The sequence below is a fragment of the Streptomyces sp. NPDC021622 genome (assembly GCF_040640795.1).
Taxonomy (GTDB): Bacteria; Actinomycetota; Actinomycetes; order Streptomycetales; family Streptomycetaceae; genus Streptomyces.
The window spans coordinates 229,108-342,066 of record NZ_JBFACK010000002.1 but is presented as its reverse complement, the minus strand read 5'-3'; the positions used below and the strand labels follow the sequence as shown (position 1 = coordinate 342,066).

Genomic DNA, 112,959 nt, shown 5'->3' with positions numbered 1-112,959 from the left:
TCACCGGCGGCGCTTGCGCACGCCCGCGAGCAGTGCCGCTGGTTCGGCGGCATGGTCGGCAACCATGTGGCGGACCTGGTGGCCAAGTACGGCGCACACTCCGACGTGGTCCCCGAGGCGCTGACGGAGTACATCAAGGCCCGCGAGGGCTACGACTACTCCCACCACGGGCGGGCCGACAACCCCGACACGGCGTTCGTGCCGGACGAGGTCGTGGACCGCTTCTGTCTCATCGGGACGGCGGAGCAACAGGTCGCGAAGCTACGGGAGTTGAAGGCCCTCGGGGTCGATCAGTTCGCGGTGTACGCGATGCATGACGCTCGGGAGCGGGTCATCGACGGGTACGGGGCGGAGGTCATCCCCGCCCTGCGGAACTGACGTTGTGCTGTATGACGTGTTCCACCAGGGCGATCAGTACGTCCTTTGCCGATGCCCGGTCTCGTACGTCGCACAGGCTGATGGGCACGTCGGGCGGCAGGTCGAGGGCGCGGCGCACGGATTCGGGGGTGTGGGTGCGGACGCCGTCGAAGCAGTTCACGGCGATGGTGAAAGGGATGCCGCGGCTCTCGAAGTAGTCGACCGCCGCGAAGCAGTCCGCGAGGCGGCGGGTGTCGGCGAGGACCACCGCGCCCAGGGCGCCGGTGGCCAACTCGTCCCAGACGAACCAGAAACGGTCCTGGCCCGGGGTGCCGAAGAGGTAAAGGACGACGTCGTCGGCCAGGGTGATGCGGCCGAAGTCCATGGCGACGGTCGTGGTCGTCTTGGTCTCCACCCCCTGAAGGTCGTCGACCGGGCGGGAGGCCTCGGTGAGCTGTTCTTCCGTGTGCAGGGGTCGGATCTCGCTGACCGAGGCGACCAGGGTGGTCTTGCCCACGCCGAAGCCGCCGGCGACGAGCAGTTTCAGGGCGGTGAAGTCGGCGGCGGGTGTGGCGTGTTCAGAGTGCGCGGAGGCCATTGATCACTTCTCGCAGGAGAGGGATGTCGGGGCGTGCGGTGTGTGCGGGGGCGGCGGGCGGGGTGATGCTGATCAGGCCGTGGGTCGTCAGGTCGCCGAGCAGGACGCGTACGACACCGAGCGGGAGGCCCATGTCCGAGGCCAGGTCCGCGACGGGGCGCGGGCCGCTGCCGCACAGCGTCAGCAGATCGCGCTGTTCGGGCGGCAGCGCAGGACCGGCGGTGGCTCCGGTGGCTCGGACGACGGCCATCAGGTCGATGCGCTCGGCGCCGTTGTCGGTGTGGGCGCGGCCCGCGGTCATGGCGTAGAGGCGGACGAGAGGGCCTGCCGCCTCGTCGTAGCGGTCGGTCCAGGCGTCGGTGGTCCGGTCGGGGTGCGGTCCTGGCCGGTTCGGGTGCGGGTCGTGCGGGTTCGGGGGCGGGGTCGTCATGGGGCGTCGTCGCCGTCCGTCCTCGTGGGGACGTCCAGGTGTTCGCGTACGCGCTCGACGAGGACCGCCATCTCGTACGCCACCAGGCCGATGTCGGCATGTCCGTCCGTGAACACGGCGAGGCACGAGCCGTCGCCCGCGGCCACCACGAAGAGAAAGCCGCCCTCCAGCTCGACCATCGTCTGGACGACGCCGCCCGCGTCGAAGTGCCGGCCCGTGCCCTTGGCGAGGGAGTGGAAGCCCGCGGCGATCGCGGCGAAGCGCTCGGACTCGTCGCGGCCAAGACCTGTGGAGGCCCCGACGCAGAGGCCGTCGCCGGAGAGCATCACCGCGTACCGGACCTCGGGGACTCGTGTCACCAGGTCGTCGAGGAGCCAGTCGATGCCCGCCCCCGGTCCCTCGGGGGAGTGGTCGTCCCTGCCGCCGCCCAGGCTGGTGACGTTGTAGGTCGGGGTCATCGAAGACCTCCTTCAGTGGTGGTGTCCGGTTGTTCCCGCTGGGCCCGGCGGCGGCCGGAACTGAGGGAGGCCATGGTGGCTCGGGCCGCCTCGGGCGAGCGCCGGGTCGGGCGGGGTGCCGGCGGCTCCGGCTCGCCCTTGCGCAGCTCGGGGGCGAGGTTCGCCTGACGCACTCTGCGCGGGAGGCCGTCTTCGGTGGCGGGTTCCCCGTCCTTGCCGGTGATTGTGTCCGTGCGTTGGCGGGGGGACGGCTCCGGGGCATCCAACAGGGGCGGAGGCGGCTCCGGCAGATCCGGCTTTGGCGGAACGGGCTCCGGCGGAACGGGCTCCGGCAGAACAGGCGTCGGCAGATCCGGCTCCGGCAGCGGACGCAGACCCGGCTGCGGGGCCTCCAGGATGTGCCGCGGGATGACGATCAGCGCCGTCACTCCGCCGTAGACCGAGCGGCGCAACGTCACTTCGAGGTGCCGGCGCTGCGCGAGACGGTTGACCACGAACAGACCGAGCCTGCGGGAGTCGAGGAGGTCGATGTCCGTCGCGCGGATACGCTCGTTGGCCGCGGCCAGCGCGTCGTCCCCCATGCCGAGACCCCGGTCCTCGATCTCCAGGACGGCGCCGGCACCGACCTCTTCTCCGCGGACCACCACGGGCGTGTGCGGGGGCGAGAACTGGGCCGCGTTGTCGGTGAGTTCGGCGACGAGGTGCACCAGGTCGGCGACCGCGCTGCCGTCGAGCCGCAAATCGGGTATGCCCTCCAGGCGTACGCGCTTGATGTCCGCGGCCTCCGCGATGCCGGCCCGGACGGTGTCGATCAGCGGCACGGGGCTGCGCCAGGCGCGGCCCGGCGCGGAGCCGGACAGGATGAGCAGCGATTCCGCGTGCCGGCGCATACGGGTCGTCAAGTGGTCGAGCCGGAAGAGGTCTTCCAGCTCCGTGGGGTCGTCCGTGCGGCGCTCCATCGTGTCCAGAAGCGCCAACTGGCGGTGCAGCAGCGCCTGACTGCGGCGGGCGAGGCTGACGTACACGCCGGAGATGCCGGTGAGGACGGCGGCCCGGCCCGCGACGGCACGCAGGGCGGCACGTTGGACGGTGGTGAGCGCGGCTCTGACCTGCCCGACCTCGTCCCGGATTTCGGTGCGGGCGAGCGGCGCCTCCTGGTCGAGGTCGATGTCCTCGCCGTTGTGGATGCGGCGCATCGAGGCCGGAAGGCGGGTGGCGGCGAGGTCGAGCGCGGTGTTGCGCAGCCCGGTGAGGTCGGTGACGAGGCCGCGTCCGATCCGTACGGAGAGCAGCAAGGACACCGCGACGCCGACCAGGCCGAGAATCACCGCGAGGCCCGAACTGCCCAGCGTGGAAAGGGAGTAGGGCTCGGCTGTCGTGCCCGCCGCCGTCGCCCGGCGTTCGGCGTCGGCGAGGCCGGAGAGGGTCGGCGCCGCATCCGCCCGCCACTGCTCGGCTGTCACGGCGCCCACGGCACGGGGGGGGCACCGGCGTTCAGCACGGCGTCCTGGGCTTCGGTCACGCGGCTGGCGGCCTCGGCGTCGAGGACCTGGTGGTACGCGCCCGCGTGCGGCGGCTTCAAGTCCGGTACCGCTGCTCGCGTCAGCTCACGCTGCAGCGCGACGTCCCCGACGAACGCGCGGTACTGCACGGGTGACATGGCTCCCGTCGCCCTGGCGGCTCCCAGCACGGCGTCCTGCCGGCTCAACGCCTCGCGGGCACGGGCGAGTTCGATCACGTCACGGGAGTCCGAGCGCGCCTCGTTCCGCTCTCCGCGTTCGGCGCCGGAGAGCCCCGTACGCACCGCGAAGGCCCGCTCTACGGCGGTGGTGTAGCGGGCGAGAAGAGCGTCCGCTCCAGTGGTGCGGTCCTTGGCGGACGCGCGGGTCGCGGTGAGCGCCCGGGCACTGTCCTGGAGCCGTTTGATGCGGTCCGGCAGCGAGGCGTCGAGTGCGGCGATGTCGGTGGTGTCGGAGGCGATGCCGGAGCGCAGGGCGGTGACGGTCTTGTCGGTACGGGACACGGCAGCGTCCAGGGCACTCTCGGTCGCGGCGCTCGGGGCCGCGCGGTGGGCGACGGCCGCGGTGCGCTCGGCCTGTACGGCCGTGGTGAAATCCGAAATGGGCCTGATCAGAGCGGAGTTGATCTCCTTGAGCTGCTCGGTGGCCGAGACCTGGGATGCGGTGGTGACCGCGGCGTGGCCCCACAGGGCCATCAGCGAGACGACCGGGACGGTCAGCAGCGTGACGACCTTGGCTCTGATGGATTTGGGGCGCAGCCGTTCGGGCAGCAGAGGGCGTTCGGGCATGGCGAAGCGTCTCCTTGGCGGAGCAGGAGTGTTGGGGGGAGGGGGAAAGAGGGCGGAAGAGGGGGAGAGGCGAGGGGGCGCGAAGGGCGCGGGGGAGTGCTGGGCTGCGACGCGGCCTCAGGCGGCCGGCAGCTCCACCTCGCGCAGCGGCCGTGCGGCGGCCTCGTTCTGGGCACGCTCCTGGGCGCTCGGCGACAGGGCGACGTAGGCGCAGGTCAGGAAGAGGAAGGAGCCGAGGACCACGGCCAGCGGCAGGATGAAGGAGGTGGCGCTCGCGCCGTCGAGTGCGGTGGTTCCGGCGTGGACGGAGACGGAGGCGGCCGCCATGCCCGTGTAGTGCATGCTGCTGACGGCGAGGCCCATGACGAGGGCGGCGCCGGCGGCGATCGCGGGGCCGCGGATGGTGAGCGCGGCCCACAGCGCGGCCGATGCGGCGACGATGGCGATGACCACGGAAGCGGCGGTGACGACGGGATCGTACGAAAGGTCGCCGTTGAGCCGGACCGCGGCCATGCCGATGTAGTGCATCGCGGCGACGCCGAGCCCGGTGCCGAGCCCGCCGAGCAGGACGGACCGGATGCGGGAGCCGCCGTAACCGGCGATGAAGACGCCGCCCCCGACGACTCCGATGGCGACGATCAGGCTCAGCAGGGTGAGCGGGATGTCGTAACGGATCGCCGTACCGTCGACGGTGTAGCCCAGCATCGCGATGAAGTGCATCGTCCAGATGCCGGCCCCGATCGCGATCGACGCGGTGACGAGCCAGTTCCTTTTCGATTTTCCTTCGGCGGCCAACGCCCGGACGGTGCAGCGCAGTCCCAGCGCGCTGCCGACGACGGCCATGGCGTACGACAGGGCCGGAGTGATCCAGCCGCCTGCCAGATGGTGCATGTGACCCACGGAATTCCTCTCGCTCAGCGAGGTCGGCCCCCCGACGGTCCGGGACGCTAACACGCAGGCGATCTTCCGCAACACCGGTGGAATCACTGGCAGAAGCTGTCTACCAGCGGGTAAGCCCAAGATCAGGGGGCACGCGGCGACAGCGCGTCCATCGCCTCCGGATTCAGGTGCGACCCTTGTCACGCCGCGCCTCGGGGCGCTTCGGGCATTGGGGTCGAGACAACCGGAAGGTGTCACTCCGGCACGGAGTCGGCATCGGCGCCGACCGCGGCATCGGCACCCGCACCCGCATCGGCATCGGCATCCGCCCAGCGTCGCCGGATCTCTCCCGCCTGCCGGTCGAGGCAGTCCATCAAGGTCGCGATGGTGGAGGCCGCCGACGTGCGCAGGGTGACGACGCTGATCTCGCGCGCCAGGGGCTCGCCTTCGAGCTGTCGCAGGACGACGTCCGGATGCGGCGTCCCCAGGGCGAGGCGGGGGATCACCGCCACTCCGGCGCCCGCGGCGACAAAGCCCTGGACGACCGCGTAGTCGTCCGTCCGCAGCGTGTGCACGGGCTGGAACGAGTGTTTCGCGCAGGCACGCGCGAGAGCGCGGTCGCAGGGATCGCCGGGATCGGCGGCACCGATCCAGTTGTCCTGGCGCAGGTCCTCCAGGCGGACGTGCGTCTGGCCGGCGCAGCGGTGGTCCTCCGGCAGCACCAACTGCAGCGGGTCGTGCAGCAGGGGATGCAGATCGAAGTCGTCGTCGAGGTCGAGCCGGTCGCCCGGCTGGGAGAAGACGAGCGCCGCGTGCAGCTCCCTGGCCCGCAACCCCTTGAGCAGAGTGGGCAGTTCACCCTCGGTCATGGAGACGTGCACGTCGGCCTGGAGCAACACCTTGACCGCGGGCGGCAGCAGGAGGGCGCCGGCGGTCGGGAAGGTCCCGATGTGCAGGGTGCGGGTGCCCCGCTCGGCCAGGTCGCGGAGCTCCCGCTCGGCCAGACCGAGCCGCTCCAGGACCGCTTCGGCATGCGGCAGCAGGGTGGCGCCGAGTTCGTTGAGCTCGGCTCCCCGGGGTCCGCGCTGGACGAGCCGGGCACCGAAATGGGATTCGAGCGCGGCCAGGTGGTGGGTGATCGTCGGCTGGCTGTAGTGCAGCATCCGGGCCGCCGCCGCGAGCGACCCCTCGCGCGCGATCGCCGCAAGGACGTGCAACTGACGAAGCTCAAGCATATAGACAGCATATGGAGGGGTGCAGGTAACTCCTGTGTTCCTCGATGGCTGAATGCCTGCGACGCTCGGCGGCGTGAACAGCACCGCCACCGCGGCAATCGCCGCACAGTGTCCTGCCGCCGCAGGTCAGCACCATGCTCCGTACGCCGCGGCGCTGCGGGCCCATGCGGGCCGCGGCTGGCTCAGGCTGAATGTGCCCGGCCACGGGGCGGACACCGCCCGGTTCGATCAGCTGACGTCGCTCATGGGCCCCGACGCCCTCCGCCTGGACTTCCCGCCTCTCCTCGAGGGCCTCGATCTCGGCACCGGATCACCGCTGGCCCAGGCCCTCGACCTTGCGGCGGACGCCTGGGGCGCACGCCGCACCTGGTTCCTGACGAACGGGGCGTCGCAGGGAAACCAGATCGCCTCGCTCGTGGCTCCGTCCCTTGGCCGCGCACTCGTCGTCCAGCGCAGTGTCCATTCGAGTGTCATCGACGGTCTTGTCCTTTCGGGCCTGCGCGCCCGCTTCGTGCATCCGTCGGTCGACGCCGACCAGGGCATCGCGCACGGCATCACCCCTGAGGGCCTGGCCAAGGCGCTGGCGGAGCATCCGGAAGCCGCGGCCGCCTACGTGGTCACTCCCAGCTATTTCGGTGCGGCGGCGGACGTCCGCGGCCTGGCCGACGCCGCGCACTCCGCCGGCGTACCGCTGTTCGTCGACGAGGCCTGGGGCTCGCACTTCGGCTTCCATCCCGACCTGCCGGCCGGCGCCCTCGCCCAGGGGGCCGATCTGGTCGTCTCAAGCACGCACAAGCTGGCGGGCAGTCTCACGCAGGCGGCGATGCTGCACCTCGCCGAAGGGCCGTTCGCCGAGCGGCTTGAGCCGCTGGTCGACCGTGCCTTCCGGTTGGTCCAGTCGACGAGCGCGAGCGCGCTCCTGACAGCTTCACTCGACGTCGCGCGCGCCGCTCTCGTACGCGACAGGGCAGTCATCGGAGCCTCCGTGTCCGCCGCCGACCAGATGCGACGGGTGATCCGCAGCCTTGGCCGCTTCGCCGTCGTCAGCGACACCTTCGGGAGATTCCCCGACATCGCCGCCGCCGATCCCTTGCGGATCGCGATCGACACCCGCAGCGGTGGCATCAGCGGCCACGAGGCGCGGCACCGGCTGTCACGCGACCACCAGATCATGGTCGAGGTGGCGACGGACTCCGCGATCGTCGCGGTGGTGGGAGCGGGGTCCGTCCCGGACACGGATCGCTTCGTGGAAGCGCTGCACTGCCTCCCGTCCGCACCGCCGGACGGCGCGCCCACCGCCGACCGCCCGCGGCTGCCGCCCCCCGGACCCGCGCCGATGACGGCGCGCGAGGCCTTCCTCAGCCCTTCCCGGGCGGTACGCGCCGAGGACGCCGCGGGCATGGTCTCGGCCGACACCCTGGCGGCGTATCCCCCCGGAATCCCGAACGTCCTGCCGGGCGAGGTGATCACACGGGAGGTGGTCGACTTCCTCCAGCAGACCGCGGCGGCACCCAACGGTTACGTACGCGGCGCACTCGACCCTGCTGTCGGGGGCTTTCGCGTCGTCGATGCCGGCGCCTGCTCCTCGCCCTGAACTCCCGCGTCGACCATAGGACGCGGCTTCGGGATCTGGGCCCTGTCCCCGTACATCCACTGCGACAGCGCCACCCGCAGCCGCTCCGCCCGCCGCACCCGCCTGCGTACGCCGTGCTCGTCCGTGTCCGGCAGTGCTTCGAGCGGGATGGGCTGTTCGTGCTGGGTGAGGCGGTACAACTCGCCCTGCTCCAGGGGTTCGTGGACTTCCACGAACTCGCCGTGCGGCAGTCGCCGTATCCGGCCCGTCTCCCTGCCGTGCAGCACCTTGTCGTGGTCCCGTCGCTGGAGCCCGAGGCAGATCCGCCGCGTGACCACGAACGCGATCACCGGGCCCGCGAAAAGGGCAACCCGCACGAACCAGGTGACGGCGTTCAGGGAGAGATGGAAGCGCGTCGCCCAGATGTCGTTGCCGCCGCCGATCAGCGCCACGAAGAAGACGGTGAGCCAGGCGACGCCAAGTCCCGTGCGCACCGGGCGGTTTCGGGGGCGGTCCAGGAGATGGTGTTCGCGGTGGTCGCCGGTGATCCACGCCTCGATGAACGGATACACGCCGATCATGAGCAGGATCAGCGGGAACACGATGAAGGGGATGAACACGCCCAGGGCCAGGGTGTGGCCCCACAGGGTGATCTCCCAGCCGGGCATCACGCGGACGAGGCCCTCCGCGAATCCCAGGTACCAGTCGGGCTGTGCGCCCGTGGAGACCTGGTCGGCGCGGTAAGGGCCGTACGACCAGACCGGGTTGATCGCCGCGATCGCCGCGATCACCGTCACGACACCGAACACCAGGAAGAAGAATCCGCCCGCCTTGGCGAGATACACGGGGAAGAACGGCGCGCCCACGACGTTGCGTTCGGTCTTTCCGGGGCCGGGGAACTGGGTGTGCTTGTGGTAGACGACGAGGATCAGATGCGTCACGACCAGCGCCGCCATGATGCCGGGCAGCAACAGGACGTGGATGGAGTAGAAGCGGGCCACGATGTCGTCGCCGGGGAATTCACCGCCGAAGAGGAAGAACGAGAGATACGTTCCGACGACCGGTATGGACAGGAGCGCGCCCTCGACGAAACGCAGCCCCGTACCGGACAGCAGGTCGTCCGGGAGTGAATAGCCCAACAGGCCCTCGAACAGGGCGAGTACGAGCAGCAGCCAGCCGAACACCCAGTTCAGCTCGCGGGGTTTGCGGAACGACCCCGTGAAGAAGTGCCGCATCATGTGGACCAGCATGGCGGCGACGAAGATCAGCGCGGCCCAGTGGTGAATCTGCCGGATGAGCAGTCCGCCGCGTACGTCGAAGCTGATGTCGAGCGTCGATGCGTACGCCTCCGACATCCGGACGCCGTTCAGCGGGAGGTAACTGCCGTGATAATCCACCTCGTTCATCGACGGGTGGAAGAACAGGGTCAGATAGATGCCGGTGATGATCAGGATGATGAACGTGTAGAGACAGATCTCGCCCAGCAGGAACGACCAGTGGTCGGGGAAGACCTTGCGGAGGTATTTGCGGCTGATTCCGTAGATGCCGAGCCGTCCGTCGGCCCAGTCGGCGACGCGTTCGCCTCCCGTTGCCCGCTGCTCGGTCCGTTTCGGGGTGGTGCTCTCGGACATCCCTTGCCTCCCGTGGGCGCTCATACACGGGACGGGCCGGACGGGCGGAGTGTGACATGCCGGGGCCGGTGTGTGGCCCATGTCACGGAAGGGCGGGGCGCGTTGGCGCCGAGGGGTGGGATCGCGAGGTGACGCCGTGCGGCGACGCCGAGAAGTGGCGCAGCGAAGGGGCGCACCGTCCGATCTGGTGCGCCCCTTCGATCACCCACAGGTTCGACCCGGGGTTCAGGCCTGCCGGTCCCTCATCTCCTGCTGGCGCGCCGCGCGGTCCTCAGGCATACCGCGCTCCGCCTGCTGGCGCTGTCGATCGCTGCGCTGGCCGGCCTGACCGGGCTCCTGCTGCTGACGCGGACCCTGCTGGATGGGGTCCTGCTGGGGGTTGTTCCCCTGCTCGCGCCGGCGGGCAGATCGCTCTTGCTTACCCATGAGTGTCACTCCTCGTGAGTGTCGGGGGGATGGGTTCCCTCATCGTGACACGCACGGACACTCTGGGCATATCGGACGGTTACGCTGTGCGATCAGGCCTGTTGGAGGGGGCTAAGACTCGTCGCTTTCCGGCATTCCCCACGCCTCCCGGAACCGTTTCAGGGCGAGCCGTGTCGCCGCAGGAGACATGGCGAGTTCGCGACGCGCCTCTGCCAGGCGCTGCACGTCCCAGTCCGATCCGGCGTCCTTCATGTCGTCGAGGGTGGGGAAGTTCTTGCGGCAGAAGAAGTCGAGGAGGGTGAGCATGAAGTCGCCGTACGCCCCCAACTCGTCCCACTGGCGCCGCGTTTCGAGTGAGGGGCCGGTGTCCGCCGCGTTCTCCGTCGATGGCGATGGCGATGGCGATGGCGATGGCGAGGTCGATGTCAAGGTCGATGGTGCGGCCGCGTCGATAAGGCGCCGGACGGCGTCGCGTGCGAGCGCTGTCTGCTCGTCCCCCGGCCGTTCTTGCAGGAGCAGGACGGCCAGGCGGGTGTCGTCCATGCGCTGCGCCCAGTCGGGCGGGTGGTCGGCCCTGGCAAGCAGCACGCGGAAGCCGGACAGTGTCTCCCTCAACTCGTCCCAGAGCAGCGCGTGGGCCACCTGGGGCAGTTGATTGCGGCCGGTGCTGGGGATGGTGACCATCCGGCGCGTGTAGCGGATCAGGTCGCGTGTGATTCCGCCGGAGAGACAGTGCGCGAGGGCGATGAAAGGGGTGGTCAGGCCGGGGACCCGGTTCTGGAGTATGGCGTGCGATTCCTCCAGGGTCCGGGGCTCGATATGGACGACGTCGTCCAATGAGCTGTCGATGATGTCCCGGACCGGGAGCCCTCGGCGGACGAAATCGGCGCCGACGTCCTCGGCGACGGAGATGAGGAAGTAGACGTTCGGAATGCCGAAGACCGCCTTTATCTCGGCGAGCAGCGATCTTGCGTCGTCTGCCGTACCGATGCGGTCGATCTCGTCGATGACGATGAAGATCCGGCCGCTGCCCGCCGCCTTGGCCATGCGTTCCAGCAGGTCCCGGAAGTGGACCACCAGCTCAGGGAAGGTGAGCGTGCGCGAGGAGAGGGTCGTGGTGCGGCCCGCGCCCACGGTTCCTGCGGAAAAGGGCGTAAGACCCGTGGTGGTCGCCAGACTTGTGCTCTGCGCGGTCCGCAGGAGATAGAGGTAGTTGACGCATTCCTTGAGGAGCGGCGACTTCTTCTGCCACCTCGGCAGCGAGACCAGAATGCCGAGGCCGAGCAGCGCGAGCGGAACGCGCGTCAGCCACGGGTGGTCCGTCCAGAGCTGCACCGCCGATGCCCAGATGTCATTCCACGTACGCGTCAGCCATCCGGAGAAGCCGCCGTCAAGGGATCGGTTCATTGCCCGTGCCGCCGGTGCCAGTGCGACGGACAGCAGGACCGCGGCGACGAGAAGCCGGCCCCAGAACGACACCGCCCCGCGGATCCGCAGCAGGATGTGCTTGCGCAGCTTGATGAGGAAGACGAACGACGAATCGGGCGCCCGCCCGTGCGTCGCCAGGAACTGCTCGCACACCCGCTGGAACAGCGAGAGCAGGAATTCCTGCGGGACGTAGGCGGAAGGGATTTCCACGGGGACCACGAGATGGTTGTCCGCGCGCCGCTTCTCCGCCAGATCCCTGAGGAGAGTGGACTTCCCGACGCCGCGCGGACCGGAGATCGCAAGGGTCCCGCCGGCCATCAACTCCATCTTCGCTTCGAGGCTCTCCTGCTCGCGGTGCGGAACGACGTACCGCAGATCGTGCACCTCGACGAGCCCCAGAATGTCGGGAGTGACGAGCAGGGTGTTGTGGTCCTCCCCGATCAGGCGTCTGAGTACCGGCCCCACTTGATCCGCGAGCGCGGCCGGCAGGGAATTGCGCCACTGGCGGCGTACGAAAGCGACTTGCCAGCGCAGTGTCACCAGCCGGAGCAGCAGGAGGAGACGCCTGGCCGATAAGCGCGTGCGTCCGTACTCTTCGACCGCTCGGTCGCGCTGCTCCACGGCGTCCTGGTATTCCTCGTACTCCCCGTATCCCGAGGCCAGTACCTCACCGACGACATGCTCCCGGTGGAACTCCGCCGTGACTTTCTCTTCGTCCACGCCCGTCATGTGCTGCTGCGCCAGATAGCCCCTGAGCACCTTGTCCTCGGCGTGCAGGCGGCTGACGGCGTCCCCGTAGGTCAGCTCGTCCGCAGGCCGGTTCCAGACCGCCTTCGCCGGCTCCGGGGCGTCCACCGTGCCTCCGCCGCATCACTCTGACCGTTGCGGCACAGGAACCCCGGTCGCCGCACAGCCGTGACTGTAAGTCATGCGAGTCGGCAGGCCTAGCCTCCATTCCGTGCGGTGGGTGCGTAACGCAGCAGAGGTCGGCGAGGTTGCGCTGTCCGGGTTCCGTGATCCAACGCGGAGTGGAGAGGACCGTACAACTCCCCTGACACTTATGGGAGTAGCGGTTCACAGATGGGGAGAGGCATGAGCGGGGCGCAGGGGGACATAACGGTCGGGCAGCTGCTGCTCGCCGAGTATCAGGTCGTCAAGGACGAGCAGAAGGCCCGGATCGGGTTCCGCGACAATCTCCTGTACGTGACGCTGGCGGCCGTCGCGGCACTCGTCGCCGCCACCGCACAGACCGAACGGGCCTCGATGCTCCTCGCATTGGGGCCCGTCTGTGTCGTCCTGGGGTGGACCTACCTCGTCAACGACGAGAAGATCTCGGCGATCGGCGCCTACGTACGGGGCGATCTCGGGCCGCGCCTCGCGGAGTTGGCGGCCACGGACGAGCGGGCGGACTCCGCGGCTCCCGCGCCCCCCGCGGCCTTCGGCTGGGAGACCGCCCATCGCGGTGATGCGCGACGCCGCTCGCGCAAGGTCATCCAGTGCCTGGTCGACCTGGTGGCGTTCTGCGTGGTGCCGCTGGCCGGCCTCGTCGTCTTCTGGGCCGACGGCGAAGGGGGCGGACTGCTGCTCGCCCTCTCAGTGGTGGAGGCGGCGGCGATCGCGGGCCTCGCCGCCCAAGTGGTGGGGTACGCACGGCCGTTCGGGAGGGCATGACGGATGACGGGCAGTGGCCCTACGACGGCCGTACCGCCGTCACCAGCCACACCCCCGCCCGCATCCGCACCCCGCTCTCCGTCGCGTACGGACGGAACACGTCCTCCAGAGCGGCCCGCGCCTCGGGAGCCATGGCCCGGCCCGGCGTGCGCGACAGCATGAAGTCGACCGTGTCCCGCGGGGTTTCGCCCCAGACGGCCTCGATGCTCACGGGCGTCACCGTGACGTCCTTGTAGGCGGCGAGCGCCTCGTGGATGCGGTCCGGGTCGGAGAGCGAGGCCATCGCGGCACGGGTCGCGAGCGCGTCGGCGGACGGCTGCTCACCGGGCCCTGCCTCTTCTTCTTCAAGTTCTTCAAGGAGCTTGCCGAAGAGAGCGAGCGCCCGGGACTCCTCGCTCGCTTCACCCGTCTCCTCTGTCTCCGCTGTCTCCTCTGTCTCCTTGATGGGCTGCGGACAGACGAACACGAGCCGTCCGCCGGGCCGCAGCGCCCGCCCGATGTTCTCGAACGCGGCCGCGTGATCCGCGAAGAACATCACCCCGCCCCGGCTGATCGCCACGTCGTACGCCGCGGCCGGGAAAGCATGGACCTGGGCGTCGGCCAGTTCGTACGCCGCGTTGGGGATGCCCTCGGCCGCGGTGCGCGCACGGGCGACGTCGAGGAGCGGCGCCGAGATGTCGACGCCGACCGCGTGGCCGTGCGCGGCGCGCCGGGCCGCGACCCGGGTGGTGTCCCCGGCGCCGCAGCCGATGTCGAGGACACGGTCGCCGGCGCCGATGGCCGCGGCGTCGAAGAGCGTGTCGTTCAGGCCGCCGAGCATCGTGTCGAAGCGCCCGTGATGGGCGGCCCAGTGGGCGCCCACATCGCCGTTCCAGGCCCTGACCTGGCGGGAGTTGGCGGCGGCGATCTTCTCCGCGGTCATGACGCCTCCCTGGTGAGATGGGCGGTGATGCCGCTCTCGATGCGGTCGACGGCGGCGAACGCGCCGTACGAGATCAGATGCACCAGGCAGTGATCGCTGAACGGCGGCTTCTTCCAGGCGGCCACGTCCTCGTCCGTGATGCGGTACGGCGCGAGCGCGGCGAGCAGCGCGAGCCGTGCCCCCGGCCGGGACGCGCGATCCGGCAGCGACTCCCACACCATCGGCGGATGTGCGCCGTCCCACGACGCCAGCGTCTCCTCGACGAGCCGCTGATCGGCATCGTCCAGCAGGCCCGCGCCCATCGTCGCCGCCGCACGGAGCGCCGCGTACGCGGGACCGACGGGCGACCCCGCGGCCCACTCGGGGCCGGGCAGCGGCTCGTCGAGCAGGGCAAGCGAGTCACCGGGCGTGACAGAGCGGCGGACCGCCTTCTGCAGCGAACGCCCGCCGAGCGAGCGCACCACGCGCAGGCGCTGCGCGTTGCACGGCAGCATCCGCTCGGTCATCAGCGACGACGCGACACGGTTGATGAAGTGGAAGGTGAGCGCGGTGCCGATGTGCGCGGGGGCGTGGGCGCGCGGGAACGGCGGAGCCAGCTCCGGAGCGCCCGGTGTGCGGGTGGCCTTGCCCCAGGCGAGCAGCCGCGCCTGGTCCGGGTCGTCGGGCTGCTCGCCGCGCAGCACTCGCTCGGCGACACGGTGGTCGCCGGTGGCGTGCAGCATCACCGTGTGCGCGCTCACGCAGAACGGGCAGCGGTTGGCGAGCGAGACACCGACGGCGACCAGCTCGCGGTCGGTGCGGGTGCTGCCGCCGGGGGTGCCGTCACCGGGCGTGCCGTCGCCCGCGAGCAGGGACTCGCGGAGCAACGCCCAGGTGGCGGTGAACAGTTCGGGTGCCGGGGAGAGCGCGACGAGCGGCGCGGGCTCCGCGAGGCCGAAATCGACGGCCATCTGCGCGTAGGCGTCGGCGGTCCTGCCGGTCGCGGACTTCGGCAGTACGGGATCGGTGTATCGGAAGGTTGCCATGGCATCGAGGGTGCTGGTGCCGGGTGCGTCGGGTCGTCGTACGGCGGAAGGCAGTTGGGAGTACGTCGCCGGGGGCGGGCGGGTCCGTGACTACTGCGGCGGGAGTAGTGGGGAAGCGGTCTGCTCGGACGACGCCGTTGTCAGTGGTGCGGTCTATGGTTTTTGAACACGCTGGGGAACGCGCGGATGCGCGGCGGGGTGCGGCGGGGGATCGACGGAGGTCGGGGTGAGCAGGGTGGCTGGTCGCGCGGATCGCGAGGGGTGGCGGGTGTGGCTCGGCGACGCGGTGCTCGCGGCCGTCGTGGGCGTGATCGTCATCGTCGCGACGGTGTACGGGGATGATGCGGGGTTCCTTGACTACGCGCTGCTGGCGGCAGGTTCGCTGGCCCTGGCCGCGCACCGGGCGGCGCCCCGTGTGGTGCTCGCCGTCACCACTGCATCTCTGCTGGGCGAGGTGCTGCACGCGGGGGCGGACAGCGTGGCGGCGATACCGGTGGTGGCGGCCGTGCACACGGCGGCGCGGGCGGGCCACCGGGGTGTCGCCGCGGCGGCCGCGGGGACGTTCCTCGTGGGCTTCGCGGTGGCGGGCTCCGCTGCGGACGACGTGGCCCAGCGGACCATGCTGCTGGCCGGCTGGTTCCTGTGCGCCCTGGTCACGGGCCTCGCCGACAAGAACTGGCAGGCGTATCTGCGCCAGACCGAGCAGCGCGCCCTGGAGGCCGAGCGGACCCGCGAGGAGGCTGCGCTGCGCCGTGCGGGGGAGGAGCGGCTGCGGATCGCGCGTGAACTGCACGACTCGCTGACGCACAGCATCTCGATCGTCAAGCTGCAGGCGGGGGTTGCCGTCCACCTCGCCCGCAAACGGGGCGAGGAGATACCGCCCGCGCTGCTCGCCATCCAGGAGGCAAGCGGCGAGGCGATGCGCGAACTGCGCTCCACACTGGACGTACTGCGCACGGACGAGCCGACCGGGAGCCCCGCGCTCCTGGTGGAGCGTGCACGGGCGGCCGGGCTCGACGTGGAGCTGACGGTACGGGGCCGGGAGCGGAGCCTGGCCGGGGGCCTTGAGCGGGCCGCGTACCGGATCGTTCAGGAGGGCCTCACCAACGCGGCACGCCATGCGGGGGGTGCCGCGCGGGTAGCGGTCGAACTGAACTATGGAGAGCGGGAGTTGTCGGTCCGCGTGACGGACGACGGAGTCGCCGAAGCCGGCCTGCCGCCGGCGGAGGGGACGGGCCTCACGGGAATGCGCGAACGGGTCGTAGCACTGGGCGGCACGCTGCGGGCGGGGCCGCGGACCGAGGGAGGTTTCGCGGTGTGGGCCGAACTGCCGTTGGGGGTGGGGGAAATGGCTTCGGGGGTGGTTGGTGTGGGTGCCGGTGCCGGTGCCGGTGCCGGTGCCGGTGCCGGTGCCGGGGCGGCCGCGGCTGCGCGTGCGACCGAGGCTGTGCGTGCGGCGGGCATGGAGGGGAACGGCAGGTCGGAGGTGCCGGACGGCTCGGGTGAGGCGGGTGTTGCAGGCAGCTCGGGCGTCTCCGACGGGTTCGACGCTTCCGGCGTCTCTGACGGCTCGGATGGAGCGGGTGTCTCGGGGAGCCCAGGCGTCTCGGTGGGCTTGGGCGGATCGGCAGATCCAGGCACCTCGGCAGGCTCGGGTGGATCGGTGGGCGGGCCAGGCGTCTCGGCAGGCTCGGGTGAGTCGGTGGGCTCGGGCGGCTCATGTGCCCCAGGCATCTCGGATCGCCCAGGTGCCTCGTCCGGCTCGCGTGCTCCAGGTGTCTTGGATGGCACGGGCGCCTCGCCCGGCTCACTCGCCTCAGGCGTCTCGGACGGCCCCGGCGCCTCGCCCGGCTCGAAGGCGAAGGTCGTCGCCGATGCCCGGCGGCGTGGGGAGTGGGCGTGATCCGGGTCGTGTTGGTGGACGATCAGGCGTTGATGCGGGCGGGGTTCCGTGCGCTGCTTGATGCCGAGGACGGGATCGAGGTGGTGGGGGAGGCCGCCGACGGGGAGCGCGGGGTTGCCCTCGTGCGCGAGTGTGTGCCCGACGTCGCGCTCATCGACGTACAGATGCCCGTGATGACGGGGATCGAGGCGACGCGTCGGATCGTCGCCGACCCGCGGCTCGGAGGCGTACGCGTCGTGATCCTCACCAACTACGGCCTCGACGAGTACGTCTTCGATGCGTTGCGTGCCGGGGCCAGCGGGTTCCTGCTCAAGGACACCGAGCCCGCGGATCTGCTGCAGGGCATCGAGATCGTCGCTCGCGGGGAGGCCCTCCTCTCGCCCTCGGTGACCCGCAGGCTGATCGGAGAGTTTGTGTCGCGGCCGCCGGACCGGGCAACGGCGCCGGGCCTGGAGACGCTCACCCGCAGGGAGCGCGAGGTCACCGCGCTCGCCGCGCGCGGACTGACGAACGAGGAGATCGCCGAGCACATGGTGATCAGCCCGTTCACGGCGAAGACGCATGTGAGCCGGGCGATGACGAAGCTCGGCGCGCGCGATCGGGCCCAACTGGTCGTCTTCGCCTACGAATCGGGGCTCGTGGCTGCCCGGAACGCGACTCCATAAGATCGCCGGGTGACCGTCATACCGTTCAGACAAGTCGGGGCCCTCGCGGCTGTCGCCCTGCTCGCCGCAGGGTGCGGGCTGTCGGATGAGCTCGATCGGGAGAGGAACCCTGAGCGGACGGCCGATGCTGCTCCCGAGGGCGGTCCTTCCGCTGCCGCTTCGGGTGTGCCCACGGCGCCCGGCCTGGCGTCGAGGACGCCGATCCCCGTCGAGGAGGCCCCTGTCCCGGCCGCGCCCACGTCCTCGTGCCCCGCATCGGGCGTGCGGATCGAGCCGGGCATGGTTGACGCCGCCATGGGGCTGCGCGCGATGAGCGTGACGTTGACCAACTGCGGGAAGCGTGTCCAGCGGCTGAACGGCTACCCGGGACTGAGGGTGCTCGACGAGCACCGCGAACCCCTCGACGTACAGATCCTCGAAGGGCCGGAACCCGTCACGCAGATGGACGACCCCGGGCCGCACCCCGTCACGCTGAAGCAAGGGGAGTCGGCCTACACCGCGCTGGTCTGGCGCAACACCGTCACCGACACGACGACGACCGCCGTCAGCGGCACCTATCTGGAGGTCACCCCGGCCAACGGCGTCCGCAAGGCGACCGTGACGCCGCAGGGCCGGATCGACCTCGGCAACACCGGCCGCATCGGCACGACCGCCTGGCAGAAGACCCCGGCCGACGACACCAGGGCGTCCAGGCCTACGGCACCCGCACCGTCCACTCCGCCGAGTTAGCCGCAGCGCACGGTTCACTTTCATCGCCTTGGGTGTCCATATCAGGACAATCCGGTAGGCCGGGGATAGGTTCGCGCTCAGGGTGGTCGGTCGACCGTCGGCGCCGGCCCGCCCGGACGGGAGGCGACCAGCGGCTGATGAGCCACGCCGACACGAGCGAGCAGGCCACCACCGGATCCGCACCGGCGGCCAAACTGACGCTCCTGACGCTGACGACGATGGTCGTCGGCTCCATGGTCGGCGCCGGGGTCTTCTCGCTGCCCAGCCGCTTCGCGGACGAGACCGGTGTCGCCGGTGCGCTGATCGCGTGGGCGATCGCCGGCACCGGCATGCTGATGCTCGCCTTCGTCTTCCAGACACTCGCCGTCCGCAGACCCGATCTGGATGCCGGTGTCTACGCCTACGCCAAGGCCGGGTTCGGCGAATACCTGGGCTTCTTCTCGGCGTTCGGCTACTGGGCAAGCGCCTGCGTCGGCAACGTCACGTACTGGGTCCTGATCATGTCGACGGTCGGCGCCATCTGGCCGGGCCTCGGCGAGGGGGACACCGGCCTCGCCGTGCTGCTGTCGTCGGCGGGCCTGTGGGGGTTCTTCCAGCTCATCAAGCGGGGCGTCAAGGAGGCCGCGGCGATCAACCGCGTCGTGACGGTCGCCAAGATCGTTCCGATCCTCTTCTTCGTCGTCCTGACGCTCTTCTACTTCAAGGCGGACGTCTTCGCCGACAACTTCGGCGGCGCGGACTACTCCGGCTCCCTCTTCGCCCAGGTGCGCGGCACGATGCTCGCCACCGTCTTCGTCTTCCTCGGCGTCGAGGGCGCCAGCGTCTACTCGCGCCACGCCAAGCGCCGCAAGGACGTGGGAAGGGCCACGATCCTGGGGTTCCTCAGCGTCTTCGCCGTCTTCGCCTCGGTCACCATCGTGTCGTACGGCATCATGCCGATGAACGAGATCGCCGCGCTCCGCCAGCCCTCGATGGCCGGAGTCCTGGAGTCCGCGGTGGGCACCTGGGGCCAGGTGTTCATCAGCGTAGGACTGATCATCTCGGTGCTCGGCGCGTATCTGGCCTGGACGCTGATGTCCGCCGAAGTCCTGTTCGTGGCGGCCAAGGACGACGACATGCCGCGCTTCCTCGGCCGCTCCACCGCAGCCGACGTGCCCGTGCCCGCGCTCCTGATGACCACGTGCCTGACGCAGGTCGTCCTGATCGTCACGTCGTTCTCCGACGACGCGTTCAACTTCGCGCTCGACCTGACCAGTTCGCTCTCCCTGATCCCCTATCTGCTCGCGGCAGCGTTCGCCGCGAAGATCGCGCTGCGGCCGGACGACCTCACCCACGGGGGCAGGGGAACGCGCGGCGAACTCGTCGTGGGCGCGATCGCGGTCATCTACACGGCGTTTCTGCTGTACGCGGCAGGCCTCAAGTTCGTCCTCGTCTCGTTCATCGTCTACGCCCCGGCCACGATCCTCTTCGTGATGGCCAGACGGGAACAGGGCAGACGCCTCTTCTCGCCGCGCGAACTCGTCATCCTCGCCGTCTCGACCGCCGGCGCGGTGGTCGGTGTCATCGCCCTCGCGGTCGGCTGGATCAGCCTCTGACCCACCGTCAACCGCCCCCATTCCCACGCCGTACTCGCATCGGAATCCGCATCGGAAAGGCACACCGTGACAAGCCCCGACACGCCGAGCACCCCGGACTACGGCGTCTACTCCGAGGTCGGCAAGCTGCGCAAGGTGCTGGTCTGCGCGCCCGGTCGCGCACACCGCAGACTGACCCCCACCAACGCCGACGACCTGCTCTTCGACGACGTCATGTGGGTGGAGAACGCCCAGCGCGACCACGCCGACTTCGTCGACAAGCTCAAGCAACGCGGTGTCGAGGTCGTCGAACTGCACGACCTGCTCGCCCGGACCATGGCGATCCCCGAGGCCAGGAACTGGCTCCTGGAGCGGAAGATCACCGCGAACGAGGTGGGGCTCGGACTCATCGACGACACCCGCGCCTTCCTGGAGACCCTGGAGCCGCGCCGCCTGGCCGACTACCTCATCGGCGGCCTCGCCACCGCGGATCTGCCGGACCAGTTCCGCTCCGGCCATGTCGCGCTCGTACGCGAATCCACCGGCGTACGCGAGTACTTGATGCCGCCGCTGCCGAACACGCTCTACACCCGCGACACGACATGCTGGCTGTACGGCGGCGTCACGCTGAACCCGCTGTACTGGCCCGCCCGGCACGACGAGACGCTCCTGATGAAGGCCGTCTACCGGTTCCACCCCGACTTCACCGGCGCCCGCGTGTGGTGGGGCGACCCCGAACTCGACTGGGGCCAGGCCACGTTCGAGGGCGGCGACATCATGCCGGTCGGCAACGGCGTCGTACTGATGGGCATGAGCGAGCGCACATCGCGGCAGGCCATCACACAGGTCGCGGCCTCGCTGTTCCAGAGCGGCGCGGCGGAGCAGGTCGTCGTCGCCGGCATGCCCAAGCTGCGGGCCGCGATGCACCTCGACACCGTCTTCACCTTCGCCGACCGCGACGTCGTCACGCTCTACCCGAAGATCATGGACGCCGTGCACTCCTTCACGCTGCGCCCCGGCGGAGGACCGGCCGGCATGGACATCACCGATGAGGGCTCGCGTACGTTCGTCGAGGTCGTCGCCAAGTCGCTCGGGCTCTCCGGGCTGCGGGTCATCGAGACCGGCGGAGACGTGTACGCCTCCGAGCGCCAGCAGTGGGACAGCGGCAACAACGCCGTCGCCCTGGAGCCGGGCGTGGTCGTCACCTACGACCGCAACACCCAGACCAACACCCTGCTGCGCAAGGCGGGCGTCGAGGTCATCACCATCGTCGGCGCCGAACTCGGCCGGGGCCGCGGCGGCGGGCACTGCATGACGTGCCCGCTCATCCGCGACGCCGTCGACTTCTGAACCAGGCCGCGGCTCAGTAGCGCTGGGCCTTGACCAGCTTCGCGGAGAGCTTCGGCTCCGGCGGCGCGTGGCTGATGGCGTACGCCTGGGCCCGCTCGCCGGGGTCGAGGTCCTCCTTGCCGATGTAGCGCGTCTCCACGGTCTTGCCGTCGGGATCCAGGAAGTCGACCTGGATCGCGTAAGACGCCTTCTCGTCCGTGCTGTTGGTGATGGTCACGATGGAGGCGAGCACACCGCCGGTCTCGGAGCGCGGCCTGCCCGTCATCGATACGTCGGCCATCGCGTTGCCCTCGCCGTCCACGTCCTTCAACTCGTCCTGCGCGGCCTTCTGGACCCGCTCGAACTCCGCGGACACGGACGCCCCGAACTCGTCCGCGCGCTCCGAGGCCGATTGCGCCGCCTCCGACGCCGAAGCGCGCGCGGACTCGGCGGCCTCGGAAGCGGCCGACTTCAGGGGCGACGCGGTCTTCTCCGAGAAGGACGCCGAACGGGGAGCCGTCGGCCGCTCGCTGATGGTCCGGCTGCCCTCGCTGGAGGGGGCGTCGCTGTCGGTGCTGCACGAGATGAGGGCGGCGGCCGTGACGGCGGCGGCCAGCGCGAGGGCGGCGGATACCACCTTCCTGGGGCGTCGCGGCGCGCCGGCCGGCAGGGGCTTCATTCGGAGCGGTCCTTTCACTGCTGCGACTCACTGCTACGACTGATCACTGCTGCGACTGCTCGCTGCTGCGACTGATCACTGCTGGGGCTGACGTCAGTACCGCAGGGCGCAGGCGATCCCGCCCTGCTCGGTGAGCGTTCCTTCGGGTACGAAACGGACCTGCGCGCCGGTGTCCAGGGCCCGCTCCACGATCTCGTCCACGATGTCCTCGACGGCGTCGAGATCGTCGGCGGTGGCCGGCACCAGATGCCCGCCGTCGTCGCGCACGGTCTGCCGGAAGGTGTCGTCGACGGCGAGCAGCCGGACCCGGTCGGCGGTCACGTTCTGCCAGACCTCGTCGAGCCCCGCGGCGAACTGCCGCTGGCCCCGTGCGGTGTCCAACTCCTGGAGCAGGGCGTCGAGTTCGGCCTTCTCCCGGTCGGCGACGAGCGGAGCCATCGCCTGGCCCACCGCGTCCGCAGGGCCGTCCGCGAGTCCGCCGTGCGGCACCCGCGTGGCCTTCTTGGTGACCGTGCCGATGTCGTCGAGGAGGGAGAGCGCCGCGGCTTCCCCGGCCACGAACAAGGGGCGCGGGTGAGCGTCGAGGACGGCGCTCATCGCCTGGTCCGCCGCGCGCAGGAACGTACGGGTCCGCTCGTCGCGGAAGGTGCTCGGCAGATCGCCGATCCGCTCCTTGCGCTCGGCGTCCGGGTCGTCGAGGCTCCGGGTCAGCGGGAACCCGTCGGCGGTGTGCTCGCCGACCCGCTCCGGCGTGCCGTCCCACAGCGTGACGCGGTCGGCGGAGACGGCGAGGACCCAGTACGGGCGCTCGGCGGCCCGGGCCGCGACGAGGTTGCGCGTCAGGAACGTGTCCGAGAGCACCACCCGCGACGGCACCGTCCTGGCGATCGACCACACCTGGTGCTCGCCGGGGGCGGCGAAGACCGCGAGCCCGTCCTCGGCGTGCACAAGATCGATATCGGCCACCGCCCGGTCCAGCTGCCCCGCCACCTCCGCGCGCTGCTCCTTGGTCACGGCCGGGTCGGCGTTCAGGCGCTCCTTGGCCTCGGCGACGAGATTGCGCAGCCGCACGGGATCCTGGGCGTTGTCCGGTTCCCTGCGGTGCGTCGGCAGCAGGACCGTGACGGCCGGATAAGGGCGCGTCTTCCGCAGCTCGGCGAGGGCTTCCGGGGTGAGGGAGGGGTGCATGGGGCGGGCCCTTTCGGGACGGGTGGCTACTGAAGGCCGCCGGCGCCATTACGCCGCGTAATGCACTTTATGTCGGTTGTGCGGGTGGGGCATTTCGCCTCGGCTGTCGTCTGCCGGGGCCGGTGCGTCACGCACGTACCGAGTCGCCGCGCCCGCCCGTGGGACTCAACCTGAGTTCATGGAACAGCGCGCGATCCGTCTGCGGCGCCGGCTCCGGCCCGTCGCCTGGATCGTGGCGGTGCTGTGCGTGGCCGTCCTTGCCGCGACGGCCACGGCGCGCAGCACGGTCCTCAGCCCCGGCTTCCACCAGCGCGTGCTCGACGAGCAGCGCGCCTACGACCGCCTCTACAACGAAGTCCTCGTCGACCCGCAGACCCTCCCGGTCGCCCGTGACCTGCTGGGGCGGCTGCCGGTCCCGGAGGCGGCCGTCACCTCCAACCTGAAGATCGTGCTTCCCCCGGAGACCCTGCGCGCCATGGCCGACCGCCAGATCGCGGAGGTGACCGGATATCTGCGGGGCGAGCACGACACGCTGCGCCTCACCGCGGACCTGCGCCCGCTGCTCACCAATGTCGGCAACCTGGCCCAGACGTACTTCGGTGATCTCGTCGCCTCATTGCAACGGCAGCCCGAACCCGACTTCCCCGCCTTCGTCGCGGACCTCGACCGGGCCGCGAAATCCCTGGCCACAGGGGTGCCGCCGGCCGATCTGCCCACCCTGGAGCTGTCGAGGGACCAGGCTGTTACGGCCACGCGGGCGCTGCTCCAGGTGGTGCCCGAGGACCGCCGGGACGAACTCCGTCCCGAGGTCGAGGTGGCGCTGGAGAGCGGGGACGTCGCCTCCGCGCTCGCCGCTGTCGGGCCCGAGGCGGTGTCGGACCGCACCCGCCAGGCGACCGAGCAGTTGCGCGAGACCGCCGGCGGCGACACCTGGGACATCACCGCCGACCTCGACACATCGGGCGACGCGCTCGCCCCGCTGCACCGGGCGCGCTCCGTCACACATCTCGCCCAGGGCGTGGTCGAGCCGCTCGCCGCCCTGCTCGGCGTCGCGGCCCTGGCGTTCCTGTGGGTCTCCGGGCCCGCGGCTCCCGCACGGCGCCTGACGGGGCTCGGCTGGGCGCTCGCCGCGGGCGGAGCCCTCACGGGGCTGTGCGTGGTGGCCGCCCGTGTGGCCATGGACGGCGGCCTGGTCAGCACGCCCGAGTCCTGGCCGGGATCCGTTTCACGGCTGGTCGACGACGTGGGGAGCGCGGCCGTGGACGGTGTGCTCACCACCGCGACCGTCGCCGCGTACATCCTGCTCGCCGCAGGCGCGCTGCTCGTCTCCGTCAGCTGGGTCTGGCAGGCGGGACCGGCCCTGACGGTCGGCCTCCGCCGTGTGCGACTGCTCTTCGTCGGGGTGGCGGGTGTCGCGCTCGTCGGCGTCGTCCTCGCGCCCCTCGCGGCGGGCCGTGCCGATCCGCGCGTCTGCCAGGGCAGCTCCAGGCTCTGCGACCGCGGCTACGACGAGATCGCCCAGCTCACCTCGCACAACGCGATGTCCACCACCGCCGACCAGTTCATCGGGCCCCTTCAGGACCCCCGCATCACCGCCCAGCTCAACGACGGCGTACGGGCCCTGCAGATCGACACCTACACCTGGGAGCGCCCGGAGCAGATCGCGGAACGGCTCGAAGGGTCGGACTTCTCGCCCCGGCTGCAGGGGCAGATCCTGGCCGCGATCAACAAGTTCAACCCGCCACGCGACGGCCTGTGGCTCTGCCACTCGGTGTGCCGGGCGGGCGCCATCGGCCTCGTGCCCACGCTGCGCGAGGTCGGCGACTGGCTGCGCGCCCACCCCACCGAGGTCGTCACGCTGATCGTGCAGGACGCCGTGGACGGCGAGGCCACCGCGGCGGCCTTCGAGGAGGCCGGTCTCACGGACCTGCTGTTCGAGCCCGCCGCGGACCCGTCCCGCCCGTGGCCCGAGCTCGGCGAGATGATCGACAGCGGCAAGCGCCTGGTCGTCTTCGCCGAGCGCGCCGACGGGCCCGCTTCCTGGTACCGCAACTTCTACCGGTACGGCATGGAAACCCCCTACGCGTTCCGCACCCCCGAGGACATGACCTGCGTGCCGCACCGGGGCGGCACGGACAAGCGCCTCTTCCTCCTGAACCACTTCATCACCATCGACGGCGGCAGCCGCCTGGACGCCGGCACGGTCAACACCCGCGCCGCGGTCCTCGACCGCGTGCACGCCTGCGAACGCGAGCGCGGCAGGCCGGTGAACTTCGTCGCCGTGGACTACCTCACGATCGGCGACGCGAGGGGCGCGGTGGACGCGCTGAACGCGGAGAGGTGAGGCGGGCGTGCTGCCGTGGGCCGCGGCTGTGGACCGGCGCCCGGGGTTGCGTGGAATTCACGTTGGGGAAACCCCTCATACACCCGCTCCGTACGCGTTGTCAGCGGGGCGTGCTCTTATGGAGGCATGATCGAAGACTTTCTGGAAAGCGGAGTACCCGCAGTAGAAGAGGCCCTCCGCAAGGCTGCCGCCACCGAGGTCATGCCGAGGTTCCGGCAGCTCACAGCGGAAGACGTCGTACAGAAGAGCGGCCCGCACGACCTGGTGACGGTGGCCGACCGCCTCGCCGAGGAGCAGCTGACCGCCGCGCTCACGGAGCTGCTGCCCGGCTCCGTGGTCGTAGGAGAAGAAGCCGTCCACGCCGACCCCTCGCGGTACGAGGCGATACGCGGCGACGCGCCGGTGTGGATCGTCGACCCGGTCGACGGCACCCGGCAGTTCGTCCACGGCGACCCCGGCTTCTGCATGCTCGTCGCGCTCGCGTGGCGAGGAGAGGTGCACGCCTCGTGGACGTATGCCCCGGCGCTTGACGAGATGGCCGTCGCGGTGCGCGGCAAGGGCGCCTGGCTCGACGGACGGCGCCTGGTGGCCGGCACGCCGGGCGAGGTGCTCGAAGTGGCCACCTCGCACCCGGACTTCACCACCGAAGACCAGAAGCGTGCACTCAGCGGCCTGCGGGTGGACGGCGTCGCGCCGCGGCCCTGCGGGTCGGCCGGTCTTGAGTATCTGTCCATAGCCAAGGGCGAATTGGATGCGATCGCCTTCTCCTGGGAGCTGGCCTGGGACCACGCGGCGGGACTGCTGCTCGTGGCGGAGGCCGGCGGCAGCGACCTGACCGTGGCCGGTCAGCCCTTCCGGATAGCGGGCGGCAACGCCCTGCCGTTCACGGCCGCCCGGGACGCGGCCACGGCCGACCGGGTGGTGGCGTTGCTGTCGGCTGGAGCCTGATCTGCGGGTCGCCGCCCGACTCGAAGTTGAAGTGGACGGTGGTGACCTCGAATTCGGTGACGGTGCCGACGGCCGGCCAGTCCCCGGGATCCAGGGGGAGCCCGGTCAGGTCCACGAAGCAGTGGATCGGCAGCCCCAGGTCCACGAAGAGCCCGGTCCTGCCCGGACCCCATGGCAGCTCACCGACCGTGCCGGTCAGCCGCGTGCCCTGGGGGAGCGGGCCGCCCGGACCCGGCGGTGAGGTGTTGCGGCCGTGGCGGGCGCGCCGCCACGCCTGCTCGAACTCCGCCTCGGTGACCGGCTCGGCGATCGGCCGGGTGACCGCCTCGGTGACGGGCCCGGCGTCATCCTCGACGGAGTCGTTCAGGAGTGCGCCGTACCGCGCCGTGTAGAGCCCCGCGCCGAGCGTTCCGAACTGCTCGTGGACCCAGGCGAGTTCATCGCGCGAGGCGGCGACGGAGGCCGTGCCGTGCGGCTCGTCGAAGGACGCCTGGCGTACGACGACGGAGTCGTCCCCGGCCTCGAACCAGCCGTCGGAGCCCGCGTCGGCGCGGCGGAACCATCGCGTCACCCGGCAGAGGCTACCCGCGCCGACGGCGCTGTCGGTGGCCAGGCCTATCCTGGGCGGCAGTGGCCATCGGCTGACAAAGGAGTCCGAAGGTGCCGTCGATGCTTGATGCCGTCGTCGTGGGGGCGGGACCGAACGGTCTGACCGCTGCCGTCGAGCTGGCCCGCCGTGGCTTCTCGGTGGCCGTCTTCGAAGCCAAGAGCACCGTGGGCGGCGGTGCGCGGACCGAGGAGCTGACCCTTCCCGGGTTCCGGCACGACCCCTGTTCCGCCGCCCACCCGCTGGGTGTCAACTCACCGGTGTTCAGGACCATGCCGCTCGACCGGTACGGACTCGAGTGGCTGCAGCCCGAGCTGTCGATGGCGCACCCCTTTCCGGACGGCAGCGCCGCCGTGCTCTCCCGCTCCGTCGCCGAGACGGCCGCCTCGTTCGGGCCGCGCGACGCGGGGACGTACCGCCGACTCGTCGAGCCCTTCCTCCACAACTGGGACACCGTCCTGCGGGACTTCATGTCGCTGCCGACGACGGCCCTGCCGCGTGACCCGCTGACCCTCGCGCGCTTCGGGCTCGTCGGCCTGCCGCCCGCCACGTGGCTGATGCGGCGCTTCCGCGACGACCGGGCCCGCGCCCTGTTCTCCGGGCTCGTCGCCCATGTCATCGCGCCGCTCGGCGGGCTCGCCACCAGCGGTGTCGGCATGGTCTTCGCGCTGGCCGCACACGCCCGCGGCTGGCCGGTCGTGCGCGGCGGCTCGCAGTCGATCTCCGACGCGCTCACCGCGTATCTGAAGGACCTCGGCGGCGCGGTGCACACCGACTACGAGGTCAAGCGGCTCGACGACCTGCCGCCCGCCCGCGCGTACGTCTTCGACACATCCCCCACGGCGCTCGCGCGGATCGCGGGCCTGGGGCGGAGTTACGAGAACTACCGCTACGGCGCGAGCGCCTTCAAGATCGATTACGCCCTTGACGGCCCCGTACCGTGGACCGCCAAGGAGGCGCGCGCCGCGGGCACCGTGCAGGTCGGGTCCAGTAGCGCCGACATCGACGCCGCCCTGCGTGCCGTGTCGCGCGAGAACCGCGCGCCCGACCGGCCCTTCCTCATCACCGTGCAGCCCGGCGTCGTCGATCCGTCGCGCGCGCCGGCGGGCAAGCAGGTCTTCTGGGCATACGGCCATGTGCCGAACGGCTGGAGCGGTGATCTCACCGACGCGATCGAGCGGCAGCTGGAGCGGTTCGCCCCCGGCTTCCGGGACCGGGTCCTCGCGCGCGCCACAGCGGGCCCTGCGGAGCTGGCCGCGCGCAACGCGAACTATGTGGGCGGTGACATCGCCTGCGGCGCGGCGAGCGGGCTGCAGCTCCTGCTCCGCCCCAAGCTGTCTCTGTTCCCGTACAACACCGCGCATCCCGCGGTCTTCATCTGCTCGTCCGCGACGCCGCCGGGGCCCGGGGTGCACGGCATGTCGGGGCACAACGCCGCCAAGGCGGTATGGAGGAGGCTTCGCTCCGCATGACGGCCATCACGCTCGTCCAGGGCGACATCACCCGGCAGTCGGCCGACGCGATCGTCAACGCCGCGAATTCTTCCCTGCTGGGAGGTGGCGGGGTCGACGGTGCGATTCACCGGAACGGCGGGCCGGAGATCCTCGAGGCGTGCCGGCGGCTGCGGGCTTCGCACTACGGCAAGGGGCTGCCGACCGGTGCGGCGGTGGCGACCACCGCCGGGCGGCTTGACGCGCAGTACGTCATCCACACCGTGGGGCCGGTGTGGTCCGCCACGGAGGACCGGTCCGGCCTGCTGGTGTCCTGCTACCGGGAGTCGCTGCGGGTGGCCGAGGAGGTGGGGGCGCGGACGGTCGCCTTCCCCGCGATCTCGACCGGCGTCTACCGGTGGCCGCTGGATGACGGGGCCCGTATCGCCGTCCGCACGGTGCGGAAGCATGCGGTGGCTTCCGCCTTTGACGAGATCCGCTTCGTCCTTTTCGATGCGAAGGCCTACGAGGCGTTTACGGCTGCGCTGGCGGAGGGGTAGGGGCGCTGCCCCCGGCGCATTGCTTCATCGGGGCCCCGCGGCTGGGGCTGTGCCCACCCTTCCCCAAGCTCTCGGCTTCGCTCGAGCAGGGGAGACCCCACTCGCCCTGCGGAACGCCTGCCCACAGCCGAGACAGTCGGTAGGGGGAGGCTGTGGCGGGCCACGGACCGCGTCGAGGTCCATGTCGGATTTTCGCCAGCCACCCATGTCCGCCATGCACGATCCTTGAGCCATGCCCACCGTCACGGCAACCTCCTCCGCCCAGGCCAGTGCCAGCGCAATGCATCACGACGCCGACCGCTGCGTACGCGCAGTTCAGTCGAAGGACGCCCGGTTCGACGGGTGGTTCTTCACCGCGGTTCTCACCACCCGGATCTACTGCCGCCCCAGCTGCCCCGTGGTCCCCCCGAAGCCCGAGAACATGAGCTTCTACCCGAGTGCGGCAGCCTGCCAGCAGGCCGGATTCCGGGCCTGCAAGCGCTGCCGCCCCGACAGCAGCCCCGGCTCCCCGGAGTGGAACCAGCGCGCGGACCTGGTGGCCCGCGCGATGCGCCTCATCGGGGATGGAGTGGTCGACCGCGAAGGCGTCCCGGGCCTGGCCGGCCGCCTCGGCTACAGCACCCGCCAGGTCGAGCGACAGCTCCTCGCGGAGCTCGGCGCGGGGCCGCTCGCCCTGGCCCGCGCCCAGCGCGCGCAGACCGCGCGGCTGCTCATCGAGACGACCACGCTGCCCATGGCGGAGATCGCCTTCGCCGCGGGCTTCTCGTCGATCCGTACGTTCAACGACACGGTACGAGAGGTCTTCGCCCTCGCCCCGGGCGAGCTGAGGGCCCGGGTGCCCAAGACGGCCGCACCCAAGCCCGCCGCCCCCGGAGTGCTCTCCCTCCGCCTGCCCTTCCGCGCCCCGCTCACCCCGGACAACCTCTTCGGCCACCTCATCGCCACCGCCGTACCCGGCGTGGAGGAGTGGCGCGACGGGGCGTACCGACGCACCCTGCGCCTGCCCTACGGGCACGGAGTCGTCGCCCTCACCCTGACCCCCGACCACATCGCCTGCCGTCTCAGCCTCAACGACCTGCGCGACCTCACCATCGCCATCAGCCGGTGCCGCCGCATGCTGGACCTGGACGCCGACCCGGCGGCCGTCGACGGCCAGTTGCGCGCCGACCCGCTGCTCGCGCCGCTGGTCGACAAGGCGCCGGGACGCCGCGTGCCGCGCACGGTCGACGAGGCGGAGTTCGCCGTACGCGCGGTGCTCGGCCAGCAGGTCTCCACGGCCGCAGCCCGCACCCACGCCGCGCGTCTGGTCACCGCGCACGGAGAGCCGGTCGACGACCCGGAGGGCGGCCTCACGCACCTCTTCCCGGCGCCGGAAGCGCTCGCCGCGCTCGACCCGGAGGCGCTGGCGCTGCCGCGCAGCCGCCGCACCACGCTGACCACCCTCGTACGTCACCTCGCCGACGGATCGCTCAGGCTCGGCGTGGAGAGCGACTGGGACGAGGCCAGGGCGCGGCTCATGGAACTGCCCGGGTTCGGCCCCTGGACGGTGGAGGTCATCGCGATGCGTGCGCTCGGCGACCCGGACGCGTTCCTGCCGTCCGATCTAGGAATCCGGCGCGCCGCACAGGAGTTGGGCCTTCCGCATACCCCGGCCGCGCTCACCGCGCGCGCCGCGGCCTGGCGCCCCTGGCGGGCGTACGCGGTCCAGTACCTGTGGGCCACCGACGAGCACCCCATCAACACGATCCCCGCGTAAAGATCACGCGTAAAGATCCCGCGTAAAGACCCCGCGTAAAGAAAAGGGCGGCACTCTCATGCACCGTCAGCACACCCTCATCGACAGCCCCTACGGGCCGCTCACCCTCGTGTCCACCGACGGCACCCTCAGCGGCCTCTACATGACGGAGCAGCGCCACCGTCCACCCGAGGAGACCTTCGGCGACCGCGATCCCGCGCCGTTCGGCGAGGCGATCAGCCAGCTGGAGGCGTATTTCGCGGGCGAGTTGACGGAGTTCGACCTGCCGCTGCGCCTGGACGGCACGCCCTTCCAGCGCACCGTCTGGCGACAGCTCCAGCTGATCCCGTACGGCGAGACCCGTACGTACGGACAGCTCGCGGACGCACTGGGCAAACCCAACGCGTCCCGGGCGGTGGGCCTGGCCAACGGCAAGAACCCGATCGGCGTCATCGTCCCCTGCCACCGCGTCATCGGCGCGAGCGGCAGCCTGACCGGCTACGGCGGCGGACTCGACCGCAAGCAGCGGCTGCTGGCCTTCGAGGGCGCGACGACCGGCAGCGAAGCCGCGCTCTTCTAAGCGAAGCACCGCTCTTCTAGCGAAGCCGCGCTCTTCTAGGGAGTGCCGCCCCGCAGCCCCATCGCTGCCTCAGCCCACCCGCACCCCGCTCTCCAGCTCCACCGCACCCTGCCCCGCGTCGAGCGCCGCGAGTCCCGCGAGGACCCGAAGACCCAGCTCGCCCGGCAAGTACTCGCGCAGCTCTTCGCGGGCCACCAGGCGCCAGGAGAGCAGCTCCTCCTCCTGGAGGCGGATCGACTTCAGCTGGTCCTCGTCGAGCACCCCGCCGTCGTACAGATAGGCGACCAGCGGTGGCCGGTCCGCACCGGGAACCCAGTCCACGACGAGCAGCGGCCCCAGTTCGAGGTCCAGGCCGATCTCCTCGGCGGTCTCGCGCCGTGCCCCCTGGCGTGGTGTCTCTCCGTCGTCCGACTCGATGGTCCCGCCGGGCAGCGCCCAGCCGTCACGGTAGTTGGGTTCGACGAGCAGCACCCGTCCCTCGGCGTCCCTGAAGAGCGCGGCGGCCCCGGCGATGACGCGGGGGAGGCCTGCGATGTATGTGGCGTAGTCCTGGAAGGTCACACCGGAAGCCTAGACGCAGCGGCCGCCGCGACCCTGTGCGTCACACGCGTGGCGCTTCGGCCAAGTCCACGGTCCGCGCGGCCAGTTCACTGATCCGGGACCCGTCGAAGCCGAACACCGCGCTCCGCACCCGGTCCTCGAGGGGATCGCGCCACTGGGCAGGGATCGCCTTGGCGCCGCACAGCACGCCCGCGACCGATCCGGCCGTCGCGCCGTTCGAGTCCGTGTCCAGGCCGCCGCGCACCGTCAGGGCGATGGTGCGGGTGAAGTCCCCATCGCCGTACAGGAGTCCGGCGGTCAGGACGGCGGAGTTCGGCACCGTGTGGATCCAGCCGAGCCCCGCGGTCTCCTCCTCCGAGGTTGCCAGGGTCTCCTCCCAGCCGAGCCCGGCGTCGTGCAGCGAGAGGACCCGGCGCACCGTACGGGCGAGCTTGCTGCTCGACGGGATCACGCCGAGGGCCGCGTCGAGCGCCGCACGAGGTGTCGGCGCGCTGAACGCGGCCGAGATGAGCGCCGCCGCCCACATCGCCCCGTACACGCCGTTGCCGGTGTGCGAGAGGACGGCGTCGCGGCGGGCCAGCGCGGCGGCGCGGCGCGGGGCGCCGGGACAGGTCCAGCCGAAGATGTCGGCGCGGATGAGGGCGCCGATCCACTCCTGGTAGGCGTTGTCGTAGGTCGCGGTGAGCGGCGGCTTGAGCCCGTTCGCGAGATTCCGGTACGCGGCCCGCTCCGCCGTGAAGGTCTGCAGATAGGGCAGGCGAAGCAGCCACAGCTCGCCGACCTGTTCCGTGCTGAATCCGAAGCCGTGCGTCTCCAGGAGGTCGAGGCCGAGGATCGCGTAGTCGACGTCGTCGTCACGGCAGCTGCCGTGCACCCCGCCCCGTACGCACCGCTGCCACTCGGGCCGCAGCTGGAACTCCTCGACCCAGGAGGGGGGTTCGGGCAGATAGTCGGTGAGCGGCAGCGCGTCGGCCTGCCGCAGATAGCGCTTGATGCGATCACGCGTCCAGTAGTCGCCCCGCTCGATGGGTTTGCCGAGCATGTTGCCGGCGATCCGCCCGATCCAGCCGCCGAGTACGCGGTCGGCGAGTTCCGCATGCACTGGGGTCATGCGTCCGGTTTACCGAATTCGCGGTGCTTCCGCGCGGTCAACGCGACGCCTTTGTCGCGGAGCATGAGAAGTTTGTCCGGTTTTCGGCGAGAAAATGGGAGCGCATATGGAACGCCGTACGACCGCGCCGGCCGCCGCCGTCGTCGTCCTTGGGGCCCTCTCCGCCGCGGGTTCCGTGGCGGAGAGGCTGATCGATCATTTTCCATGATCCACCTGACCGTCTTTGAGGCGATTAAGGACGATTTAGGGTCTGAATCTGCCGCCCTCGTGAGAAGGCAGCCATGGGCAGGCGGCCCCATCTGCGGTTATGGTCGCAGCGGCGCGACTGCCTTGACGTGAGCAAGGCCGGAAAGCAAGGGGATGCAAGGTGGCGGACGCTGCTGAGACGGCGGGGCGTGTGCGGCATGCGCGGGATGCGCAGCATGTGCTCATTGCCGCGGACAAGTTCAAGGGGTCGCTCACGGCCGTGGAGGTCGCCGAGCGGGTGACGGCCGGGCTCCGCCGCGTCGACCCGAAGGTGGAGGTCGAGGCGCTGCCGGTGGCCGACGGCGGTGACGGCACGGTCGCCGCGGCGGTCGCGGCCGGTTTCGAACGCCGCGAGGTGCGGGTCACGGGACCGCTCGGCGACGAGGTCACCGCGGCGTACGCGCTGCGCGACGGGACCGCAGTGGTCGAGATGGCGGAGGCGTCCGGCCTCCAGCTGCTGCCCGAGGGCGTGTTCGCGCCGCTCACGTCCACGACGTACGGCTCTGGAGAGCTGCTCCTTGCCGCGCTCGATGCGGGGGCGCGGACGATCGTCTTCGGCGTCGGCGGCAGCGCGACGACCGACGGCGGTGCGGGGATGCTGGCCGCGCTCGGCGCGGTGTTCCTGGACGCCGAGGGTGCGCCGGTGGCGCCGGGCGGCGGCCCGCTGGCCTCGCTGGCGCGTGCGGACCTGTCCGGCCTGGATGCCCGGTTCGCCGAGGTGGACCTCGTCCTCGCCAGCGACGTGGACAACCCGCTGACGGGACCGAAGGGCGCGCCCGCGGTGTACGGGCCGCAGAAGGGGGCGACTCCGGAGGACGTGGCCGAGCTGGACGCGGCGCTCGCGCACTTCGCGCGGGTGCTCTCCGAGTCGGTCGGTTCCGCCGCCCTTGAGTACGCGGAGTCTCCCGGGGCCGGAGCGGCCGGTGGCATCGGCTATGGCGCGCTCGTCGGGCTCGGCGCGAGCTTCCGGCCCGGCATCGAGGTCATGCTGGACGTCCTCGGCTTCGCGCCCGCGCTGGAGCGGGCGACGCTGGTGATCACGGGTGAGGGTTCGCTGGACGAGCAGACCCTGCACGGGAAGGCTCCCGCCGGGGTCGCGGCGGCGGCGCGTGCCGCGGGCGTCGAGGTCGTCGCGGTCTGCGGCCGCCTTGCCCTCCCGGCGGAGGCGCTGGGCCGCGCCGGGATCCGGCGGGCGTACGCACTCACTGACGTGGAGCCGGATGTGGCGCGCTGCATTGCCGAGGCCGGGCCGATTCTGGAGACGGTGGCGGAAGGGATCGCCCGGGACTTCCTCGTCTGACGTAGGGGCGGTCCCTGCGGGGCCTTCCCCAATCCCGCCCCTTCCCGAAACCATGGGGCTCCGCCCCCTGGACCCCCGTTCAAGATGGCCTCAAACGCCGGCCGGGCTGGATATATCCAGCCCGGCCGGAATCTCTCAGCCCGGCCGCAATCATTCAGCCCGTCCGGCGTTTGAGGACGAACTCGGCGAAGCCGGTGATCGACGGCCACCGCACCCCCGGGTTCCGCCCAGGACCGCCTCACCCCGGCGTCAGCCGATACGCATCCAACGCCAGCGTCATCTCCATCAGATCCCGCGGCCGGGCCAACGACCGCGAGGTCAGCTGCTCCAACCGCCGCAAGCGGTTGAACACCGTGTTCCGGTGGCAGTACAGACGCCCGGCCGCCCGCCCGGCGGACCCCTCGCACACCAGCCACGCGTCCAGCGTCTCAAGGAGCACCGCCCGATCCCCCGGTTCGAGGGCGAGCACCTCCCCGAGCACGTCGGACACCAGGCGCCCCGCCAGCTCCGGCTGGCTCACCACAAGCGCCGTCGGCATCCGCTGATCGAGCCGTACGATCCCGCTCGCGTCCGGCGGACACGTCCGCAGGGCCAGTTCCGCGAGCCGCCGCGCGTGGCCCAGCTCGGCGAGGCCCGCCACCACGGGGCTGATCCCGCCGGGACCGGGGCAGCGCCCGTCAAGGGCGGTGGCCAGCGCGTCAAGGCCGTCCTCCGCGCCCAGCGCGACCACCCCCACCTCCCGGTCCGCCCGCATCCGCCAGACGAAACGGAACCCGGCCTGCTGGATCTGCCGGTGGAACGCCGCACGCCCGTCCCGTCGCTCGGCCCGCAGCACCACCACCGCGTACGGCCCCCGCTCCGGCAGATCAAGACCCGCGGCCACCTGCGCGGCGAGCCCGGGAGCCGACTGGCCCTCCAGAAGCGCGTCGAGCAGCGCCTGCAACTGCTCGTCGGTGCGCCGCCGCAGCTCCATCTCCGTCGCCCGGTACGCGTCGGACGCGGCCGCCGCCTGCGCGTCCACCGCCGACCACACCATCGTCGCCGAGCGCATCAGGACCGCGAGGCGTTCCGGGTCCTGCCCGACCGTGCCTTCCAGGAGCGCGTCCCAGACCAGATAGCCCGCGTTGCGGTACGAGTGCACCACCAGGTCGAGCGGCAGGCCCTGCTGCGCCCGCCGCCGCCCCGCCTCCTCGGCGTACTCCAGATCGCGGCGCGGCGACGCGCGCGGCGCCGAGGTCGTCTCGATGCCGATCCGTATCGCCTCCTCGGCCTCCTGCCACTGCTGGTCGTACGGAAGCACCCGCGCGTACACCGGGGAGTGCTCGAAGAGCTGCCGCAGATGTTCGTCCACCAGCTCGGGGATGCGGGGCAGCAGCGCCCTGCACGCCTCCTTGAGCACCTTCCAGTCGTGACCTGTCCGAGGCCTGCGCCCGCTCACGGTGTTCCCCCTCGCCGCCGCCCGTCGCCCCTCTTCGTGCGGAGGATGCCACCGCTCGGCCGCCCCCGGCAGGCCCCTGACACGGGGTGTTGTGCCCGTGCACAACCGGCGGGCGATCCCGCTGGTCACCCGCAGCGATTCGGCCACAGGCCGTGGACGGGCGCCCCGCGCGGTGCTGGGGTGAGCGCCACGCGCAGGGCGGGCGGAGAGCAGGGGGTCCCAGGTGGGTGGTTCCGGACTCGTGGTGCGGGACGCGTCGGTCGGATACGGGCCGGTGCGCGCGCTGCGGCAGGTGTCGATCGAGGTGCCTGACGGTGCCGTCGTCGCCGTGCTCGGCGGCAACGGCGCGGGCAAGTCGACGCTCCTGCGCGCCATTTCGCGCACGCTTTCCTTCCACCGAGGGGCGCTCACCTCGGGCTCGGTCCACTTCGGCGGGCGGCGCGTCGACGGCTGGCACGCGGACCGCGTCGTGGCCGCCGGGGTCTCCCAAGTACCTGAAGGCAGGCGGGTGTTCGCGCGGATGACGGTCGCGGACAATCTGCGGGCGGGCGCGCTGGGCTCCGCGGGAAGCCGGGCGGTGAAGGCCACCGCCCTGAGCCGCGTCCACGAACTCTTCCCGGTGCTCGCCGAGCGTGCAGGCCAGCGCGCCGGTCTCCTCTCGGGCGGCGAACAGCAGATGCTGGCGGTGGCCAGGGCCCTGATGGCATCGCCGAAGCTGCTGCTCCTCGACGAACCCTCCCTCGGACTCGCCCCGTTGATGGCCGCCCGCATCGCCGACACCGTCCAGGAGATCAACGCCCAGGGCACCTCGGTCCTGCTGGTCGAGCAGAACGCCGCGCTCGCCCTGCGCCTGGCATCCCATGCGTACGTCCTGGACGTCGGCGAAGTGGCGCTCGCGGGCCCCGCGGACGACCTTGCCGCATCCGACGAGGTGCGCCGCCGCTATCTCGGCGTGGTCGACGAGACCGCGGCGGACGACGCGTCGCGCGGCGTCGGCGCGCTCCCGGTGCTCGGGCGATGGGCGGGCCGGCGATGACCGGTGACCGTCCGGCGGCCGACACGCCGCCCTTCGAAGCGGACGTACCGCCGCTTGACGTAAGGGAGTTGACCGTCCGCTTCGCTGGCCTCACCGCGCTCGACGCCGTCAGCTTCACGGTCAGGCCCGGCACCGTGCACGCCGTCATCGGACCCAACGGCGCGGGCAAGTCCACCTGCTTCAACGTCCTGTCCGGGGTGTACCGCGCCACCGGCGGCACCGCCCGCTTCGGGGAGCACGAGCTGACGGCCATGGCGCCGCACCGCATCGCCGACCTGGGCGTCGCGCGGATCTTCCAGAACCTCGCACTGCCGCCGCGCGCCACCGTCGCCGACAGCCTGATGCTCGGCCGCCACCGGCTCACCCGCACCGGCTTCGTGGCAGCGGGGCTGCGCCTGCCGTCGGCCGCCCGCGAGGAGCGGCTGCATCGCGAACGGGTCCGGGAGATCGCCGCGTTCGTCGGCATCGAGCGTCAACTCGAAGCGCCCGCGGGCTCGTTGCCCTACGGGCAGCAGAAGCTCGCCGAACTCGCCCGCGCCCTGTGCATGGAACCCCGGCTGCTCCTTCTCGACGAACCCGTGGCGGGGATGACCGCGGACGAGCGGCGCCGCACCGCCGCCGTCATCGCCGGCGTACGCGACAGCCTCGGCATCTCGATCGTCCTGGTGGAACACGACATGGGGGTGGTGATGCGGCTCGCGGACGCGGTGACCGTACTGGACTTCGGGCGCCGCATCGCCGACGGCACCCCGGCGGACGTACAGAACGACCCGGCGGTCGTGCGGGCCTACCTGGGGGAGGGCACCCGGTGACCACCTTCGTCGAACTCCTCCTCAACGGCCTCTCGATGGGCTCCGTCTACGCCCTGATCGCCCTCGGCTTCGTCGTCATCTTCCGCGCCACCGAAGTGGTGAACTTCGCGCACGCCTCGCTGCTCCTGGCGGGCGGCTACATCACCGCGTCCCTCCACGACGACATCGGCTTCTGGCCGGCGCTGCTCGTCGGCATCGCGGGCGCCGCGGTGGTCGGTGCCGCCGTCGAGTTCCTCGTCATGCGGCGCTACCGGGGCGCCGACCACAGTGTGCTCGCCATCGTCACCATCGGCGTGGACATCCTGCTCACCACCGAACTCACCCGGCGCCTCGGCACCGACGTGCTCGCGCTCGGCGACCCGTGGGGCGACTCCGTGCTCACGGTGGGGTCGATCTCCCTCGCCCACACGCGGATCGCCGCGTTCGTCGCCGCGGCCCTCCTCATCACCGTCTTCCTGCTCGCCTTCCGGTACACCTCCTGGGGCGTGGCGATGCGCGCCGCCGCCGAGAGCCCGGAGACCGCCGCGCTGATGGGCGTACGGCTCGGCAGGGTCTCGCTCGGCGCGTGGGCCGTTGCGGGCGGGCTCGCCGCCGTGGCCGCGCTCTTCCTCACCGTCTTCCCGACCCCCGGGCTCGAACGGGCCACATCGCTCGCCGCGTTGAAGGCGTTCCCCGCAGCGATCCTCGGCGGCCTCGACTCCACCACGGGCGCCCTGGTCGGCGGCCTCGTGGTGGGCGTGACGGAGTCGCTCGCCACCGGATACCAGAGCGAACTCACTTTCCTGGGGCGGGGGTTGGGCGACCTCGCGCCCTATCTCGTCATGACGGTCATCCTCCTCATCCGGCCCGCCGGACTCTTCGGCACGAAGGAGCTCGCCCGTGTCTGAAGTCCTCGCCCGCGGCCGCGAGTTGCGCTCCCGCAGTCGTACGGCACTGCGCGGCCCCCGGGCCTACGTCTGGGCCGCGGGGGCGGTGCTCCTGCTCGCCCTGCCCTTCTACCTCGACCGGTTCTGGCTGCAGGCGGGGCTCTTCGCCATGGCGGCCGCGATCGGCGCGATCGGCATCAACCTCCTCACCGGCGCGACCGGCCAACTCTCCATGGGGCACGCCTTCTTCCTCGCCATCGGCGCGTACGGATACTGCGTCCTTGCGGGGGACGGCGAGGGCGGCCTGACCGGGCTCGGCCTGCCGACCTGGATCGCCGCCGCGCTGGCCGTCGCCATCGCGGGCCTTGCGGGCGGGCTCTTCAGCCCCATCGCGGGGCGCCTGCGCGGCGCGTACCTCGGCATCGCGACCCTCGCCCTGATCTTCATCGGGCAGCACGTGCTCTTCAACGCCCACGACCTGACGGGTGGCTCCAACGGCCGCGACGTGCCGCCCCTGAGCGTCTTCGGGATCACCTTCGACGACAGTGAACTCGTCGTCGCCGCCGTGCCGTTCGGGGCATCGGAGAAGCTCTGGTACGCGGGGCTCGTCCTCCTCGTCGGCTGCGGACTCTTCGCCCGCGGCGTGCTGCGCGGACGCCCAGGGCGCGCCATGAACGCCATCCGCGACCACCGCATCGCCGCCGGCGTCATCGGCGTGCCCGTCGCCCGCTACCGGGCCGGTGTCTTCGTCCTGTCGTCGATGTACGCGGGCCTGGCCGGGGTACTGCTCGCCCTGGTCTTCCAGCGCACCGTGCCGGACTACTTCGGCATGACGCTGTCCCTCGAATACCTCGCCATGATCGTCATCGGCGGCCTCGGCTCGGTCGCGGGCGCGGTGGCCGGTGCCGCCGTGGTGTCCCTGCTGCCCCAGCTCCTGACCCGGTACAGCGACGCACTGCCGCTGGTCTCGGCCCCCGGCACCGGCGGGATCACACCGGGTGAGGCGTCCCGGTACCTGTACGGCGCCGCCGTCGTGGCGGTGGTCCTTTTCCTGCCCGGCGGTCTGGCCGGCATCGCCGCCCGGCGATCCAGGCCGACGTCCGGCCGGGCTTCAGTGGAATCAGGGGAGGAACGATGAGTTCACGCACACGGAAGCGGGCCACCGCGGCGGTCACGGCGCTCGCCGCACTGCTGGCCCTGGCGGCCTGCAGCTCCAAGGCGAACGACGACGACGGCGACAAGAAGGGCGCGGGCGGGGTCAAGACCGGCGACGGCATCTCCGGGAAGACGATCAACCTCGGCGTGCTCACCGACATGACCGGCGTGTACGCGACCCTCGGCAAGAGCGTCACCCAGGCCCAGCAGCTCTACGTCAAGCAGACCAACGCCGACGGCGGCATCTGCGGACACAAGCTGAAGCTGACCATCCGCGACCACGGCTACGACCCCCAGAAGGCGGTCGCCGCGTACACCGAACTGGAGCCGGACGTCCTCGGCTTCGCCCAGTTCATCGGCTCGCCCTTCGTCGCCGCGGTCAAACAGCGCGTCGACGGCAACAAGGGCCTGGTGCTTCCGCAGGCCTGGTCGGCGAACCTGCTCGGCAGCCCGTATGTGCGGGTGGTCGGCTCGACGTACGACCTGGAGACGATCAACGCGATCGACTTCCTGATGAAGGAGAAGGGCCTCAAGAAGGGCGACAAGCTCGGCCATGTCTACTTCGAGGGCGACTACGGCGAGAACGCCCTGAAGGGCTCGCAGCACATGGCGAAGGAGTCGGGCCTCACCGTCGTCGAGCAGAAGATCAAGGCGACCGACAACGACATGACGGCGCAGGTGTCCGCCCTGAAGAAGGCCGGCGTCAAGGGCATCGTCATCAGCGCGGGTCCCCGGCAGGCGGCGTCGCTGGTGGGTGTGGCCGCGGCGGGGAAGTTCGACGTCCCGATCATCGGCAACAACTCGGCGTTCTCGCCCCAGCTCCTGGGCACCCAGGCGGGCCCGGCCCTCGCGAAGAACTACTACGTGGCATCGCCGACCCTCCCGATCGGCGCGGACACGGCAGCGGCGAAGAAGCTGGTCGCCGACTACAAGGCGGCCTACCCCAAGGACGCCCTCGACAACGGCGTGACGGCGGGCTGGACCGCGGCCTCCGTCTTCGGCGAGGCCCTGAAGAAGGCCTGCGAGAGCAAGGACCTCACCCGTGAGGGCGTCGACAAGGCGCTCCTGACCATCGACGCGTACGACACGGGATTCGGCGTCACGCAGAACTTCACCGACCCCAAGTCCCCGTCCTCCAAGGAGAGCGTGATCCTGCGCCCCGACAAGAGCGCGACGGGCGGCATGAAGGTCGTCCGCGAACCGGGCGCTTCGGAGGCGGCCGAGGGATACACGCCGGGGGCGTGAGCACCGGCTCGACGAGGCAGGGGCGGCGGCCAGAAGACCTTCCTGCCCGTCCGGCGATTGAAAACCAAAGGGGGCCCGAACCATACGGTTCAGGCCCCCAGAGGCAACGTTCAAGCGCCGCTACGGCAACTGCGCCGCCCGCGCTTCCCTCCGGTTGTCCCGGAAGTTGTTCACCCGGCGAGCCGTCGCGAACAGGGGAATCACCGCGCCCAGGACCAGCTGCAGCGCACACCCGGTCTGGAGGAGCAGCTGACCGCCCGGGGCCTCGAAGGCCCACGCGGCGAGGAGCCCCATCGCCGCGACGATCCACGCCAGCATCGCCACCGCCAGCGGCCCCCGCGGCTTCGGATACTCGACCCGGCTCACCATGAGCCACGCCGTACCGATGATCGCGAGCAGCGTCGCCACGAACGGCAGCTCAAGGAGCACGATCGAGACGACCGTCAGCGCGCCGAACGGCGACGGCATGCCCTGGAAGGTGCCGTCCTTCACGGTCACGCACGAGAACCGCGCAAGCCGCAGCACCACCGCCAGCAACACCACGATCGCTCCGACCGCGGCCACTCTCTGGTGCGCGTCGTCCGCGACCATGCCGTAGACCAGGACGAAGTACGCCGGCGCCAGACCGAAGCTGATCAGGTCCGACAGGTTGTCCAGCTCCGCGCCCATCGGCGAGGACCGCAGCTTTCGCGCCACGAGCCCGTCGAAGAGGTCGAAGACGGCCGCGCAGAGCATCAGGATCACGGCGGTCGCTGCGGAGTGCCGCGCCATGCCGCTTTCGGTGCTTCCCTGCACGTACGGGATGAGGATGCCCGTGGTGGTGAAGTACACCGCCATGAACCCGCACGTGGCATTACCGAGCGTGAGGGTGTCCGCTATTGAGAGGCGGAGTGAGAGAGGCATCTCCTCGTCCGCCTCGTCCTCCGCCGCCTCGGGAACCCAGCCGGCCTGTGTCTCAGGATCAACCACGGTCAATTCGAGTCACCCCAGCCACGGTCTTCTGACCGACCTCGACGTCCACTTCGACACCCTCGGGGAGGTAGATGTCGACGCGGGAGCCGAACCGGATCAGGCCGATGCGCTCGCCCTGCTCGACCTTCGTGCCCTGGGGCACGTAAGGCACGATGCGCCGCGCGACCGCGCCCGCGATCTGGATCATCTCGATGTCACCGAGCTCGGTGTCGAAGTGCCAGACAACGCGCTCGTTGTTCTCGCTCTCCTTGTTGAACGCCGGGACGAACCCGCCGGGGATGTGCTCCACGGACGTCACCGTGCCCGCGAGGGGCGCGCGGTTGACGTGGACGTTCAGCGGGCTCATGAAGATCGCGACGCGGGTGCGTCCGTCCTTCCACGGCATGATGCTCTGCACCACACCGTCGGCCGGCGAGATGACCCGGCCCTGGGAGATCTCGCGCTCGGGGTCGCGGAAGAACCACAGCATGCCCGCAGCGAGCGCGGTGGTCGGTACGGCGACGGCCGCGGCAACCCCCAACTTGGGGGCGCGACGCGCGCGGACGAGGCTGATTGCCGCGGTGGCGACGGTCGGCAGGAGCCACGGCGATGCTCCGCGCGCAAGACGACCCTTGAGGATGCCATCGCGTGGTGCAGAGGTTTGGCTGTGGGGCATGGATGACCTTCGTAGCGGATGATGCCGCGCAGTTAACGGGGGGACGGCGGCTTTTCCGGGATGCTATCGGTTGCGAGCCACAACTGGGCAAGCCAGGAAGCCGAGTCAACGGCCGAAGAGCGTTGACAGGGTGTGATCTTCTTCTCGACGAAAACACCCCAAATCAGACATCTAGTCCTGGAATCGATACTCTTCGAGCAGTCGCCGGCCAATGATCATTTTCTGGATTTCGGCGGTACCTTCACCGATCAGCAGCATCGGAGCCTCACGGTAGAGGCGCTCGATCTCGTACTCCTTCGAGAAGCCGTAACCGCCATGAATCCGGAACGCGTCCTCTACGACTTCTTTGCAGTATTCGGACGCGAGGTACTTCGCCATCCCTGCTTCGAGGTCATTTCGTTCCCCGGAGTCCTTTTTGCGTGCTGCGTTCACCATCATCGCATGGGCGGCCTCGACCTTGGTAGCCATCTCGGCCAGCTTGAACTGAATCGCCTGGTGCTGAGCGATCGCCTTGCCGAAAGTGTGGCGTTGCTGGGCATACGAGACACCCAGCTCAAATGCACGCTGTGCGACGCCGCAGCCACGCGCCGCGACATTCACGCGGCCGACTTCGACGCCGTCCATCATTTGGTAAAACCCTCGGCCGGTGACCCCGCCAAGTACGCGATTGGCCGGAATGCGCAGTCCGTCCATGATGAGTTCGGTCGTGTCGACGCCCTTGTAACCCATCTTGTCGATCTTCCCGGGGATGGTGAGGCCGGGGCGGACCTCTCCGAATCCGGGCTCCTTCTCGACGAGGAAGGTCGTCATCGACTTGTGGGGCGCCGTGCCCTCGGGGTGTCCTTCGTCACTTCGGCACAGAACGGCCACCAGAGTCGACGTTCCGCCGTTCGTCAGCCACATCTTCTGACCGTTGAGAACGTACTCGTCGCCGTCCTTGACGCCCTTGGACGTGATCGCCGACACATCGGAGCCGAGCCCCGGCTCCGACATGGAGAACGCGCCGCGCACCTCGCCGGCCGCCATCCGCGGAAGGAAGGTGTCCTTCTGCTCCTGGGTGCCGTGCTGCTTGAGCATGTAGGCCACGATGAAGTGCGTGTTGATGATGCCGGAGACCGACATCCAGCCACGCGCTATCTCCTCGACGCACAGCGCGTACGTGAGAAGCGACTCGCCCAGACCGCCGTACTCCTCCGGGATCATCAGGCCGAAGAGGCCCAACTCCTTGAGGCCGTCCACGATCTGCTGCGGGTACTCGTCGCGGTGCTCGAGTTCCGTCGCGACCGGAATGATCTCCTTGTCGACGAAGTCCCGGACGGTGGAGAGGATCTCCTGCTGGATGTCGGTGAGACCGGCGGTCTGCGCGAGTCGGCTCATGGCTACTTCTTCTCCTGGCTCTTCGGCTCCGGGCGGCCGGGCTGCTCGCCGCCGCGCTCCTTGATGTACGTCTCGGTGGGCACCATCACCTTGCGGCGGAACACGCAGACCAGCGTGCCGTCCTGCTTGTAGCCCTTGGTCTCCACGTAGACGATCCCGCGGTCGTTCTTCGACTTCGACGGGGTCTTGTCCAGGACGGTCGTCTCGCCGTAGATCGTGTCGCCGTGGAAGGTCGGCGCCACGTGCTTGAGCGACTCGACCTCCAGGTTGGCGATCGCCTTGCCCGAGACGTCCGGCACGGACATGCCCAGGAGCAGCGAGTAGATGTAGTTCCCCACGACGACGTTCTTCCCGAAGTCGGTCGTCTTCTCCGCATAGTTGATGTCCATGTGGAGGGGGTGGTGGTTCATCGTCAGGAGGCAGAAGAGGTGGTCGTCGTACTCGGTGACCGTCTTTCCGGGCCAGTGCTTGTAGACGTCCCCGACGGTGAACTCTTCGTAGGTGCGGCCGAACTGCATGAGTCTTACGCCTCCGGGGCTTCGAACTTGGAGGTGCGGGTCATGCCGGCGGCACGCCCCTTGCCGGAGATGACCAGGGCCATCTTGCGGCTGGCCTCGTCGATCATCTCGTCGCCGAGCATCGCCGAGCCCTTCTTGCCGCCGGCCTCGGAGGTGCACCACTCGTACGCGTCAAGGATCAGCTCGGCGTGGTCGAAGTCCTCCTGGGAGGGCGAGAAGACCTCGTTGGCCGCCTCGACCTGGCCGGGGTGAAGCACCCACTTGCCGTCGAAGCCGAGCGCCGCGGCGCGGTTCGCGACCTCGCGGTAGCCGTCGACGTTCTTGATCTGCAGGTAAGGGCCGTCGATCGCCTGGAGGTTGTTGGCGCGGGCGGCCATCAGGATCTTCATCAGGATGAAGTGGTAGGCGTCGGCGGGGTAGCCGGGCGGCTGCTCGCCGACGACCAGGGACTTCATGTTGATCGACGCCATGAAGTCGGCCGGGCCGAAGATGATCGTCTCGACGCGCGGCGAGGCCTGCGCGATCGCGTTGACGTTGTTGAGGCCCTGGGCGTTCTCGATCTGCGCCTCGATGCCGATCTTGCCGACCTCGAAGCCCATCGTCTTCTCGATCTGGGTCAGGAGCAGGTCGAGCGCGACGACCTGGTCGGCCGTCTGCACCTTCGGCAGCATGATGCAGTCGAGGTTCTGGCCCGCGCCCTCGACGACCGTGACGACGTCGCGGTACGTCCACTCGGTCGTCCAGTCGTTGACGCGCACGACCCGCGTCTTGCCCGTCCAGTCGCCCTCGTTGAGGAACTTGACGATGGTGTGCCGGGCCTCCGGCTTGGCGAGCGGCGCGCAGGCGTCCTCCAGGTCGAGGAAGACCTGGTCGGCGGGGAGGCCCTGGGCCTTCTCCAGGAAGCGCGGGTTCGACCCCGGGACCGCCAGACACGAACGGCGGGGACGGAGACGGTTGATGGGCGCGGTCATGCGGGGACCTCCAGAGGGTCGAGCTTGTTCGCTTTCCGGATCTCGTCGACGATACGGCCGATGATCTCGGTGATGCCGAAGTCCTTGGGGGTGAAGACGGCGGCCACACCCGCCGCCTTCAGGTCCTCGGCGTCGCTGTTGGGGATGATGCCGCCCGCGATCACGGGTATGTCGGGCGCCCCCGCCTCGCGAAGCCGCACCAGGACATCCGGTACGAGCTGTGCGTGCGAGCCCGAGAGGATCGACAGGCCGACGGCGTGTACGTCCTCGGCGAGCGCGGCATCGACGATCTGCTCGGGCGTGAGCCTGATGCCCTGGTAGACCACCTCGAAACCGGCGTCACGGGCGCGCACCGCGATCTGCTCGGCGCCGTTGGAGTGCCCGTCGAGGCCCGGCTTGCCGACCAGGAAGCGCAGCTTGCCGGTGCCGAGGTCGGCGGCGGTCTTGGCGACCTTGTCGCGCACGAGGGCGAGCGGCGTGCCGGCCTCCGCGGTCACGGCCACCGGAGCGCTCGAAACGCCCGTGGGGGCCCGGAACTCGCCGAAGACCTCCCGCAGGGCGCCGGACCACTCCCCGGTCGTCACACCGGCGCGTGCGCACTCCAGGGTGGCCTCCATGAGGTTGCCCGTGCCGGCGGCGACCTCCTTGAGGCGCTCCAGGGCCTTGCAGGGGCGCGGGTGGTTGAACGGCGGCTGGTAGCGGGTGTCGCGCCAGTGCTTGAGGGCGTTCACCACGCGGTTCTCTACCGCCGGGTCGACCGTCATGATCGCGGTGTCCAGGTCCGACGTGAGCGGGCTCGGCTCGGTCGACTCGTACACGTTGACGCCGACGATCTTCTCCTGGCCGCTCTCGATGCGGGCCCTGCGCTCGGCGTGCGAGGAGACCAGCTGCGACTTGAGGTAGCCGGACTCGACGGCGGCCATCGCGCCGCCCATCTGCTCGATGCGGTCGATCTCGGCCAGGGACTCCTCGACGAGGGACTCCACCTTGGCCTCGATGACGTGCGAGCCGTCGAAGATGTCCGCGTACTCCAGGAGGTCGCTCTCATGCGCGAGCACCTGCTGGATGCGCAGCGACCACTGCTGGTCCCACGGCCGGGGCAGACCGAGCGCCTCGTTCCAGGCGGGCAGCTGCACGGCACGCGCGCGTGCGTCCTTGGAGAGCGTGACGGCCAGCATCTCCAGGACGATGCGCTGGACGTTGTTCTCCGGCTGGGCCTCGGTCAGACCAAGGGAGTTGACCTGCACGCCGTAGCGGAAGCGGCGCTGCTTGGGGTTGGTGATGCCGTACCGCTCGCGGGTGATCTGGTCCCAGATGCGGCCGAAGGCGCGCATCTTGCACATCTCCTCGATGAAGCGGACACCCGCGTTCACGAAGAAGGAGATGCGGGCGACGACATCACCGAACTTCTCCTCGGGGACCTGCCCCGAGTCGCGTACGGCGTCGAGCACGGCGACGGCGGTGGACATCGCGTACGCGATCTCCTGCACCGGAGTGGCCCCGGCCTCCTGCAGGTGGTAGCTGCAGATGTTGATGGGGTTCCACTTGGGGATGTTCGCCACCGTGTACGTGATCATGTCGGTGGTGAGGCGGAGGGAGGGGCCCGGCGGGAAGACGTGCGTCCCGCGCGACAGGTACTCCTTGACGATGTCGTTCTGCGTCGTCCCCTGGAGCTGCGTGATGTCCGCGCCCTGCTCCTCCGCCACCACCTGATAGAGCGCCAGGAGCCACATGGCCGTGGCGTTGATCGTCATCGAGGTGTTCATCTGCTCCAGGGGGATGTCCTGGAACAGGCGCCGCATGTCGCCTACGTGCGAGACGGGGACTCCGACCCGGCCGACCTCACCGCGGGCGAGGATGTGGTCCGGGTCGTAGCCGGTCTGCGTGGGCAGGTCGAACGCGACCGAGAGGCCCGTCTGACCCTTGGCGAGGTTGCGCCGGTACAGCTCGTTGGACGCCTCGGCCGTGGAGTGACCGGCGTAGGTCCGCATGAGCCACGGCCGGTCCTTCTGACGCTCTGTCATGTACGAACCCTCGGCCTTCAGATGTTCCGGAAGCGGTTGATCGCGTCGATGTGCTTGGCCCGCATCTCCGGGTCGCGCACGCCAAGGCCCTCTTCGGGCGCGAGCGCGAGGACGCCGACCTTGCCCTGGTGGAGGTTGCGGTGCACGTCGTAGGCGGCCTGCCCGGTCTCTTCGAGGGAGTAGACGCGGGAGAGCGTGGGGTGGATCTTGCCCTTGGCGATCAGCCGGTTGGCCTCCCAGGCCTCGCGGTAGTTCGCGAAGTGCGAGCCGACGATCTTCTTCAGGGACATCCACAGGTAGCGGTTGTCGTACTCGTGGTTGTAGCCCGAGGTCGAGGCGCAGGTGACGATCGTGCCGCCCTTGCGCGTGACGTAGACCGAGGCGCCGAAGGTCTCGCGGCCGGGGTGCTCGAAGACGATGTCCACGTCCTCGCCGCCGGTCAGCTCGCGGATGCGCTTGCCGAAGCGCTTCCACTCCTTGGGGTCCTGGGTGTGCTCGTCCTTCCAGAACTTGTAGCCCTCGGCGTTGCGGTCGATGACCGCATCGGCGCCCATGGCCTCGCAGATGGCGGCCTTCTCCGGGCTGGAGACGACACAGATCGGGTTGGCGCCGCCGGCCAGGGCGAACTGGGTGGCGTAGGAGCCGAGCCCGCCGCTGGCGCCCCAGATCAGGACGTTGTCGCCCTGCTTCATGCCTGCGCCGTTGCGTGAGACCAGCTGGCGGTACGCGGTGGAGTTCACCAGGCCGGGCGATGCGGCCTCTTCCCAGCTCAGGTGGTCCGGCTTGGGCATCAGCTGGTTGGACTTGACCAGGGCGATCTCCGCGAGGCCGCCGAAGTTCGTCTCGAAGCCCCAGATGCGCTGCTCGGGGTCGAGCATCGTGTCGTTGTGGCCGTCGCTGGACTCCAGCTCGACGGACAGACAGTGCGCGACGACCTCGTCGCCCGGGTTCCAGGCGTTCACGCCGGGGCCTGTGCGCAGGACGACGCCCGCGAGGTCGGAGCCGATGACGTGGTACGGCAGGTCGTGGCGCTTGGTGAGCTCGCTCAGGCGGCCGTAGCGCTCCAGGAAGCCGAAGGTCGACATCGGCTCGAAGATCGAGGTCCACACGGAGTTGTAGTTGACCGAGGAGGCCATGACGGCCACCAGCGCCTCACCAGGGCCGAGTTCCGGCACAGGAACGTTGTCCAGGTGCAGCGACTTGCGGGGGTCCTTGTCGCGGGTCTCGAGCCCGGCGAACATCTCCGTCTCGTCCTTGTGCACGGTGATCGCGCGGTACGAGTCGGGCAGGGGGAGAGCGGCGAAGTCGGCGGACGTGACCGCGGCGGAGCCGCTTGATGTCACAGCCTGCGACTGAATCGCGTCCAGGATTTCCTTCACGGTGATGCCTCCGGCGAAGTGCGGCCCCCCTCTGAGGGGAGCACGCTCTTGAGGGTTACGTCGGGTGCTGCTGGTGCAGGTGGTGGAGGGTGTGCCGTCGGTTCGGCGGAGGGTGAAGCTCGGCAGCGCTTGGTGTGGCGCGGGAGGTTGCCTGTGACGCAGGCGTCCGGGCGCACGAGCCGTGGCTTGTGGGGACAGCCGGCGTACGGAAGTTCTCTGCACGCCGGCCGCCCGGACAACATCAACGTATGGCACCGCGTGCCAAGTGACAAGACACTGGGTGCCATGAGTTTTTGATAGATGATCGATCAGTGCAGGTCAGAGGGTGTGCGGGCATGGCAGAGGGGGCGCTACCCGTGGGTAGCGCCCCCATAAAAGCCAAGGACAATCAGGGTGAAACCCGGACCTACGAGGCCCGCTCCCGCAGTGCCTTCTCGATCGTCCGCATGATCTCGTCCAGCGGTGCGTCCGTCCGTGCGACGGTGACCAGGACATCGCCGCCGGTGCTCACCGAGGCCGCCGGAGCGGTCGTGGTGTCACGCCCCGCCCCGATGCCCGAACCGAAGGTCCTGCGGACGATCGCGAAGGCGTGGTCCAGCTGCGTCTCCACGTCCCCCTGGCCGCCCGCACGCAGCCACCGGCGGAGGACGTGGTTGTGCGCGGTCACCACCGCCGACGCCGCGACCTCCGCGAGCAGTGGATCGTCGTTGCCGTCATGGTGGGCCTGCTCGTCGAAGTGGCCCAGGAGGTAGCGCGTGAAGAGCCGTTCATAGCGGGCCACCGAGGCGATCTCCCGCTCGCGCAGGGTGGGCACCTCGCGGGTCAGCCGGTAGCGCTCCACGGACACCGCGGGCGAGGCCGCGTACATCTTCATGACTTCCTTGATGCCCCGGCACACCGTGTCCAGCGGGTGCTCGTGCGGCGGCGCAGCGTTGAGCACTGCCTCCGCCCGGATCAATGTGTCGTCGTGGTCCGGGAAGATCGCCTCTTCCTTGGAGCGGAAGTGCCGGAAGAAGGTCCGCCGGGCGACCCCGGCCTGCGCCGCGATCTCGTCGACCGTCGTCGCCTCGTACCCCTTGGACGCGAAGAGTTCCATCGCCGCGGCCGCCAGTTCCCGGCGCATCTTGAGCCGTTGAGCGGCGGCGCGGCTGCCGGCCGCGCTCTCCGGGGCGTCGGGCGTAGCGGACGTACGTGTGGACTTGGCGGCCTTGGGCATGACCCGAACGTACTGCATATGCGCAGTCGAGTGCTCCTGCGGGACGGGGCCGCCCGACGGATCGAGCAGCCCGCCCCAGTCCGTGCGCGGTCTTTCGCCGGGCGCGCTCCCGTCCGTCCGCGGCCTACCGCCGGGCATATTCGCGGAAGCCGCGGCCGGTCTTGCGGCCGAGGCAGCCCGCGGCCACCAGGTGTTCGAGCAGGGGAGCGGGGGCCAGACCCGGGTCGCGGAACTCGCTGTGCAGGACCTTCTCGATGGCCAGCGAGACATCCAGGCCGACGACGTCCAGGAGCTCGAAGGGGCCCATGGGGTAGCCGCCGCCGAGCTTCATCGCGGCGTCGATGTCGTCGAGCGAGGCGTAGTGCTCCTCGACCATCTTGATCGCGTTGTTGAGGTAGGGGAACAGGAGCGCGTTCACGATGAAGCCCGCGCGGTCGCCGCAGTCCACCGGGTGCTTCTTGATCGTCGCGCAGACCTCGCGGGCCGTCGCGTGCACATCGTCGGTCGTCAGGACCGTACGGACGACCTCGACCAGCTTCATCGCGGGCGCCGGGTTGAAGAAGTGCAGGCCGATCACGTCGCCGGGCCGCGAGGTGGCGCGGGCACAGGCCACGACCGGCAGGGACGAGGTGGTGGTCGCCAGGATCGCGCCCGGCTTGCAGACCTTGTCGAACGCCGCGAACAGCTGCTGCTTGATCTCCAGGTCCTCGGCGACCGCCTCGAGGGCCAGGTCGACATCGGCGAACGCGTCGTACGAACCGGCCGGAGCGATCCGGTCCAGGGTCTTGGCCGCCGTCTCCGCCGTCATCCGCCCCTTCTCGACAGAGCGCGAAAGCGACTTGGCGATACGGGCCTTGGCCTTCTCCGCCTTCTCCTCGCTGCGCGCGGCGAGCACCACGTCATAGCCGGCCTTGGCGAACACCTCGGCGATGCCGGACGCCATGGTCCCCGATCCCGCGACGCCGACCGACCGGATCTCCCGGCCGCCGATCTGCTGCCCGCCCTCCAGCGGGGTCAGCGCGTCACGCACCACGACCGAACTGCCCGGCCCCTCGTACGAGTAGAAGCCGCGCCCCGCCTTGCGGCCGGTCAGGCCCGCCTCGCTGAGCTGCTTGAGGATCGGCGCGGGGGCGTGCAGGCGGTCCTGCGACTCCGTGTACATGGCGTCGAGGACCGTGCGGGCCGTGTCGACGCCGATCAGGTCGAGCAGGGCGAGCGGGCCCATCGGCAGGCCGCAGCCCAGCTTCATCGCGGCGTCGATGTCCTCGCGGGACGCGTACTTCGCCTCGTACATCGCGGCGGCCTGGTTGAGGTAGCCGAAGAGCAGTCCGTCGGCGACGAAGCCGGGCCGGTCGCCGACCGCCACGGGCTCCTTGCCCAGGGCGTACGCGAGCTCGGTGACCGCGGCGACGGCGGCGGGCGCGGTCAGCACCGACGAGACCACCTCGACCAGCTTCATCGCCGGCGCCGGGTTGAAGAAGTGCAGGCCCAACACCCGCTCGGGGCGCGCCGATTCGGCGGCGAGACGGGTCACGGACAGCGCGTTGGTGCCGGTCGCGATGATCGTCTCGGGGCGCACGACGCCGTCGAGCTCGCGGACGATCTGCTGCTTGATCTCGTACGACTCCGGGGCGACCTCGATCACCAGGTCGGCGTCGGCCGCGGCGCTCAGGTCGGTGAAGGTGCGAACGCGGGCCAGGGCGCCCTGCCGCTCGTCCTCGGTGAGGTGCTCGCGGCGCACGGCCCGCTCGGTCGACGCCTCGATGGCGGCCACGGCCTGCACGGCCGCGGCCTCGCTGATGTCGATGCCGATGACCTCGCGGCCCGCGCGGGCCAGGACCTCGGCGATGCCGGTGCCCATGGTGCCGAGACCGATCACGGCGACGGTGTTCAAGGGAGTGTCCATGTGTGGACTCCAGGAAGGTGAGTGACGACTGAGGGGCGCACGCGGGCGCTTGGGGGAATGCGCGGCGTACGGAGGGAGGTGCTGCGTGTCGTGACCGGGCGGCGAAAGCGCGCACGCCCGTGAGGAGTCGACCGGCCCTGTCCCGGAGCCACGTCGTACTGGGTGGAGCTGAGGTACCTGAAGTACCGAACCGACATGCACTCGCGCCGGCTGCGTCACCAGGCCGCCGCGAGAAAAGAAACTGCTTTACGAGGAGTGTGCCCCGCTCACATGAGACTAACCGGCGAGTAACGAGCGCGCCAGTCCCCGGTGTTTGTGATCTACATCGCGGATAGGCTCCCCGTCATGGACGTGGAGTTGCGGACGGTGACGGAACGCTTACGCCGCGAGGCGGGGGTCTCGAAGGCCTACGAGAGGCTGGTGGCGACCGCTGATCTCGAGGAACTTGCGGACGTGCTCGCGGCGGCGGGGCAGCCGCTGTGGGCACGGGAACTGGCGGCGGTCCGGCTCGGCGCGGCCGGGGACCGCCGGGCCTTCGAGTCGCTGGTGCTGCTGCTCAACCACCGGGATCCCTCGCGGTGCGCGGCCGCCGCGTACGCCCTGGGGCGGCTCGGCGACCCGCGCACGGCGCGCGCGGCCGCCGCCCTCGCCACCAATGAACTGCGCGTCGCCTATGCCCTGCATCCGGTGCGCCTGCTCACCGAGCTGCACGCCCCCGAGTCGGTGCCCGCCCTGATCACCACGCTGCAGCGCAGGCTCGTCCCGCACGACCCGTACGGGAAGATCGCGCTCGCGTGCGTGGAGGGGCTCGGCGCGCTCGGCGACCCGCGGGCCAGGGACGTCCTGACGAGGGCGAGCGGCCATCCGCGGCTCGCCGCGGCGGCGTCCGCGGCGCTTGCCCGGCTGCCGGACTAGCGAGGCATCGGCGCTCTACAGCACCGCGTACGCCTCGATCTCCATCAGGTACTGCGGCGAGACCAGCGCGGAGACCTGGACCGCCGAGGCGGCGGGGAGGCGTGCCGGGTCCAGATAGGTGTCACGGGCGGCGCGGATCGCGGGCATGTACGCCATGTCCGTGACGAAGTACGTCAGTTTCACGACGTCCCTGAAGCTGCCGCCGGCGGCGACGAGGCAGTGCCAGAGATTGTCGAAGACCTGCCGCGCCTGCGCGGCGGGATCGCCCTCGCCGACCAGGTTTCCCTCCTTGTCCAGGGGGAGTTGGCCGGAGATCGCCACGAAGCGGCCCGTGCCCATGACCACGTGGGTGTACTGGGTGGCGGGGGAGACGCCGTCGGGGGCGCTGATGTGGGTCAGTCGGCTCATGGGTCCATCTTGGACCATGGAGCCCTCAACGCCCCCGACGGGCTTGGGTGTTGCCCGGACACCCCGGGCTCGGCTCGGCTAGCCGCGGAAGCCGAGCAGGCCGTGCAGCGTGGCCCCGCGCCCCGAACCGGACTTCGTGCTCAGCGGCTTGGGGTCGGGCAGCGCCTTGCACACCGCGTCGACCTCGCCGCCGCTGCGCGGCACCTTCCCGTTCTCCAGATACGTCGCCAGGTGTTTGTCCAGGCAGCTGCTGCCGGACAGGGTGATGCCGTGGTTGCCGCCGCCCTGCTCGACGACCAGGCTCGATCCGTGCAGCTTGCGGTGCATCGTGACGCCGCCCTCGTACGGAGTGGCCGCGTCGTCCGTCGCCTGGAAGAGAAGCGTCGGCGGCAGCTGCGAGTTGGACACGTCCGTCGGCCGGAGCGACTCCGTCGGCCAGAACGCGCACGGAGCGTTGTACCAGGCGTTGTTCCACGCCATGAACGGTGCCTTCTCGTGGACCCGCCAGTTGTCGTCGCGCCAGGTGCCCCAGTCGCGCGGCCAGGACGCGTCACGGCACTGCACGGAGGCGTAGACGCTGTAGCCGTTGTCGCCCGCCGCGTCGACGGCGCCGAAGTTCTCGTACGCCTCCACGAGCGGATCCGCGTCCTTGTCGTTCACATACGCGGCGAACGCCTCGGCCAGGAACGGCCAGTAGCCGTTGAAGTAACCGCCGGGGAGGTAGGTGTCCTCCAGCTCACCGGCGCCGACCTTCTTGCCCGCGGGCTTCTTGGCGACGGCCCCCCGCATCGCGTACCACTTGGCCTCGACCTTCGCCGGGTCCTTGCCGAGCTTGTACGTCTTGTCGTGCCGGGCGACCCAGGCGGCGAACGCCTTGTGGCGTGCGTCGAAGGCGTAGTCCTGCTGGAGGTTGTCCTCGTACCAGACGCCCGTCGGGTCGACCATGGAGTCGAGGGCCATCCGGCGTACGCGGTCCGGATAGAGCTTTCCGTAGACGGCGCCCAGGTAGGTGCCGTACGAGTAGCCGAAGTAGTTGATCTTCTTGGCGCCGAGGGCGCCGCGGATCGCGTCCATGTCCTTGACCGCGCTCACCGTGTCGATGAACGGCAGTACGTCCGCGTACTTCTCGGCGCAGGCCTTCGCGAAGGCCTGCGTCCGCTTGAGGTTCGCCTTCTCGATCGCGGGCGTGGCGGGCACGGTGTCGGGGCGCACCGGGGAGAAGTGGCCGGGGCGGCAGTTCAGGGCCGGTGTGCTCTTGCCGACGCCGCGCGGGTCGAAGCCGATGACGTCGTACTGCGCCGCCACCTTCGCCGGCAGTGACTTCGCGACGAACCCGGCGAGCGAAAGACCGCTCCCGCCGGGGCCGCCGGGGTTCACCAGGAGCGGGCCCTGGGACTTCTTCGCGGTGTGCGGGACGCGGGACAGCGCGAGGGTGATCTGCCGGCCGTGCGGCCGGTCGTGGTCCAGGGGCACCTTCAGTGAGGCGCACTGCAGCGTGGGGTAGTCCTTGGTCGCGCACTTCTTCCAGGTGAGGGTGGGCGTACGAGGGGTGCTTGTGCTGTCGGCGCTCGCTGCGGGCACCGCGGCCGTGACCATCGAGGCCACCACCGCGGCGACGCCGCACAGGGCGACGGCGCATTTCTTCATCGGGCCTCCCGGGGCGGGGGGTTCGGGACCGTGGGTGCCACGGCCCCCGCGGCATCGTCCCGGAAAGCCCGCCTGGAAGGGCTTGTTCTGCCGATGAATGACCTGAAAGAGAACGGTTCACCGCGGCGCGGGTCAGGCCCGGAGGTCGGCTCAGAGAAGCGTGAGCTGGGTGCCGCCGGGCGCGGGCTCGGCAGGTCCGGTCCGCTCGGGTGCGCGTATGCGCCGGGCGGCGCCCCCGCGCGCCGGGCCGATGCCGAACTCCTCGGCCAGTTCGTGCACTTGCCGGGTGATCCGGCGCTGGTACCACTTGGGGGCGTAGGCGCCCTCCGCGTACAGCCGTTCGTAGCGGCGCACGAGATACGGATGGTGCTTGGCGACCCACTCCATGAACCACTCGCGCGCTCCGGGCCGCAGATGCAGCACGAGCGGCGTCACGGAGTTCGCCCCGGAGGCGGCGATGGCCCGCACGGTCGCCCGCAGCTGCTCGGGCCGGTCCCCGAGGAACGGAATGACCGGCGCCATCAACACCCCGCATCCGATGCCGTGCTCGGTCAGCGTCCGTACGACGTCGAGCCGCCGCTCCGGGGCGGGCGTGCCCGGCTCGACGGTGCGCCACAGCTCGTGCTCGACGAAGCCGACGGACACGGAGATCCCGACGTCGGTGACGGCGGCGGCCTGCCGCAGCAGATCGAGATCGCGCAGGATCAACGTGCCCTTGGTGAGGATGGAGAAGGGATTCGCGTGATCCCGCAGCGCCGCGATGATCCCGGGCATGAGCCCGTACCGCCCCTCGGCGCGCTGATAGCAGTCAACGTTGGTGCCCATCGCGATGTGCTGCCCCTGCCAGTGCCGCGAGGCGAGCTGGCGGCGCAGCAGATCGGGGGCGTTCACCTTGACGACGATCTGGCTGTCGAAGCCGAGCCCGGTGTCCAGGTCGAGGTAGCTGTGCGTCTTGCGCGCGAAGCAGTAGACGCATGCGTGCGTGCACCCCCGATACGGATTGACCGTCCACTCGAACGGCATACGGGACGCCCCCGGCACCCGGTTCACGATGCTCTTGGCCCGAATCTCGTGAAACGTGATCCCTTTGAACTCAGGTGTGTCGAAGGTCCTGGTGGTAACCGCGTCCGCGCCGAACAGCGCGGCATCCGCGACCCCCCGTGACGGCCCGTCGGCGAGGTTCTCCCAGCGCATGACGCCTCCTCGGTAGCACTGGCCACACAATAGAACACATGTTCCCTTGATCGTGCGACCGGATACCTCGCCGACCCCGATTTGGGGCCCTGGTGTGCAGAGTGGTTGGCTTTGGCGGAATCTCTGAGTCACCGAGTGCTGGAGGAAGTGCAATGGCGCAGGTCGAGGCGACCACGGAGCGGGTCATCGTGGGTCGGCCGGAGGATGTCTTCGATGCGCTTGCCGACTACGACGGCACGCGCGGGAAGATCCTTTCGGAGCGCTTCAGCGAGTACGAGGTGCGTGAGGGCGGGGACGGCGAGGGGACGCTCGTCCACTGGAAGCTGCAGGCCACCAGCAAGCGGATCCGTGACTGTCTGCTGGAGGTCAGCGAGCCGACCGACGGTGAGCTCGTCGAGAAGGACCGCAACTCCTCCATGGTCACCACCTGGACCGTCACCCCGGCGGGCGAGGGCAAGGCGCGCGTCGTCGTCTCCTCCGTCTGGAACGGCGCGGGCGGCATCGGCGGCTTCTTCGAGAAGACCTTCGCGCCCAAGGGGCTCGTGCGGATCTACGACGAGGTGCTCGGCAAGCTGGCGGCCGAGGTGGAGAAGTAGGCCGGTCCCCGCCTCAACTCCTGTAGCGCGTAGGGGTTGTTGTCACGCTCACCGTTTCGAGTGGTTTTCCGTTCGGTGCGCTTGTACGCCGTAGGGCTCCCACCGGCGCTTACGTCTGCCGGGCCCCGTGCCGGGGCGGCTCGTCGCGCTTGCTCGTAGTTGTCGCGTAATGCGAGAAATGTGCGGCGCAAGCGTGACGAGGGGAGCAGAACGTGGGCGGGACGACGCTGGTGAAGGGCGCCGGGCGGGGCGAGGCGGCGGTCCCGGAGGTGGCAGAGGCGCCACCATCGCCGCCGCCGCACGAATCCGCTTCGGCCGTGGAAGGGCTCAGTCCCGCCCGTGTCCGGATGGTGTTCGTCGGGCTGATGCTCGCGCTGCTGCTCGCCGCGCTGGAGCAGATGATCGTCGCCACCGCGCTCCCCAAGATCGTCGGCGAGCTGCACGGCCTGGACAAGATGTCCTGGGCGATCACCGCCTATCTGCTCACCTCGACGATCGGGCTTCCCATCTACGGGAAGCTCGGCGATCTCTTCGGGCGCAAGGGCGTCTTCCAGTTCGCGATCGTCATCTTCATCGTCGGGTCCGCGCTTGCCGGTTGGTCGCGGACCATGGATCAGCTCATCGCCTTCCGCGCCATCCAGGGCATCGGCGCCGGCGGCCTCATGATCGGCGTACAGGCGATCATCGCGGACATCGTGCCGCCCCGGGAACGCGGCCGCTACATGGGCCTGATCGGCGCCGCGTTCGGCCTCGCATCGGTCGCGGGACCGCTGCTCGGCGGGTTCTTCACCGACCACGTCACCTGGCGCTGGTGCTTCTACTTCAACGTGCCGTTCGGCCTCGTCACCCTCGCCGTCGTCACCCTCGTGCTGAAGCTGCCCAAGCCCACCGCGAAGGCCAGACTCGACGTGCTCGGCGCGCTGTTGCTCGCCGCGGCCTCCACCTGCCTGGTGCTGCTCACCAGTTGGGGCGGGACCGAGTACGCGTGGGGATCGAGGGTCATCCAGGGGCTCGGTGCCGGGGCACTCGTCTCGACCGTGCTCTTCCTCGTCGCCGAGCGCTTCGCGGCAGAACCGATCATTCCGCTGCGCCTGTTCCGTGATTCCGTCTTCAACATCACCGCTCTAGTAGGCATGGTGATCGGAGTCGCCCTCTTCGGAGCGGCCAGTTATCTGCCGACCTTCCTGCAGATGGTCGACGGCGCGACCGCCACCGAGTCCGGACTACTCATGCTCCCGATGATGGGCGGCGTCGTCGGCGCCTCGATCCTCGCCGGGCAGCTCATCAGCCACACCGGGCGCTACAAGATCTATCCGATCCTCGGCGGGATCCTCTCCGTTGCCGGCATGTGGCTGCTCTCGCGGCTCGAAGCCGATACCTCCCGGCTGAACTACAGCATCTGGATGGCCGTGCTCGGCGCGGGCGTCGGCCTCGTCATGCCGGTGCTCATCCTCGCCGTGCAGAACGCCGTACGCCCCGCCGATCTCGGCACCGCCACCAGCGCCAACAACTACTTCCGGCAGATCGGCGGCAGTGTCGGCGCCGCGATCTTCGGCACCCTCCTCGCCGACCGGCTCACGGACTCGCTCGCCGAACGCATCCCGGCCGGGGCGGGCCTTGCGGACCCCGAGTCCATCACCCCGCAGCTGGTGCACGCGATGCCCGCCCAGCTGCGCGAGGGCTACATCCAGGCCTACGCCGACGCGATGCCGCGCATCTTCCTCTACCTGGTGCCGGTGCTCGTCCTCGGCATGCTGATCGCCTTCTTCCTCAAGGAGACCCCCCTGTTGTCCAGCGCAGCGTCCCAGAACGCCCCCACGGCCGAGCCCACGTCCATCCCGCAGGCCCGTACCGCGTACGTCGCAGGGGTGCCCGTCTGCGGCACCGTGCAGCACCCGGACGGCACCGTCGTGCCCCGCGCCGCCCTGACCCTCATCGACGTCGGGGGCCGGCAGATCGGCCGCGGCGCGAGCGGCGAGGACGGGCGGTACGCGCTGTCCACGCCGGGCTCCGGATCGTTCGTCCTGATCGCGGCCGCGGGCGGTCACCAGCCGCAGGCGGTCACCGTCACCGTTGGCGAGCGCCCCGTGGAGCTCGACGTGGTGCTCGGCGGCGCGGGCCGGCTCGCGGGCAGCGTGCTCACCGCCGACGGGTCCCCGGTCAGGGACGCCGCGGTGACCCTCACCGACGTACGCGGCGAAGTCGTCGCCACCACCCGCAGCGGGCGCGAAGGGGGCTATGTCATCACGGAGTTGGTGGCGGGCGAGTACACCCTCGCCGCCAGCGCCCCAGCCTTCCGCCCGGCCGCCCTGCCCGTCACCGTGCAGGCCTCGCGCGAGACCCGCCAGGACGTGGAGCTCGCGGGCGGCGCGGTGCTGCGGGGCACCGTGCGGGCCGGCGGCGGGCGGCCCGTCGAGGACGCGCGCGTGACGCTGCTCGACGCGGCGCGGAACGTGGTGGACACCCTGACGACGAGGGAGGACGGCAGCTTCCGTTTCATCGACCTGTCGTCCGGCGAGTACACGGTCATCGCCGCGGGCTACCCGCCGGTGGCCACCGTGCTCCAGGTCGCGGGCGGCGGACGTACGGAGCGGGATCTTCAGCTCGGGCACGAGGACTAGGGCCTGACCCATCGGACAGGCCCTAGGGGCCGTCCGGCGGAACGCGCGGTCATCCCGCGCCGGACGCGCGCTCCGGCGCGGGCCAATTCCCCCATTGCGCCGCAAGGCAACCCGTGCCGGTCGTACGGTGGTTGGGGCGGCGCGGCTGCACGGTGTCGCCGGAAGGAGCGTTGGCCATGGATCAGGGCACCCCGGGCGGGCCGGTGGCGCAGCACGCCGTGGCCGGCCGGATCCCGCTCGCCGTGGTCGTCATCGACGGCGCGGGCCTCGTCTCCCACTGGAGCACCGGCGCACGGCGGTTGTTCGGATACGCGAAAGAGGACGCGGTGGGCGCCCCGGCGGGTGACCTGCTGCCGGTGGCCGGCGCGATCCCCGACGAGCGCGAGCCGTACGGGACGTACGGGACGTACGACGGTCTGGGCCCCGACCTGGAGACCTCCCTCGACGGGCGCATCTCCTATCCGGCCGCCGGGCGCGCGCGGCTCTCCGTCCCGGGGCGTGAGCAGAGCCGCGTGGACGTCCTGTGGTGGGCGTACCCGCTCATCGGTCCTGGCCCCGAGCGGCTGCTCGTCCTCGCGGCGGACGCCGACCGGCTCGTCGACGCGGACAGCCTCGAACCGGGCCAGGTGGAGCGGATAGCACCCGGCTTCGCCCTGCACACCGACTTCCCCGGAGCGGACGAGCTGGCGGGCCGGCTGCCCGAGATCCTGCCCAGCATGAGCGTCGGCGAGAGCTCCCGCATAGTCGCCCAGGTCCTTGAACTTGGCTATCCCGTCCTGGAGTTCAGCAAGCACGACCGGGTGCCCGTCACCCCGGACTGGGGTGTCGCCCGGCGCACCGAGCGCAAGGCGCGCAGGCGGCGCGACGAGGAAGCGGTCGCCGCGGGCCGTATCCCGGTGCCGGACGCCGCGGACGAGGGCGAGGACATCGAGTACGCGGCGGTGCGCGAGCGCCTGGAGTTCCTCAACGAGGTCAGTGGGCGCATCGGCTCCTCACTCGACCTCTCGCAGACGATCCTCGAAGTCAGCCGGGCCGTCGTGCCGCGCTTCACGGACGTCGCGGGCACCTATCTGCGCGAACAGGTCGTCGCGGGCGAGGGGTTCCCCGAAGGGCCGCCGGACGAGACCACGCTGTGGCACCGGGTCGCCGTGGAGCACACGGACGAGCCGGGCCGCTGGGACGATGTCGTACCGGTCGGCGAATCCATGCCCTTCCCGGCGCACACGCCGTTCTTCCAGTGCATGACCTCCGGCGATCCGGTCCTCGTGCCGCGCATCAGCGAGGAGATGGGCAACGCCATCGCCTCGCAGTTCGAGAAGCGCGACATCCGCCCGCTCATCAACCACCGCTCGATGCTCGTCGTACCGCTGAAGGCGCGCAACGTGGTCCTCGGGTTCATGATCCTGCTGCGCCACCGGGAGCGGCCCGTCTTCAACGACATGGACCGCGTCACCGGCGCCGAACTGGCCGCCCGCGCGGGCCTCGTGCTCGACAACGCCCGTATGTACACGTACCAGGAGAGCGTCGCCGACACGCTCCAGGACAGCATGCTGCCGCACATCGAGCCGCGCATGACCGGCTGCGACATCGCCACGCGCTATCTGCCGGGCACGCTCCTCGGCCGGGTCGGCGGCGACTGGTTCGACTCCGTGAAACTGCCCGGCTCGCGGACCGCGCTCGTCGTGGGCGATGTGATGGGCCACGGCCTCAACTCGGCGGCGATGATGGGCCAGTTGCGGACCGCCGTGCAGACCATGGCCGCCCTCGACCTGCCGCCCGCGCAGCTCCTGCGCAACCTCGACGACTTGGCGCAGCGGCTCGGCGAGCACTATCTCGCGACCTGTCTGTACGCGGTCTACGACCCGATCGCGGGGGAGCTGCAGCTGGCCAACGCCGGTCACATCCCGCCCGTCCTGGTCCGCGCCGCCGACGGCCGCAGCGAGCTCCTCGATCTGCCGACGGGGGCGCCCATCGGCGTGGGAGGCGTGCCGTTCGAGGCGGTCGGCGTGCGCGTGACGCCCGGAGACCGGCTCCTGATGTGCACCGACGGCCTCGTCGAGGTGCGCGGCGAGGACATCGGCGTCGGCCTCGCCACCCTCACCGAGTCCGCGGCCCACCCCGCGGCCTCCATGGACGACGCCTGCGACACGATCATCCGGGCGCTCAACACGCGCGGCGGCCGCAAGGACGACGTGGCCCTCCTGATGGCCCGCCTGAACGGCGTCGCCGAGCAGGACGTCGCCCGGTGGGGGCTCGCGCTCGACCCCAGCGAGGTGAGCAGGGCCCGCGAGCTGGTGCGCGGACAGCTGCGGGCCTGGTCCCGCGACGCCCTGGTCGAGACGGCGGAGCTCCTGGTCAGCGAGCTGGTCACCAATGCCGTGCGGCACTCCCGCGGCGGCCGCGTCGAACTGCGCCTGGTCCGTTCCGGGCCCACCCTGATCTGCGAGGTCGAGGACGACGACCACACCCTGCCCACGCTGCTCAACGCGGGCCCCGGCGACGAGTTCGGACGCGGTCTGCGGATCGTCAGCGTGCTCGCCAAGGAGTGGGGCACGAGCCGTACGAGCAGTGGCAAGACGGTGTGGTTCGAGCTGGCGCCGCCCCGTCGGTGAGCCGGCTCCCGGGGGTGCGCCCCGCGGGAACACATCGAATGCGTGGTGAAGAACCGCGCGCGTGGCTTGTCCGCGCACCCCGGGCGCGGTAGACCGATCTTGCCGTCGGATTCGGCGGCCGCCGTCGCATCCTGGGGAGCTGGGCATGAGCGTCACGAGTCGGTACAAGGAGGCCTGGGAGGGGTTCTGGCAGGAGGCCCCCGACGAGCAGGGAGCCGTCTTCTGGGACTCCGACCCCGCGCTCACCGTCGGCATCCATCTGGCCCTCTTCGAACCGCACATGGCGGCCATCGGCCTGCCCGTCGTGGACCTCGGCTGCGGGAACGGCACCCAGACCCGCTTCCTCGCCGACCGCTTCCCGCGCGTCATGGGCGCCGACCTGTCCGCCGCCGCCCTCGAACACGCCCGGCACGCCGACCCCGCGAGGCAGGCGGAGTTCCGGCAGGTCGACGCGGCCGAGCAGGCCGAGGCCGAGCAACTGCACGCGGAACTCGGCGATGTGAACGTCTATATGCGCGGCGTGCTCCACCAGTGCGAACCCGCCGACCGCCAGCCGCTCGTCGACGGGATCGCCGCACTGGTCGGCGAGCGCGGCAGAGCCTTCGTGGTCGAGCTCGCGGAGGCGGCGGGCCCCGTCCTCAAGGGCCTGGCCCAGAGCCCCGAGGGCCCGCCGCCCAAGCTCGCGCCGGTGTTCGCGCACGGCATCGCGCCGGGCGAGGTCGCCGACGACGCCGTGCTCGCGTACATCGGGGCAGCGGGCCTCACCGTCCATGCCGAGGGCGAACTGCCGCTGATCACCACCGAGTTCACGCCGGACGGCACGCGGATCGAGCTTCCGTCGAGGTGGGTGGTGGTGGGGCGGGCGGGGTGACGGGGGCGTCACCTCCTGAGTGCGGGCACGGCGTGGCGCAGCCGGGTGGCGGCAGCGAGCAGCACCGCGAACAGCGGGGCGGCGAGCAGCGCGTACTGGAGCCCGGTCGGCGGAATCAGCAGCGCCGCCCAGGAGGCCGGCGGCGCCGCGTCGTACGCCGACGGGTCCAACTCGTACCGCAGCGGGACCAGATACCCGACAGCCGCCCAGGTGAAGGCGAGCCAGCCGGTGAGCAGGGCGGTCAGCGGCGGGGAGCCGGTGTGTGGTGCGGACGCGCGCACCGCGTACGCGACGACCGCGCAGGTGGCGGCGAACACCAGCACCGCGGTCAGTGAACTGTCCAGGAAGAACGGCCCGTTGTGCGAGGGGAGCTCGTCCTGGGGCGCTGCTCTCGTGACATCGTGCATCGCGGAGTACGGGAGCGGCCGAATGAGAGTCCCCACCAGGTACCCGACGCAGGTGCCGGGTTTCGGGTCATGGGCGCACCACGATTCTGCTGCGGGCCACACCGCACGCGCGGCGCCGATCGAGGTGAGCAGCCCCAGGGTGCCGGTCGCGCCGAGCCCGATGGCGGTGGCTGCCGCGATGCGGGACGGGAGGCCCGGCAATTCACCTTGGAGGGCGGGGAGTTGGTCGTGTCGCTCGCGGTTTCGCCTCCCGAGCCGGGTCAGGGCCACGGCCGCGCACGCGAACAGCGCCATCAGTACCGCATGGGCGGCCCCCTCGCGGGCGTCTTCGAGCAGCTCCTGGGCGCTCGTGCCACGGCCGGAGGGGGTGAGGAGGAGATCCGGCAGGCGCAGGGCGGTCAGGGCAAGGAGATGGGCCTGCGGGGCGAAGGCCGTCAGTGCGAGGCAGAGGGCGAGGGCACGCCGCCCCGCGTCTCCGCCGCCGATCCGCGCGGCCACCGCCCACGCCGTGGAGAGCAGCATCCCGAGGAAGAGCGCGCACCACAGCGCTTCATGGGCCAGGCCCGTGGCGCCGCTGTGGTCGCCGAGCAGCAGTGTGCGGGAGACGGTCATCAGCCGCAGGTTTCCGAGGGGCGACTCGTAGGGCAGCACCCGCAGCGTCCACAGATCTCCGGAGTCGGCCCACCGGATCTGCGCGGGCAGCACGGCGAGCGCCTCGGCGATGAGCAGGCCCGCGGTGGCGGTGGTCACGGGGTGACGGGAGAGGGCCCTGAGCGCCGCGAGCGGCGGGCGGACCCCTGATGCAGCCTCGGCCATCAGCCGCTGCCCTTCCCCGAACCGGCCCCCGCCCGCGCCGACACCCGGAACGCACGCCCGCTGTTGTCGATCCTGTCGTGATGGACCTCCTCGCCGTCCCACCAGGTGATCGTGGCCGTCCACTCGGAGTCGAACCGCTGGGTGCGGGCGATGAGTTCGAAGCGGTAGAAGGTGTCGGTCGTCACGTGGCGGGGCAGCGTGATCCGCTCGCCGCCGTACTCGGTGGCCGCCTTGCGCGCCGCGCGCTGGTGCGGGCTGCGCTGCAGGTAGGAGACGGGGATGTCGCGGCCCACCGGGAGGGTGTCCAGGTCGACGACCATCCGCTCGGGGGATTCCGGACCTCCGCAGCCCGTCACCCGGGGCGGCGTCCCGGCCACGGGCTTGCCGCGGCGGGTGACGTTCAGGGAGAGGTCGCGGATCTCCACGGCGTTGTCGGCGTTGCCCCGCAGGCTGACCTCGACCGTCATCGCGTCCTTGTGCACGCTGAGCCCCTCGCGCTGCCAGCGCGCCAACTGCCGGTCGTCGCCGCCAGTGAAGCCCGCCGCCAGATGGCGGCCCTTCGGCGTCAGGAGCCACTCGGTGGAACAGGCGTTGACGACCTCTTCGACCAGCATGGCGACGGGCGACGGCGGGGCCACGGACTGGCCGAGCCAGGTAACTCCCGCTATCAGCAAGGGGAGTACGGCGCACAGCACTCCGTACAGGCCGAACTTGTCGGCGGCGCTGAGCCCCGCGTGCCAGCGGGCGAACCGCCGCGGGGCGCTGGGGCCGGGCCGGGGCGTGGACACATCTCCGTCACTGTTCAAGTGGCGGAGCCTATGAGGCTCGACGGCGAGATCGGCGGCGTACTAAAGGCGTTCACCCGTGGAGGCGATGGAGCGGGGGCGGTGCTCCGGAGCGTTGTCCTCCTGATGTGCGCCGGGGCGCGCCGGAGGGGTCTGGGTGAGCCGCCGGTTGAGGACGACGCCCGTGATGCTGATCAGGCCGCCGATCAGTTCGACCGGGCGCGGGGTCTCGCCGAGCCAGACGAACGCGACGGCGAGCGCGACCGGCGGGACGAGGTAGAGCGCGCCGGTGGCCCCCGCGACGGTGTAGCGGGACACCGCGTAGCCCCAGGTCACAAAGCCGAGCGCGGACGGCAGGAGGCCCAGGTACACCGCCGATCCGACGGCGGACGCCGGGGCCTGCGTCAGGCCGTGCACGGCGTCCGGCGCGAGCGGGAGCAGGAAGAGGGTGCCCGCCCACATGGAGTAGCAGGCGGCTTCGAGGCCGGTGTACCGCTTGAGCAGCGGCTTGGTGGCGAAGTGGTAGACGCCCTGGACGAGAGCGGCGGCGAGCACGACGAGCGCGGCGGCCGACAGACGCGTGGAGCCGCCGGCTATGGCGATCAGCGCAGCGCCCGCCAGTGCGACGGCGCTGCCGATGGAGGTGTTGCGGGTGAGGGCCTCGCCGAGGAAGGCCGCGGCGAGCAGCACGCTGAAGACCGGGGCGACGGTGACCAGAAGGCTCGCCGTACCGGCGGGAACGTGCACCTCGCCCCAGTTGAGGAGCAGTTGATAGGCGCTCATGCCGGTCGCCCCGCACAACGCGATCAGCGGGAGATCGCGGCGCTCGGGCAGGCGGACCCCGAGGAGCGGCGCCACGAGCGCCAGGGCGGCGGACGCGACGGCAAGGCGCAGCAGGGAGAGGCCCGCGACGCCGAGTCCGTCGAGGCCGACGCGGATGGCGGGGAAGGCCGACGCCCACAGGACCACGGTCGCCGCGAGGGCGAGGAAGCGGCGAGAGAAGCGGGGAGAGAAGCGGCGAGAGACCGGCAGGCGGTGCGCGCTGATGTTCACGGTCTCAGCGTTCCGCCTACCATGGGAAAGGTCTATTTACTCTTTCTTCTCCTATCGAGAAGGTGAGCTGCTTGTTCGATGTACGTCGCCTTCGTCTGCTGCGCGATCTGTCGCTGTACGGCACGGTGACGGCCACCGCCGATGCCCTGCACCTCAGCGGGCCCGCCGTCTCCCAGCAGCTGGCCACCCTCGAGAAGGAGGCGGGCCTCCCGCTCCTGGAGAAGCACGGCCGCACGCTGCGCCTCACCGCGGCGGGCCGGCTCCTGGTCGAGCACGCCGAAGTGATCCTCGGCGGGCTCTCCGCCGCCGAGGCCGATGTGCGGGCGCTGCGCGCGGGCCACCGAGGTGTCGTCCGCGTCGCCGCCTTCCCGTCCGCGGCGCGGGTCCTGCTCCCCACTGTGTGGCGGGCCCTGGCGCGGGAAGCCGGGACCGCCGCCCCCGAGCTGCGCATCGCCGAGCACGAACCGGGCCCCGCCGCCGACGCCCTGCGCCGCCGCGAGGCGGACCTGGCCGTCGTCCACGCCTACACCCTGCTCCCACGCACCCTGCCCCCCGGCTGCGAGCAGCACCGCCTCCTCGACGACCCGGTGCTGCTCGCCCTGCATCCGTCGACCGCCGCCAGGCTCCGCATCGAACCGGGCGGGAAGGCGGACCTGGCCCGCGTCGCCGAGGAGAACTGGCTGCTGCCGGGTCCCGAGACCTCCTGCCACGAACTCACCCAACGGGCCTGCGGCGCCGCCGGTTTCGTCCCCCGGGCCACGGCCTTGGCCAGCGACTTCTCCGTACTCACCGCTCTGGTCGGTGCGGCGGCCGGCGTGGCGCTCGTCCCCCGTATGGCCCTGCCCGCCGACACCGACGGCATCAGCCTGCACCCCCTCGCCCGGCCGGTGACCCGCACCGTCTCCGTGCTCAACAGGACCGGGGATGCCCGCCAGCCGCACCTGGGGCTCGTCATCGACGCACTGCGGCTCGCGGCGTCGCAGGAGGCCGAGGCGGCGGAGGAGATCACCGCGCCCGTGGCCTGACGGCGCCGCGCTCGGCCTCCGACATGCCGGGGCCGCAGGGCCATGTCAGGATCGCGGTCGGGGGCTCGTACGTACCCCTATGGAGCCGCGCATGCCGAGCGACGCAGCCAGCAGCCGTGGGCCCCGCTGGGCGGACTGGCTCGACGATCTGCCGCCCGCCGCCGGGGCCGCGGTGATGGCCACCGCCGTGCTCTCCGTGGGCCTGCATCTCCTGGGCTTCGAATGGGCCTCGCGCGTGCTGCTCTTCGTGGCCGTTGTGGTCTGGCTGGTCCTGGCCTCCGTCTTCGGCCGCCATCTGCTGACCGAACGGGACCGCTGGCGCCACGAGATCGACACATCGCCCGCACTGACCGCCATCGCCGCGACGGGGGTGCTCGGCACCCGGCTCTCGCTCCTGGGCAGGCAGCCCGTGTCGGTGGCGCTGCTCTGCGTCTGCGTACTGCTGTGGCCGTTGCTGATGTCCCATGTCATCCGGCACTGGCAGAGCAGACTGCCGGGCGCCGCGTATCTGGTGTGCGTGGCCACCCAGTCCATCGTCGTGCTCGCCGCGACGGTGGCGACCGCCGACCGGCAGGCGTGGCTGATGTGGCCCGCCCTCGCCTTCTTCGTCGTCGGCCTGTGCCTGTACGTCGTCGTGCTGTGGCGCTTCGACTTCCGACAGCTCGCCACCGGCCGGGGCGACCACTGGATCATCGCCGGCGCCATGGCCATCTCCGCGCTCGCCGGATCGAAGCTCGTCGCGGCGTCCGTTCCGCACGGACCGCTGCACTGGGCGACCCCGGCGCACAACGTCCTGCGGACCGTCACCCTCGTCACGCTCGGCCTCGCGCTCGTCTGGTACGCCGTTCTGGTCGACTGCGAACTGCTCCGCCCCCGCCTCCATTACGACGTACGCCGCTGGGCCACGGTCTTCCCGCTCGGGATGACCGCCGTCGCGTCGCTCTCCGTCTCCACGGCCGCGGGCATCTCGGCGCTCTGGACCTGCGGAAAGGTGCTGCTCTGGCCCGCCCTGGCGGTCTGGGCGGTGGTCGCGACCGGTGCGGTGCGCGCGGCCCGGCGCGGTATCGAGGCGGTCCGCGTCCCGAGCGGCAGCCCGCACGTCAGCCGGCGGTGAGGACGCGCCAGACGCGCGCGGTGTCCAGGTCCTGGCGCTCACCGAACTGGGCCGGGGTCAGTCGACCGGCTCGCCGGGTTCGTCGTGGGTGGCGCAGTGGATGCCGCCACCGCCGGAGGCGATGGTGTCGATGCTGATCTGCACGACGTCGCGCTTGGGGAAGTGCTCCTGGAGGATGCTCTTGGCGCGCTTGTCGGCCTTCCGGTCGCCGAACCTGGGGATGAAGACGGAGTCGTTGGCGACGTAGAAGTTGGCGTAGGTGGAGACGAAGTCGTCGCCCTCGCCGGTGATCTCGTACAGGTCGGGCTGCGGCAGATCGATGATCTCGAAGGGCCGGCCCTTGGCGTCCGTCGCCTTGCTCAGTACGGACTTCGCCTGGTCGGCCGCGCGTGACCAGGAGTCGGCGGGTGTGTCGCGGTGCGCCCTGTCCAGGAGCACCACACCGGGGGCGGTGAACCGGACGAGGCTGTCCACGTGGGCGTCGGTGATGTCCTGGCCGCGCACGCCGGCCAGCCAGATGACCTTCTTGATGCCCAGGGTCTGCTTGAGCTCGGCCTCGATCTGGTCCCGGCTCTTTCCGCGGTTGCGGTTGTCGTTGACGATCGAGCTCTCGGTGATGAGGAGCGTCCCTTCGCCGTCGGTCTCGAAGGAGCCGCCCTCGGCGACCAGCGGCGCCTTCCGGCGCGGGATGTCGTACTCGGACAGGAGGGTCTGGCCCACCCGGCCGTCGTTGGTGTGCTCCTGCTTGTTGCCCCAGCCGTTGAAGTTGAAGTCGACGCCGATGACCTTGCCGTCCTGCTCCACGAACACCGGCACGGTGTCGCGGGCCCACAGGTCGTCGACGGCCAGCGGGATGACCTCGACATCGCGACCGCAGGCCTTCTGGGCGGCCTTCAGCTGGTCGGGCCTCGCCATCATCACGACGTACTCGTACTCCCCGATGGCGCGGGCGATGCGCGCGATGTCCTCGCGTACGTAAGGGAGGTCCTCCTCCCACACCGACTCCAGGGCGGGCCACGACATGAAGGTGCGTGCGTGGCTCTCCCACTCGGCGCCCATGCGCAGCCCCTTGGCCGCCGTGTCCTCGTCACCTTCGGTGCTCGCGGCCCCCGCCAGTTCGTCGCCGGGTCCGCACGCCGAGGCGCCGAGCGCCACGGCGCCGATGCCGGTGAGTGTGCGCAGGGCCGTGCGGCGGGAGGGGCGGTAGGGGAGGGACAGAGACACGGTGAACTCCGATCATCGTGATGGGGATCAAGCTATCCGTCGACATGGAGGGACGCCCGGCGAGCGGGTGCGGCCGGGCATGACACGTGAAGGGCGCGACGTGACGCGGACGGAGTCGCTCGCTGACCCGACTCCGAACTGACTCGACTCTGACACGAACTGAAAATTCAGTCAAAGATGGCGGTGTCACGCCTCAGTCATGAGCCGCCACCGCCAAGGCGGCAGACGCAGGTTCGCCCGAGATCACCGGGCCGGAAGCGGCCCGGTAGGGTTCGGATTCATGGCGCCTCGCACTACTCAGATCCTCGAAGCGGCCGCACGGCTCATCGCCCGCCGCGGAGTCCGCGGCCTGCGCGTCGAAGAGCTCGCCGCCGAGGCCGGCGTCTCGACCGGGCTGATCTACTACCACTTCAAGGACCGCACCGGGATCCTGCGCCAGACGCTCGAGTTCATCAACGACCGCGCCGAGCGCTACACCACCGGCCGCGAGGCGGACGCCGAACCGCTCGCGCCTCGTGAGGAACTGGAGGAGACCCTCCTCCTGGAACTGCAGGACACCCCGGTGGTCAGGGAGAACAGCTCCGCCTGGGGCGAGCTGCGGGCGAGTGCCGTCTTCGACGAAGTGCTGCGGGAGGACCTCGCCAGGGCGACTCTGGTGTGGGTGCAGGAGGTGGCCGCCCTCCTCGGCCAGGTGCAGCCGATGACCCCGGCGCCCGCCCTGGCAGCGGCCGGCGAGCGGCTCACCGCCCTGCTCGAAGGGCTCAGCATGCGCTGGCTCAGCGGCGGGCTGCAGATCGACCACGCGCGTGACCTGATGCGCGGCGCCATCGACGCCGAGCTGGCACTGCTGCGGGAGAAGTAACCCACCACCGATCGGACCTCCGCACCGCCGGAACTCGGTGTCTACTAACCCTTCTCTTGACTGAAAATTCAGTCTGTGCAACGACGCGGTCAGCAGCCCGTGGCGTAGGGGCACTTCGCGGCGTACGCCTCAGCTGTCCTCGTGGTTCCCCGCCCACACCGCGGGGGTCCGGCCCGACCAGGGGCTTGCCTGTTCGAGTTGCCCGGCGAGGCGGAAGAGGCGCCCTTCGAGCCCGTGACCTGCGGCGAACTGCATGCCGATCGGGAGGCCCGTCCCGGCGTCGGCGGTCACCGGCACGGACATGGCGGGCGTGCCCGCCACATTGAACGCCGCGCTGAACGGGGCGAGGTCGAAGAGACGGCGGAGCCAGCCGAGGCCGTCAAGGGCATCCGCGTCCTCGGCATGGCTGCCCAGCGGCACGGGAAGCTCCGGCAAGGTCGGGGTGAGCAGCACGTCGTGGGTGTCGAAGTACCGTGCCAGGCTTCGGGCGACCCGGTTCCTGATCGTGAGAGCAGTGACGAACTGGGCGGCGCTGACCCGTCGTCCGTAGTCGTAACTGGCGAGGGTGGGAGGTTCGAGGGTCGAGGGGGCTATGGGGCGGTCGAAGGCGGCGGCCAGCTCGTCGATCGATGCCGTGAGATTCGCCGTCGACAGACGGGCGTTGGCCAGCACGAACTCATCCCAGCCTGCCCCGAGGTCGACCTCGGCCTCCGCCACCCGGTGGCCGAGGGATTCGAGCAGATGCACGGTCCGGGAGAGCGCGTCGGCCACCGGTGGGGTGGTGCGCCGTCCGCCCCATGCGTGGGTGAGGACGCCGATCCGCAACGAGCCCGGGTGGCGGGTGACTTCCTCCGCGTACGGCCGGGACGGTTCCGGCGCGGAGTAGGGGTCGCCCGGCTCCGGGCCGCGGATCTGGTCGAGCAGCGCCGCACTGTCGCGGACCGTGCGGCTGACGCTGCCGTGCACGCCGAGGCCGTTGAAGATCTCGTCGAAGTCAGGTCCCGCGGAGACCCGGCCACGGGTGGGCTTGAGGCCGAAGAGGCCGTTGTGGGCCGCGGGGATGCGGATCGATCCCGCGGCGTCGGTGGCGTGGGCGATCGGGACCACCCCGGCGGCGACGGCCGCGCCGGCGCCCCCGCTGGATCCGCCCGCGCTCCGCGCCAGGTCCCACGGGTTGCGGGTCGCGCCGTACAGCACCGGCTCCGTCGTGTTGCTGTACGCCATCTCCGGTGTCGTCGTACGTCCGAACGTCACCAGGCCGGCGCGGCGGAAGCGCCGCATCAGGGAGGAGTCGGCCCCGGAGACGTTGCCGGCCGCGAGACGGCTGCCCAGCTCCATCCGTCTGCCGGCCATGGCGACCGCGATGTCCTTGATCAGGAACGGGACTCCGGCCAGTGGTGTGCTGCCGGGGGTGGGCTCGTCGTCGGCCCGCCATGTCTCCACGATGGCGTTGATCCGCGGATTGACCGCCTGCGCGGCCCCGCGTGCGGTCGCCTCCAATTCGGCGGGGGTCACTGCGCCTTGGGCCACCAGCTCCGCGAGGCCGACCGCGTCGTAACGCACGTACTCCGAAATTCTCACTGTCACTCCAAGCGGGAAGAGCGATACCGTCCGGTGCCTGACGATACCGAACGGTATCGCATGGGACGTGTTGGTACCGTAAGGCAGAGGGAGCCCCTCAACCGACCCGCACGTCACGGAGCAGTCATGGCATCGACCGTCAGCAGGCCGAGCAGGGTGGCGAAACTGCCGCCCCGGGAGCGCATCCTCGACGCGGCGGAAGAGCTCTTCCAGAGCGAGGGGATCCGGCGGGTGGGCGTCCAGGCGATCGCCGAGCGGGCCGAGACCACCAAGATGGCGATCTACCGGCACTTCGAGACCAAGGACGCGCTGGTCGCGGAGTGGCTGCGGATCGTCGCCGCCGACTATCAGGCCGCCTTCGACCGGGTCGAGGCCGAGCACCCCGGCCGGCCCAGGGAGCAGATCCTCGGCCTGGCCCGCTTCATCGCCGAGGGGCTGCCGGAGATCTCGCACCGGGGCTGCCCGTTCATCAACTCCCTCGCCGAACTGCCCGACCGTGCCCATCCCGCACGCCAGGTGATCGAGGAGCACAAGGCCCTGCAGACCCGCAGGCTGGTCGGCATGTGCGCCGAGGCCGGGCTGCCCGACCCCGAACAGGTCGCGGCAGAGATCACCTTCGTACTCGAAGGCGCGCAGGTCAGCACGCAGAACGGCAGCATCGACCGGGCGGGGGACCGGCTGCTGAGAATCGTCGAGCGCCTTCTAGTACGAAGGTGATGTCGTGGCCGGGATCGTCGTGGGGGCGGTGGTCGCCTGGGCGAGGAGCTGGAGAGCCGTGCGGCCCTCCGATCCCGCGGGGGCGGTCGCCACGACGAGGACCTGATCGTCGGAGAGGTTGAGTGCCTGCTGGGTGACGGTCATCGGGCCCACCAGCGGATGCTGCATCTTGTGCTCGGCGATGGTGCAGGGGCGCACCCGGTGGTCGGCCCACATCTTCGCGAACTCGGCGCTCTTCATGCTGAGTTCGCCGATGAGGGACGCCAGCAGTGCGTCATCGGGATGACGGCCCACCGCGTACCGCAGATTTGCCACGACGGCCCGGGCCTTGCTCTCCCAGGTGAGGTAGAGGTCGCGCGCGTGGGCGTCGAGGAAGAGGAACCGGGCCATGTTGGGCCGGTCGGCCGAGCGCTCCGGCGCCGACGGGTCGAGGTGGCCCGCGAACAGGGCGTGGCCGAGCGGGTTCCAGGCCAGGACGTCGGCGCGTCGGCCGGTGACGACGGCGGGCACGTCGGGCATCGAGTCGAGGAGCGTACGGGTCGGTGCGTCGACCCGCTCCGGCGGTGGCCGACGGGCCGGGCGGCGGCGCCGGGCGGCGGCGCCCGCGAGGTCGCGCAGGTGCAGGCGCTCGGTCTCGTCCAGACACAGCGCCTGGGCGATCGCGTCGAGGACCTCCGGGGACGCGTTGTGCGAGTGGCCTTGCTCCAGGCGCGCGTAGTACGAGGCGCTGACCCCGGCGAGCAGGGCGAGTTCCTCGCGGCGCAGGCCCGGGACGCGACGCCGTTCCCCGTACGTGTCAAGGCCGATGTCCTCGGGCCGCAGCCGGGACCGGCGGGCCTGCAGGAACGCGCCGAGGGCGCTCTGTCCGCTCTGTCCGTCCATGCCGCCCAGTATCCGTTGCCCACAGGCCGGTTGCCTCTCCCTGGCAGGGATAGGCAGGGGAGGGTGTGGCCGACTTCCGGGGGCCCGCGCAGCCTTGAGGGCATGGACACCATCGAGTTGGGCGATGTCACCGTGACCCGGGTCCGCGAGTTCTACGGACCGATCGGGTTCACACCACGCGCATTCGTACCCGAGAGCAGTGAGGAGGTCTGGGAGGCACAAGAGAGCTGGCTGCGGCCGGAGTTCATCGCGGGAGAGCCGCCGGTCGTCAACGCCGCGCTGCAGACCTGGGTGCTGCGCAGCGAAGGCCGGGTCATCCTCGTCGACACCGGGGGCGGCAACAACAAGCCGCGGCCCGGCACCCCTTGGGATCACCTGGAGACCGACTTCCTGGGCAACCTCGCCCGCGCCGGAGTCGAGCCGGAGGACGTCGACCTTGTTATCAACACCCACCTGCACGCCGACCACGTTGGCTGGAACACCCGCCTCGACGGGGGGAGTTGGGTGCCCACCTTCCCGAACGCCACCTACCTGATCCACCGGAACGACTTCGAGTTCTGGAACCCGGCGAACGGTCACACCTCCGTACTCGGCGACGGCAACACCCACGTCTTCGAGGACAGCGTCGCCCCCGTGCACGAGGCGGGCAGGACCCAGCTGTGGGAGGGCGACGGCTACCGGATCGACGCGCATCTGCGGCTTGAACTCGCCGCGGGTCACACCCCCGGCTCCGCCGTGGTCACCCTCGCGTCCGGCAGTGAAAGGGCCGCGTTCGTCGGCGACCTGCTGCACAGTCCCGTACAGATCCTGGAACCGGACGCGAACAGCTGCTTCTGCGAGGATCCCGGCCGGTCACGGGCCGCCCGGCGCCGGCTCCTCGGCTGGGCGGCCGACCGCAACGGACTGCTGTTCCCTGCGCACTTCGGCGGCCACGGTGCGGCCGAAGTCGCCCGGGACGGCAGCCGGTTCGCCATCAAGGGCTGGGCCCCCTTCACGCCGTACACCCCCGGCGACGAGGGCTGACCGGCGATGCCAGACTCCCGCAACCCCGTAGTGGAGACCACGCTCGGCCCTGTCCGGGGCCTCAAGCAGGACGGCATCGGGATGTTCCTGGGCATCCCGTACGCCGCCCCGCCCCAAGGCGCGGGCAGGTTCGCCGCGCCGGAGCCGCACGCGCCCTGGGCGGGGGTCCGCGACGCCACCATCCCCGGGCCGACCGCGCCGCAGGCCGCACGCCGTCTCGGTGACATCGACATGTCCCCCTACTTCGGGCCGGGTTGGGTCCGGGGCGCGGACTATCTGACGGTGAACGTCTGGACGCCCCGCATCGGAGCAGACATCGGAGCAGACATCGGGGCAGGCATCGGGGCAGACATCGGAGCGGACGGTGGTGCCCGCGGGCTGCCGGTCATGGTCTTCGTGCACGGCGGCGGCTTCACCGCGGGATCGACCAGCGCGCCGCTCTACGACGGCACCGCACTCGCCCGGGAGGGCGTGGTCCTGGTGACCGTCAACTACCGGCTCGGCGTCCAGGGTTTCCTCGACCTCGCGGGCGCGCCGCGCAACCGCGGGCTGCTCGACGTGGTCGCCGCGCTGCGCTGGGTACGGGAGAACATCGCGGCCTTCGGCGGGGACCCGGGCACCGTCACCCTGTTCGGCCAGTCCGCCGGGGCCACGATCGTCTCCGCCGTGGCTGCCGGGCCCGAGGCGGCGGGACTGCTGCGCCGGGCCATCGTGCAGAGCGGCAGCGGGCTCGGCGCCTTCACCCCGGAGCAGGCGGCCCTGGTGACACGGGCGGCGGCGCGGGAGCTGGGGGTCGCGGCGCATGCCGATGCCTTCGCGGCCGTGCCGGACGACCGTCTCGTCGAGGTCGTCGGCCGGCTCTCCGGGATCGACCTGCTGACGCCGGGTGCGTACGACCCGCTGATGGGGCTTACCCCGTTCAGTGTGGTCCTTCCGGTGCAGCCCGCGCACGCACCGCCCGCCGCCGTGGACCTGCTCCTCGGGACGACGACGCAGGAGGGCAACCTCTACCCGGCCGCCGACGGAGAGGACGCGCACGGTGCTGCCGCGCGGGCACACCCGGACCCGGACAGGCTCCTGGCCGCGTACCGGGCCGCCGCCCGGCCCGGCACCCCGGATGCCGGGCTGCGCTCGGCCGTGCTCGGCGACGCGCTGTTCGGCAAGGGGACATGGGCCCTTGCGGAGGCGTACGCCACCGCCGGGCGCCGCACCTTCCACTACGAGTTCGGCTGGCGAGGCGTGCTCGGTGCCGCGCACGCGGTGGAGGTCCCGTTCCTGTTCGGGCGGACGGACCTTCCCGAACTCCGCGGCGCACGCGGCCTGTTGGGCCCAAGCCCGGTTCCCGGCGACCTGGCGGAACGGCTGCGTGCCGCGTGGGTGCGGTTCGCGCGCACCGGGGACCCGGGCTGGGACGCGTACGACACCGAACGCCGTACGACGATGCGGATCGGCGAGCAATGGGTGACCCTGCCCGACCCGCGCGGGGCGGAACGCCGGGCGTGGTCCCCGCCCGGCGCGTGCGCACCCCTGGATGCCTGACCTCAGCGCGGCCAGAGCTGGAGCAGCCACTCCTCCGTGCCGTGGAAGAACATCTCGCCGGCCGCGTGCCGCTCCTTCGCGGCGTCGCGGCCCAGGCATGCCGCGCCCTCGCCGATGGTGGTGGCGCGGAACTTGAAGGAGCCGATCGGATAACCCCCGATCAGCCAGCGGCACTTCTGCTTGTACAGGGTCTGGGTCGTGCCCTGGCAGTGGAAGAAGTGGTCGATGGTCCAGCCGTAGGTCCGGTACGTCTTGCTGTTCTCCATGCAGACGTTGATGTTGGGGTCGGTACGCCGGAGGGGTCCGGATGCGTACGACGACCCGACCCGCTCCAGCAATACCATGTGCACGACAACTCAAAGCTAGTCCGATACCGGCCAACTCGTGTGCGCTACACGAGGGTTGGCCGGAACGAACCTGCCGGAGCTACGTCACGGGCATGGACTCGGGCAGCGTGAGGGCCGAGTGGGCCGGGCGCCCCGCCGCGGAGGGCGGCATGGTGCTGAGCTGTCGCAGCATGGCGTTGCGCTGCTCCAGGGCCCGTGCGGTGGTGGGGAAGAGGGTGGCGTCGCCCTTGCCGACCTGGTCCTGGTTCACGGTCACGAACCCGCGCGTGCTGTCTTCGTACGCGGCGAAGCCCGCGGTGTGGTCACGGTCGGCCAGGGAAGCGGCCAGCATGTACGAACCGACCAGCGCCAGGCTGGAGCCCTGCCCTGTGAGGAAAGACGGCGCGTACGCGGCGTCGCCCACCAGCGCGACCCTGCCGCTCGACCAGCGGGGCATACGGATCTGGCTGACCACGTCGAAGAACAGGTCGTCCGCGTCGCGCAGGGCGGCGACCATGCCGGGGACCTCCCATCCCGCGTCGGCGAAGACCGCGGCGACCAGGTCCCGTTGGGCCTCCGGGTTCCGGAACGCGTCGAACGGCGGTTGCGGGCGGGCGAAGCTCAGGAAGGCGTGCACTTGGTCGTCGTCCCCCGCGGCGTAGAGTGCCGCGGCTCTGCCCGGGGTGTTCCACAGCACGGTCTCGTGGGAGAGCCCGAAGGTGTTGCGCATCGTGAATCCGGCGAAGCAGTAGCCGAGGTACCGGTGGAACTGCTCTTCGGGGCCGAACAGGGCCTCCCGGGTACGCGAGTGCAGACCGTCCGCGCCGACCACCATGTCGAACGTACGCATGCCGCCCCCGCGGAAGGTGACGTCGACCCCATGGCCGCCCGACTGGTCGAGGGTGTCGATGGAGTCGTCGAACAAGAACTCCACGTCGTCCCGGACCGCCGCGTGGAGAGCCTCGGTCAGGTCCCCGCGCGGCACCTCCAGGTCCTCTCCCGCGACCCCGCCGGTGACGGTGTGCGGGTCGAGCGAGGCCACCTCGCCGCCGTCCCCGTCGAGGAAGGTCAGCCGGCGCAGGTCGATGTGCGCCTCCCGCAGCCGCGGCAGGATCCCCATCCTCCGGACGACCTCAAGTGCGGTGCCGCGCACGTCGATGGGGTAACCACCGCTCCGCGGCGCGCTCGCCCTCTCGACCACCGTGACCGCGAATCCGTGGCGGTTGAGCCAGAACGCGAGGGCGGGACCCGCGATGCCGGCCCCCGATATGAGGACCTTGCGCCTGGGCGTGGAACGGATGCCCCTCAACTGACGGGTATCCCTCAACTGATCGGTGGGGGTCATTTCTTGGCTCCTTTGCTCATGGAACGGACGACAAGCAGGGACAGCGCCGCGACAACGCCGGCGATGAGGAAGCCGGCGACGAAGGCCGATTCGTCCGGGACCTTCGATCCGGAAGGGGTCCCCGAGGCAAGGAGCACGCCACCGAGCATCCCGCCCATGGCGGAGCCAAGCACGCGCGTCACCAGGATCAGGCTGGTGGCGATGCCGGTGTCACTCTCATCGACGGAAGAGACGATGCCGGTCACCATGGCCGTCACGCACAGGCCGTTGGCGAGCGCGATGAGCGCCTTGCCGACGACGATGTGCCAGACCTCGGTGTGCGCGACGGACAGGACGAGCATGGCGGTGGCCATGAGGACGACCGCGGCAGTGGCCACGGCACGCGAGCCGAAACGCCGCTCCCCGAGCCCACCGGCAGGACCGGCCAGCGTCCCGGCCACGGCGCCGGGCAGGAGGATGAAGCCGATCATGGTGGCGCTTGCCCCGAAACCGTACCCGTCGCCGGACACGTCGAGCAGTTGCGGGATGAGGAAGACCCCCGTCGCGGTGCCGAGGCAGATCACGAACGTCAGCACACACGACTTCCAGATCACAGGCCGCGCCAGCATGCTCAGATCGATCAGCGGCGCGGCCGCACGGCGTTCGACGGCTGTCCACCCGGCCACGAAGGCGGCCAGAAGCGCGAGGAGGGCGAGGAGCAGGAGCGGCTGCGAGCCGGCGTCGGGCGCCACCGCGAGGGCGAGCATGAGCGTGACCAGAATCCCGCTCAAGAGCAGCATGCCCGGCCAGTCGATCCCGGCTCCGTCCGGCCGGCCCGGATCATCGGCCGGCATCAGCCTGTTCACCAGCAGGGTGAAGGCGATGACCGCGAACGTCGGCACCGCGAACATCCAGTGTCGGGAGAGCGTTTCCGCCACGGGTCCTGCCGCCAGAAGACCCACCATCGAGCCACCCACGAACATCCCGCTGACAAGACCGATGGCCACCTTCGACTCCCGCGAGGGGAGGTGTTTGCGCACCACGATGAACGACAGGGGCAGCGCGCCGATCATCGCCCCCTGCAGTACCTGGCCGAGCAGCAGCACGGGCAGGTTCGGCGCCACCGCGGAGACCAGGCCACCGACCGAGACCACCGCCATCAGCCGGATGAGGACCCGTTTTCCGCCGTAGCGGTCGCCGAGCTTGCCCGCGAGCGGTGTGACGAGCGCGCCGGTGATGGCGAGCACGATGTTGAGCACCGCCCCTGTGGACGGACTGATGTCCAGCTCGCGTTGCAGGAGCGGGAGCGTCGGCGCCACCACCGACTCCAGGGCCCCGGTGGCGACGGCCAGCATGCCGAGGGCCCAGATGGCGGCCTTTTCGACGCGGACCGGTGGAGCGAGCGTTGCGGTCATGGACGAGACGTCCTTTCCGGCATGGGCGGGCGAGCAAGGACAGGTGCCGAGTTCAAAACTACACTACACCGTGCAGTGTAGGACGGCTAAGATGTGCCCATGCCGACCACGAAGTCACCGACCACGAAGACGCTGCGCGAGGGGTCCGCGCACAAGCGGGCCGCCATCCTCACGGCGGCCCGGGAACTGTTCCTCGCCGACGGCTTCGACCGGTCGAGCGTCGACGCGGTCGCCGCACGGGCCGAGGTGTCCAAGCGGACGGTCTACGACTACTTCGGCGACAAGCAGACGCTGTTGCAAGCAGTCGTCGACGCAGTCGGCCAGTCACTGATCACCACGATCCGGCGCACCCTCGACGACACCCTCACCGACCTCGCCGAGGACGCCGAACTCGAGGACGCCCTGGTCACGTTCTCGATGCGCATCGCGACCGACATGCTCGGCTCGGCGGAGTACGCGACGCTGCAACGACTGGTCCGGGCGGAGTCCGGCAACCTGCCGCACCGGGGCTACAACGCCATGGCCGACACCCCCGACGAGGCGATCGCCGAGCGGTTCGCCGCCCTGGCCGCGGCCGGGCTGCTCGACGTCCCCGACCCCCGACTCGCGGCCGACCAGTTCATTGCGCTGACCTTCGGTGTCGCCCTTGACCGGCTCGGTTCCGCGAACGCCGCGCAGGACACCCGCGTCCGGCCGCTCGTCGTCGAGGGAGTGCGGACCTTTCTCCGGGCGTACCGGACCAGGTGACTGACGCCCGGAGGGCCGCTACGCCCCTGCGTCGAAGCCCAGTTCACCCTCGACGAATGTCATCTTGACCTCGGTGGCGTGGACTTGAGTGACCGGCACTGCGAAGGGGTTCTGGCCGACGACGACGACGTCGGCGAGCATGCCCGGTTCGATGCGCCCGACCCGGTGCGCCATGCCCTCCTGGCGCGCGGAGTTGACCGTGAACAGGTCGAAGGCCTGCTCCAGCGTGATGGCTTGGGATGCGCCGAAACTGTCGGCGCTGCCCCCTGGCCGCTGCCGCGTGACGAGCGTTTCGATGGCGGACCACGGATTCACCGACGGCACCACGCACCAGTCCGACCCCGGCACGACCAGCGCGTGGGCCTCGAGCATCTCGCGCACCGGCCACACGCGTTCAACCGCCTGTGGGCCGACGGCCGTTGCGATGTCGGAGCAGATGGGGGAGGGCTGCCACAAGTAGGGAGAGACTTCGAACGTCGCGCCGATCTGCGCCGCCCGCTCGATGTCGGTCTTCGCCACGAACGTGCAGTGTCCTACGTTGTGCATGCAGGGGCCGGGTCCGTTGGCCGCGCGAGCTGCCTCGACCGCGTCGAGCGCCGCCCTGACCGCCGCATCGCCGGCCGCGTGGAACTTGACGGTGATGCCCATCCGGTCGAATCGGGTCACCGCCTGATCGAGGACTGCCGGCGCGATCGCGAGCAGCCCGTGCCGTCCTGCCTCGTCGTCTCGTCCCTCACCCGTGGCTGCGTAGGGCTCGATCATCGCCGCCGTGCGGCTGTCGGTGGGTACCCCGTCGAGGAAGATCTTCACGCAGTCGGGCGTGATGTGACCGCTCGCGCAGAGGTTCCGTGTCGCGATCACCTCTTCACAGGCAGGGTCATTGGGGGACCACACGAGACTGAGGCGCACGCGCTGCCTGACCGCTCCGCGCGCGGCGAGCCGGGTGTAGGCAAGCAGCTCGGCCGGCGGCCCGGCGGTGAACCCGACCGCGGCCTCGGTGAACGACGTGATCCCGTAGGAGAGCATCTCGCCCAGCGCCCACTCCAGGGCCGCTTCCACCTCGTCGTCGGCCGGTTTGGGGGCCGACGCGGCGAGCAGATCGGCGGCGGTCTCGCGTTGTATGCCGCTCGGACGGCCTGCGAGGTCCCTCTCGAAGACGCCGCCCGGCGGGTCCGGTGTGCCGGGGCCGATCCCGGCGGCCCTGAGTGCCGCGCTGTTCGCCCATGAGCTGTGTCCGCTGGTGTCCTCCAGGAGGACAGGATGCTGGGGGGCGACAGCGTCAAGGACGGTCCGGTCCGGGAGGGTGCCGAGCGCGGACGTGTCCCATTGCCCGCCGAGAACCCATGCGCCGGGGGCGGTCCGGGACACGTGCCCGGCCACGATGCGGAGGGTGTCGGCCAGGTTCGAGCCCTGCGGGACCTTGCAGCGGCGTTCGCGGATCCCGGCGTAGATCGGGTGCACATGCAGGTCGTGCAGGCCCGGGAGGACGGTGTCGCCGGCCAGCTCCATCACCCGCGTGTCCGGTCCGCGCCGACGCAGCACGTCCTCGCGGCCGCCGACCACTTCGATGACACCGGCGCGTACGGCGAGTCCCTCGGCCCAGCCCGACGACGTCTTGACGTGCCCGCCCACCAGAACCGTGTCCGCGTACTGATCGGCCATGGCGCTCCCCCTGTTCACCGCTGGCTCGGTGACTCAGCGGCGGTTGATGAATCCGGCGTCGACGGGCAGCGTGACACCGGTGACATAGCGGGCTTCGTCCGAGGCCAGCCACAGGACGGCGTTCGCCACGTCGACCGGCTCAACTGTGTCCACCGGAAGGGCATTTGGCGCATCCTCGGACAGCATCGGATCCTGGGCGACGAACTCGACGATGGCCGGATCGGTCACCATGCGGGTGGCCACGCCGGTGGGGTGCACCGAGTTCACCCTGATGCTGTGCCGGGCGAGGTTGTTGGCGTACGTACGCATAAGACCGACCACACCGTGCTTGGAGGCGGCGTAGCCCAGGCCGCCGTTGCTGGCCCCGCCGATGCCGACAAGGCCCGCGGTGGAGCTGACGATCACGATCGAGCCGCCCCGCTCGGCGGCGACCATCGACGGGATGGCCACCTCGATGGTGTGGAACGTGCCGGTCAGGTTTACATCGATGGCGTCGTGCCACGCCTGCACCCGGTCTTCCACCAGGAGCGGTGCGATCCCGGCGTTGGCGACGACGACGTCGATCTGCCCGAATTCGGCGAGCCCCGCGTCGTACGCATCCTGGAGGGCGGCCCGATCGCGCACGTCCGCCTGCCGCGCCACGACACGGCGGTCCAGGGCCCGCACTTCGTCGACCGCCTCGCCAAGGTCCTCCGGTGTCGACTGCGGGTAGGGCACGGTGTCGACCGGCCCGCAGATGTCCACGATGACCAGGTCGGCGCCTTCCTCCGCCATGCGCAGAACGTGGCCGCGGCCGAGTCCGCCGGCCGCGCCGGTGACGAAGGCCACCTTGCCGTCAAGACGCCCCTTCATGGTTCCGGCCTACCGCAGGGATCTACGAACGTCACCTCGCCGCGATGTTCCGGCGAGAACCGGGTGTGTTCGCCTTCTCATCGTGGCTGATGTCGCCGTCGGCGCGTAACGTGAAGCGGCATGAAGATCCACGCCTGCGACCTGCGACGGGACAGCTCGTCATGAAGATCCTCATCAGCGCCGACATGGAGGGCGCCACCGGAGTGACCTGGCCGGCCGATGTGCTGCCCGGTACGCCGCAGTGGGAGCGGTGCCGGGCGATGTTCACCTCGGACGTCAACGCCGCCGTGCTCGGCTTCTTCGACGGCGGTGCCGACGAGGTGCTCATCAACGAGGCGCACTGGACCATGCGCAATCTGCTCCTGGAGCAGCTGGACGAGCGGGCCCAGATGCTGACCGGGCGTCACAAGTCGCTCTCCATGGTCGAGGGCGTCCAGCACGACGACGTCGACGGCATCGCGTTCATCGGGTACCACGCGGGCGCCGGCATGGAGGGCGTGCTCGCGCACACCTATCTCGCCAACTCGATCACCGGCGTGTGGGTCAACGACGTACGCGCGAGCGAAGGGCTGCTCAACTCGCATGTGGTCGCCGAGTACGGCGTGCCCGTCGTCCTCGTCACCGGCGACGATCTGGCCTGCGAGGACGCGCTCGGCTATGCGCCGGGCGCGCTGAAGGTGGCAGTGAAGGACCATGTGTCGCGGTACGCCGCGGTGTGCCGGACGCCGACGCGCACCGCCGCCGACATCCGGGCCGCGGCGCGGGAGGCGGCGGCGCTCGCCACGCGCCATCAGCCGGTCCGGGGCGGCCCGTTCACCGTCGAGCTGGAGTTTGACGCCGAGCATCTGGCCATGGCGTCGACCGTCGTGCCGGGCGTGCGGCGCAGCGGCGAGCGGAAGGTCGCGTACACCAGCGAGACCATGTACGAGGGCATCCGCACCTTCAAGGCGGTCACGACGATCGCATCGGCCGCCGTGGAGGAGCAGTATGGCTGAGCGGACGGGGGAGCAGGCAGGGGAGCGGGCGAGACCGCAGGTCGACGCGACGGCTCTCGACGAGGTCGTGCGGTTCACGTCCGATCTCATCCGGATAGACACCACCAACCGCGGCAGCGGCGACTGCAGGGAGCGGCCCGCCGCCGAATACGTCGCCGAGTGCCTGGCCGGCGCCGGGCTCGAACCGACGCTCCTGGAGTGCTCACCGGGGCGTACGAACGTCGTCGCGCGCGTCGAGGGAACCGACCCTTCAGCCGACGCGCTCCTTGTCCACGGCCACTTGGACGTCGTGCCCGCCGAGGCGTCCGACTGGAGCGTGGCCCCGTTCTCCGGAGAGCTCCGCGACGGTGTCGTGTGGGGCCGCGGCGCCATCGACATGAAGAACATGGACGCGATGATCCTGTCCGTCGTGCGCGGCTGGGCCCGTGCGGGCGTGCGGCCCCGGCGGGACATCGTGATCGCGTTCACCGCGGACGAGGAGGCGAGCGCCGAGGACGGGTCTGGATTCCTCGCCGACCGGCACGCGTCCCTCTTCGAGGGGTGCACGGAAGGCATCAGCGAGTCCGGTGCCTTCACCTTCCACGACGGGCGGGGCAACCAGCTCTACCCCATCGCCGCGGGCGAGCGCGGCACCGGCTGGCTCAAGCTCACCGCGCGCGGCAAGGCGGGCCACGGCTCGAAGGTGAACCACGCCAACGCGGTGACCAAGCTGGCGGAGGCGATCGCCCGCATCGGGCAGCACCGCTGGCCGGTGCGGCTCACGCCGACGGTCCGTGCGGCGCTGCTCGATCTGGCCGGGCTCTACGGCGTGGAGGCCGATCCGGACGCGCCCGGATTCGACGTGGACGTCCTCCTGGAGAAGCTCGGACCGGCCGCCTCCCTCGTCGAGCCGACCGTACGCAACAGCGCCAACCCGACGATGCTGCACGCCGGTTACAAGGTCAATGTGATTCCAGGGGAAGCTGTCGCCTACGTGGACGGGCGCATGCTGCCCGGTGGCGAGGAAGAATTCGTCGCCACCCTTGACCGGCTCACCGGCACGGACGTCGACTGGGAGTTCCACCACCGAGAGGTGGCGCTGCAGGCGCCGGTGGATTCGTCGACGTACGCGAAGATGCGAGCCGCCGTGGAGGAGTTCGCGCCCGAAGGGCATGTGATGCCGTACTGCATGTCCGGCGGCACCGACGCCAAGCAGTTCTCGCGTCTTGGGATCACCGGGTACGGCTTCTCGCCGCTGAAGACCCCGGAGGGCTTCGACTACCAGGCCCTCTTCCACGGCGTGGACGAGCGGGTGCCGGTCGACGCGCTGCACTTCGGCGTCCGCGTTCTCGACCGCTATCTGCGAACGGCCTAGGGAACAAAGGGACATGGGGGAAGAGAGGGACATGAGACAGACCCAGGCGTACGGATCGTGGCCGTCACCCATCGACGCCGCGCTCGCAGCGGCCCACGACGGCTCTCCTGCCCAAGTCGGCTTCGTCGGTGCCGAGGCGTGGTGGACCGAGCCGCGGCCCGCGGAAGGCGGCAGGCGTGCGCTGGTGCGGCGGAGCCCGGACGGGGTGGAGGAATCGGTGCTGCCCGCTCCGTGGAACGTGCGCAGCCGGGTCATGGAGTACGGCGGGCAGGCCTGGGCCGGGGCCGAGGGAGCCGCGGGTCCGCTTGTCGTGTTCGCGAACTTCTCCGACCAGCGGCTGTACGCGTACGAGCCCGAACGCCCCGGCGACGTGCCGCGCCCGCTCACACCGCTCTCCGACGTGGGCGGCGGACTGCGCTACGTCGACCCCTGTGTGCACCTGGACCGGGGCGAAGTCTGGTGCGTCATGGAGGAGTTCACCGGCGAGGCGCCCACCGATGTGCGCCGTGTGGCCGTCGCCGTGCCCCTGGACGGCTCGGCGGCACAGGACCGCGCCGCGCTGCGTGAACTCACCGACGACCGGCACCGGTTCATCACCGGGCCCCGGCTCTCGCCCGACGGCGGCCGCGTCGCGTGGATCGCCTGGGATCACCCCCGGATGCCGTGGGACGGCACGGAACTGCTGGTCGCCGACGTCCGCGCGGACAGCACGTTCGGCGCGCCGAGGGCGGTCGCAGGCGGGCCCCGGGAGTCGATCGCGCAGGTGGAGTGGAGCGTCGACGGGCAGCTTCTGTACGCCGGTGACCAGACCGGCTGGTGGAACCTGTACCGCCAGGACCCGGCCGACGGCGGTCGCGGTACGCCCCTGTGCACGCGCGACGAGGAGTTCGCGGGACCTCTGTGGCAGGTCGGCGCCGGCTGGTTCGCGCCGCTGGACAGCGGCCTGATCGCCGTCGTGCACGGCAAGGGCGCCACCTCGCTCGGCGTGCTCGACCCGGAGACCGGCGAGGTCGTCGACGCGGCGGGCCCCTGGACCGAGTTCGCCTCGACCGTCGCGGTCTGCGGCGCCCGGGTCGCCGGCGTCGCGGCGAGCCCCCGCAGCGCGTACGAGGTGGTGGAGCTGGACACGAGCACCGGCCGCGCCCGCGTGATCGGCGCCCCGCACGACGACCCCGTGGACACCGCGTACTACCCCGAGCCGCGCATCCGCACCTTCAGCGGCCCGGCCGGACGCGAGATCCACGCGCACGTCTACCCGCCGCACCACCCCACCCGCGTCGCCCCCGACGACGAACGGCCGCCCTACGTGGTGTGGGCGCACGGCGGCCCCACCGGCCGCTCGCCCCTCGTGCTCGACCTGGAGATCGCCTACTTCACCTCGCGCGGCATCGGCGTCGCCGAGGTCAACTACGGCGGGTCGACGGGCTACGGCCGCGCCTACCGCGAACGGCTGCGCGAGCAGTGGGGCGTGGTCGACGTCGAGGACTGCGCGGCCGTCGCGCTCGCCCTCGCCGACGAGGGCACGGCGGACCGGGACCGTCTCGCGATCCGCGGCGGCAGCGCGGGCGGCTGGACCACGGCGGCGTCCCTGACCACGACGGACGTGTACGCCTGCGGCACCATCATCTATCCGGTCCTCGACCTCACGGCGTGGGTCGACGGCGGGACGCACGACTTCGAGTCCCGGTACCTGGATTCGCTGATCGGGCCGTTCGAGGAGGCGCGGGCACGGTACGTGGAACGCTCGCCCGCCGAGCACGCCGACCGGGTCACCGCGCCGTTCCTGCTGCTCCAGGGGCTCGACGACGTGATCTGTCCGCCCGCGCAGGCCGAGCGGTTCGTCGCCGAGCTCGAGGGGCGCGGCGTGCCGTACGCGTACATCGCCTTCGAGGGCGAGGGCCACGGATTCCGCCGCGCGGACACGCTGATCCGGGCCCTGGAGGCGGAACTCTCCCTGTACGCCCAGGTGTTCGGCCTGAACCTGACGGGACCGGTCCCCACCCTGGAGCTCGTCAAGTGAAGCCGCTGACCCGACCCGCACGGCTGACCCCCGGCGCGCGGGTCGCCGTCGTGGCCCCGAGCGGACCGGTGGAGCGGGACCAGCTGGAGCGGGGGCTCGACATCCTGCGCGACTGGGACCTGGAACCGGTCATCGCACCCCATGTCCTGGACCAGCACCGGGAGTTCGACTACCTGGCGGGGGCCGACGCGGACCGGGCTCGGGACCTGGAGGGGGCATGGTGCGACCCCACCGTGTCCGCGGTGTTCTGCGCGCGCGGCGGGTACGGCACCGCGCGGATGGCGGACCTCGTCGACTGGACGGCGATGCGGGCCGCGGGGCCCAAGGTGTTCCTCGGCTACAGCGACATCACCACGCTCCACGAGGCATTCGCCGCGCGCCTCGGCCTCGCCACGCTGCACGGCCCGATGGTCGCGGTGGCCGACTTTCTCAAGAACTCACGGGCCCAGGACCATCTGCGAGCGACGCTCTTCGAGCCGGAGAGCGTGCGGGTGATCGCCCCCGAAGGCGCGTCCGCGCTGGTGGCGGGGCGGGCCCGTGGCGTCACGCTCGGCGGGTGCGTGAGTCTGCTCGCCGCCGACCTGGGCACGGCGCACGGGCGGGTGTCCGCGCGCGGCGGGCTGCTCTGCGTGGAGGACACCGGCGAGGAGGTGTACCGGCTCGACCGGATCCTCACGCAATTGCTGCGGGCCGGGTGGCTTGAGGGTGTCGCCGGGATCGCGCTCGGGTCCTGGGAGGACTGCGAGCCGGCCGCCGATGTGCGGGCCCTCTTCGCCGACCGGCTCGGCGGGCTCGGGGTACCGATCGTCGAGGACTTCGGCTTCGGCCACTGCGAGGGCGCGTTGACGGTCCCGTTCGGCCTGCCGGCCGAACTGGACGCGGAGGCGGGGACGCTGACGCTCGAGGTGCCTGCGCTGGTGTGAGGCCCGCCTGCCGGGCGCCGACGCCGGGAAGCGGCGTACCGGATCTCTGCCGAGATCCGGGCACCGGGCGTGCGTCAGGGTCGGCTGCCGGATGCCGGTGAGGGGCTGCGGGCCGTCCCTCGGCCAGGGCTCGTGTGCCGATCCTCGGTCAGGGTCAGGGTCAGGGTCAGGGCCCGGGTGCCGGGCGTCGGTCAGGCCTCGCGTGTCGTCCCTTCGTCAGGGTCAGCGTGCCGGACTCAGGTCAGGGGCTCGTATGCCGAGCTTCCGTCAGGATCCGTGTACCGGGCGTCCGCCATGTTCCGCGTGCCGGGCTCGGTCAGGGTCTGCGTGCCGGACTCAGGTCAGGGGCTCGTATGCCGAGCCTCCGTCAGGATCTGTGCACCGGGCCTCCGCCAGGGGTCCGCGTGCCGTCCCTTCGTCAGGGTCCGGTGCCGGACGCACGTCAGCTCGCATGCCGAGCTTCCGTCAGGATCCGTGCACTGGGCGTCCGTCACGTTCCGCGTGCCGAGCTCCGTCAGGGTCCGCGTGCCGGACGCACGTCAGAGTTTGTATGCCGACCCTTCGTCAGGATCCGTGCACCGGGCCTCCGTCACGTTCCGCATGTCGACCCGCCGCCAAGACCTGCATACCGACCCTCCGCGAAGACCTGCATACCGGCCTCCGCCAACACCCCCGTACTGAATTTCCGTCGAGATTCGTCGAGAAACGCCCGTCCCGAGCGTTGACCGAGACGTGACGCACGTCACAGCATGACCCTGGCCGGTTACTGACCGGTCGGTATTCGGCTGCCCTCTAGCGTGGAGGTCTCGTGTCCCGTCGTACCGAACCCCGTCGTGCCGTCGCCCGGTCCCGCGCGCCGCTCGCCCTCGCCCTGGGGGCCGCGCTTGCCGCTCCGCTCGCCGTCGCGGCCCCCGACCCGGCGAGCGCGACCGGCAAATACACCGTCAAGGCGCTGAAGTTCACGGTCGACGTGGGCGGCAGGAGATGCACCGTCGACGCCGATCTCTACCGGCCCGCCGGAGTGGACGCCGCGCACCCCGCGCCCGCCGTGCTCACCACCAACGGCTTCGGCGGCAGCAAGTCCGACGGGACCGCGGACACCGGCAAGGCCTTCGCCGCGCGCGGCTACGTGGGGCTCGTCTACTCCGGGCTCGGCTTCGGCAAGTCCGGGTGTCTGATCTCCCTCGACAACCCGAAGATTGACGGCAAGGCGGCCTCCGGGCTCATCGACTTCCTCGCGGGCAAGCGCGCAGCCGACGACGGCACGACGATCGACTACGTCACCAAGGACGCCGGGGCCGATCCGCGTGTCGGCATGATCGGCGGTTCCTACGGCGGGGCGATCCAGCTGGCGACGGCCGCCGTCGACCACCGGGTCGACGCCCTCGTACCCATGATCACCTGGAACGATCTGAGCTACTCGCTCGCCCCGAACAACGTCTCCGACCGCAGCGTCCCCGGCGCCGCCAAGTGGCAGTGGATGAACAGCTTCTACCTCATGGGTGAGGGTCAGCCGCTGCTCGTGCGGAGCCTGGACCCGTCCCGCGTCAACTCCCTGACCTGCTGGCACTTCGCCAGGCAGGCCTGCGAGACGATCCGCACCCTCAACTCGGGCCGCTATCCGGCGGACAAGACGGCCGCACTCCAGGAGTACGCGCGCAGTGTCTCGCCCGTCTCCTACCTGCCGCGGGTCAAGGCGCCCACCCTTCTCGTCCAGGGCCAGGCGGACAGCCTCTTCAACCTCAACGAGGCGCAGGCGACGTACGAGACACTGAAGGCACAGGGCACCACGGCCAAGATGATCTGGCAGTCCTGGGGCCACAGCGGCGGCCTCACCGCCCCGGCGTCCGGCGAACTCAACCTGTCCAAGGGCAACTGGGAGACCAGCTACGTCGGCAAGCGGATCCTGTCGTGGTTCGACCGCTACCTCCACCGGAAGAAGGGCGTCGGCACCGGACCCGCCTTCGCCTACCACCAGGACTGGGTGCCGGGCGGCGGCCGACCGAACGGCTCCTACGCCACCGCCCCGCAGGTGCCCGCGCTCAGCCAGAAGCTGTATCTGTCCGGCGACGGCAAGCTCGTCGACAACCGAGGGAAGGTCGCGCGCGGCAGCCGCGAGTATCGGAACCGGCTGGTCCCGACGAGTCACTCGGAGAGCTCCATCGCCCGGATGATCGGGCTTCCCGACCCCGCACCGCGCGACACCAAGGGCACCCACCTCGACTGGACGAGCGAGCCGCTGACCGCCCCGGTGGACGTGGTGGGCGCCCCGGAGGCGACCCTCAAGGTCGTCTCGCGCCGGACGGAGAAGGTGCAGAACTCCGGCGACGCCGCCGACAAGCTGGTCCTCTTCGCGAAGCTGTACGACGTCGCGCCCGACGGCAAGAAGACGCTGGTGCGCCGGCTCGTGGCCCCCGTGCGCGTCCCGGACGTGACCAAGCCGTTCACCTTCTCGCTGCCGGGGATCGTGCACCGGTACAAGGCGGGCCACAAGCTGCGGTTCACCGTCGCGGCCAGCGACGACGCGTATGTCGGGAACAGGGGCGTCAAGCCGGTGACGGTCACCAGCGCGCCCAAGGACACCGGGGTGCTGCGCCTGCCCGTCGTCCGCTGAACCCGGACTCACCCGTACGGCCCACACCCCCACCCCGGAGCGGCACCCACCGCGCGCAAACCCTCCCCGGCGGCCCATGCTGGTCGCCAGGGGAGGGCGGCCGAAGCTCCGACGGAAGGGTCCACGCATGAGTCCCAGCACCTCCACGGGCGGCGACTCGAAGAAGAGCGGCTCGGGTGGCGGCGGCTTCCGTGGCGCCATGACGCCCGGCAGGGTGGCCGTCCTCGCGCTCGCCGTGCTCGGCCTGATCTTCATCTTCGAGAACACCCGTCACACCAAGATCAGGCTTCTGATTCCCGAAGTGACCATGCCCCTGTGGGTGGCACTGCTCGGTACGGGCCTGATCGGCGCGCTCTGCGGGGCGTACTTCATGCGGAGGCGCAAGTGAACGCACATCTCAGGCGCGCGGGAGTCGTCGCGGGCGCGGCGCTCGCGGCGGGCGTCATGACCGTGACGACGGCGGCCGCGGCCGGACCGCCGATGCCGGACTTCCGGGGGAAGGGCCTCGTGCGGGTCTTCTCGGGCCTCGACTACCGCACCCGCGTCGACGTCAACGACACCAGCGGCTTCCACCGGCACGTGCTGTGGCCGCCCAGCTGGAAGGTGTGCTCCCAGTCCCCGGCGCCCGGCAAGGAGCTGACCGGGCAGCGGGTCACCATCGGCGTGGTGAAGAAGGACGAGAGCTGCCCCAAATGACGCGGGGGCTAGCGTGGCCGGATGCCTGAAAGCACCACCTACCTCGCCGAGGGCCCCCGCGTGGGCATACGCCCCTACACCCCCGCGGACGGCCCCGAGTTCACGACGCGCGCGCGGGAGAGCCGTGAGCTGCACCGCCCCTGGCTCTTCCCGCCCACCACCGACACGGCCTACGCCTCGTACGCGGGCGTCCTCATCGAGGACCCGACCAAGGCCGGGTTCCTGCTCTGCGAGCGGGCGGCCGGCGCCGACGTCGCCGGGTTCGTCGACATCAACAACATCGTCGAGGGCGGCTTCCGTTGCGGGGCGCTCGGCTACGGCGCCTTCGCCCACGCGGCGGAGCCGCATATGTCATGGTCCCGCGCCCCTTAAGGGGCGCTGTACCCGGCGGCTTTGCGCAATTCTGACCGGTGGAGACCCTGGTCGAGGCCGCCGTCAGCGTGTTCCATGGTGATCGTGACGACCACCGTGCGACGTGACGTACTGACGCTGCCCGCCGCCCCCTTGGGCCCCGAGAACCCGCTGGCACCGCTGCGGCCGCTGCGCAGGGTGCACACGCCGGAAGAGCGGGGCAGAGAGGGGCTGCCGCGCGACATGGCGCGGCAGCTGGGGTACGAGCCGCTGCGCGGGATCCTGCCGACCCGGGTGCTCGACGGGTACGGCCGTGAGCGCACCGAGACGACGCTCGACACGCTCGTCATCGAGAACGACCGGCTGCGCGCCACCGTCCTGCCGGGCCTCGGCGGCCGCGTCCACTCCCTCTTCCACAAGCCGACGGGCCGTGAACTCCTTTACCGCAACCCGGTGTTGCAGCCCGCCGACTTCGCGCTCAACGGCGCCTGGTTCTCCGGTGGCATCGAGTGGAACATCGGCGCCACCGGCCACACGGCGCTGTCCTGCGCGCCCCTGCACGCCGCCCGCGTGACCGCACCCGACGGCGGCGAGATGCTGCGGCTCTGGGAGTGGGAGAGGCTGCGGGACGTGCCGTTCCAGGTGGACCTGTGGCTGCCCGACGGCTCCGACTTCCTGCACGTCGGCGTGCGGATCCGCAATCCGCACGAGAAGCCGGTGCCGGTGTACTGGTGGTCCAACATCGCGGTGCCCCAGGAGCGCCGCGTCCTCGCCCCGGCCGACGAGGCCTGGCACTTCGGGTACGCGGGCGGCCTGCGCAAGGTGCCGGTACCGGAGACCGACGGGGTGGACCGGACGTATCCGCTGCGCAGCGAGTACGCCGCCGACTACTTCTACGACGTACCGGCAGACGCCCGGCGGTGGATCGCCGCGCTCGACGACGACGGGCACGGACTCGTCCAGACGTCGACCGATCTGCTGTGCGGCCGCAAGCTCTTCGTCTGGGGCACCGGCACCGGCGGGCGGCGCTGGCAGGAGTGGCTGACCGAGCCGGACACCGGCGGGTACGCGGAGATCCAGGCGGGCCTCGCGCGGACCCAGCTGGAGCACGTACGCCTGGACGCCGAGGCCGAGTTCACCTGGCTGGAGTCGTACGGCCCGCTGTCGGCCGCGCCGGAGCTGGTGCACGGCGGCGACTGGTCGGCCGCGCGCGGCGAGGCAGAGCAGCGGCTCGCCCAGGCGCTGCCCCGCGACGCGGTGGACGCGGCGTACGAGGCCTGGCGGCCCTGCGCCGACGCCGAACCGGGCCAGCGGCTCGCCACCGGGTCCGGCTGGGGAGCCCTCGAAGTCCTGCGCGCCGGCTACAAGTTGCCCGGCACGCCCTTCGACGAGTCCGACCTCGGCCCCGAACAGGCGCCGTGGGTCGAGCTGTTGCACTCCGGCGCCGTCCCGGAGCCGCGCCGTGTCGCCCCGCCGGGACCGACCCTTGTCGCCCCGCACTGGCGGGACATGCTGGAGACGGCGCCCGCGCGGCCGGTCGCCGAGTATCACCTGGGTGTCGCCCAGTGGCATGCCGGTGACCTCGCCCAGGCGGTGCGCAGCTGGGAGCGCGGGCTCGAACTCGCCCCGTCCCGCTGGCCGTTGCTGCGCTGCCTGGCCGTCGCGGACCAGGAGTCGGGCCACCTGGAAAGGGCCGCTGACCGGTACGCGGAGGCCTTCGACGACCTGTGCCAGGAGCGGCGCGACGACGGCGCCCTGTGGACGTCCGCGACCGCCGCGCTCGGCCGGGAGGCGATGGCCGTGCTGCTCGCGGCGGGACGGCACGGCGCGGCGCGCGGCATATGGGACCGCCTGCACGCGGCCACCCGCGCGGAGGGCCGCTTCCGGCTCGTCGAGATCCAACTGCTCCTGGCCGAGGGCGAGAAGACCGCGGCGCGGGCGATATTCGACGAGGGCTTCGAGCCGGCCGACCTGCGCGAGGGGGCCGAGGTGCTCGGCGAGCTGTGGCGCGCGGCGACCGACGAGGAACTGCCGGCGCGCTACGACTTCCGGATGCGGGCCTCGGCGTCGTCCGAGGAGTGAGAACCGCCCGTGCCGGGACCTGGGCAGCCCGGCACGGGCGGTGACTGCGGAGGGAACGGCGGTCGTCGTTACGCCAACTCGCCGTTCCTGGCCACGACTCGGCCGCCGCGCACGACCATGTCCCGCTGCGGCATGTCCACCAGGACCTGCTGCACGCCTTCACCGCGTACGAGGATGAAGTCGGCCGGGGCGCCGGGCTTCAGGTCGGCGTGGTCCAGGCCCATCACGTCGGCGCCGCCGTGCGCCCCCACGCGGTAGCACTCGGCGAGTTCGTCGTCGAGGCGGACGTCGGTGACCCAGCCGAGGATGTGCGTGCGGTGCAGCATGTCGGCGTTGCCGAACGGGCTCCACGCGTCGCGCACCCCGTCCGAGCCGAGCCCGACGCGCACGCCGTGCTCGCGCAGCTCCGCGATCGGCAGGACGAGCGACTCGTTCGGCGCCACGGTCGTCAGAGAGATGTCCTGCTCGCCCAAGTCGGCTGCCATCCTGCCCAGTTCGGAGTCGGACAGGTACGGAAGGCAGAAGACGTGGCTGACCGTGACCTTGCCGCGCAGGGAGAGCGCGCGGGTGCGGTCGATGACGGCCCGCAGGACCTCGGTGCCCTTCTCGTCGCGGTCGTGGAGGTGGATGTCCACGCCGACGCCGTGCCGGTCCGCGAGGTCGAAGACCAGGTCGAGCTGTTCGTCCATCGCGTTGTCGAAGCTGATCGGGTCGATGCCGCCGACCAGGTCGACGGAGCCGGAACGGGCCGCCTCCTCAAGGAGTTCCGCCGTGCCGGGCGTCCGGATCACGCCGTGCTGCGGGAACGCCACGATCTGCACGTCGAGGGCGTGCTCGAGCCGCTCGCGGGCCGTGTTCACGCCCTCGACTCCGGCCAGGTCGTAGGCGGGCGCCACGTCCACGTGGGCGCGCATCGCGCGGGTGCCGCGGGTCACGGCGTGCGCCATCAGGCCGTACGCGCGTTCTCCGACGGGCCGCTTCTGGCTCTTGAAGAGCTCCACGTCCTGGGCGACGTAGTCGGCGATGCCGCTCGCGGGCTTGCGGCTGACCCAGTCGCCGCCCCACGTCGTCTTGTCGGGGTGGATGTGCGCGTCCACGAGCGAGGGCAGCGCCACGCGCCCGCCGCAGTCGATCACCTCGGCGCCCTGGGGCGCCCGGCCGTCCGTGATCCGGCCGTCGACCACCGTGAGGTCGACCGGGGTCTCGGTGCCGAAGGGGCGGACGTTGCGGAACACCACGGCCTTGGATGACGGGGGCGGGGTGTTCTCAACGCACATCGGACGGCTCCAGGACGAGTTACGGAGGGGGCCAGCAGTGTGCTCGCCGCCGCCGTCTCCTCGTCGCCCGCCGCGATGTGCCGGTAGATGAGGTGGTGCTGGGCCCGCATGTGGTCCGGCTCGGCGCGCATTCGGCCACCCGGCGCGCCGAGAGCCGCGACGCCTGCACGGCGAGCGGCTCCCACACCTCGTACAGATGCCGCACATCGGAACGCTCCAGGCGGCGCACCCGCACCCCGCTGTGCGGAAGCAGCTCGAGGAGGCCCTCGGCGACCAGCGCGCGCAGCGCCTCGCGCACGGGCACGCGGGACATCCGCAGCTCCTCGGCGACCTCACGCTCCACCAGGCGTGACCCCAGCGGATAGCGGCGGTCCACGATGTGCTGCCGGACCGCCTCGCGCGCCTGCGCGCTCAACGACGTCCGCGACGCCACTTCCTTGCTGCCCGCCACCGCACCGTCCTCCGTTCGGCCTGTCTGCCGTGGAGGATACGGCTCAGGTCGCGGCGCGCCGGTCCACGTACTCGAAGACCGCGCCGTCCGGGTGCATCGCGATGAGGTTGCGGCCCACCGGGGTCGGCACGGGGCCCGCGATGACACGGGCGCCGGACGCGTTCAGGACCGCGTACGCCTCGTCGACGTCCTGGACGGCGATCGTCGCGGAGACCTTCCGGAGGATCTCCAGCTCCCGCTCGGGTCCGCTCATCAGCAGAAAGCAGCCGACCGCCGCGACCGAGACGCCCCCACGCTCGAAACGCTGCGCGGGGCCGCCCGCGAGACGTTCGTAGAAGGCGACCGAGGACTCCAGGTCCTCGACGCAGATACGCAGCGTGGCTCCCAGGATCTCCATACGGGCGAGCCTAGTTGGCGCCGCCCGCACGCGAGATCGTTTCCGGCGACTCCGGCGACTTCCATCCCGTGGCAGCCACCACATACCGAGGACTTGGAGAGCATGCCAGGCCCGCACGCCCTCACGCGACCCGGTATTCCTCCACGTCCTCCGCGTGCCGCAGCTCGAGACCGTGCCCGACGCCGCCCTCCGGGCGCACGGTGCCGCCCGTCGGGTCGAGGGCCCCGTCGAAGAACATCGACTCGATCCGCACATGGTCGTGGAACCACTCGACGTGCCGCAGATTCGGTACGCAGGCGGCCACCGCGGCATGCGCGTGCGGGGCGCCGTGGGCCGAGACCTCCAGGCCGTGGCCCTGAGCGAGGGCCGCGACGCGCAGCCACTCGGTGATTCCGCCGCAGCGGGTCGCGTCCACCTGGAGGCAGTCGACGGAGGGGAGCATCCGCGCGAAGTACGGGAGGTGGCAGCCGTATTCACCGGCCGTCACGTCGCAGGGGAGCGCGTCCCGCACCAGGGCGAGCCCGCGCAGATCCTCCGACGACACCGGTTCCTCGAACAGGCCAACGCCGTGCTCGGCGAGCACCCGGCCGATCCGTACCGCCTGCTTGCGGGTGTAGCCGCCGCTCGCGTCGACGTACAACTCGGCCTGCGGGCCGATGACTTCACGCGCGGTGCGCACCCGCGCCACATCGCGGGCCGCCGCCCGGCCCCAGCTCTCGCCGACCTTGATCTTGACGCGCGGGATGTGCTGACCGTGCACCCAGCCGGTCAGCTGGGCCGCCAGATGCGTGTCGTGGTACGTCGTGAAGCCGCCGCTCCCGTAGACGGGAACCGCGTCGCGGGCGGCTCCCAGGAGGCGCACCAAGGGCAGTTCGAGGAGGCGTGCCTTGAGGTCCCACAGGGCGATGTCGACCGCGGAGAGCGCGCACGAGGCGGCGCCGGGGCGGCCGGTGTTGCGGGCCGCCTTGGTCATCGCGTCGTGCGCCGTGGGGATGTCGACGGCGTCGAGCCCCGTGACGGCCGGCGCGAGCTGCTCGTCGATGAGGGACACCACGGCGGCAGGGGCGTAGGTCCAGCCGGTCCCCGTGGCGTCGCCCGCCGTGACCTCGACGATCACGATCGTCGTGGCCTCCCAGGCGAAGGTGCCGTCCGCTTCCGGGGCGTCCGCGGGCACCGAGTACGCGGACATGACGGGTCGTTCGATGGGCACTGAGTCCTTCATCGGGGCGTCCTGGGTCGCGTGGGAGGTGTGGGGAGTGGGGTGTGGAGTGTGGGGACGGCGATGAAGCCGTTCCTTGTGCGGGGGTGTACGGGTATCCAGGGCGGTGGCGGGCAAACGGCCGGTGCAGGGGCGGGCACCGGTGGGGCCCACGGACGTGAACCTGCGGGCCTCACGGAGCGGCCACCACCTCGCGGCGACGCCCGGCGACCGCGTCCGCGTGGTGGCTCCTCGTGGAGCAGGCGCTGTTGCGGTGGGCTCGGTCAGCGGGTGCCGGACAGCCTCTTGGGACGTGCGCCCGACGGCGCCTTGAACCAGGCGTTGGCCGCCGGCACGAACATCAGGACGAGCGCCCCGAGCACCGCGCTCAGATGCAGCACGCGGCTCGCGCCGAACAGGGCGTCCACCACCCCCAGATCCCGGAAGGCGTCCAGCGGTGCGTGCCCGTCGGCAAGCCACTGGACGGGGCCGACGACGAGGGACGCCGTGCCGAAGCCGCCGAGCCCCACGGCGAGCGCCCACCGCGCCCAGTTCCGGCCGCGCCGCAGCTGTACGGCGAGCAGGACGGCCACCGAGAACACGGTCATCCGCAGCACCAGCCCGCCCGCCATCTCCCCGGCGGTCGTCTCCCCGTCGGCGATGAGCCCGCCCACCGCGAGCACCATCTCGAAGACGCCCGCCGCGACCGCGGTGATCCACAGGGCGAAGGCGGTGTGGACCGGCGGGGGAGCGGAGGGCTCACCGCCGCGCACCGGCCGGGACCGCATCGGCTTCGGGTGCCCTGAACGCGTTTCGTACGCCATGGTGTGCCTCGCTCGTTTCCGTAGGACCGGGACTTCTCCCTGAATCCTTCCGGCGCGGGCAGCGCGAGGCACGCCCGCGAGCCCCCGAACCGGGGTGTCGTCAACACCCCTGCGAGCCCTGCGGAAACCCCCATGACCAGGGACAGCGTCGGGCCCGCGGCGTTGACCGCGGGCCCGGTCACTCGGCGTGCGACCGCCGGCGTCGCGTACGGCTACCAGCGGTACCAGCGGGACCGAGTCCCGCCGGTGGTCGTGGAGCGCATCAGGAATCCGAGGAGCCAGATGGCGAGCACGACGACGGCGATCCACCAGAGGACCTCCACCGCGAAGCCCGCCCCGAAGAGCAGCAGGGCCAGCAGCAGAACGAGCAGAATCGGAACCATGGTGTCTACCTCCTGCCGTCCGGGTATCCCCGACGGGCCGCCCTACGCAGCGTTTTGAGCCAGACACCCAGCGCCAGGACCGCACCACGGGCTCACTTCCTACAGAGGATCTCCCCGTGCAGCACGGTGAACCAGCCGTCGTCCCGCTGCCCCCACTCCCGCCACGCGTCGGCGATGGCCCGCAGCTCCCCGGCGTCGGCGTGCCCGGACTCCACCGCGCGGTCGGCGTACGACGAGGAGACCGTGCGGTCCGCCCACAGGCCGCTCCACCAGTCGCGCTCCGGTGCCGATGAGTAGCACCAGGTGCTCGCGGTCGCCGTGACGTCGTCGAAACCGGCCTCCAGCGCCCAGGACTTGAGGCGCCGCCCCGCGTCCGGCTCCCCGCCGTTGGCGCGGGCCACCCGCCGGTACAGGTCGAGCCAGCCGTCCAGGACGGGGGACTGGGGGTACCAGGTCATCGCCTCGTAGTCCGCGTCGCGGGCGGCGACGATGCCGCCCGGCGCACAGACCCGCCGCATCTCGCTCAGGGCGCGCACCGGGTCGCCGACGTGCTGCAGCACCTGATGGGCGTGGACGACGCAGAACGAGTCGTCCGGGTACGGCAGGTCATGTACGTCGGCGACGGCGAACTCGACGTTGGTCAGGCCGCGCCCGGCGGCCGTCGCGCGGGCCTGGTCCAGGATGCCGGGCGCCTGGTCGACGCCCGTGACCCGGCCGTCGGGGACGAGGTCGGCCAGCTCGGCGGTGATGGTGCCGGGGCCGCAGCCGATGTCCAGGACCTTCATGTGCGGCTTGAGTGAACCGGCGATATAGGCCGCCGAGTTGGCGACGGTCCGCCAGGTGTGGGAACGCAGCACGGACTCATGGTGTCCGTGCGTGTAGACGGCGGTCTCCTCCGGCATGACGGGAACTCCCTCGCGTTCGCTGCCGCTTGCTGCGGTGATCCGAACCGTACGCCGCCATGTCGAATGATGAGACCCGCGTATCAATATGTGGTCAGGGCCCGTTGGTGGGGCGGCGGCGGCCGCGGGCAGGGAGCCGGCAGGGAATTGATTTGCTCTCCCCGACCCCCGCCGCTGACAATGCGTGACCATGGGACATCTTGAAGCCGCGCACATCGAGTACTACCTGCCGGACGGCCGTGCGCTGCTCGGCGATGTCTCGTTCCGCGTGGGCGAGGGCGCCATCGTCGCCCTCGTCGGGGCGAACGGCGCGGGCAAGACCACCCTGCTGCGGCTGATCTCCGGAGAGCTCCAGCCGCACGGCGGCACCGTCACCGTCAGCGGCGGGCTCGGCGTGATGCCGCAGTTCGTGGGGTCGGTGCGGGACGAGACGACCGTGCGCGAACTGCTCGTCTCCGTGTCGTCGCCCCGCATCCGCGAGGCGGCCAAGGCCGTGGACGTCGCCGAGCACGCGATCATGACCGTCGACGACGAGGCCGCGCAGCTCCAGTACGCACAGGCGCTCTCCGACTGGGCGGAGGTCCAGGGCTACGAGGCCGAGACGCTGTGGGACATGTGCACCACGGCCGCGCTCGGCGTCCCGTACGACAAGGCCCAGTTCCGCGAGGTCCGCACGCTCTCCGGCGGCGAGCAGAAGCGCCTCGTGCTCGAAGCGCTGCTGCGCGGCGGCGACGAGGTGCTGCTCCTCGACGAGCCGGACAACTATCTCGACGTACCCGGAAAGCGCTGGTTGGAGGAGCGTCTCAAGGAGACGCGCAAGACCGTCCTGTTCGTCTCGCACGACCGGGAGCTCCTCGCCCGCGCCGCCGAGAAGATCGTCAGCGTCGAGCCGGGCCCCGCGGGCGCCGACGCCTGGGTGCACGGCGGCGGCTTCGCCACCTTCCACGAGGCGCGGCGCGAGCGGTTCGCGCGCTTCGAGGAGCTGCGCAGGCGCTGGGACGAGAAGCACGCCCAGCTGAAGAAGCTGGTCCTCAACCTGCGGCAGGCCGCGGCCGTCAGCCACGAGATGGCCTCGCGGTACGCCGCCGCGCAGACCAGGCTGCGCAAGTTCGAGGAGGCAGGGCCGCCGCCCGAGCCGCCGCGCGAGCAGGACATCACCATGCGGCTGCACGGCGGGCGCACCGGCATCCGGGCCATCACGTGCAAGGGCCTGGAGCTGACCGGCCTGATGAAACCCTTCGACCTGGAGGTCTTCTACGGCGAGCGGGTCGCCGTGCTCGGCTCGAACGGCTCAGGGAAGTCGCACTTCCTGCGGCTCCTCGCGGGCGGCGACGTCGCGCACAGCGGCGAGTGGAAGCTCGGCGCGCGCGTCGTGGCGGGCCACTTCGCGCAGACCCACGCCCACCCCGAGCTCTTCGGCCGTACGCTCCTCGACATCCTGTGGCGCGAGCACGCCCAGGACAAGGGCCCCGCCATGTCGCGGCTTCGCCGTTACGAGCTGACCGGCCAGGCCGAGCAGCGCTTCGAGCGGCTCTCGGGCGGCCAGCAGGCGCGCTTCCAGATTCTGCTCCTGGAGCTCGAGGGCTCCACCGCACTGCTGCTCGACGAGCCCACCGACAACCTCGACCTGGAATCGGCCGAAGCGCTCCAGGAGGGCCTTGAGGCATACGAGGGAACGGTCCTCGCGGTCACCCACGACCGCTGGTTCGCCCGCTCCTTCGACCGCTACCTGGTCTTCGGCAGCGACGGCCTGGTACGCGAGACGCCGGAGCCGGTATGGGACGAACGCAGGGTGGAACGCAAGCGCTGAGCGGCTTCGGGTGCGCCCCGAAGGGGCGCGGGGCTGTGACATGTGCGGCTCCGCCGCGTGGGCGCGACCAGCCACGACAGGCCAGCAGGCGAGCGACGGCTGAGCGCCCCGAAGGGGCGCGGGGAACTGCGCGACCAGCCAGGACAGACCCGCAGATAAGCGACGGCACCCACGCCGCACTTCCCGCGGAGCGCCAAGCGGTAGCGCCCCCGCTCCCCAGGAGGTCAGCTGAGCGCCCCGCAAGGGGCGCGGGGAACTGCGCGACCAGCCCCCACCGGCCCGCAGGTCTATCACCGCACTTCCAGCGGAGCGCCGAGCGGTAGCGCCCCCGCGCCTCAGGAGGACAATGGCAGGTATGGCAGACACGACTGGCAAGGCCGCACACCCGCTCCTCGCCCGGCACGCCGCCGCCCTCGACCTCTTCACCGACCGGGTGCACGAGGTCCGGGCCGACCAATGGGACGCGTCGACGCCCTGCACCGACTGGTCCGTGCGCGACCTCGTCAACCACCTCACCGCCGAGCAGCTGTGGGTGCCCTCGCTGATCCGCGACGGCGCCACCATCGCCTCCGTCGGCGACGCCTTCGACGGCGACATGCTCGGCCCCGACCCGGTCGCCTCCTGGGACACTGCGGCGGCCGCCGCCCGGGAGGCGTTCGCCGAGCCGGGTGCCCTCGACCGCACCGTCCACCTCTCCTTCGGCGACACCTCGGCCGTCTTCTACTGCGGACAGATGATCACCGACCTCGTCGTGCACGCCTGGGACCTGTCCCGGGGAATCGGCGCGGACGAGCGGCTCCCGGAGGACCTCGTCGCCTTCGCCGCACGCGAAATCGCGCCGTACGCCGCAGACTTGGAGAAGAGCGGCCTCTTCGCCCCCGCGGTGGAACCGCCGGCGGACGCCGATGTGCAGACCAAACTGCTGAGCCTGCTGGGGCGCCGGGTGTGAGGGCGACGGCTCCTTCACCCTGACCGAGAGAACCCCGTACGCTGCGCACTTGGAGCAGAGAGCGTTCTCTGCGCCCGCGCAGGCGGAGCCGCGGGGAGCACGGACGATCTTGCGGGGGCAAGGGTGGGCACGGATGGGCCGCGGATGAGCGCGGAGCCGCTGAGGATGTCCTGCAATACCGGGGACGTGGACGAGGCGCGGGATGTCATCGGCGCCGCGTTCTACAGCAACTTCATGGACGTCATCGACGGACCGCGCACCTTCCGGGCCGAGTTCGACGTAGGGCAGCTCGGCGAGCTCACCCTCGGGGAACTGAGCTGCGGAGCCGACGTGCGGATGCGGCTCGGCGAACTCGGCTCGTACCACGTGAACATACTGCTCGGCGGGCAGATGCACTTCCGGCAGGGCGCCGCCGCGGGCACTGTCGCGACGGCCGAGCGGGCCGGGGTGTTCCAGCCCGTCGGCGACACGGTGGTGGAGCGGTGGACCGGCGACTGCCGCATCCTCGCCGTGAAGATCGACCGCGGCGCCCTCGAACGGCGCCTCGAACAGCTCCTCGGGCGGTCCTTCCGCACCCCGCTGACCTTCGCGCCGGAACTCGACACCACCCGTGGCCCGGGGCGCAGTTGGGCACGGCTCGTCACGGCCGTCGTGGCGGACCTGCGCGACGACCCGGACACGCTGATGGCGTCGCCGCTGGTCGCGGCGCCGCTGCAGGAGGCCGTCCTGAACGGGATGCTGCTCGCCGCCGATCACCCCTTCCGTGCCGAACTCGCCGCCCCGGCACAGCGGTTGCGCCCGGCGCCGGTCAAGCGCGCGATGGACGCCGTGCAGCAGCGCCCCGACCATCCGTTCACGCCCGCGGGACTCGCCGCCGAGGCGCGGGTCGGTGTGCGCTGGCTCCAGGAGGCGTTCCGCCGCTACGTGGGGATGTCACCCATGGCGTATGTGCGGGACGTACGACTGAACCGGGTACACGACGAGCTGCGCGCGGCGGAGCCCGGCGCGGTGAACGTGAGCGATGTGGCGCACCGGTGGGGTTTCAGCCATCTGGGGCGGTTCGCCGAGCAGTACCGGGTCCGGTTCGGCGAGCTGCCGTCGCAGACGCTGCGCGGGTGAACGGCCGCGCGCGGGAGGGCGTGCGTTTCGGGAGGGCGTGCATTTCCGGGAGGGGGTGCGTCATCGGGACGGGGTGCGTTATCCGGACAAGGGCCGCGCTCAGCGGATCGTGGCCGCGCCCGCACTGAATTATCGTTTCATCTGTCGTCGGCTGGGCCGGTCGCCGTCCGAGGGTCCATAGCCCGCCCCAAGGGCACGACCGTGACGGACCCCCGGCGAACCGGCCCGGCGTCACATGCCGGGCCGACCCGGACCGCGGGTCCGGTCGCTCCCCCCGTGCGACTGGACCCGCATCCTCCGCGGCCCGGCCGGGACCTCGCCCGGCCGGGTCAGGCCGCGGACGGGAGATCACCTCGGACCGCGGGCGCGAGATCACCTCAGACCGCGGGCGCCAGATCGCCGAGGAACACCATCCCCACCGGCTGCCCGTCCTCCACGACCGGCAGCCTGCGCACGGCGATCTCGCGCATCAGGCTCACCGCCGCCGACACCGCGTCGTCCGGCGTGACCACCACCGGGTTCCGGGTGCACACGGCGTGCACGCTGACCGTGAGCGGATCGGCGCCGTCGGCGACGGCACGCAGCGCGATGTCGCGGTCGGTGAGCACGCCGATCACCTGGCCGTCCATGGCCACCAGTACATGCCCGATGTCCTGAGCGCGCATCACCTGCGCGGCTTCCACCAGCGAGGCGTCGGGGTGAACCGCCGCGACGCCCGGTGTCATGACGTCCCTGACGAAATCAACCATGGCGAGCAGCCTTCCCTGCGCGTATGCGTCGTTCCGCCCGCAGTACCCACATCCGGCCGGTCCATTCGGGTTTGCCCGGCAGAAGTGGGGAGACCCGGCCGAGACACCCCCCACGGGCATGCAGGGAAAGAAGGAGTCATGGCGGTTCTCGCTGTGTTCATACCCGTGTTGATGCTGGGCATCGTCCTGGCCCTTGGCCGGTACGAGGAGTGGATGCTGCCGTCCGTCGAGAACGCCGGGACCGTCGGGAACACCGCCGACCCCGATGAGGCGGACGCCGTACGCCGCGCACTGTGACGCGGCCGGGGCGGCGCCCACACCCGCGGGGCGCCGCCCGCGTCCGGTGTGTTTGTCCCGCGTGGCGTGGGGCACGCGAGAACCAACAGTGCTTCGGACCGGAGGCACGTCCGTGGGAGCGGCTCGCGCGCCCCGGGTGTGTCCCGACGCGGCTGCGCGCATCCCACGGTGACTCTTCAACCCAAGGCACCGACAAGGGAGTTGCGACGCATCATGCGATCCGACACGCCACACGCGAAGGGCCACCCGCACGACGACGCCCCTGACACCGCGGCCGCCTTCCGCAGGCTCACCGAACTGCCGCACGGCCCCGAACGCGACGCGCTGCGCCAGGAGTTGGTCAGCGCCTGGCTGCCCATGGCGGAGCGGCTCGCCGGCCGGTTCCGCAACCGCGGCGAATCCCTCGACGACCTGCGTCAGGTCGCGGCCCTCGGCCTGGTCAAGGCCGTCGACCGGTACGACCCGGAGCGCGGCAGCGCCTTCGAGAGCTACGCCGTGCCCACCGTCACCGGCGAGATCAAGCGCCACTTCCGTGACCACATGTGGACCCTCCATGTGCCGCGCCGCGTACAGGACTTGCGCAACCGCGTGCGGTTCGCCCGGCAGGACCTGACCCAGACCGTCCCCGGACGCGCGCCGACCCTCGCCGAGATCGCCGAGCGGGCCCAGCTGTCCGAAGAGGACGCGGCCGCCGGACTCGAAGCGCTCGACAGCTTCACCGCGCTCTCCCTGGACGCCGAACTCCCGGGCAGCGAGGACGGATACGCGCTGCGGGACGTGCTCGGCGGACCCGACTCCGCCCTTGATGTCGTCGTCGACCGGGAGGCCGTCAAACCGCGCATCGCGGCGCTGCCGGAGCGCGAACGCGACATCCTCTACATGCGCTTCTTCGGCGACATGACACAGAGCCGCATCGCGGAACAGCTCGGCATCTCCCAGATGCACGTCTCACGTCTCATCAGCCGCTGCTGCGACCGCCTGCGCGACCAGGTCATGCGCGACGCCGCCTGAGCGGCGGGGTCTCAGCCGGGGCGCCGCAGGGCGAGCGCGATGTGACGTGACATCACATCGACGGCCTGCGCCTCGGCCATCGAGAAGGCGCGCCGCGCCCCGCTTCTGAAAAGCGTCAGGACGCCCTCCACCGGACCGTCCGTGCGTGCGCTGAGCGGCACGCACAGCAGGGACGTCACCTGGGCGCGTACGAGGACGGGGGCGCCGGACGCGTCCCGGCCGAAGGCGTCCGGGTCCTCCGGGCGGACCTGCAGCACGGGCGCCCCGCCGCGCGCTGCCTCGAGCACCAGGGGGCACGCGGCGGGCGCCTGTGCGAAGACGTCGTCGACCGGGGCGCCGTTCGGTCCAAGGACAGTCGTACGCCGCTGGCGCGCGGCTCCTTCGTCGGCGATCACCCAGTCGGCGAACCGCCCGTGCAGCACCCCGGCCGCCCGCTCCAGGACGGCCGCCCGGTCACCGGCCGGGGCGGTCAGCAGCGTGGCCGTCATGGCGTCCGCGAGGTCGAGGAGCGCCGCGTGCCGGGTCGCCTCGCGCAGGTCGGGCACGGCGCCCTGCGGGCCCGCGTCCTGCGGGCGCGCGCCGCTCATCGGATGCGTCTGCGGCTGCAGCACCACAAGGACCGCCGTACGCGGCTCGGTCCCCGGCCGCAGCGCGGTGAGCGTCGCGCGGACCGGGGCGTGCGGCATCCGTTGGAGGTGGACGGTGAGGCTGCGGTCGCCCTCGCCGCGTGCGACCGCCGCCGTCTGCGAACGGAACGCCACCCGGTCGGCGTGCAGCAGGAAACCGGTGAGCGGTCTGCCGGTCGCGTAGCCCGCGCGTACGCCCGTGAAACCGGTCGCCGCGAAGTTGAGCCGCCGGACCACCGACTCCCGGTCGACCAGCGCGACGGGCAGCGGGAGCCGCTGGAAGATCGCCCGAAGCAGCCGCTGTTCGTCGCGGTCGGGGGAGCGGCCGCCGCCGAGCTGCCCGTCGGCCGCGAGCCGTTCGTAGGCGGGGCGCAACTGCTCGGCCACATGGTCGAGTTCGAAGATCGCCGCGTCGAGCACCGTGCCGAGGTCGCCCGCCGGGACGGAGCGGGCCGACTTCAACTCGGCGACGCGGCGCACGAAGTCCGCGAGCTCCTCGCCGAACTCCTCCGTCTGGGTCATGCGTCGAACGTAGTGGCTGCGGCGGTTTTCCGGAGGGGCGTGCGGGCAGGCGAAAAGGGAGCCAGAGGAGGAATAGGCCATGTCCCTGTTGCGCGAACCGGAACTGGACGGACCGGAATCCGCGCTGCCCGGGCGCAGGCTCTCGGAGCTCGCCGAGCAGGCCGTGCGCTGTACGGCAGCCTGTTGCGGGGCGGGTGCGACGGTCGCCGACAGCGGTGGCGAGCAGCCCGGCGCGGTGACCCATCCCGACCTCGCCGGACTCGTCTCCGTCCAGTTGCGCTACGGCGTGGGGCCCATACCGGCCGCGCAGGAACGCGGGGCCCCGGTGGACGCCGGTGACCTCTTGCGGGACGAGCGGTGGCCCGAGTATCGCGCCATGGCACTCGACTCCGGCGTACGCGCGAGTGTGACGCTGCCCTTCCAGCGCTCGGGGCTCACGGTGACCCTGACCCTGTTCAGCTTCCGCCCCGGCACGCTGGACGACGCGCGGCACGGGCCCGTGCGGGCGCTTGGCGACCTGGCGACGGCGGGGCTTGTCCGCGACCGGCGGTACCGTGCGGCGCTGAGCGAGGTCGATCAGCTGGGGGAGGCGTTGCGGACTCGGCCGGTGGTGGATCAGGCCTGCGGCATCGTGATGCATGTGCTCGGGTGCGGGGCGGAGGAGGCCTTCGATGTCCTCCGCAGGATCTCGCAGGGCTCGAATCGGCGGGTGTCGGAGGTGGCGGCGGGGCTTGTGCGGACGCGGGGGCGGGGAGTTGAGCGGGAGCTGGAGGGTCTGGCTGCGGGCTGAGTCTTCTCTTTCGGCTCGGCCCGGGACCTTGCTCTAGCCCGCCGCTTTGCCCGGCAGCGCGTTCGCCGTCGTTGGCTGTGCGTGCGAATCAGGCCGCCGCTTCGCGGCGGATCCTTCCCGCCCACCCGCCCGATTGCCCGGCAGCGCATCCTGTCCGGTGCCTTCGCCGTCGTTGCGCGCGCGTTCGAAGTGCGCCGCCGCTTCGCGGCGGATTCTTTCCCGCCCACCCGCCCGAATCTCCGCAGTTGCCCGCCCACCCTCTAGCCCGTCCGGCGTTTGAGGACGAGCTCGCCGGAGGCGGTGATCTGCGGTCACCTCGCGGCCGGCGGGGAAGGAAAACTCACCCAGGCGGAGCCCACCGCCGGGCGGGGGACGGCCCGGCGCGCTCTGATGGACGTATGCGGACGGAAGCGGAGGGACGTGGCCCGGTTCGGTACGGGCCGCCGCTGCCGGAGGCCGGGCTCCCCGTTCTGCCCGAGCTCACCGCCGTGCTCACCGCAGCCGCAGGCGACGTCCACGCCGAACCCCCCGGCGGCGGCCCCGCCCTCCGCGAAGCGGCAAGCGGCTACTGGGCCAGACGCGGCCTCGCCGCCGAGCGGGGCCATGTCGTCGCCGCCCCCGGCGCCCCGCCTCTCCTCCTCGCCCTGACCGCCGCACTCGGCCCCGGCGAGGTCCTGCTGCCCCGCCCCTGCCCCGCCTGGTGGGCCCCGCAGGCGCGGCTGCTCGACCGCGCGGTCTACCACGTGCCGACGCCCGCCGAGTGCGGCGGCGTCCCCGACCCGTACGCCCTCCTGGAGACCGTCCGCCGTATCCGCGACGAAGGCGGCACCCCACGTCTCCTGGTCCTCTCCGTCGCCGACGACCCGACCGCCACCGTGCCGCCCCCGGAAGTGCTGCACGAGGCCGTGGAAGCGGCCGTGGACGAGGGCCTGCACATCGTCAGCGACGAGACCTGGCGCGACACCCTGCACCGCCCGCACGAGACCGTCCTCATCGGCCCCGCCGAGATGGCCCCCGACCGGGTGACCGTCCTGACCGACCTCTCGGGAGCGTTTCTGCCGCCGGCCCTGCCCGCCGCGGTCGCCCGGTTCCCCGCCACCGCGCGCGGCACCGCGCTGCGCGCCCGCACCCTCGACGTCCTCACGGCGCTCGGCGCGCTCCTCGCGGCACCGGCCGCCGCGGCGGCGACGTACGCGCTGGGCGAACCGGACGAAGTCTCCGAACGCCTCGCCCGCGCCAACCGCCTGCACGCGCGCGTGGCCGGCGCCGTGCTGCACAGGGTCGTCGTCGCGGGTGCGCTCGCCAGGCCTCCGCGGGCGGGGCGCCACCTCTACGTTGACCTCGGCCCGTTGCGTTCCGCACTCACCGCCCGCGGCGTCGGCGACTCGCAGGACCTGGAGGACTTCCTCGGCGAACGGCTCGGCATGCCCGCCCCCGGCGGCCACCGCTTCGGCGACGACCTCGGGGCTCTGCGGGTACGTCTGTCCACCGGGCCGCTGCTCGGTTCAACCCAGCAGGAGCGCATGGCGTCCCTCACCACACCGGACGCGCTGGAATTGCCGCATGTGGAACGGGCGTTGAGCATGTTCGGGTCGGCCTTCGACGATCTCCGCGCAGCAACACGGCGAATGGAGCCTCCTCGGTGACGCAACAGACGCAGCCGTCGCAACAGACGCAGCAGGCAGAGCAGACGCAGCAGGCAGAGCAGTCAGGCCAGGCAGAGCAGACGCGACAGGCAGAGCACGCAGTACGGGTCACACAGAAGACGAGGCCCGCGGACGGGAGCCACGCCCTCCCCGTCCCTGTCCCCGCCCCCCTCGCCCCGCCGCGCACCCCCGGCGGGGCGCGTCTGTGGCCGAAGTCGTTCGCGGACCGGCTGACCGCGCCGCTGCCGGGGCTGCGGGCCCTGGCCCGGTTCGCCCGCGAGGGTTCGCTGCGGCCCACCCCCGAAGGCCTCGCCGACATCCAGCGGCTGCCCTTCGAACCGGGTCCGCTGCCCCGCGTCGACACCCGCACCGTCGCCGTCACCTGGGTGGGGCACGCCAGTTGGGTCATCCGGATCGGCGGGCTCACCGTCCTCACCGACCCCGTCTGGTCCCGCAAGATCCTCGGCACGCCGGCCCGTGTCACGCCCGCGGGCGTGGCCTGGAGCGCGCTGCCGCGCGTCGACGCGGTCGTCATCAGCCACAACCACTACGACCACCTGGACGCCCCGACCCTCGCCCGGCTGCCCAGGGACACCCCGGTGTTCGTGCCCGCCGGGCTCGGCCGCTGGTTCACCCGCCGCCGCTTCGGCAGGGTCACCGAGCTCGACTGGTGGGAGGCCGTCGAACTGGCCGGGGTGCGCTTCGACTTCGTACCCGCGCACCACTGGTCCAAGCGGAGCCTCGTCGACACCTGTCGCACCCTCTGGGGCGGCTGGGTGCTCACCGACGCCGAAGGGCAGCGGATCTACTTCGCGGGCGACACCGGGTACGGGCACTGGTTCGAACGGATCGGCGCCCGGTATCCCGGCATCGACCTTGCGCTGCTTCCGATCGGCGCGTATCACCCCCGGTGGTGGCTCAAGGACGTCCACTGTGATCCCGAGGAGGCGGTGCTGGCTGCGGCCGAGGTCGGCGCGCGGCGGCTTGCGCCGATGCATTGGGGGACGTTTCTGCTGTCCGGTGAGCCGGTGCTTGAGCCGCTGACGCGTGTGCGGGGGGCCTGGGAGGCGGCCGGGATGGATCGTGCGGATCTGTGGGATCTGGCGGTGGGGGCGTCCCGTGTGCTTGATCGGGACCCGCGGTCTTAGCTGAGGGTTCGTCTGCGGGTCCGTTGTGGCTTGTCGCGCAGTTCCCCGCGCCCCTTACGGGGCGCTTCGCCGCACCCTCCTCCACAGCCCCGGCGCCACGCTGATCAGCACCGTCAGGGTGACCGCCACCGCCACGCCCTGCCACGGCTCCTTGAAGAGCGAGCCGCCGAGAATGCCGATCAGTTGGTACGTCAGGGCCCAGGCCAGGCAGGCGGGGACGTCGCCGCGGGCGAACTCGCGCAGTGGCATCTTCGCCATCAGGCACGCCAGCATCACCGGGATCCGTCCCGCGGGGACGAGACGGGACAGGACGAGGACGAGTACGCCGTGGGCCGCGAGCTTGGCCTGGGCCTGTTCGAGGCGGTCCTCGGGCGCGCGTTCGCGGATCGCGGCGAGCCAGCGCGAACCGTTCTTCGACCGCATGCCCCGCTGACCGAGCCAGTACAGGGCGAGGTCCCCGAGGAACGCGGCGAGCGCCGAGACCCCGAACACCATGAGCAGCGCGAACGGCGCCGTCTGGTGGAATGCCACCACGGCGGCCGAGCTGACCAGCGCTCCCGTGGGCACCACCGGAACCAGCGCGCCGAGCACGATGAGCAGGAACAGCGACGGATAGCCCACCGCCTGCTGCGTCGACTCCGGCGGCACCTGGGCCGCCTGCGCGAGGATCACTGGGGCTCTCCCTTGGTGACCTCGGGCCGCACGCTCTCGCCGTGGCCGAGCCGGTGCACCGCCACCTCGGGTGCGAGCCGCGCCGCATGGCGCACGAACTCCTCGCCCGGCGCGTGGAATTCATGCGGGCGCACCGCGTCCATGCCGATCGGCCAGTACGTTCCGTAGTGCACCGGCACCGCGCTGCGCGGCGCGATCCTGGACAGCGCGACGGCGGCGCGCGCCGCGTCCAGATGGCCGTGGCCCAGATGCGGGCCCCAGCCGCCGACGGGCAGCAGCGCCACGTCGACGTCCCCCACCTCGTCGGCCATCGAGTCGAACAGGCCGGTGTCCCCGGCGAAGTACGTCCGCGACTCACCGCCCACCACGAACCCGAGCGCGGGCGCACGGTGCGGTCCGACGGGCAGCCGCCGCCCGTCGTGCAGCGCGGACACCACGCGGACGACGAGATCGCCGACCCGCACCTCGTCGCCGGGCACGACCTCGACGAGACGCAGGTGGGAGAGCCTGCGGGAGAGTCCGGGCACCGCGCCGGGGGCGCCGCGCGGCAGCAGTACGCGGGTGCCGGGCGCGATGCTCGCGAGCGAGGGCAGATGCAGATGGTCGGCGTGCAGATGGGAGACGAGCACCGCGTCGGCGACGGCCGCTTCGGGGGGCGGCAGCGCGCCTCTGCGGCGGCGCAGATGGGCGAGGCGGCGGGCGAACAGCGGGTCCGTGAGCACCCGCAGGCCCGAGTCCTCGATCGTGCAGGTGGCGTGACCCCACCAGGTGATCTCCACCGGCACTCCGGTTCCTCCTCCGCGCGACTGTTTACGAGCCTACGGCCAGGAGTAGGGTCTTCGGCTGACGACAAATGACGACAGAGGTGAGGGGGACGCGATGGGAGACACGGCAGACGTGGGCGGGATGCGGGTCACGTCGATCGCGAGCCTGACGCCTCTGGAGGAGCTGGATGTCGACCCCTTCCTGGTGGACTCCCGCAGCCAGCACGCGATGTGCGCGCGGTGGGCCGCGGCCCGTGGGTACGTCGTCACCCGTGAACTCGTCGTCCGGGGCCTGCCCGCCGACCACGCCGTCCTGTGGGCCGACATCGACGCGGGCCTCGTGGACCTCTTCGTCGTGCCCAGCCGCCGCGTCCTGGACCTCGCGCTGCGTTCCGCCGACGAGTTCACCGCGGAGTGCGGGCGGCGCGGGGTGCGGATCGAGACGGCGGGCCTCGCGGAACCGGCGTACGACGCGGTGATGAAGGCGTGTGTCCACCGGCGCTTGTCCATGCCCACCGCGGGGTACGACGGCCGTTGACCTCGCTGGTTCGGCCTGCGGTCGGCGCCGTATGACACGCTGGTGTCCGGTTCTGTCATGAAACGTGAGGCGGCGCGGCGTGGGGCGAGGGCGATGGCGGGCGGTCGGGAGTGCGGTGTGGCGGTCCGTCGCCGTATGGATCGTCAGTACGCTCACCATGCTCGTCCTTGCCGGGATCCTGCCCGACTTCCAGCTGCAGTCCGCGGACGGTGACAGCGCCACCCGCATCGCCGTCACCGCGGCCCTCGGCGCCGGTGCCTTCGGTCTGCTCTCCGCGCTGGTGTGGCCCCTCCTCGTGCGGGCGCTGCTGCTCGTCCCCGCCCTGGTGCTCGGTCTGCTCGCCTTCTTCCTCAACGGTTCACTGCTGCTCCTTGCCCTGCGGCTGATCCCGGACGGCCGTGGTGAGGCCAACCCGGAGACCGCCGTGGTCGTCGCCGCCGTGATGTCCGCCGTCGCCTCCGCCACCGGGGGTGCGCTCGCCGTCCGTGACGACGACGCCTACCGCAGGCGCCTCTACCGGCTCGCCGACCGCCGTCGCCACCGCGTCGTCGAGGGCCTCGCCGGGCCCACGTCGCCGGGCACCGTCTTCCTCCAGCTCGACGGGGTCGGCCACGACGTCCTGCGTGACGCCGTGGAGAAGGGGATCGTGCCGACCGTCGCCGGCTGGCTCGGGCGGGAGAACGGGCGGGCGAGCCACCGGCTCACCCCCTGGCGCACCGACTGGTCGAGTCAGACAGGCGCAAGCCAGCTCGGCATCCTGCACGGCTCCAACGAAGACGTCCCCGCCTTCCGCTGGTACGAGAAGGAAACGGGGGAGGTGATGGTCTCCAACCGCCCCGCGTCCGCCGCGGAACTGCAGCGCCGCGCCATCGCGCGCACCGGCGACGGCGGCCTGCTCACCGTCGACGGCGCGAGCCGCGGCAACCTCTTCAGCGGCGGCGCGGAGCAGCTCGCGCTCGTGCTCTCCATCGCCGCCAGGCGCGGCAAGGAGAACCGCTCACGCTCCGGCTACTTCGCCTATTTCTCCGACCCCGCCAACGCGGTCCGTACCGCGCTCTCCTTCATCGCCGAGGTCTTCCGCGAGATCGGCGAGTCGAGCATGGCCCGGGTCAAGATGCGCCGCCCGCGCGTGAACCGGGGCGGGCTCTACCCCTTCATCCGGGCCTTCGCGACCGTCGTCGAGCGTGACGTCGTGGTCGCCGCCGTCATAGGGGACATGCTCGCCGGGCGCAGCTCGGTCTACGCCGACCTCGTCGCGTACGACGAAGTGGCCCACCACTCCGGGCCCAACAGCCGCGACGCGGAGAAGGTCCTGCAGCGCCTCGACCGGTCCATCGCGCTGATCGCCAAGGTCGCCGAACACGCCCCGCGCGCCTACCGCATCGTGCTCCTCTCCGACCACGGCCAGAGCCCCGGCGAGACCTTCCACGCCCGCTACGGCCTCACGCTCGGCGCCCTGGTCAGGGCGGGCTGCGGGCTTCCCGTGCCGCGCAGGGCGCAGCGCACCCACAGCGGCGCCGAGGCCCGCGCGGCGGTGCGCGCCGCGCTGCGCCGCCCCGTCGAGGAGGGCGCCGAGCACCTGCCCGCCCGCCGCGCCGAGCCCATCGTGCTCGCCTCCGGCAACCTCGGCCTG

100 protein-coding genes and 3 pseudogenes (2 of these 103 cut by a window edge) are annotated in these 112,959 nt (G+C 71.2%); 51 read left to right on the top strand and 52 right to left on the bottom strand.

The annotated features are described in order from the left end of the window. A protein-coding gene (locus AB0G47_RS05880; RefSeq protein ID WP_360764467.1) for a TIGR03842 family LLM class F420-dependent oxidoreductase crosses the window boundary here: on the top strand, positions 1–378 show its end. 645 nt of this gene lie to the left of the window's left edge; only the last 378 of its 1,023 coding nucleotides appear in the window; its start codon lies off the left edge, out of view; it ends in the stop codon at positions 376–378. On the opposite strand, the gene AB0G47_RS05875 is transcribed toward AB0G47_RS05880, so the two are convergent. From AB0G47_RS05875 to AB0G47_RS05845, 7 genes are all read right to left on the bottom strand, one after another. Then, positions 356–955, bottom strand: a complete 600-nt coding sequence (locus tag AB0G47_RS05875) for an ATP/GTP-binding protein (protein ID WP_360764466.1) — start codon at positions 953–955, stop codon at positions 356–358. The two genes, AB0G47_RS05880 and AB0G47_RS05875, sit on opposite strands and share 23 nt — an antisense overlap. Next, a complete protein-coding gene (locus tag AB0G47_RS05870; protein WP_360764464.1) occupies positions 936–1,385 on the bottom strand; it encodes a DUF742 domain-containing protein in 450 nt (149 codons plus the stop codon). Before AB0G47_RS05870 ends, AB0G47_RS05875 begins: the two co-directional genes overlap by 20 nt. After that, positions 1,382–1,843 (bottom strand): roadblock/LC7 domain-containing protein, encoded by a 462-nt coding sequence (locus AB0G47_RS05865; protein WP_360764462.1) that lies wholly within the window; start codon positions 1,841–1,843, stop codon positions 1,382–1,384. Before AB0G47_RS05865 ends, AB0G47_RS05870 begins: the two co-directional genes overlap by 4 nt. Next, entirely contained in the window at positions 1,840–3,306 is a 1,467-nt protein-coding gene (locus AB0G47_RS05860; RefSeq protein WP_360764461.1) for an ATP-binding protein, read from the bottom strand. The genes AB0G47_RS05865 and AB0G47_RS05860 overlap by 4 nt, the downstream gene beginning before the upstream one ends. After that, entirely contained in the window at positions 3,303–4,151 is an 849-nt protein-coding gene (locus AB0G47_RS05855) for a nitrate- and nitrite sensing domain-containing protein (RefSeq protein WP_360764459.1), read from the bottom strand. The genes AB0G47_RS05860 and AB0G47_RS05855 overlap by 4 nt, the downstream gene beginning before the upstream one ends. A 117-nt stretch (positions 4,152–4,268) precedes the next feature. Further along, a complete protein-coding gene (locus AB0G47_RS05850; protein WP_360764457.1) occupies positions 4,269–5,051 on the bottom strand; it encodes an MHYT domain-containing protein in 783 nt (260 codons plus the stop codon). A gap of 233 nt (positions 5,052–5,284) precedes the next feature. Beyond that, positions 5,285–6,265, bottom strand: coding sequence for a LysR family transcriptional regulator (locus AB0G47_RS05845; RefSeq protein WP_360764455.1), 981 nt, complete (start codon positions 6,263–6,265; stop codon positions 5,285–5,287). A 73-nt stretch (positions 6,266–6,338) separates the two neighbouring features. On the opposite strand from AB0G47_RS05845, the gene AB0G47_RS05840 reads away from it, so the two are divergent. Then, positions 6,339–7,859 (top strand): aminotransferase class I/II-fold pyridoxal phosphate-dependent enzyme, encoded by a 1,521-nt coding sequence (locus AB0G47_RS05840; RefSeq protein WP_360764453.1) that lies wholly within the window; start codon positions 6,339–6,341, stop codon positions 7,857–7,859. Here the strand turns inward: AB0G47_RS05840 and AB0G47_RS05835 are convergent. The 3 genes from AB0G47_RS05835 to AB0G47_RS05825 all read right to left on the bottom strand — a co-directional run bounded on the left by AB0G47_RS05835 (position 7,784) and on the right by AB0G47_RS05825 (position 12,178). Next, entirely contained in the window at positions 7,784–9,469 is a 1,686-nt protein-coding gene (locus AB0G47_RS05835; protein ID WP_360764451.1) for a cytochrome bc complex cytochrome b subunit, read from the bottom strand. The genes AB0G47_RS05840 and AB0G47_RS05835 overlap by 76 nt on opposite strands. A 225-nt stretch (positions 9,470–9,694) precedes the next feature. Then, on the bottom strand, positions 9,695–9,895 hold the full coding sequence (locus tag AB0G47_RS05830; RefSeq protein WP_360764449.1) for a hypothetical protein: 201 nt from the start codon (positions 9,893–9,895) through the stop codon (positions 9,695–9,697). Positions 9,896–10,006: 111 nt separating this feature from the next. Continuing rightward, the gene (locus AB0G47_RS05825; RefSeq protein WP_360764447.1) at positions 10,007–12,178 is read right to left on the bottom strand and encodes a P-loop NTPase fold protein; all 2,172 of its coding nucleotides are present in this window, start codon (positions 12,176–12,178) and stop codon (positions 10,007–10,009) included. A gap of 237 nt (positions 12,179–12,415) precedes the next feature. Between AB0G47_RS05825 and AB0G47_RS05820 the strand changes: the two genes are divergently transcribed. Further along, positions 12,416–12,994 (top strand): hypothetical protein, encoded by a 579-nt coding sequence (locus tag AB0G47_RS05820; protein WP_360764445.1) that lies wholly within the window; start codon positions 12,416–12,418, stop codon positions 12,992–12,994. Between the two features lie 19 nt (positions 12,995–13,013). Here the strand turns inward: AB0G47_RS05820 and AB0G47_RS05815 are convergent, their stop codons facing one another. Both AB0G47_RS05815 and AB0G47_RS05810 read right to left on the bottom strand, forming a co-directional pair. Then, complete coding sequence (locus AB0G47_RS05815) at positions 13,014–13,916, bottom strand: class I SAM-dependent methyltransferase (RefSeq protein ID WP_360764444.1); 903 nt, start codon at positions 13,914–13,916, stop codon at positions 13,014–13,016. Further along, complete coding sequence (locus tag AB0G47_RS05810; protein ID WP_360764442.1) at positions 13,913–14,941, bottom strand: carboxymuconolactone decarboxylase family protein; 1,029 nt, start codon at positions 14,939–14,941, stop codon at positions 13,913–13,915. The genes AB0G47_RS05815 and AB0G47_RS05810 overlap by 4 nt, the downstream gene beginning before the upstream one ends. Positions 14,942–15,269: 328 nt before the next feature. Here AB0G47_RS05810 and AB0G47_RS05805 point away from each other — a divergent pair. The 5 genes and pseudogenes from AB0G47_RS05805 to arcA all read left to right on the top strand — a co-directional run. Beyond that, positions 15,270–16,280, top strand: a pseudogene (locus AB0G47_RS05805) (histidine kinase); the annotation flags it as partial. A 560-nt stretch (positions 16,281–16,840) separates the two neighbouring features. After that, on the top strand, positions 16,841–17,509 hold the full coding sequence (locus tag AB0G47_RS05800) for a response regulator transcription factor (protein WP_360764440.1): 669 nt from the start codon (positions 16,841–16,843) through the stop codon (positions 17,507–17,509). A 9-nt stretch (positions 17,510–17,518) separates the two neighbouring features. Continuing rightward, on the top strand, positions 17,519–18,238 hold the full coding sequence (locus AB0G47_RS05795) for a DUF4232 domain-containing protein (protein ID WP_360764438.1): 720 nt from the start codon (positions 17,519–17,521) through the stop codon (positions 18,236–18,238). 137 nt (positions 18,239–18,375) lie between these two features. After that, a complete protein-coding gene (locus tag AB0G47_RS05790; protein ID WP_360764436.1) occupies positions 18,376–19,833 on the top strand; it encodes a basic amino acid/polyamine antiporter in 1,458 nt (485 codons plus the stop codon). Between the two features lie 66 nt (positions 19,834–19,899). Continuing rightward, positions 19,900–21,162, top strand: coding sequence for an arginine deiminase (gene arcA, locus AB0G47_RS05785; protein WP_360764434.1), 1,263 nt, complete (start codon positions 19,900–19,902; stop codon positions 21,160–21,162). Between the two features lie 13 nt (positions 21,163–21,175). Here arcA and AB0G47_RS05780 read toward each other — a convergent pair whose 3' ends face one another. Together AB0G47_RS05780 and AB0G47_RS05775 are read right to left on the bottom strand one after the other, a co-directional pair. Continuing rightward, entirely contained in the window at positions 21,176–21,820 is a 645-nt protein-coding gene (locus AB0G47_RS05780) for an FxLYD domain-containing protein (protein WP_360764433.1), read from the bottom strand. Between the two features lie 93 nt (positions 21,821–21,913). Next, entirely contained in the window at positions 21,914–23,008 is a 1,095-nt protein-coding gene (locus AB0G47_RS05775) for a chemotaxis protein (RefSeq protein ID WP_360764431.1), read from the bottom strand. A 178-nt stretch (positions 23,009–23,186) separates the two neighbouring features. Here AB0G47_RS05775 and AB0G47_RS05770 point away from each other — a divergent pair, with 178 nt between their 5' ends. Together AB0G47_RS05770 and AB0G47_RS05765 are read left to right on the top strand one after the other, a co-directional pair. Next, entirely contained in the window at positions 23,187–25,352 is a 2,166-nt protein-coding gene (locus AB0G47_RS05770; RefSeq protein WP_360764429.1) for a hypothetical protein, read from the top strand. Positions 25,353–25,478: 126 nt separating this feature from the next. Then, positions 25,479–26,300, top strand: a complete 822-nt coding sequence (locus tag AB0G47_RS05765; RefSeq protein ID WP_360764427.1) for an inositol monophosphatase family protein — start codon at positions 25,479–25,481, stop codon at positions 26,298–26,300. On the opposite strand, the gene AB0G47_RS05760 is transcribed toward AB0G47_RS05765, so the two are convergent. Further along, positions 26,236–26,871, bottom strand: a complete 636-nt coding sequence (locus AB0G47_RS05760; RefSeq protein ID WP_360764425.1) for a hypothetical protein — start codon at positions 26,869–26,871, stop codon at positions 26,236–26,238. The genes AB0G47_RS05765 and AB0G47_RS05760 overlap by 65 nt on opposite strands. A gap of 98 nt (positions 26,872–26,969) precedes the next feature. Here AB0G47_RS05760 and AB0G47_RS05755 point away from each other — a divergent pair, with 98 nt between their 5' ends. The 4 genes from AB0G47_RS05755 (at position 26,970) to AB0G47_RS05740 (ending at position 31,212) form a co-directional block, all read left to right on the top strand. Continuing rightward, positions 26,970–28,379: an NAD(P)/FAD-dependent oxidoreductase gene (locus AB0G47_RS05755; RefSeq protein ID WP_360765124.1), complete on the top strand. Its 1,410-nt coding sequence runs from the start codon at positions 26,970–26,972 to the stop codon at positions 28,377–28,379. Next, complete coding sequence (locus AB0G47_RS05750) at positions 28,376–28,897, top strand: O-acetyl-ADP-ribose deacetylase (protein ID WP_360764423.1); 522 nt, start codon at positions 28,376–28,378, stop codon at positions 28,895–28,897. The genes AB0G47_RS05755 and AB0G47_RS05750 overlap by 4 nt, the downstream gene beginning before the upstream one ends. 280 nt (positions 28,898–29,177) lie before the next feature. After that, entirely contained in the window at positions 29,178–30,653 is a 1,476-nt protein-coding gene (locus AB0G47_RS05745; RefSeq protein WP_360765122.1) for an AlkA N-terminal domain-containing protein, read from the top strand. A 58-nt stretch (positions 30,654–30,711) separates the two neighbouring features. Continuing rightward, positions 30,712–31,212: a methylated-DNA--[protein]-cysteine S-methyltransferase gene (locus AB0G47_RS05740; protein WP_360764421.1), complete on the top strand. Its 501-nt coding sequence runs from the start codon at positions 30,712–30,714 to the stop codon at positions 31,210–31,212. 69 nt (positions 31,213–31,281) lie between these two features. Here AB0G47_RS05740 and AB0G47_RS05735 read toward each other — a convergent pair whose 3' ends face one another. Then, positions 31,282–31,773, bottom strand: coding sequence for an NUDIX hydrolase (locus AB0G47_RS05735; RefSeq protein WP_360764419.1), 492 nt, complete (start codon positions 31,771–31,773; stop codon positions 31,282–31,284). A gap of 40 nt (positions 31,774–31,813) precedes the next feature. After that, complete coding sequence (locus AB0G47_RS05730; protein WP_360764417.1) at positions 31,814–32,884, bottom strand: ADP-ribosylglycohydrolase family protein; 1,071 nt, start codon at positions 32,882–32,884, stop codon at positions 31,814–31,816. A 367-nt stretch (positions 32,885–33,251) separates the two neighbouring features. On the opposite strand from AB0G47_RS05730, the gene AB0G47_RS05725 reads away from it, so the two are divergent. Further along, a complete protein-coding gene (locus AB0G47_RS05725) occupies positions 33,252–34,430 on the top strand; it encodes a glycerate kinase (protein WP_360764416.1) in 1,179 nt (392 codons plus the stop codon). 238 nt (positions 34,431–34,668) lie between these two features. Here AB0G47_RS05725 and AB0G47_RS05720 read toward each other — a convergent pair whose 3' ends face one another. Continuing rightward, positions 34,669–35,868, bottom strand: coding sequence for a helix-turn-helix domain-containing protein (locus AB0G47_RS05720; protein WP_360764414.1), 1,200 nt, complete (start codon positions 35,866–35,868; stop codon positions 34,669–34,671). Between the two features lie 223 nt (positions 35,869–36,091). On the opposite strand from AB0G47_RS05720, the gene AB0G47_RS05715 reads away from it, so the two are divergent. Genes AB0G47_RS05715 through AB0G47_RS05695 form a run of 5 tightly spaced genes read left to right on the top strand, consistent with a single transcriptional unit; the run spans position 36,092 to position 40,982 of the window. Further along, complete coding sequence (locus AB0G47_RS05715; protein WP_360764412.1) at positions 36,092–36,904, top strand: ABC transporter ATP-binding protein; 813 nt, start codon at positions 36,092–36,094, stop codon at positions 36,902–36,904. Continuing rightward, on the top strand, positions 36,901–37,716 hold the full coding sequence (locus AB0G47_RS05710; protein WP_360764410.1) for an ABC transporter ATP-binding protein: 816 nt from the start codon (positions 36,901–36,903) through the stop codon (positions 37,714–37,716). Before AB0G47_RS05715 ends, AB0G47_RS05710 begins: the two co-directional genes overlap by 4 nt. Continuing rightward, positions 37,713–38,603, top strand: coding sequence for a branched-chain amino acid ABC transporter permease (locus AB0G47_RS05705; RefSeq protein ID WP_360764408.1), 891 nt, complete (start codon positions 37,713–37,715; stop codon positions 38,601–38,603). The genes AB0G47_RS05710 and AB0G47_RS05705 overlap by 4 nt, the downstream gene beginning before the upstream one ends. 46 nt (positions 38,604–38,649) lie before the next feature. After that, on the top strand, positions 38,650–39,720 hold the full coding sequence (locus AB0G47_RS05700) for a branched-chain amino acid ABC transporter permease (RefSeq protein ID WP_360765119.1): 1,071 nt from the start codon (positions 38,650–38,652) through the stop codon (positions 39,718–39,720). Then, positions 39,717–40,982, top strand: a complete 1,266-nt coding sequence (locus AB0G47_RS05695) for an ABC transporter substrate-binding protein (protein WP_360764406.1) — start codon at positions 39,717–39,719, stop codon at positions 40,980–40,982. The genes AB0G47_RS05700 and AB0G47_RS05695 overlap by 4 nt, the downstream gene beginning before the upstream one ends. Positions 40,983–41,102: 120 nt before the next feature. On the opposite strand, the gene pssA is transcribed toward AB0G47_RS05695, so the two are convergent. The 9 genes from pssA to AB0G47_RS05650 all read right to left on the bottom strand — a co-directional run bounded on the left by pssA (position 41,103) and on the right by AB0G47_RS05650 (position 52,000). Next, a complete protein-coding gene (gene pssA / locus AB0G47_RS05690) occupies positions 41,103–41,957 on the bottom strand; it encodes a CDP-diacylglycerol--serine O-phosphatidyltransferase (protein WP_360764405.1) in 855 nt (284 codons plus the stop codon). Continuing rightward, the gene (locus tag AB0G47_RS05685; RefSeq protein WP_360764403.1) at positions 41,944–42,609 is read right to left on the bottom strand and encodes a phosphatidylserine decarboxylase; all 666 of its coding nucleotides are present in this window, start codon (positions 42,607–42,609) and stop codon (positions 41,944–41,946) included. Before AB0G47_RS05685 ends, pssA begins: the two co-directional genes overlap by 14 nt. Positions 42,610–42,780: 171 nt before the next feature. Next, complete coding sequence (locus AB0G47_RS05680; protein ID WP_360764401.1) at positions 42,781–43,986, bottom strand: acyl-CoA dehydrogenase family protein; 1,206 nt, start codon at positions 43,984–43,986, stop codon at positions 42,781–42,783. 2 nt (positions 43,987–43,988) lie between these two features. Further along, a complete protein-coding gene (locus AB0G47_RS05675) occupies positions 43,989–44,504 on the bottom strand; it encodes a MaoC family dehydratase (protein WP_360764399.1) in 516 nt (171 codons plus the stop codon). Positions 44,505–44,509: 5 nt separating this feature from the next. Next, positions 44,510–45,475 (bottom strand): CoA ester lyase, encoded by a 966-nt coding sequence (locus tag AB0G47_RS05670; RefSeq protein WP_135333644.1) that lies wholly within the window; start codon positions 45,473–45,475, stop codon positions 44,510–44,512. Further along, positions 45,472–47,499, bottom strand: a complete 2,028-nt coding sequence (locus tag AB0G47_RS05665; protein WP_360764397.1) for a methylmalonyl-CoA mutase family protein — start codon at positions 47,497–47,499, stop codon at positions 45,472–45,474. The genes AB0G47_RS05670 and AB0G47_RS05665 overlap by 4 nt, the downstream gene beginning before the upstream one ends. Positions 47,500–47,516: 17 nt before the next feature. Next, on the bottom strand, positions 47,517–48,842 hold the full coding sequence (gene ccrA, locus AB0G47_RS05660) for a crotonyl-CoA carboxylase/reductase (protein WP_360765117.1): 1,326 nt from the start codon (positions 48,840–48,842) through the stop codon (positions 47,517–47,519). A gap of 442 nt (positions 48,843–49,284) precedes the next feature. Next, entirely contained in the window at positions 49,285–50,094 is an 810-nt protein-coding gene (locus AB0G47_RS05655; protein ID WP_360764395.1) for a TetR family transcriptional regulator, read from the bottom strand. A 124-nt stretch (positions 50,095–50,218) separates the two neighbouring features. Next, the gene (locus AB0G47_RS05650; RefSeq protein ID WP_360764393.1) at positions 50,219–52,000 is read right to left on the bottom strand and encodes a 3-hydroxybutyryl-CoA dehydrogenase; all 1,782 of its coding nucleotides are present in this window, start codon (positions 51,998–52,000) and stop codon (positions 50,219–50,221) included. A 345-nt stretch (positions 52,001–52,345) separates the two neighbouring features. Here AB0G47_RS05650 and AB0G47_RS05645 point away from each other — a divergent pair, with 345 nt between their 5' ends. Then, positions 52,346–52,915 (top strand): adenylosuccinate lyase, encoded by a 570-nt coding sequence (locus AB0G47_RS05645; protein WP_360764391.1) that lies wholly within the window; start codon positions 52,346–52,348, stop codon positions 52,913–52,915. A 15-nt stretch (positions 52,916–52,930) separates the two neighbouring features. Here the strand turns inward: AB0G47_RS05645 and AB0G47_RS05640 are convergent, their stop codons facing one another. From AB0G47_RS05640 to AB0G47_RS05630, 3 genes are all read right to left on the bottom strand, one after another. Further along, positions 52,931–53,323 carry a RidA family protein gene (locus AB0G47_RS05640; protein WP_360764389.1) on the bottom strand — a complete coding sequence of 131 codons (393 nt, stop codon included), beginning with the start codon at positions 53,321–53,323 and terminating at the stop codon, positions 52,931–52,933. A 78-nt stretch (positions 53,324–53,401) separates the two neighbouring features. Further along, positions 53,402–54,970 (bottom strand): alpha/beta hydrolase, encoded by a 1,569-nt coding sequence (locus AB0G47_RS05635; protein ID WP_360764387.1) that lies wholly within the window; start codon positions 54,968–54,970, stop codon positions 53,402–53,404. A gap of 150 nt (positions 54,971–55,120) precedes the next feature. Further along, a complete protein-coding gene (locus AB0G47_RS05630; protein ID WP_360764385.1) occupies positions 55,121–56,164 on the bottom strand; it encodes an Rv2578c family radical SAM protein in 1,044 nt (347 codons plus the stop codon). Between the two features lie 152 nt (positions 56,165–56,316). Between AB0G47_RS05630 and AB0G47_RS05625 the strand changes: the two genes are divergently transcribed. From AB0G47_RS05625 to AB0G47_RS05610, 4 genes are all read left to right on the top strand, one after another. Then, a complete protein-coding gene (locus tag AB0G47_RS05625) occupies positions 56,317–56,760 on the top strand; it encodes an SRPBCC family protein (protein WP_360764384.1) in 444 nt (147 codons plus the stop codon). Positions 56,761–57,029: 269 nt separating this feature from the next. Further along, positions 57,030–59,381 (top strand): MFS transporter, encoded by a 2,352-nt coding sequence (locus AB0G47_RS05620; protein ID WP_360765114.1) that lies wholly within the window; start codon positions 57,030–57,032, stop codon positions 59,379–59,381. A gap of 176 nt (positions 59,382–59,557) precedes the next feature. After that, positions 59,558–61,993, top strand: coding sequence for a SpoIIE family protein phosphatase (locus AB0G47_RS05615; RefSeq protein ID WP_360764382.1), 2,436 nt, complete (start codon positions 59,558–59,560; stop codon positions 61,991–61,993). A gap of 145 nt (positions 61,994–62,138) precedes the next feature. Next, on the top strand, positions 62,139–62,864 hold the full coding sequence (locus AB0G47_RS05610; protein WP_360764380.1) for a class I SAM-dependent methyltransferase: 726 nt from the start codon (positions 62,139–62,141) through the stop codon (positions 62,862–62,864). A gap of 8 nt (positions 62,865–62,872) precedes the next feature. Here AB0G47_RS05610 and AB0G47_RS05605 read toward each other — a convergent pair whose 3' ends face one another. The 3 genes from AB0G47_RS05605 to AB0G47_RS05595 all read right to left on the bottom strand — a co-directional run bounded on the left by AB0G47_RS05605 (position 62,873) and on the right by AB0G47_RS05595 (position 65,925). Then, complete coding sequence (locus AB0G47_RS05605; protein WP_360764378.1) at positions 62,873–64,021, bottom strand: hypothetical protein; 1,149 nt, start codon at positions 64,019–64,021, stop codon at positions 62,873–62,875. A gap of 65 nt (positions 64,022–64,086) precedes the next feature. Further along, entirely contained in the window at positions 64,087–64,893 is an 807-nt protein-coding gene (locus AB0G47_RS05600) for a hypothetical protein (protein ID WP_360764376.1), read from the bottom strand. A gap of 42 nt (positions 64,894–64,935) precedes the next feature. Continuing rightward, positions 64,936–65,925, bottom strand: a complete 990-nt coding sequence (locus tag AB0G47_RS05595) for a DMT family transporter (RefSeq protein ID WP_360764374.1) — start codon at positions 65,923–65,925, stop codon at positions 64,936–64,938. A gap of 71 nt (positions 65,926–65,996) precedes the next feature. Between AB0G47_RS05595 and AB0G47_RS05590 the strand changes: the two genes are divergently transcribed. Further along, positions 65,997–66,950 (top strand): LysR family transcriptional regulator, encoded by a 954-nt coding sequence (locus AB0G47_RS05590; protein ID WP_360764372.1) that lies wholly within the window; start codon positions 65,997–65,999, stop codon positions 66,948–66,950. 91 nt (positions 66,951–67,041) lie between these two features. After that, entirely contained in the window at positions 67,042–68,064 is a 1,023-nt protein-coding gene (locus AB0G47_RS05585) for a tellurite resistance/C4-dicarboxylate transporter family protein (protein WP_360764370.1), read from the top strand. Between the two features lie 57 nt (positions 68,065–68,121). Here AB0G47_RS05585 and AB0G47_RS05580 read toward each other — a convergent pair whose 3' ends face one another. Further along, positions 68,122–69,288 carry an agmatine deiminase family protein gene (locus AB0G47_RS05580; RefSeq protein WP_360764368.1) on the bottom strand — a complete coding sequence of 389 codons (1,167 nt, stop codon included), beginning with the start codon at positions 69,286–69,288 and terminating at the stop codon, positions 68,122–68,124. Between the two features lie 280 nt (positions 69,289–69,568). Here AB0G47_RS05580 and AB0G47_RS05575 point away from each other — a divergent pair, with 280 nt between their 5' ends. Continuing rightward, a complete protein-coding gene (locus AB0G47_RS05575) occupies positions 69,569–70,150 on the top strand; it encodes a TetR/AcrR family transcriptional regulator (RefSeq protein ID WP_266872087.1) in 582 nt (193 codons plus the stop codon). A gap of 129 nt (positions 70,151–70,279) precedes the next feature. Here the strand turns inward: AB0G47_RS05575 and AB0G47_RS05570 are convergent, their stop codons facing one another. Further along, positions 70,280–71,731, bottom strand: a complete 1,452-nt coding sequence (locus AB0G47_RS05570) for an amidase (protein WP_360764366.1) — start codon at positions 71,729–71,731, stop codon at positions 70,280–70,282. Between the two features lie 126 nt (positions 71,732–71,857). On the opposite strand from AB0G47_RS05570, the gene AB0G47_RS05565 reads away from it, so the two are divergent. Then, complete coding sequence (locus AB0G47_RS05565) at positions 71,858–72,448, top strand: helix-turn-helix domain-containing protein (protein WP_360764364.1); 591 nt, start codon at positions 71,858–71,860, stop codon at positions 72,446–72,448. Here AB0G47_RS05565 and AB0G47_RS05560 read toward each other — a convergent pair. Beyond that, positions 72,434–73,330 carry a helix-turn-helix transcriptional regulator gene (locus tag AB0G47_RS05560; RefSeq protein WP_360764362.1) on the bottom strand — a complete coding sequence of 299 codons (897 nt, stop codon included), beginning with the start codon at positions 73,328–73,330 and terminating at the stop codon, positions 72,434–72,436. The two genes, AB0G47_RS05565 and AB0G47_RS05560, sit on opposite strands and share 15 nt — an antisense overlap. Before the next feature lie 102 nt (positions 73,331–73,432). Between AB0G47_RS05560 and AB0G47_RS05555 the strand changes: the two genes are divergently transcribed. Both AB0G47_RS05555 and AB0G47_RS05550 read left to right on the top strand, forming a co-directional pair. Then, a complete protein-coding gene (locus AB0G47_RS05555) occupies positions 73,433–74,353 on the top strand; it encodes an MBL fold metallo-hydrolase (RefSeq protein WP_360764360.1) in 921 nt (306 codons plus the stop codon). Positions 74,354–74,359: 6 nt separating this feature from the next. Beyond that, positions 74,360–75,892 (top strand): carboxylesterase family protein, encoded by a 1,533-nt coding sequence (locus AB0G47_RS05550; RefSeq protein WP_360764358.1) that lies wholly within the window; start codon positions 74,360–74,362, stop codon positions 75,890–75,892. A 2-nt stretch (positions 75,893–75,894) separates the two neighbouring features. Here AB0G47_RS05550 and AB0G47_RS05545 read toward each other — a convergent pair whose 3' ends face one another. From AB0G47_RS05545 to AB0G47_RS05535, 3 genes are all read right to left on the bottom strand, one after another. Further along, on the bottom strand, positions 75,895–76,242 hold the full coding sequence (locus AB0G47_RS05545; RefSeq protein WP_360764356.1) for a hypothetical protein: 348 nt from the start codon (positions 76,240–76,242) through the stop codon (positions 75,895–75,897). 76 nt (positions 76,243–76,318) lie between these two features. After that, positions 76,319–77,563, bottom strand: coding sequence for an FAD-dependent monooxygenase (locus AB0G47_RS05540; protein WP_360764354.1), 1,245 nt, complete (start codon positions 77,561–77,563; stop codon positions 76,319–76,321). Beyond that, entirely contained in the window at positions 77,560–78,957 is a 1,398-nt protein-coding gene (locus AB0G47_RS05535; RefSeq protein ID WP_360764352.1) for an MFS transporter, read from the bottom strand. Before AB0G47_RS05535 ends, AB0G47_RS05540 begins: the two co-directional genes overlap by 4 nt. A gap of 99 nt (positions 78,958–79,056) precedes the next feature. Between AB0G47_RS05535 and AB0G47_RS05530 the strand changes: the two genes are divergently transcribed. Further along, positions 79,057–79,704 carry a TetR/AcrR family transcriptional regulator gene (locus AB0G47_RS05530; RefSeq protein ID WP_360764349.1) on the top strand — a complete coding sequence of 216 codons (648 nt, stop codon included), beginning with the start codon at positions 79,057–79,059 and terminating at the stop codon, positions 79,702–79,704. Between the two features lie 18 nt (positions 79,705–79,722). Here AB0G47_RS05530 and AB0G47_RS05525 read toward each other — a convergent pair whose 3' ends face one another. Both AB0G47_RS05525 and AB0G47_RS05520 read right to left on the bottom strand, forming a co-directional pair. Continuing rightward, a complete protein-coding gene (locus AB0G47_RS05525; RefSeq protein ID WP_360764347.1) occupies positions 79,723–81,366 on the bottom strand; it encodes an amidohydrolase in 1,644 nt (547 codons plus the stop codon). Between the two features lie 33 nt (positions 81,367–81,399). Then, on the bottom strand, positions 81,400–82,218 hold the full coding sequence (locus AB0G47_RS05520; protein WP_360764345.1) for a mycofactocin-coupled SDR family oxidoreductase: 819 nt from the start codon (positions 82,216–82,218) through the stop codon (positions 81,400–81,402). A 161-nt stretch (positions 82,219–82,379) separates the two neighbouring features. Between AB0G47_RS05520 and AB0G47_RS05515 the strand changes: the two genes are divergently transcribed. From AB0G47_RS05515 to AB0G47_RS05475, 9 genes and pseudogenes are all read left to right on the top strand, one after another. Next, positions 82,380–83,213, top strand: a complete 834-nt coding sequence (locus AB0G47_RS05515) for a M55 family metallopeptidase (RefSeq protein ID WP_360764343.1) — start codon at positions 82,380–82,382, stop codon at positions 83,211–83,213. Continuing rightward, positions 83,206–84,567, top strand: a complete 1,362-nt coding sequence (locus AB0G47_RS05510; protein ID WP_360764341.1) for a M20/M25/M40 family metallo-hydrolase — start codon at positions 83,206–83,208, stop codon at positions 84,565–84,567. The genes AB0G47_RS05515 and AB0G47_RS05510 overlap by 8 nt, the downstream gene beginning before the upstream one ends. 13 nt (positions 84,568–84,580) lie before the next feature. Next, complete coding sequence (locus AB0G47_RS05505; RefSeq protein WP_360764339.1) at positions 84,581–86,587, top strand: prolyl oligopeptidase family serine peptidase; 2,007 nt, start codon at positions 84,581–84,583, stop codon at positions 86,585–86,587. Beyond that, positions 86,584–87,510 (top strand): LD-carboxypeptidase, encoded by a 927-nt coding sequence (locus AB0G47_RS05500; protein WP_360764337.1) that lies wholly within the window; start codon positions 86,584–86,586, stop codon positions 87,508–87,510. Before AB0G47_RS05505 ends, AB0G47_RS05500 begins: the two co-directional genes overlap by 4 nt. Positions 87,511–88,381: 871 nt before the next feature. Continuing rightward, positions 88,382–90,124 carry a CocE/NonD family hydrolase gene (locus AB0G47_RS05495; protein ID WP_360765111.1) on the top strand — a complete coding sequence of 581 codons (1,743 nt, stop codon included), beginning with the start codon at positions 88,382–88,384 and terminating at the stop codon, positions 90,122–90,124. Positions 90,125–90,251: 127 nt separating this feature from the next. Further along, positions 90,252–90,512 (top strand): DUF1049 domain-containing protein, encoded by a 261-nt coding sequence (locus AB0G47_RS05490; RefSeq protein WP_360764334.1) that lies wholly within the window; start codon positions 90,252–90,254, stop codon positions 90,510–90,512. Then, positions 90,509–90,820: a hypothetical protein gene (locus AB0G47_RS05485; RefSeq protein ID WP_360764332.1), complete on the top strand. Its 312-nt coding sequence runs from the start codon at positions 90,509–90,511 to the stop codon at positions 90,818–90,820. The genes AB0G47_RS05490 and AB0G47_RS05485 overlap by 4 nt, the downstream gene beginning before the upstream one ends. 21 nt (positions 90,821–90,841) lie before the next feature. Then, positions 90,842–91,159: pseudogene (locus tag AB0G47_RS05480) on the top strand (RimJ/RimL family protein N-acetyltransferase); the annotation flags it as partial. A gap of 108 nt (positions 91,160–91,267) precedes the next feature. Further along, positions 91,268–93,253, top strand: a complete 1,986-nt coding sequence (locus AB0G47_RS05475) for a DUF5107 domain-containing protein (protein ID WP_360764330.1) — start codon at positions 91,268–91,270, stop codon at positions 93,251–93,253. Between the two features lie 68 nt (positions 93,254–93,321). On the opposite strand, the gene AB0G47_RS05470 is transcribed toward AB0G47_RS05475, so the two are convergent. The 7 genes and pseudogenes from AB0G47_RS05470 to AB0G47_RS05440 form a co-directional block, all read right to left on the bottom strand. Next, positions 93,322–94,530 carry an amidohydrolase family protein gene (locus AB0G47_RS05470; RefSeq protein ID WP_360764328.1) on the bottom strand — a complete coding sequence of 403 codons (1,209 nt, stop codon included), beginning with the start codon at positions 94,528–94,530 and terminating at the stop codon, positions 93,322–93,324. Positions 94,531–94,562: 32 nt separating this feature from the next. Continuing rightward, positions 94,563–94,981 (bottom strand): annotated as a pseudogene (locus AB0G47_RS05465) (GntR family transcriptional regulator); the annotation flags it as partial. A gap of 43 nt (positions 94,982–95,024) precedes the next feature. After that, positions 95,025–95,378 carry a VOC family protein gene (locus tag AB0G47_RS05460; RefSeq protein ID WP_135333505.1) on the bottom strand — a complete coding sequence of 118 codons (354 nt, stop codon included), beginning with the start codon at positions 95,376–95,378 and terminating at the stop codon, positions 95,025–95,027. A gap of 121 nt (positions 95,379–95,499) precedes the next feature. Next, a complete protein-coding gene (locus tag AB0G47_RS05455) occupies positions 95,500–96,600 on the bottom strand; it encodes an enolase C-terminal domain-like protein (protein ID WP_360764326.1) in 1,101 nt (366 codons plus the stop codon). Positions 96,601–96,860: 260 nt separating this feature from the next. Then, positions 96,861–97,400, bottom strand: a complete 540-nt coding sequence (locus tag AB0G47_RS05450; protein WP_360764324.1) for a hypothetical protein — start codon at positions 97,398–97,400, stop codon at positions 96,861–96,863. A gap of 212 nt (positions 97,401–97,612) precedes the next feature. Further along, positions 97,613–97,783 carry a hydrophobic protein gene (locus tag AB0G47_RS05445; protein ID WP_360764322.1) on the bottom strand — a complete coding sequence of 57 codons (171 nt, stop codon included), beginning with the start codon at positions 97,781–97,783 and terminating at the stop codon, positions 97,613–97,615. A 92-nt stretch (positions 97,784–97,875) separates the two neighbouring features. Further along, a complete protein-coding gene (locus tag AB0G47_RS05440) occupies positions 97,876–98,685 on the bottom strand; it encodes a methyltransferase domain-containing protein (RefSeq protein ID WP_360764320.1) in 810 nt (269 codons plus the stop codon). 190 nt (positions 98,686–98,875) lie between these two features. Here AB0G47_RS05440 and AB0G47_RS05435 point away from each other — a divergent pair, with 190 nt between their 5' ends. From AB0G47_RS05435 to AB0G47_RS05425, 3 genes are all read left to right on the top strand, one after another. Beyond that, the gene (locus AB0G47_RS05435) at positions 98,876–100,495 is read left to right on the top strand and encodes an ATP-binding cassette domain-containing protein (RefSeq protein WP_360764318.1); all 1,620 of its coding nucleotides are present in this window, start codon (positions 98,876–98,878) and stop codon (positions 100,493–100,495) included. A 355-nt stretch (positions 100,496–100,850) separates the two neighbouring features. After that, positions 100,851–101,444, top strand: a complete 594-nt coding sequence (locus AB0G47_RS05430; RefSeq protein WP_360764316.1) for a TIGR03086 family metal-binding protein — start codon at positions 100,851–100,853, stop codon at positions 101,442–101,444. A 165-nt stretch (positions 101,445–101,609) separates the two neighbouring features. Further along, the gene (locus tag AB0G47_RS05425) at positions 101,610–102,563 is read left to right on the top strand and encodes an AraC family transcriptional regulator (RefSeq protein ID WP_360764314.1); all 954 of its coding nucleotides are present in this window, start codon (positions 101,610–101,612) and stop codon (positions 102,561–102,563) included. Between the two features lie 377 nt (positions 102,564–102,940). On the opposite strand, the gene AB0G47_RS05420 is transcribed toward AB0G47_RS05425, so the two are convergent. Then, positions 102,941–103,312 (bottom strand): CBS domain-containing protein, encoded by a 372-nt coding sequence (locus AB0G47_RS05420; protein ID WP_360764312.1) that lies wholly within the window; start codon positions 103,310–103,312, stop codon positions 102,941–102,943. A 138-nt stretch (positions 103,313–103,450) separates the two neighbouring features. Between AB0G47_RS05420 and AB0G47_RS05415 the strand changes: the two genes are divergently transcribed. Beyond that, on the top strand, positions 103,451–103,609 hold the full coding sequence (locus tag AB0G47_RS05415; RefSeq protein WP_360764310.1) for a hypothetical protein: 159 nt from the start codon (positions 103,451–103,453) through the stop codon (positions 103,607–103,609). A 213-nt stretch (positions 103,610–103,822) separates the two neighbouring features. Beyond that, complete coding sequence (locus tag AB0G47_RS05410; RefSeq protein WP_360764308.1) at positions 103,823–104,620, top strand: RNA polymerase sigma factor SigF; 798 nt, start codon at positions 103,823–103,825, stop codon at positions 104,618–104,620. Positions 104,621–104,631: 11 nt separating this feature from the next. Here the strand turns inward: AB0G47_RS05410 and AB0G47_RS05405 are convergent, their stop codons facing one another. Further along, positions 104,632–105,768 (bottom strand): PAS domain-containing protein, encoded by a 1,137-nt coding sequence (locus tag AB0G47_RS05405; protein ID WP_360764307.1) that lies wholly within the window; start codon positions 105,766–105,768, stop codon positions 104,632–104,634. A 79-nt stretch (positions 105,769–105,847) separates the two neighbouring features. On the opposite strand from AB0G47_RS05405, the gene AB0G47_RS05400 reads away from it, so the two are divergent. From AB0G47_RS05400 to AB0G47_RS05390, 3 genes are all read left to right on the top strand, one after another. Beyond that, a complete protein-coding gene (locus tag AB0G47_RS05400) occupies positions 105,848–106,558 on the top strand; it encodes an ANTAR domain-containing protein (protein ID WP_360764305.1) in 711 nt (236 codons plus the stop codon). Between the two features lie 398 nt (positions 106,559–106,956). After that, positions 106,957–108,204: an aminotransferase class I/II-fold pyridoxal phosphate-dependent enzyme gene (locus tag AB0G47_RS05395; protein WP_360764304.1), complete on the top strand. Its 1,248-nt coding sequence runs from the start codon at positions 106,957–106,959 to the stop codon at positions 108,202–108,204. Next, the gene (locus AB0G47_RS05390) at positions 108,201–109,352 is read left to right on the top strand and encodes an MBL fold metallo-hydrolase (protein ID WP_360764302.1); all 1,152 of its coding nucleotides are present in this window, start codon (positions 108,201–108,203) and stop codon (positions 109,350–109,352) included. The genes AB0G47_RS05395 and AB0G47_RS05390 overlap by 4 nt, the downstream gene beginning before the upstream one ends. A gap of 54 nt (positions 109,353–109,406) precedes the next feature. Here AB0G47_RS05390 and AB0G47_RS05385 read toward each other — a convergent pair whose 3' ends face one another. Together AB0G47_RS05385 and AB0G47_RS05380 are read right to left on the bottom strand one after the other, a co-directional pair. Beyond that, positions 109,407–110,024, bottom strand: a complete 618-nt coding sequence (locus AB0G47_RS05385; protein WP_360764300.1) for a VTT domain-containing protein — start codon at positions 110,022–110,024, stop codon at positions 109,407–109,409. After that, on the bottom strand, positions 110,021–110,809 hold the full coding sequence (locus AB0G47_RS05380) for an MBL fold metallo-hydrolase (RefSeq protein ID WP_360764298.1): 789 nt from the start codon (positions 110,807–110,809) through the stop codon (positions 110,021–110,023). The genes AB0G47_RS05385 and AB0G47_RS05380 overlap by 4 nt, the downstream gene beginning before the upstream one ends. 94 nt (positions 110,810–110,903) lie before the next feature. Here AB0G47_RS05380 and AB0G47_RS05375 point away from each other — a divergent pair, with 94 nt between their 5' ends. Both AB0G47_RS05375 and AB0G47_RS05370 read left to right on the top strand, forming a co-directional pair. Continuing rightward, positions 110,904–111,326, top strand: coding sequence for a hypothetical protein (locus AB0G47_RS05375; protein ID WP_360764296.1), 423 nt, complete (start codon positions 110,904–110,906; stop codon positions 111,324–111,326). A gap of 79 nt (positions 111,327–111,405) precedes the next feature. Beyond that, positions 111,406–112,959, top strand: the 5' portion of a protein-coding gene (locus tag AB0G47_RS05370) for a phage holin family protein (RefSeq protein ID WP_360764294.1). It continues 594 nt past the right edge of the window; only the first 1,554 of its 2,148 coding nucleotides appear in the window; the start codon lies at positions 111,406–111,408; the stop codon falls past the right edge of the window.

What these genes read in the sequence shown, in the direction of transcription:
- AB0G47_RS05525 (WP_360764347.1), bottom strand. Translation starts at nt 81,366, where the DNA reads ATGGCCGATCAGTACGCGGACACGGTTCTGGTGGGCGGGCACGTCAAG.
- AB0G47_RS05430 (WP_360764316.1), top strand. Translation starts at nt 100,851, where the DNA reads ATGGCAGACACGACTGGCAAGGCCGCACACCCGCTCCTCGCCCGGCAC.
- AB0G47_RS05510 (WP_360764341.1), top strand. Translation starts at nt 83,206, where the DNA reads ATGGCTGAGCGGACGGGGGAGCAGGCAGGGGAGCGGGCGAGACCGCAG.
- AB0G47_RS05455 (WP_360764326.1), bottom strand. Translation starts at nt 96,600, where the DNA reads ATGAAGGACTCAGTGCCCATCGAACGACCCGTCATGTCCGCGTACTCG.
- AB0G47_RS05425 (WP_360764314.1), top strand. Translation starts at nt 101,610, where the DNA reads ATGTCCTGCAATACCGGGGACGTGGACGAGGCGCGGGATGTCATCGGC.
- AB0G47_RS05565 (WP_360764364.1), top strand. Translation starts at nt 71,858, where the DNA reads ATGGCATCGACCGTCAGCAGGCCGAGCAGGGTGGCGAAACTGCCGCCC.
- AB0G47_RS05855 (WP_360764459.1), bottom strand. Translation starts at nt 4,151, where the DNA reads ATGCCCGAACGCCCTCTGCTGCCCGAACGGCTGCGCCCCAAATCCATC.
- AB0G47_RS05575 (WP_266872087.1), top strand. Translation starts at nt 69,569, where the DNA reads ATGGCGCCTCGCACTACTCAGATCCTCGAAGCGGCCGCACGGCTCATC.
- AB0G47_RS05635 (WP_360764387.1), bottom strand. Translation starts at nt 54,970, where the DNA reads ATGAAGAAATGCGCCGTCGCCCTGTGCGGCGTCGCCGCGGTGGTGGCC.
- AB0G47_RS05640 (WP_360764389.1), bottom strand. Translation starts at nt 53,323, where the DNA reads ATGAGCCGACTGACCCACATCAGCGCCCCCGACGGCGTCTCCCCCGCC.
- AB0G47_RS05820 (WP_360764445.1), top strand. Translation starts at nt 12,416, where the DNA reads ATGAGCGGGGCGCAGGGGGACATAACGGTCGGGCAGCTGCTGCTCGCC.
- AB0G47_RS05675 (WP_360764399.1), bottom strand. Translation starts at nt 44,504, where the DNA reads ATGCAGTTCGGCCGCACCTACGAAGAGTTCACCGTCGGGGACGTCTAC.
- AB0G47_RS05665 (WP_360764397.1), bottom strand. Translation starts at nt 47,499, where the DNA reads ATGACAGAGCGTCAGAAGGACCGGCCGTGGCTCATGCGGACCTACGCC.
- AB0G47_RS05630 (WP_360764385.1), bottom strand. Translation starts at nt 56,164, where the DNA reads ATGCGCTGGGAGAACCTCGCCGACGGGCCGTCACGGGGGGTCGCGGAT.
- AB0G47_RS05560 (WP_360764362.1), bottom strand. Translation starts at nt 73,330, where the DNA reads ATGGACGGACAGAGCGGACAGAGCGCCCTCGGCGCGTTCCTGCAGGCC.
- AB0G47_RS05520 (WP_360764345.1), bottom strand. Translation starts at nt 82,218, where the DNA reads ATGAAGGGGCGTCTTGACGGCAAGGTGGCCTTCGTCACCGGCGCGGCC.
- AB0G47_RS05435 (WP_360764318.1), top strand. Translation starts at nt 98,876, where the DNA reads ATGGGACATCTTGAAGCCGCGCACATCGAGTACTACCTGCCGGACGGC.
- AB0G47_RS05710 (WP_360764410.1), top strand. Translation starts at nt 36,901, where the DNA reads ATGACCGGTGACCGTCCGGCGGCCGACACGCCGCCCTTCGAAGCGGAC.
- AB0G47_RS05695 (WP_360764406.1), top strand. Translation starts at nt 39,717, where the DNA reads ATGAGTTCACGCACACGGAAGCGGGCCACCGCGGCGGTCACGGCGCTC.
- AB0G47_RS05775 (WP_360764431.1), bottom strand. Translation starts at nt 23,008, where the DNA reads ATGCACCCCTCCCTCACCCCGGAAGCCCTCGCCGAGCTGCGGAAGACG.
- AB0G47_RS05410 (WP_360764308.1), top strand. Translation starts at nt 103,823, where the DNA reads ATGCGATCCGACACGCCACACGCGAAGGGCCACCCGCACGACGACGCC.
- AB0G47_RS05415 (WP_360764310.1), top strand. Translation starts at nt 103,451, where the DNA reads ATGGCGGTTCTCGCTGTGTTCATACCCGTGTTGATGCTGGGCATCGTC.
- AB0G47_RS05460 (WP_135333505.1), bottom strand. Translation starts at nt 95,378, where the DNA reads ATGGAGATCCTGGGAGCCACGCTGCGTATCTGCGTCGAGGACCTGGAG.
- AB0G47_RS05830 (WP_360764449.1), bottom strand. Translation starts at nt 9,895, where the DNA reads ATGGGTAAGCAAGAGCGATCTGCCCGCCGGCGCGAGCAGGGGAACAAC.
- AB0G47_RS05765 (WP_360764427.1), top strand. Translation starts at nt 25,479, where the DNA reads ATGATCGAAGACTTTCTGGAAAGCGGAGTACCCGCAGTAGAAGAGGCC.
- AB0G47_RS05865 (WP_360764462.1), bottom strand. Translation starts at nt 1,843, where the DNA reads ATGACCCCGACCTACAACGTCACCAGCCTGGGCGGCGGCAGGGACGAC.
- AB0G47_RS05650 (WP_360764393.1), bottom strand. Translation starts at nt 52,000, where the DNA reads ATGGACACTCCCTTGAACACCGTCGCCGTGATCGGTCTCGGCACCATG.
- AB0G47_RS05440 (WP_360764320.1), bottom strand. Translation starts at nt 98,685, where the DNA reads ATGCCGGAGGAGACCGCCGTCTACACGCACGGACACCATGAGTCCGTG.
- AB0G47_RS05755 (WP_360765124.1), top strand. Translation starts at nt 26,970, where the DNA reads ATGCTTGATGCCGTCGTCGTGGGGGCGGGACCGAACGGTCTGACCGCT.
- AB0G47_RS05550 (WP_360764358.1), top strand. Translation starts at nt 74,360, where the DNA reads ATGCCAGACTCCCGCAACCCCGTAGTGGAGACCACGCTCGGCCCTGTC.
- AB0G47_RS05470 (WP_360764328.1), bottom strand. Translation starts at nt 94,530, where the DNA reads ATGTGCGTTGAGAACACCCCGCCCCCGTCATCCAAGGCCGTGGTGTTC.
- AB0G47_RS05670 (WP_135333644.1), bottom strand. Translation starts at nt 45,475, where the DNA reads ATGACCGCGCCCATCAACCGTCTCCGTCCCCGCCGTTCGTGTCTGGCG.
- AB0G47_RS05685 (WP_360764403.1), bottom strand. Translation starts at nt 42,609, where the DNA reads ATGCCCCACAGCCAAACCTCTGCACCACGCGATGGCATCCTCAAGGGT.
- AB0G47_RS05515 (WP_360764343.1), top strand. Translation starts at nt 82,380, where the DNA reads ATGAAGATCCTCATCAGCGCCGACATGGAGGGCGCCACCGGAGTGACC.
- AB0G47_RS05740 (WP_360764421.1), top strand. Translation starts at nt 30,712, where the DNA reads ATGCACCGTCAGCACACCCTCATCGACAGCCCCTACGGGCCGCTCACC.
- AB0G47_RS05655 (WP_360764395.1), bottom strand. Translation starts at nt 50,094, where the DNA reads ATGCCCAAGGCCGCCAAGTCCACACGTACGTCCGCTACGCCCGACGCC.
- AB0G47_RS05870 (WP_360764464.1), bottom strand. Translation starts at nt 1,385, where the DNA reads ATGACGACCCCGCCCCCGAACCCGCACGACCCGCACCCGAACCGGCCA.
- AB0G47_RS05845 (WP_360764455.1), bottom strand. Translation starts at nt 6,265, where the DNA reads ATGCTTGAGCTTCGTCAGTTGCACGTCCTTGCGGCGATCGCGCGCGAG.
- AB0G47_RS05745 (WP_360765122.1), top strand. Translation starts at nt 29,178, where the DNA reads ATGCATCACGACGCCGACCGCTGCGTACGCGCAGTTCAGTCGAAGGAC.
- AB0G47_RS05790 (WP_360764436.1), top strand. Translation starts at nt 18,376, where the DNA reads ATGAGCCACGCCGACACGAGCGAGCAGGCCACCACCGGATCCGCACCG.
- AB0G47_RS05680 (WP_360764401.1), bottom strand. Translation starts at nt 43,986, where the DNA reads ATGAGCCGACTCGCGCAGACCGCCGGTCTCACCGACATCCAGCAGGAG.
- AB0G47_RS05770 (WP_360764429.1), top strand. Translation starts at nt 23,187, where the DNA reads ATGGAACAGCGCGCGATCCGTCTGCGGCGCCGGCTCCGGCCCGTCGCC.
- AB0G47_RS05530 (WP_360764349.1), top strand. Translation starts at nt 79,057, where the DNA reads ATGCCGACCACGAAGTCACCGACCACGAAGACGCTGCGCGAGGGGTCC.
- AB0G47_RS05625 (WP_360764384.1), top strand. Translation starts at nt 56,317, where the DNA reads ATGGCGCAGGTCGAGGCGACCACGGAGCGGGTCATCGTGGGTCGGCCG.
- AB0G47_RS05395 (WP_360764304.1), top strand. Translation starts at nt 106,957, where the DNA reads ATGCGGACGGAAGCGGAGGGACGTGGCCCGGTTCGGTACGGGCCGCCG.
- AB0G47_RS05555 (WP_360764360.1), top strand. Translation starts at nt 73,433, where the DNA reads ATGGACACCATCGAGTTGGGCGATGTCACCGTGACCCGGGTCCGCGAG.
- AB0G47_RS05815 (WP_360764444.1), bottom strand. Translation starts at nt 13,916, where the DNA reads ATGACCGCGGAGAAGATCGCCGCCGCCAACTCCCGCCAGGTCAGGGCC.
- AB0G47_RS05400 (WP_360764305.1), top strand. Translation starts at nt 105,848, where the DNA reads ATGTCCCTGTTGCGCGAACCGGAACTGGACGGACCGGAATCCGCGCTG.
- AB0G47_RS05405 (WP_360764307.1), bottom strand. Translation starts at nt 105,768, where the DNA reads ATGACCCAGACGGAGGAGTTCGGCGAGGAGCTCGCGGACTTCGTGCGC.
- AB0G47_RS05505 (WP_360764339.1), top strand. Translation starts at nt 84,581, where the DNA reads ATGGGGGAAGAGAGGGACATGAGACAGACCCAGGCGTACGGATCGTGG.
- AB0G47_RS05420 (WP_360764312.1), bottom strand. Translation starts at nt 103,312, where the DNA reads ATGGTTGATTTCGTCAGGGACGTCATGACACCGGGCGTCGCGGCGGTT.
- AB0G47_RS05610 (WP_360764380.1), top strand. Translation starts at nt 62,139, where the DNA reads ATGAGCGTCACGAGTCGGTACAAGGAGGCCTGGGAGGGGTTCTGGCAG.
- AB0G47_RS05375 (WP_360764296.1), top strand. Translation starts at nt 110,904, where the DNA reads ATGGGAGACACGGCAGACGTGGGCGGGATGCGGGTCACGTCGATCGCG.
- AB0G47_RS05835 (WP_360764451.1), bottom strand. Translation starts at nt 9,469, where the DNA reads ATGTCCGAGAGCACCACCCCGAAACGGACCGAGCAGCGGGCAACGGGA.
- AB0G47_RS05585 (WP_360764370.1), top strand. Translation starts at nt 67,042, where the DNA reads ATGCCGAGCGACGCAGCCAGCAGCCGTGGGCCCCGCTGGGCGGACTGG.
- AB0G47_RS05490 (WP_360764334.1), top strand. Translation starts at nt 90,252, where the DNA reads ATGAGTCCCAGCACCTCCACGGGCGGCGACTCGAAGAAGAGCGGCTCG.
- AB0G47_RS05535 (WP_360764352.1), bottom strand. Translation starts at nt 78,957, where the DNA reads ATGACCGCAACGCTCGCTCCACCGGTCCGCGTCGAAAAGGCCGCCATC.
- AB0G47_RS05875 (WP_360764466.1), bottom strand. Translation starts at nt 955, where the DNA reads ATGGCCTCCGCGCACTCTGAACACGCCACACCCGCCGCCGACTTCACC.
- AB0G47_RS05445 (WP_360764322.1), bottom strand. Translation starts at nt 97,783, where the DNA reads ATGGTTCCGATTCTGCTCGTTCTGCTGCTGGCCCTGCTGCTCTTCGGG.
- AB0G47_RS05475 (WP_360764330.1), top strand. Translation starts at nt 91,268, where the DNA reads ATGGTGATCGTGACGACCACCGTGCGACGTGACGTACTGACGCTGCCC.
- AB0G47_RS05450 (WP_360764324.1), bottom strand. Translation starts at nt 97,400, where the DNA reads ATGGCGTACGAAACGCGTTCAGGGCACCCGAAGCCGATGCGGTCCCGG.
- AB0G47_RS05540 (WP_360764354.1), bottom strand. Translation starts at nt 77,563, where the DNA reads ATGACCCCCACCGATCAGTTGAGGGATACCCGTCAGTTGAGGGGCATC.
- AB0G47_RS05810 (WP_360764442.1), bottom strand. Translation starts at nt 14,941, where the DNA reads ATGGCAACCTTCCGATACACCGATCCCGTACTGCCGAAGTCCGCGACC.
- AB0G47_RS05645 (WP_360764391.1), top strand. Translation starts at nt 52,346, where the DNA reads ATGGACGTGGAGTTGCGGACGGTGACGGAACGCTTACGCCGCGAGGCG.
- AB0G47_RS05730 (WP_360764417.1), bottom strand. Translation starts at nt 32,884, where the DNA reads ATGACCCCAGTGCATGCGGAACTCGCCGACCGCGTACTCGGCGGCTGG.
- AB0G47_RS05615 (WP_360764382.1), top strand. Translation starts at nt 59,558, where the DNA reads ATGGATCAGGGCACCCCGGGCGGGCCGGTGGCGCAGCACGCCGTGGCC.
- AB0G47_RS05750 (WP_360764423.1), top strand. Translation starts at nt 28,376, where the DNA reads ATGACGGCCATCACGCTCGTCCAGGGCGACATCACCCGGCAGTCGGCC.
- AB0G47_RS05780 (WP_360764433.1), bottom strand. Translation starts at nt 21,820, where the DNA reads ATGAAGCCCCTGCCGGCCGGCGCGCCGCGACGCCCCAGGAAGGTGGTA.